Annotated in this window: 112 protein-coding genes and 2 pseudogenes (2 of these 114 only partly in view); 48 read left to right on the top strand and 66 right to left on the bottom strand. The window is 47.8% G+C overall.

Annotated elements, in window-relative coordinates; all coding sequences use genetic code 11:
* Both JOY44_RS16590 and JOY44_RS16585 read right to left on the bottom strand, forming a co-directional pair.
* Positions 1–810 (bottom strand): IS1 family transposase gene (locus tag JOY44_RS16590; RefSeq protein WP_171574632.1). Its coding sequence is split into 2 segments (ribosomal slippage): positions 1–466 and positions 469–810, totalling 828 coding nucleotides; it reaches 20 nt to the left of the window's first position; the frame shifts between segments, so codons are not numbered across the junction.
* 89 nt (positions 811–899) lie between these two features.
* Positions 900–1,979, bottom strand: a complete 1,080-nt coding sequence (locus JOY44_RS16585; RefSeq protein WP_171574739.1) for a hypothetical protein — start codon at positions 1,977–1,979, stop codon at positions 900–902.
* Between the two features lie 393 nt (positions 1,980–2,372).
* Here JOY44_RS16585 and JOY44_RS31485 point away from each other — a divergent pair, with 393 nt between their 5' ends.
* Positions 2,373–3,203, top strand: coding sequence for a LuxR C-terminal-related transcriptional regulator (locus JOY44_RS31485; protein WP_197985503.1), 831 nt, complete (start codon positions 2,373–2,375; stop codon positions 3,201–3,203).
* Between the two features lie 50 nt (positions 3,204–3,253).
* Positions 3,254–4,279 carry a 7,8-didemethyl-8-hydroxy-5-deazariboflavin synthase subunit CofG gene (gene cofG / locus JOY44_RS16575; protein ID WP_171574738.1) on the top strand — a complete coding sequence of 342 codons (1,026 nt, stop codon included), beginning with the start codon at positions 3,254–3,256 and terminating at the stop codon, positions 4,277–4,279.
* Positions 4,280–4,295: 16 nt separating this feature from the next.
* On the opposite strand, the gene JOY44_RS16570 is transcribed toward cofG, so the two are convergent.
* The 13 genes from JOY44_RS16570 to JOY44_RS16520 all read right to left on the bottom strand — a co-directional run bounded on the left by JOY44_RS16570 (position 4,296) and on the right by JOY44_RS16520 (position 16,725).
* A complete protein-coding gene (locus JOY44_RS16570) occupies positions 4,296–5,693 on the bottom strand; it encodes an AtzE family amidohydrolase (protein ID WP_171574737.1) in 1,398 nt (465 codons plus the stop codon).
* 16 nt (positions 5,694–5,709) lie between these two features.
* Positions 5,710–5,898, bottom strand: a complete 189-nt coding sequence (locus JOY44_RS16565) for a DUF4089 domain-containing protein (RefSeq protein ID WP_171574736.1) — start codon at positions 5,896–5,898, stop codon at positions 5,710–5,712.
* Positions 5,891–6,337 carry a gamma-glutamylcyclotransferase gene (locus JOY44_RS16560; protein ID WP_171574735.1) on the bottom strand — a complete coding sequence of 149 codons (447 nt, stop codon included), beginning with the start codon at positions 6,335–6,337 and terminating at the stop codon, positions 5,891–5,893. The genes JOY44_RS16565 and JOY44_RS16560 overlap by 8 nt, the downstream gene beginning before the upstream one ends.
* 132 nt (positions 6,338–6,469) lie before the next feature.
* Positions 6,470–6,907: a type II 3-dehydroquinate dehydratase gene (gene aroQ / locus JOY44_RS16555; protein ID WP_171574734.1), complete on the bottom strand. Its 438-nt coding sequence runs from the start codon at positions 6,905–6,907 to the stop codon at positions 6,470–6,472.
* Positions 6,908–6,941: 34 nt separating this feature from the next.
* Complete coding sequence (locus JOY44_RS32415; RefSeq protein WP_281063308.1) at positions 6,942–7,070, bottom strand: hypothetical protein; 129 nt, start codon at positions 7,068–7,070, stop codon at positions 6,942–6,944.
* Positions 7,071–7,299: 229 nt separating this feature from the next.
* Positions 7,300–8,556, bottom strand: a complete 1,257-nt coding sequence (locus JOY44_RS16550; RefSeq protein ID WP_171574733.1) for a competence/damage-inducible protein A — start codon at positions 8,554–8,556, stop codon at positions 7,300–7,302.
* 38 nt (positions 8,557–8,594) lie between these two features.
* Entirely contained in the window at positions 8,595–9,644 is a 1,050-nt protein-coding gene (locus JOY44_RS16545; RefSeq protein WP_171574732.1) for a glycosyltransferase family 4 protein, read from the bottom strand.
* A gap of 501 nt (positions 9,645–10,145) precedes the next feature.
* Positions 10,146–11,429 carry a serine hydroxymethyltransferase gene (gene glyA, locus JOY44_RS16540; RefSeq protein ID WP_171574731.1) on the bottom strand — a complete coding sequence of 428 codons (1,284 nt, stop codon included), beginning with the start codon at positions 11,427–11,429 and terminating at the stop codon, positions 10,146–10,148.
* Between the two features lie 555 nt (positions 11,430–11,984).
* Positions 11,985–13,526, bottom strand: coding sequence for an amidophosphoribosyltransferase (gene purF, locus JOY44_RS16535; RefSeq protein ID WP_171574730.1), 1,542 nt, complete (start codon positions 13,524–13,526; stop codon positions 11,985–11,987).
* A 164-nt stretch (positions 13,527–13,690) separates the two neighbouring features.
* On the bottom strand, positions 13,691–16,036 hold the full coding sequence (gene purL, locus JOY44_RS16530) for a phosphoribosylformylglycinamidine synthase subunit PurL (protein ID WP_171574729.1): 2,346 nt from the start codon (positions 16,034–16,036) through the stop codon (positions 13,691–13,693).
* A 114-nt stretch (positions 16,037–16,150) separates the two neighbouring features.
* Positions 16,151–16,348 (bottom strand): type II toxin-antitoxin system death-on-curing family toxin, encoded by a 198-nt coding sequence (locus JOY44_RS31475; RefSeq protein WP_242541836.1) that lies wholly within the window; start codon positions 16,346–16,348, stop codon positions 16,151–16,153.
* Entirely contained in the window at positions 16,317–16,508 is a 192-nt protein-coding gene (locus tag JOY44_RS31470; protein WP_242541853.1) for a hypothetical protein, read from the bottom strand. The genes JOY44_RS31475 and JOY44_RS31470 overlap by 32 nt, the downstream gene beginning before the upstream one ends.
* Before the next feature lie 22 nt (positions 16,509–16,530).
* Positions 16,531–16,725, bottom strand: coding sequence for a DUF2281 domain-containing protein (locus JOY44_RS16520; RefSeq protein WP_171574728.1), 195 nt, complete (start codon positions 16,723–16,725; stop codon positions 16,531–16,533).
* Positions 16,726–16,840: 115 nt separating this feature from the next.
* Here JOY44_RS16520 and JOY44_RS32865 point away from each other — a divergent pair.
* The 3 genes and pseudogenes from JOY44_RS32865 to JOY44_RS16515 all read left to right on the top strand — a co-directional run.
* Positions 16,841–16,945: pseudogene (locus tag JOY44_RS32865) on the top strand (pentapeptide repeat-containing protein); the annotation flags it as partial.
* Positions 16,908–17,336, top strand: a complete 429-nt coding sequence (locus JOY44_RS31465) for a hypothetical protein (protein WP_242541795.1) — start codon at positions 16,908–16,910, stop codon at positions 17,334–17,336. The pseudogene JOY44_RS32865 and the gene JOY44_RS31465, both read left to right, overlap by 38 nt.
* 47 nt (positions 17,337–17,383) lie before the next feature.
* Positions 17,384–18,805: a pentapeptide repeat-containing protein gene (locus JOY44_RS16515; RefSeq protein ID WP_242541794.1), complete on the top strand. Its 1,422-nt coding sequence runs from the start codon at positions 17,384–17,386 to the stop codon at positions 18,803–18,805.
* Between the two features lie 15 nt (positions 18,806–18,820).
* Here JOY44_RS16515 and JOY44_RS16510 read toward each other — a convergent pair whose 3' ends face one another.
* From JOY44_RS16510 to hemL, 10 genes are all read right to left on the bottom strand, one after another.
* Positions 18,821–19,471: a Uma2 family endonuclease gene (locus tag JOY44_RS16510; protein ID WP_171574726.1), complete on the bottom strand. Its 651-nt coding sequence runs from the start codon at positions 19,469–19,471 to the stop codon at positions 18,821–18,823.
* Between the two features lie 84 nt (positions 19,472–19,555).
* The gene (locus tag JOY44_RS16505; RefSeq protein ID WP_197985501.1) at positions 19,556–21,037 is read right to left on the bottom strand and encodes an FAD-binding domain-containing protein; all 1,482 of its coding nucleotides are present in this window, start codon (positions 21,035–21,037) and stop codon (positions 19,556–19,558) included.
* A gap of 60 nt (positions 21,038–21,097) precedes the next feature.
* Positions 21,098–21,646, bottom strand: a complete 549-nt coding sequence (locus JOY44_RS16500; RefSeq protein ID WP_171574725.1) for an NUDIX hydrolase — start codon at positions 21,644–21,646, stop codon at positions 21,098–21,100.
* 39 nt (positions 21,647–21,685) lie between these two features.
* Positions 21,686–22,171: a 2-amino-4-hydroxy-6-hydroxymethyldihydropteridine diphosphokinase gene (folK, locus tag JOY44_RS16495; protein ID WP_171574724.1), complete on the bottom strand. Its 486-nt coding sequence runs from the start codon at positions 22,169–22,171 to the stop codon at positions 21,686–21,688.
* An 18-nt stretch (positions 22,172–22,189) separates the two neighbouring features.
* Positions 22,190–23,572, bottom strand: coding sequence for an FkbM family methyltransferase (locus JOY44_RS16490; protein WP_171574723.1), 1,383 nt, complete (start codon positions 23,570–23,572; stop codon positions 22,190–22,192).
* 62 nt (positions 23,573–23,634) lie between these two features.
* The gene (locus JOY44_RS16485) at positions 23,635–24,939 is read right to left on the bottom strand and encodes an ABC transporter ATP-binding protein (protein WP_171574722.1); all 1,305 of its coding nucleotides are present in this window, start codon (positions 24,937–24,939) and stop codon (positions 23,635–23,637) included.
* Positions 24,940–25,746 (bottom strand): ABC transporter permease, encoded by an 807-nt coding sequence (locus tag JOY44_RS16480; RefSeq protein ID WP_171574721.1) that lies wholly within the window; start codon positions 25,744–25,746, stop codon positions 24,940–24,942. It abuts the gene before it with no gap.
* Positions 25,747–25,973: 227 nt separating this feature from the next.
* Positions 25,974–27,302: an AAA family ATPase gene (locus JOY44_RS16475; protein ID WP_171574720.1), complete on the bottom strand. Its 1,329-nt coding sequence runs from the start codon at positions 27,300–27,302 to the stop codon at positions 25,974–25,976.
* Positions 27,303–27,322: 20 nt separating this feature from the next.
* Positions 27,323–27,544 (bottom strand): hypothetical protein, encoded by a 222-nt coding sequence (locus JOY44_RS16470; protein ID WP_171574719.1) that lies wholly within the window; start codon positions 27,542–27,544, stop codon positions 27,323–27,325.
* Positions 27,545–27,859: 315 nt separating this feature from the next.
* On the bottom strand, positions 27,860–29,158 hold the full coding sequence (hemL, locus tag JOY44_RS16465; protein ID WP_171574718.1) for a glutamate-1-semialdehyde 2,1-aminomutase: 1,299 nt from the start codon (positions 29,156–29,158) through the stop codon (positions 27,860–27,862).
* A 152-nt stretch (positions 29,159–29,310) separates the two neighbouring features.
* Between hemL and JOY44_RS16460 the strand changes: the two genes are divergently transcribed.
* The 3 genes from JOY44_RS16460 (at position 29,311) to JOY44_RS16450 (ending at position 30,824) form a co-directional block, all read left to right on the top strand.
* Complete coding sequence (locus JOY44_RS16460) at positions 29,311–29,499, top strand: ChaB family protein (RefSeq protein WP_171574717.1); 189 nt, start codon at positions 29,311–29,313, stop codon at positions 29,497–29,499.
* A 390-nt stretch (positions 29,500–29,889) separates the two neighbouring features.
* Positions 29,890–30,336, top strand: coding sequence for a hypothetical protein (locus tag JOY44_RS16455; RefSeq protein WP_203032039.1), 447 nt, complete (start codon positions 29,890–29,892; stop codon positions 30,334–30,336).
* Positions 30,318–30,824: a transposase gene (locus JOY44_RS16450; protein WP_203032038.1), complete on the top strand. Its 507-nt coding sequence runs from the start codon at positions 30,318–30,320 to the stop codon at positions 30,822–30,824. The genes JOY44_RS16455 and JOY44_RS16450 overlap by 19 nt, the downstream gene beginning before the upstream one ends.
* On the opposite strand, the gene JOY44_RS16445 is transcribed toward JOY44_RS16450, so the two are convergent.
* The gene (locus JOY44_RS16445; RefSeq protein WP_171574715.1) at positions 30,769–31,590 is read right to left on the bottom strand and encodes a DNA adenine methylase; all 822 of its coding nucleotides are present in this window, start codon (positions 31,588–31,590) and stop codon (positions 30,769–30,771) included. The genes JOY44_RS16450 and JOY44_RS16445 overlap by 56 nt on opposite strands.
* Positions 31,591–31,645: 55 nt before the next feature.
* On the opposite strand from JOY44_RS16445, the gene hisIE reads away from it, so the two are divergent.
* Both hisIE and JOY44_RS16435 read left to right on the top strand, forming a co-directional pair.
* Positions 31,646–32,299, top strand: coding sequence for a bifunctional phosphoribosyl-AMP cyclohydrolase/phosphoribosyl-ATP diphosphatase HisIE (hisIE, locus tag JOY44_RS16440; protein WP_171574714.1), 654 nt, complete (start codon positions 31,646–31,648; stop codon positions 32,297–32,299).
* A gap of 13 nt (positions 32,300–32,312) precedes the next feature.
* Positions 32,313–33,065 (top strand): thermonuclease family protein, encoded by a 753-nt coding sequence (locus tag JOY44_RS16435; protein ID WP_197985499.1) that lies wholly within the window; start codon positions 32,313–32,315, stop codon positions 33,063–33,065.
* On the opposite strand, the gene JOY44_RS16430 is transcribed toward JOY44_RS16435, so the two are convergent.
* Together JOY44_RS16430 and JOY44_RS16425 are read right to left on the bottom strand one after the other, a co-directional pair.
* Positions 33,037–33,465, bottom strand: coding sequence for a hypothetical protein (locus tag JOY44_RS16430; RefSeq protein WP_171574713.1), 429 nt, complete (start codon positions 33,463–33,465; stop codon positions 33,037–33,039). The genes JOY44_RS16435 and JOY44_RS16430 overlap by 29 nt on opposite strands.
* Positions 33,466–33,556: 91 nt before the next feature.
* Positions 33,557–34,798 (bottom strand): MDR family MFS transporter, encoded by a 1,242-nt coding sequence (locus JOY44_RS16425; RefSeq protein WP_245404931.1) that lies wholly within the window; start codon positions 34,796–34,798, stop codon positions 33,557–33,559.
* 298 nt (positions 34,799–35,096) lie between these two features.
* On the opposite strand from JOY44_RS16425, the gene JOY44_RS16420 reads away from it, so the two are divergent.
* The 3 genes from JOY44_RS16420 to ruvA all read left to right on the top strand — a co-directional run bounded on the left by JOY44_RS16420 (position 35,097) and on the right by ruvA (position 37,953).
* Positions 35,097–35,885, top strand: coding sequence for a sucrose-phosphate phosphatase (locus tag JOY44_RS16420; RefSeq protein ID WP_197985498.1), 789 nt, complete (start codon positions 35,097–35,099; stop codon positions 35,883–35,885).
* Positions 35,886–35,964: 79 nt separating this feature from the next.
* Positions 35,965–37,167 (top strand): 2OG-Fe(II) oxygenase, encoded by a 1,203-nt coding sequence (locus tag JOY44_RS16415; RefSeq protein ID WP_171574711.1) that lies wholly within the window; start codon positions 35,965–35,967, stop codon positions 37,165–37,167.
* Between the two features lie 162 nt (positions 37,168–37,329).
* The gene (gene ruvA / locus JOY44_RS16410; protein ID WP_171574710.1) at positions 37,330–37,953 is read left to right on the top strand and encodes a Holliday junction branch migration protein RuvA; all 624 of its coding nucleotides are present in this window, start codon (positions 37,330–37,332) and stop codon (positions 37,951–37,953) included.
* Positions 37,954–38,084: 131 nt separating this feature from the next.
* Here the strand turns inward: ruvA and JOY44_RS16405 are convergent, their stop codons facing one another.
* On the bottom strand, positions 38,085–38,564 hold the full coding sequence (locus JOY44_RS16405; protein WP_171574709.1) for a flavin reductase family protein: 480 nt from the start codon (positions 38,562–38,564) through the stop codon (positions 38,085–38,087).
* A gap of 190 nt (positions 38,565–38,754) precedes the next feature.
* Here JOY44_RS16405 and JOY44_RS16400 point away from each other — a divergent pair, with 190 nt between their 5' ends.
* Positions 38,755–40,365, top strand: coding sequence for a DUF3352 domain-containing protein (locus JOY44_RS16400; protein ID WP_171574708.1), 1,611 nt, complete (start codon positions 38,755–38,757; stop codon positions 40,363–40,365).
* Between the two features lie 144 nt (positions 40,366–40,509).
* Here the strand turns inward: JOY44_RS16400 and JOY44_RS16395 are convergent, their stop codons facing one another.
* Positions 40,510–41,994 carry a glycosyltransferase family 2 protein gene (locus JOY44_RS16395; RefSeq protein ID WP_197985496.1) on the bottom strand — a complete coding sequence of 495 codons (1,485 nt, stop codon included), beginning with the start codon at positions 41,992–41,994 and terminating at the stop codon, positions 40,510–40,512.
* A gap of 115 nt (positions 41,995–42,109) precedes the next feature.
* Positions 42,110–43,504, bottom strand: coding sequence for an acyltransferase family protein (locus tag JOY44_RS16390; protein ID WP_171574707.1), 1,395 nt, complete (start codon positions 43,502–43,504; stop codon positions 42,110–42,112).
* Positions 43,505–44,106: 602 nt separating this feature from the next.
* On the opposite strand from JOY44_RS16390, the gene JOY44_RS16385 reads away from it, so the two are divergent.
* Positions 44,107–45,492 carry a tetratricopeptide repeat protein gene (locus JOY44_RS16385; protein ID WP_171574706.1) on the top strand — a complete coding sequence of 462 codons (1,386 nt, stop codon included), beginning with the start codon at positions 44,107–44,109 and terminating at the stop codon, positions 45,490–45,492.
* Positions 45,493–45,505: 13 nt separating this feature from the next.
* Here the strand turns inward: JOY44_RS16385 and JOY44_RS16380 are convergent, their stop codons facing one another.
* The 4 genes from JOY44_RS16380 to JOY44_RS16365 form a co-directional block, all read right to left on the bottom strand.
* Positions 45,506–45,913, bottom strand: coding sequence for a hypothetical protein (locus tag JOY44_RS16380; RefSeq protein WP_203032037.1), 408 nt, complete (start codon positions 45,911–45,913; stop codon positions 45,506–45,508).
* A 54-nt stretch (positions 45,914–45,967) separates the two neighbouring features.
* Positions 45,968–47,491, bottom strand: a complete 1,524-nt coding sequence (locus tag JOY44_RS16375) for a M48 family metallopeptidase (RefSeq protein ID WP_171574704.1) — start codon at positions 47,489–47,491, stop codon at positions 45,968–45,970.
* 52 nt (positions 47,492–47,543) lie between these two features.
* On the bottom strand, positions 47,544–48,131 hold the full coding sequence (locus tag JOY44_RS16370) for a LemA family protein (RefSeq protein WP_171574703.1): 588 nt from the start codon (positions 48,129–48,131) through the stop codon (positions 47,544–47,546).
* 154 nt (positions 48,132–48,285) lie between these two features.
* Complete coding sequence (locus JOY44_RS16365) at positions 48,286–49,161, bottom strand: CPBP family intramembrane glutamic endopeptidase (protein ID WP_171574702.1); 876 nt, start codon at positions 49,159–49,161, stop codon at positions 48,286–48,288.
* 161 nt (positions 49,162–49,322) lie between these two features.
* Here JOY44_RS16365 and JOY44_RS16360 point away from each other — a divergent pair, with 161 nt between their 5' ends.
* The gene (locus tag JOY44_RS16360) at positions 49,323–51,137 is read left to right on the top strand and encodes a M3 family oligoendopeptidase (RefSeq protein ID WP_171574701.1); all 1,815 of its coding nucleotides are present in this window, start codon (positions 49,323–49,325) and stop codon (positions 51,135–51,137) included.
* Positions 51,138–51,287: 150 nt separating this feature from the next.
* On the opposite strand, the gene JOY44_RS16355 is transcribed toward JOY44_RS16360, so the two are convergent.
* The 12 genes from JOY44_RS16355 to JOY44_RS16300 all read right to left on the bottom strand — a co-directional run bounded on the left by JOY44_RS16355 (position 51,288) and on the right by JOY44_RS16300 (position 60,412).
* Positions 51,288–51,743, bottom strand: a complete 456-nt coding sequence (locus JOY44_RS16355) for a hypothetical protein (protein ID WP_171574700.1) — start codon at positions 51,741–51,743, stop codon at positions 51,288–51,290.
* A gap of 21 nt (positions 51,744–51,764) precedes the next feature.
* Positions 51,765–52,055, bottom strand: a complete 291-nt coding sequence (locus JOY44_RS16350; protein WP_171574699.1) for a hypothetical protein — start codon at positions 52,053–52,055, stop codon at positions 51,765–51,767.
* Between the two features lie 354 nt (positions 52,056–52,409).
* Positions 52,410–52,580 carry a chlorophyll a/b-binding protein gene (locus tag JOY44_RS16345; protein ID WP_171574698.1) on the bottom strand — a complete coding sequence of 57 codons (171 nt, stop codon included), beginning with the start codon at positions 52,578–52,580 and terminating at the stop codon, positions 52,410–52,412.
* 127 nt (positions 52,581–52,707) lie between these two features.
* Complete coding sequence (locus JOY44_RS16340; protein WP_171574697.1) at positions 52,708–53,127, bottom strand: secondary thiamine-phosphate synthase enzyme YjbQ; 420 nt, start codon at positions 53,125–53,127, stop codon at positions 52,708–52,710.
* A 36-nt stretch (positions 53,128–53,163) separates the two neighbouring features.
* Positions 53,164–54,270: a hypothetical protein gene (locus JOY44_RS16335; RefSeq protein ID WP_197985495.1), complete on the bottom strand. Its 1,107-nt coding sequence runs from the start codon at positions 54,268–54,270 to the stop codon at positions 53,164–53,166.
* An 11-nt stretch (positions 54,271–54,281) separates the two neighbouring features.
* Positions 54,282–55,111, bottom strand: a protein-coding gene (locus JOY44_RS16330) for an IS1 family transposase (RefSeq protein WP_171573290.1) whose coding sequence is annotated in 2 segments (ribosomal slippage) — positions 54,282–54,767 and positions 54,770–55,111 — 828 coding nt in all. Because the reading frame shifts where the segments join, the coding sequence is not laid out codon by codon here.
* A gap of 216 nt (positions 55,112–55,327) precedes the next feature.
* Positions 55,328–56,989: a serine/threonine protein kinase gene (locus JOY44_RS16325; RefSeq protein ID WP_171574696.1), complete on the bottom strand. Its 1,662-nt coding sequence runs from the start codon at positions 56,987–56,989 to the stop codon at positions 55,328–55,330.
* 87 nt (positions 56,990–57,076) lie between these two features.
* The gene (gene nblB, locus JOY44_RS16320; protein ID WP_171574695.1) at positions 57,077–57,733 is read right to left on the bottom strand and encodes a phycobilisome degradation protein NblB; all 657 of its coding nucleotides are present in this window, start codon (positions 57,731–57,733) and stop codon (positions 57,077–57,079) included.
* A 61-nt stretch (positions 57,734–57,794) separates the two neighbouring features.
* Complete coding sequence (locus tag JOY44_RS16315; protein ID WP_171574694.1) at positions 57,795–58,262, bottom strand: CBS domain-containing protein; 468 nt, start codon at positions 58,260–58,262, stop codon at positions 57,795–57,797.
* 328 nt (positions 58,263–58,590) lie between these two features.
* Positions 58,591–59,373, bottom strand: a complete 783-nt coding sequence (locus JOY44_RS16310) for a hypothetical protein (RefSeq protein WP_197985494.1) — start codon at positions 59,371–59,373, stop codon at positions 58,591–58,593.
* 78 nt (positions 59,374–59,451) lie between these two features.
* The gene (locus JOY44_RS16305; protein WP_197985493.1) at positions 59,452–60,084 is read right to left on the bottom strand and encodes a hypothetical protein; all 633 of its coding nucleotides are present in this window, start codon (positions 60,082–60,084) and stop codon (positions 59,452–59,454) included.
* 1 nt (position 60,085) lies between these two features.
* Positions 60,086–60,412, bottom strand: coding sequence for a hypothetical protein (locus JOY44_RS16300; protein ID WP_171574693.1), 327 nt, complete (start codon positions 60,410–60,412; stop codon positions 60,086–60,088).
* A 72-nt stretch (positions 60,413–60,484) separates the two neighbouring features.
* Here JOY44_RS16300 and JOY44_RS16295 point away from each other — a divergent pair, with 72 nt between their 5' ends.
* Positions 60,485–61,558: an IS630 family transposase gene (locus tag JOY44_RS16295; RefSeq protein ID WP_171574692.1), complete on the top strand. Its 1,074-nt coding sequence runs from the start codon at positions 60,485–60,487 to the stop codon at positions 61,556–61,558.
* Here JOY44_RS16295 and JOY44_RS31460 read toward each other — a convergent pair.
* A pseudogene (locus JOY44_RS31460) lies at positions 61,475–62,680 on the bottom strand (ISAs1 family transposase). The gene JOY44_RS16295 and the pseudogene JOY44_RS31460 sit on opposite strands and share 84 nt — an antisense overlap.
* A 330-nt stretch (positions 62,681–63,010) precedes the next feature.
* Here JOY44_RS31460 and JOY44_RS16280 point away from each other — a divergent pair.
* Together JOY44_RS16280 and JOY44_RS16275 are read left to right on the top strand one after the other, a co-directional pair.
* Positions 63,011–63,496: a helix-turn-helix domain-containing protein gene (locus JOY44_RS16280; RefSeq protein ID WP_171571905.1), complete on the top strand. Its 486-nt coding sequence runs from the start codon at positions 63,011–63,013 to the stop codon at positions 63,494–63,496.
* 27 nt (positions 63,497–63,523) lie between these two features.
* Positions 63,524–64,090 (top strand): IS630 family transposase, encoded by a 567-nt coding sequence (locus JOY44_RS16275; protein WP_171571904.1) that lies wholly within the window; start codon positions 63,524–63,526, stop codon positions 64,088–64,090.
* Between the two features lie 212 nt (positions 64,091–64,302).
* On the opposite strand, the gene JOY44_RS16270 is transcribed toward JOY44_RS16275, so the two are convergent.
* Complete coding sequence (locus JOY44_RS16270) at positions 64,303–66,837, bottom strand: mannose-1-phosphate guanyltransferase (RefSeq protein WP_322091351.1); 2,535 nt, start codon at positions 66,835–66,837, stop codon at positions 64,303–64,305.
* A 388-nt stretch (positions 66,838–67,225) separates the two neighbouring features.
* Here JOY44_RS16270 and JOY44_RS16265 point away from each other — a divergent pair, with 388 nt between their 5' ends.
* From JOY44_RS16265 to JOY44_RS16255, 3 genes are read left to right on the top strand one after another with little or no spacing between them, the layout of a single operon-like run.
* Positions 67,226–67,402: a hypothetical protein gene (locus JOY44_RS16265; protein ID WP_171574687.1), complete on the top strand. Its 177-nt coding sequence runs from the start codon at positions 67,226–67,228 to the stop codon at positions 67,400–67,402.
* Between the two features lie 8 nt (positions 67,403–67,410).
* The gene (locus JOY44_RS16260; protein ID WP_197985492.1) at positions 67,411–68,169 is read left to right on the top strand and encodes a class I SAM-dependent methyltransferase; all 759 of its coding nucleotides are present in this window, start codon (positions 67,411–67,413) and stop codon (positions 68,167–68,169) included.
* An 18-nt stretch (positions 68,170–68,187) separates the two neighbouring features.
* Positions 68,188–68,619 carry an acyl-CoA thioesterase gene (locus tag JOY44_RS16255; RefSeq protein ID WP_171574686.1) on the top strand — a complete coding sequence of 144 codons (432 nt, stop codon included), beginning with the start codon at positions 68,188–68,190 and terminating at the stop codon, positions 68,617–68,619.
* On the opposite strand, the gene JOY44_RS16250 is transcribed toward JOY44_RS16255, so the two are convergent.
* The 3 genes from JOY44_RS16250 to menA form a co-directional block, all read right to left on the bottom strand.
* Positions 68,570–69,982 (bottom strand): 2-succinylbenzoate--CoA ligase, encoded by a 1,413-nt coding sequence (locus JOY44_RS16250; protein WP_245404930.1) that lies wholly within the window; start codon positions 69,980–69,982, stop codon positions 68,570–68,572. The two genes, JOY44_RS16255 and JOY44_RS16250, sit on opposite strands and share 50 nt — an antisense overlap.
* 3 nt (positions 69,983–69,985) lie before the next feature.
* Positions 69,986–70,966 (bottom strand): o-succinylbenzoate synthase, encoded by a 981-nt coding sequence (locus JOY44_RS16245; RefSeq protein WP_171574684.1) that lies wholly within the window; start codon positions 70,964–70,966, stop codon positions 69,986–69,988.
* A 74-nt stretch (positions 70,967–71,040) separates the two neighbouring features.
* A complete protein-coding gene (gene menA, locus JOY44_RS16240; RefSeq protein WP_171574683.1) occupies positions 71,041–71,964 on the bottom strand; it encodes a 2-carboxy-1,4-naphthoquinone phytyltransferase in 924 nt (307 codons plus the stop codon).
* A gap of 201 nt (positions 71,965–72,165) precedes the next feature.
* On the opposite strand from menA, the gene JOY44_RS16235 reads away from it, so the two are divergent.
* The 4 genes from JOY44_RS16235 (at position 72,166) to JOY44_RS16220 (ending at position 75,747) form a co-directional block, all read left to right on the top strand.
* A complete protein-coding gene (locus JOY44_RS16235) occupies positions 72,166–73,614 on the top strand; it encodes an isochorismate synthase MenF (RefSeq protein WP_171574682.1) in 1,449 nt (482 codons plus the stop codon).
* A 296-nt stretch (positions 73,615–73,910) separates the two neighbouring features.
* The gene (locus JOY44_RS16230) at positions 73,911–74,375 is read left to right on the top strand and encodes a single-stranded DNA-binding protein (RefSeq protein WP_171574681.1); all 465 of its coding nucleotides are present in this window, start codon (positions 73,911–73,913) and stop codon (positions 74,373–74,375) included.
* Between the two features lie 14 nt (positions 74,376–74,389).
* Positions 74,390–75,358 (top strand): DUF362 domain-containing protein, encoded by a 969-nt coding sequence (locus JOY44_RS16225; RefSeq protein ID WP_171574680.1) that lies wholly within the window; start codon positions 74,390–74,392, stop codon positions 75,356–75,358.
* 167 nt (positions 75,359–75,525) lie between these two features.
* A complete protein-coding gene (locus tag JOY44_RS16220) occupies positions 75,526–75,747 on the top strand; it encodes a hypothetical protein (RefSeq protein ID WP_171574679.1) in 222 nt (73 codons plus the stop codon).
* Positions 75,748–75,751: 4 nt separating this feature from the next.
* Here the strand turns inward: JOY44_RS16220 and JOY44_RS16215 are convergent, their stop codons facing one another.
* Positions 75,752–76,006, bottom strand: a complete 255-nt coding sequence (locus tag JOY44_RS16215; protein ID WP_171574678.1) for a chlororespiratory reduction protein 7 — start codon at positions 76,004–76,006, stop codon at positions 75,752–75,754.
* Positions 76,007–76,837: 831 nt separating this feature from the next.
* On the opposite strand from JOY44_RS16215, the gene JOY44_RS16210 reads away from it, so the two are divergent.
* The 3 genes from JOY44_RS16210 (at position 76,838) to JOY44_RS16200 (ending at position 80,491) form a co-directional block, all read left to right on the top strand.
* Positions 76,838–77,437, top strand: coding sequence for an outer membrane beta-barrel protein (locus JOY44_RS16210; RefSeq protein ID WP_171574677.1), 600 nt, complete (start codon positions 76,838–76,840; stop codon positions 77,435–77,437).
* Positions 77,438–77,792: 355 nt separating this feature from the next.
* A complete protein-coding gene (gene sir / locus JOY44_RS16205) occupies positions 77,793–79,736 on the top strand; it encodes a sulfite reductase, ferredoxin dependent (protein ID WP_171574676.1) in 1,944 nt (647 codons plus the stop codon).
* Entirely contained in the window at positions 79,736–80,491 is a 756-nt protein-coding gene (locus tag JOY44_RS16200; RefSeq protein WP_171574675.1) for a 16S rRNA (uracil(1498)-N(3))-methyltransferase, read from the top strand. Before sir ends, JOY44_RS16200 begins: the two co-directional genes overlap by 1 nt.
* A gap of 74 nt (positions 80,492–80,565) precedes the next feature.
* On the opposite strand, the gene JOY44_RS16195 is transcribed toward JOY44_RS16200, so the two are convergent.
* A complete protein-coding gene (locus tag JOY44_RS16195) occupies positions 80,566–81,021 on the bottom strand; it encodes a hypothetical protein (protein WP_171574674.1) in 456 nt (151 codons plus the stop codon).
* Between the two features lie 248 nt (positions 81,022–81,269).
* Here JOY44_RS16195 and JOY44_RS16190 point away from each other — a divergent pair, with 248 nt between their 5' ends.
* Positions 81,270–82,337, top strand: coding sequence for a tetratricopeptide repeat protein (locus JOY44_RS16190; protein ID WP_171574673.1), 1,068 nt, complete (start codon positions 81,270–81,272; stop codon positions 82,335–82,337).
* 43 nt (positions 82,338–82,380) lie between these two features.
* On the opposite strand, the gene JOY44_RS16185 is transcribed toward JOY44_RS16190, so the two are convergent.
* A complete protein-coding gene (locus JOY44_RS16185; RefSeq protein ID WP_171574672.1) occupies positions 82,381–84,720 on the bottom strand; it encodes a cation:proton antiporter in 2,340 nt (779 codons plus the stop codon).
* Between the two features lie 633 nt (positions 84,721–85,353).
* Between JOY44_RS16185 and guaD the strand changes: the two genes are divergently transcribed.
* From guaD to JOY44_RS16170, 3 genes are all read left to right on the top strand, one after another.
* The gene (gene guaD / locus JOY44_RS16180; protein ID WP_171574671.1) at positions 85,354–86,694 is read left to right on the top strand and encodes a guanine deaminase; all 1,341 of its coding nucleotides are present in this window, start codon (positions 85,354–85,356) and stop codon (positions 86,692–86,694) included.
* A gap of 106 nt (positions 86,695–86,800) precedes the next feature.
* On the top strand, positions 86,801–87,340 hold the full coding sequence (locus JOY44_RS16175; protein ID WP_171574670.1) for an SH3 domain-containing protein: 540 nt from the start codon (positions 86,801–86,803) through the stop codon (positions 87,338–87,340).
* Positions 87,341–87,367: 27 nt separating this feature from the next.
* Positions 87,368–88,837: a hypothetical protein gene (locus JOY44_RS16170; protein ID WP_171574669.1), complete on the top strand. Its 1,470-nt coding sequence runs from the start codon at positions 87,368–87,370 to the stop codon at positions 88,835–88,837.
* Positions 88,838–89,069: 232 nt separating this feature from the next.
* Here JOY44_RS16170 and JOY44_RS16165 read toward each other — a convergent pair whose 3' ends face one another.
* Positions 89,070–90,101: a DMT family transporter gene (locus tag JOY44_RS16165; protein WP_171574668.1), complete on the bottom strand. Its 1,032-nt coding sequence runs from the start codon at positions 90,099–90,101 to the stop codon at positions 89,070–89,072.
* Between the two features lie 396 nt (positions 90,102–90,497).
* On the opposite strand from JOY44_RS16165, the gene JOY44_RS16160 reads away from it, so the two are divergent.
* A complete protein-coding gene (locus JOY44_RS16160; RefSeq protein WP_171574667.1) occupies positions 90,498–90,908 on the top strand; it encodes a hypothetical protein in 411 nt (136 codons plus the stop codon).
* A gap of 18 nt (positions 90,909–90,926) precedes the next feature.
* On the opposite strand, the gene JOY44_RS16155 is transcribed toward JOY44_RS16160, so the two are convergent.
* A complete protein-coding gene (locus JOY44_RS16155; protein ID WP_171574666.1) occupies positions 90,927–91,241 on the bottom strand; it encodes an HNH endonuclease in 315 nt (104 codons plus the stop codon).
* 215 nt (positions 91,242–91,456) lie between these two features.
* Positions 91,457–92,377, bottom strand: a complete 921-nt coding sequence (locus JOY44_RS16150) for a hypothetical protein (RefSeq protein ID WP_171574665.1) — start codon at positions 92,375–92,377, stop codon at positions 91,457–91,459.
* Positions 92,378–92,589: 212 nt separating this feature from the next.
* Here JOY44_RS16150 and JOY44_RS16145 point away from each other — a divergent pair, with 212 nt between their 5' ends.
* Together JOY44_RS16145 and JOY44_RS16140 are read left to right on the top strand one after the other, a co-directional pair.
* A complete protein-coding gene (locus tag JOY44_RS16145) occupies positions 92,590–93,027 on the top strand; it encodes a hypothetical protein (RefSeq protein ID WP_171574664.1) in 438 nt (145 codons plus the stop codon).
* 70 nt (positions 93,028–93,097) lie between these two features.
* Entirely contained in the window at positions 93,098–94,300 is a 1,203-nt protein-coding gene (locus JOY44_RS16140; protein ID WP_171574663.1) for a GUN4 domain-containing protein, read from the top strand.
* Between the two features lie 127 nt (positions 94,301–94,427).
* Here the strand turns inward: JOY44_RS16140 and JOY44_RS16135 are convergent, their stop codons facing one another.
* Positions 94,428–95,120 (bottom strand): hypothetical protein, encoded by a 693-nt coding sequence (locus tag JOY44_RS16135; protein ID WP_171574662.1) that lies wholly within the window; start codon positions 95,118–95,120, stop codon positions 94,428–94,430.
* A gap of 187 nt (positions 95,121–95,307) precedes the next feature.
* On the opposite strand from JOY44_RS16135, the gene JOY44_RS16130 reads away from it, so the two are divergent.
* Positions 95,308–95,748, top strand: coding sequence for a DUF1622 domain-containing protein (locus tag JOY44_RS16130; protein WP_171574661.1), 441 nt, complete (start codon positions 95,308–95,310; stop codon positions 95,746–95,748).
* A 219-nt stretch (positions 95,749–95,967) separates the two neighbouring features.
* On the opposite strand, the gene JOY44_RS16125 is transcribed toward JOY44_RS16130, so the two are convergent.
* On the bottom strand, positions 95,968–96,378 hold the full coding sequence (locus JOY44_RS16125) for a hypothetical protein (RefSeq protein WP_171574660.1): 411 nt from the start codon (positions 96,376–96,378) through the stop codon (positions 95,968–95,970).
* 922 nt (positions 96,379–97,300) lie between these two features.
* On the opposite strand from JOY44_RS16125, the gene JOY44_RS16120 reads away from it, so the two are divergent.
* The 7 genes from JOY44_RS16120 to JOY44_RS16090 all read left to right on the top strand — a co-directional run bounded on the left by JOY44_RS16120 (position 97,301) and on the right by JOY44_RS16090 (position 106,484).
* Positions 97,301–98,812, top strand: coding sequence for a NarK family nitrate/nitrite MFS transporter (locus JOY44_RS16120; RefSeq protein WP_242541793.1), 1,512 nt, complete (start codon positions 97,301–97,303; stop codon positions 98,810–98,812).
* 171 nt (positions 98,813–98,983) lie between these two features.
* Positions 98,984–100,540 (top strand): cation:proton antiporter, encoded by a 1,557-nt coding sequence (locus JOY44_RS16115; RefSeq protein WP_171574657.1) that lies wholly within the window; start codon positions 98,984–98,986, stop codon positions 100,538–100,540.
* A 55-nt stretch (positions 100,541–100,595) separates the two neighbouring features.
* The gene (locus JOY44_RS16110; protein WP_197985491.1) at positions 100,596–102,008 is read left to right on the top strand and encodes a chloride channel protein; all 1,413 of its coding nucleotides are present in this window, start codon (positions 100,596–100,598) and stop codon (positions 102,006–102,008) included.
* A 96-nt stretch (positions 102,009–102,104) separates the two neighbouring features.
* Positions 102,105–103,502, top strand: coding sequence for a cation:proton antiporter (locus JOY44_RS16105; protein ID WP_171576044.1), 1,398 nt, complete (start codon positions 102,105–102,107; stop codon positions 103,500–103,502).
* A gap of 160 nt (positions 103,503–103,662) precedes the next feature.
* The gene (locus tag JOY44_RS16100) at positions 103,663–104,238 is read left to right on the top strand and encodes a GAF domain-containing protein (RefSeq protein WP_171574656.1); all 576 of its coding nucleotides are present in this window, start codon (positions 103,663–103,665) and stop codon (positions 104,236–104,238) included.
* A 29-nt stretch (positions 104,239–104,267) separates the two neighbouring features.
* Positions 104,268–105,605, top strand: coding sequence for a CmpA/NrtA family ABC transporter substrate-binding protein (locus JOY44_RS16095; RefSeq protein ID WP_171574655.1), 1,338 nt, complete (start codon positions 104,268–104,270; stop codon positions 105,603–105,605).
* Between the two features lie 33 nt (positions 105,606–105,638).
* Positions 105,639–106,484, top strand: a complete 846-nt coding sequence (locus JOY44_RS16090) for an ion transporter (protein ID WP_171574654.1) — start codon at positions 105,639–105,641, stop codon at positions 106,482–106,484.
* Here JOY44_RS16090 and leuS read toward each other — a convergent pair whose 3' ends face one another.
* A complete protein-coding gene (gene leuS, locus JOY44_RS16085) occupies positions 106,485–109,070 on the bottom strand; it encodes a leucine--tRNA ligase (RefSeq protein ID WP_171574653.1) in 2,586 nt (861 codons plus the stop codon).
* A gap of 201 nt (positions 109,071–109,271) precedes the next feature.
* On the bottom strand, positions 109,272–109,607 hold the full coding sequence (locus JOY44_RS16080; protein WP_171574652.1) for a hypothetical protein: 336 nt from the start codon (positions 109,605–109,607) through the stop codon (positions 109,272–109,274).
* 266 nt (positions 109,608–109,873) lie between these two features.
* On the opposite strand from JOY44_RS16080, the gene secG reads away from it, so the two are divergent.
* The 4 genes from secG to JOY44_RS16060 are packed head-to-tail and all read left to right on the top strand — an operon-like array spanning position 109,874 to position 112,484.
* On the top strand, positions 109,874–110,107 hold the full coding sequence (secG, locus tag JOY44_RS32860; RefSeq protein WP_171576042.1) for a preprotein translocase subunit SecG: 234 nt from the start codon (positions 109,874–109,876) through the stop codon (positions 110,105–110,107).
* 24 nt (positions 110,108–110,131) lie between these two features.
* A complete protein-coding gene (locus JOY44_RS16070) occupies positions 110,132–110,947 on the top strand; it encodes a matrixin family metalloprotease (RefSeq protein WP_197985488.1) in 816 nt (271 codons plus the stop codon).
* Positions 110,948–110,979: 32 nt separating this feature from the next.
* Positions 110,980–111,135 (top strand): hypothetical protein, encoded by a 156-nt coding sequence (locus JOY44_RS16065; protein WP_203032036.1) that lies wholly within the window; start codon positions 110,980–110,982, stop codon positions 111,133–111,135.
* On the top strand, positions 111,132–112,484 hold the full coding sequence (locus JOY44_RS16060) for a DEAD/DEAH box helicase (RefSeq protein WP_171574650.1): 1,353 nt from the start codon (positions 111,132–111,134) through the stop codon (positions 112,482–112,484). Before JOY44_RS16065 ends, JOY44_RS16060 begins: the two co-directional genes overlap by 4 nt.
* A 63-nt stretch (positions 112,485–112,547) precedes the next feature.
* Here the strand turns inward: JOY44_RS16060 and JOY44_RS16055 are convergent, their stop codons facing one another.
* From JOY44_RS16055 to ilvA, 4 genes are all read right to left on the bottom strand, one after another.
* Positions 112,548–112,976, bottom strand: coding sequence for a hypothetical protein (locus tag JOY44_RS16055; protein ID WP_171574649.1), 429 nt, complete (start codon positions 112,974–112,976; stop codon positions 112,548–112,550).
* A 165-nt stretch (positions 112,977–113,141) separates the two neighbouring features.
* Positions 113,142–113,981 (bottom strand): alpha/beta fold hydrolase, encoded by an 840-nt coding sequence (locus JOY44_RS16050; protein WP_171574648.1) that lies wholly within the window; start codon positions 113,979–113,981, stop codon positions 113,142–113,144.
* A 21-nt stretch (positions 113,982–114,002) separates the two neighbouring features.
* Positions 114,003–114,611, bottom strand: coding sequence for a Uma2 family endonuclease (locus JOY44_RS16045; RefSeq protein ID WP_171574647.1), 609 nt, complete (start codon positions 114,609–114,611; stop codon positions 114,003–114,005).
* A gap of 50 nt (positions 114,612–114,661) precedes the next feature.
* Positions 114,662–114,872, bottom strand: partial view of a threonine ammonia-lyase, biosynthetic gene (gene ilvA / locus JOY44_RS16040; protein ID WP_171574646.1) — the end only. The gene runs 1,298 nt beyond the window's last position; the window shows 211 of its 1,509 coding nt (coding positions 1,299–1,509); the start codon falls outside the window, past its right edge; its stop codon occupies positions 114,662–114,664.

The following is a 114,872-nucleotide window of genomic DNA, read 5'->3' as shown; positions in this document are numbered from 1 at the left end:
TAACGACATCCTGCCAGGTCCAAGGCTGCTCAGCCAGTTTTGCTCGTTGAGCCGCAGTTGTTTTGAATCGACTATGCCGCCAAATCCAATTGAAATAGCTGACTACTAAGCGTGTTGTCACTTTCGTTTGCTCCCACAGCTTGCCGAACTTGTTTTGCCTGCGGTGCCATCGAGCAGTTTGTTGTCGGACGATGCCGTTGGTTCGCTCTAAGCGCTGCGTTTTGTCTTTGCCAACATAGTGCAGAATTTCAGGCGGAAGGACTCGTTCATAGCCTCCCCAGTCATCACTGTTCCACTGTTTGCAAGCCGTTTTTCCCTGTGTACTAATTACCAATTCCTCAATAAGTTCGTCTGTATGCTTGCCCACTCGTGCCGCTAAAATCAGTCCACTGGAGTCCGCTAAACTCAGACCTATCCAGCAGTCTCCCACTTCTAATTCATTGGAAAGACATTGCTTCTGTTTTTTTGCACGAAAGACCACATCTCATCCGCACTCCCCTCTGCGGTTGCCACTTGCTTGACCTGGTCGTTATGAATTAGCTGAGCCTTGGCACTCGATGCCCGAACAATACTGACCACGGTGTTGTATGCCAAGCCTGTAATTCGGCTAATCCCTCGTAAGCTGCTGCCCTCACTATGAGCTTGTAGCACCTGCTGAACTTGTTCCGGACTCACTCGTCGCCAGTAGTACAGCGTGTCAAAGCTCTCACAGAAGGTTTGCTGGCAGTGAGGGCAGAAATAGCGTTGGTGTCCATTGGGCAGCTTGCCATGCTTATGACACTTAGGATGACCACAAAGTCGGCATTCCATAGCTTCTTGAGGGGAAAGAATTGATCCTACTTTACCAAGCCCACAATCCTTTAACGCACAATCGATAGTTCAATATCGACCTAAGCCGCTTAAGTTTTAGAAACACTACTCAAACTTAGATTGACCAGTGCCTTATCAATGTCTAAATCCAAATATCTATCCAATGCCAGATAGATCCAATAGAAGGGTCGGTGTTCTTCACAGGTGCGCTGAAAACCTAATAACGTTCGTAATTCTTCATACAGCGGATGAATAACTGGAGAGTATAAATCGCAGAGGTTGGGAAAATCAGCCTGCATTCGTCGCAACGCGTTTTGTGTGTCCTTCTGAAATGCACAAATGTGCTGCGGCTTTAAATAATTCATGTCAATCAGCCATGCTCTTAAATAAACAGCCAAACAGCTTTTGTCTCCAACCTGAGCCATTTCAACTGGATCAACTGCAACGTTAGAGGTTAGAAAAAAGCTTTTACCCGGAGGCCGAGAAAAAACTTCTTCTGATTGGCTCATCGTGGGATAAAGAATTGCCACTCCGACTGGATTCAGATTATCAGCACGGCGCAGCACTCTTATTCCAACGGGATAGTCTTGCGACCATTGACGCAAAATTCTAGCAATTCGTTGGAGGGAGATCGCGCTATCATCTGCTGCCATGGCATAAGTCTGCCGAATCAGATTAGCGACCGGAATAGCATCTGTACGCGGATTAAACTGGTCAGGTAGAAGGACAGAAGGTGTTTCGGGTCGTTCAGAACTTATTAATTCTGGTAAGGGGCGAATTCCTAAACACAGTGTTTGTCCATCAAATCGCTTTTCAAGCAAGCCCAGAGCTGCCAACTGATCGATCATCATGCCAGCAGCGCGATCGCTTCCACGCTCACGTTGTCCATAAAATAATTCGGCTGCCTCACGATGGGTACAGGATACTAATCCATCCGTTGGACGAAGATTAACCAGCGTTTCAAGCGTTTGAGGAGCTAGATCTTGTGTTTGTTTAAGCAATAAATAAGCCCATAATCGAACAAAGTACTCCGCTCGACGGCGCGTAATACCTCCTCGACCAAGCAACTTAGCTACATAGCGGCTTTGGTGTTTTTGAGAAAAAAAGTGTTCAAGATTTCCCGGATCACAGGGGTCTAGTGGGTAAGAATTGGACTTAGGAGGCTTCATAAAGTTTAAGAAGTCCCTTAAATGGGTGAATACTTTGCAGTAGCTTGGATTGACAATTAAAAAATAATGCTAGACACAAAAAATTAACGGTGCCAGATAAGTGACTTAAAAATCTGGTTTCTCATATAAACAATTGGTTTACTTTAGGTGCTCCTCTAAGCTGCCATCCATTAGCAATAGCTTTTGGACATCCAATTGAAGGTAATCCATTATCAGATCAATAACTCACATTTAGAGAAGGGATTCTAAAAAACTTCACCCTTCTTCAGGTCTCTTCGGTCTTCGTCTAGCTTGATCTGTTTGGTACGTCTAGCTTGGGTTACCTGCGGTTTTCTCATTGTGCCTTCACAACATCAGGTATGAGAATAAACGCATTCACTTGAGGTGACTTCTATGACCAGCCCCCTGATGACCCAGTCAATTGAACCTTCAGGATTAGGTTCGCTTTTGAGCTATCGCGCCCCCCGACGACAAGCTAGCCACTTGAGTTCAGGACGTGCCACTTTGATTGCCCACAGATCTTTTGATCGCGCTGCAGATGCGGATGCCGATATAGAAAAAGACTTGGAGTTTAGCAAATTGAGCAGGCAACTGTTAGAGGTAATGCCTCAAGGAGTTTTAGTAGTTTCGCGCAACCTGAATTTGCTGTATTGGAATCAAAAAGCGAAGGAGCTTTGCTTTTCTACATCATCAACAGTTTGTAGCGCCCAATTACCGTTATCCGTTCTGGAAGCTTGCCGCCGAATGATACAAGAGGATTCGGCTGAGCAAAGAAGTTTGGTGCAAGACTATCTTGCATCCAATGGGCAAATTATCCGGGTGACTGTGCGCTGGCTAGAAAATGATTTGGATCGAAAATTCAGGAGCTTTGACAAAACCAAGTTGATTGATAGAGAAAGCCAAGAGGCGCAACTAGGTCAACCTTTGCGAAAGACTCTTCCTTGGGGAAGGCAAGCAACGTCACACGAAGCGCGATCGCCAATTGTGGTGTTTTTAGAAAACTGCGATGAAGTTTTGCAAGAGGATTTGCGAGTCCAACGAAAGAAGTATGACTTGACAGAGCGAGAATCCGAGATTTGGCTATTGCTGCGAAAGGAGCATTCTTATCAGGCAATTGCTGAAACCTTGCAAATCAGTCTAAACACTGTGAAAACCCATGTGAAGAATATTTATGCGAAACGACGCAGTTGTCAGGACCAAGAAACGTTTTGGTGCTGTGAGTAACTAAAAATAAAGTGTAGGGTTGATGAGTAATGGTATTTGGTTAGATCCGGATGTTTGGTGCACCTAACGCTAGTTTGTCTAAGACAATTACCTACAGCCCTGCCTACACGTTAGTTCCAACCTATGAGTGTTTCAACCGCTGTACCTACTGTAATTTTCGGGTTGATCCGGGGCAGAGCCCCTGGTTAAGCTTGACAGAGGCAGACGCAACGCTGCGATCGCTCCACCAACCTGATTCCAACTTTGACTCCAACAGCGTGATTGAAATTTTGGTGTTGAGTGGAGAGGTGCATCCTCAAAGCACACGCCGTACTGCATGGATTGAGCACCTTTATCACCATTGCGAACAAGCATTAGCACTCGGTTTTTTACCCCACACCAACGCAGGACCTTTGAGTTTCTTAGAAATGCAGCTTCTCAAAGCAGTCAATGTGTCAATGGGGCTAATGCTAGAGCAACTGACTCCAGAATTGTTGAAAACAGTTCATCGTCATGCACCTAGCAAGCAGCCCAATTTGCGACTACAGCAGCTAATACAGGCGGGCGAACTGCAAGTTCCGTTTACGACTGGACTCCTGTTAGGAATTGGGGAAACTGAGCGCGATCGCTGGGAAACATTGGAGGCGATCGCCCAAATTCATCAGCAGTACCATCATATTCAAGAAGTAATTTTGCAACCTTACAGTCCTGGTCAGCAAGAGGTATGGGGCGGATTGGCATTTAGCCCCGAAGAGTTGGTTAACCTGATTGCGATCGCACGCCAGATTTTACCCGCAGATGTTGCCATTCAAGTTCCTCCTAATCTAATTCAGCATCCCACTTATTTAGTTGCTTGTTTAGAAGCAGGAGCCAGAGATTTGGGTGGCATTAGTCCACACGATGAAGTAAACCCAAATTATCCTCACCTTTTGGATGGCGAGTTAGGTAGCATTTTAGGTGTAAACGGCTGGCAACTGGTGCCCCGGTTACCAATTTATCCTCAGTATGATCAGTGGTTAGCTGAGCCGTTGAAAACGTTGGTACAAAAGTGGCGATCGCGCATTAGCCAGAATCAGCCGCTTTCTGCAAAAATCTAATATTCCTTAAAACCTATCATCCGTCTATATCTGGTACTGGAGCCGAGACAACTCCTTGAGCTTCCAAATAAGCAGCAACTCGCAATACAAGTGATTCATTATATGGAGCCGCAATCACCTGAATTCCAAGGGGCAACTGTCCTGAACGTTGCACAGGAACCGAAATAATTGGCAACCCAATTAAAGAAAGGGGTTGAGTATAAAGTCCCACATTGGGACGTAGCAACACTTCTTGCCCGTCGAGCATCAGGGTTTTCTGCCCGATCAATGGCGCAGGACAGGGTGTAGTGGGAGCCAAAATAATATCCACCTGAGAAAATAATTCTCGAACACGATCGCGATACCAACGGCGAAATTTTTGCGCTTGCAGATACCAGGTTGCGGGAATCAGTGCGCCTGCCAAAAAGCGATCGCGGGTTGCAAAATCAAAATCTTGAGGGCGTTGGCGCAAATCTTCTAAATGTAAATTGCTCCCCTCACAAGCCGAGATGATAAACGCTGCCGCGCGTGCCCGATGAGCCTCTGAAATTGTGATGTGTTGGGTTGCTCCAAGTGCTTTTGCTACAGTTTCTAGAGCAGTTAGCACTTCTGTGTCAGCACCTTTCACAAAATAATCATCGGCTACCGCAATCCGAAGACCCTCAAGTCCCTTTGTGAGTTCTGGTAAGCACAGTTGGGGTGATCGCTGAGTGCAAACCGGATCAGCAGGATCGGCTCCTTGCAACAGATCAAACACCAAGGCCAGGTCACGTACCGATCTAGCAAAAGGACCAAGGTGATCCAAACTGCCCACGAAGGGATAGGTATGGGCACGGGACAGCCGACCGTAGGTAGGTTTGAGTCCAAAGATACCGCAAAATGATGATGGTACCCGAATAGAGCCATTAGTATCGGAGCCGAGGGAAAGAGGAACCAATCCGCCTGCTACCGATGAAGCTGATCCACCAGACGATCCGCCCGTCATATGATTTGGGTTATGGGGATTGCGGCTAGCTCCGTAGTGGCTATTTTCTGTAACAAATCCATAAGCATATTCATCCATCGTTTGGGCACCAACCAAAATGGCACCTGCCTGCTTGAGACGAACAACTAAGGTGGCATCTTGGGCAGCGATCGGATGTTCAGCGTTGATTTTGGAGCCTGCTAGGGTCGGAATGCCTGCCACATCGAATAAATCTTTGACTCCAAAGGGAACACCTGCCAAAACTCCAGGATCTTTTCCAGCCGTGATTGCCGCGTCCACCGCTGCTGCGTCCTGCATTGCTTTTTCTGCCAAAACAGTCGTAAAGCAGTTGAGCAGTGGATTGTGCTTTTTAATTTGGGCGATCGCGGTTGAAACAATTGAGGTGGCGGAAACTTCGTGGTTTCGTACGCTGTGAGCAAGGCTAGTCGCATCGGGAAAGGATGGGGACATACGCAAAAGCTGAGAGTTAAGGTTCAAAGATGGGAGCAATTTCGGTATCTTCAGGCAGCGGAAATTCGGTTACAAGTTGGGCGATCGCTCCAATTCGCTCAAAGTTGTCGATTACCTCTTGACGATACTCTGCCGGAATTGGCAAACCGATCAGCATGGCTGCCTGATCTACAAAAGCCGATAAATCTTGCTCTGGTTCAAGCATCGCTTTCTAAGCCTATATTTAGAACTTCCAACTCATTCACCTGTTGAACTTGGTTTGCCAATTCAGCCGTGTAAGCTCTCCATCCGCCCCAGTGGGTGATTTCTGGTTGCCCCTCGCAGAGTAGAGACTCTCCTAATACACCTAGCACTTCTTCTCCATCAGCTAGGCGCACTTTGCCAATACAAAGCCCAGGTGGTTCAAGCTGAAGTAGACGACTAATGCCACTCGCTGGAACTGCCCAAATTTCTACTGAGATCGCAGCACCATTCATTTCAACTCGCTGCATTGCAGGATAGAGATCGCCAATCGACCAGAGGCGGTAAGTCGGTTCGGTTAATGCCTCCCGCACAAACTCAGATCCGATTTTTTGCAGGTTGTCATTCAGTTCTAACCCGCGCATCAATGTACCGTTTACGGCAAGAAATACAGAGGATTCCATCAATATTGAGCCATTGAATCAGGTTTGTTGAAGTTAGTGTCCCCCGATTCAAGCATATTTGCTGTAAAAATGACATCTTTGAAGCTTAATACCTGCCATATATACAGAATCAATAAAGTATAAAGACAGAATTTAGCGCCGAAGATGGTGGATTAACGCCTGCAATCCTAAACGATAGCTTTCTGCACCAAAGCCACTAATTTGTCCGATCGCAACGGGTGCAATGTAAGAGTAATGACGAAACGTCTCTCGGCTGTAAATATTGCTGAGATGCACCTCAACAGTTGGGATGTTAACGGCCGCAATCGCGTCTCGCAGAGCAACACTAGTGTGCGTATATGCACCAGCATTGATCAGCAGCCCTTGATGCGTACCAACTGTAGCGTGAATAGCATCAATCAGACCCCCTTCATGGTTAGACTGCTGACAACAAACTTTTACATCAAGTGAATTCGCTTCACTTGTAAGTAACAAATCAATTTCATCTAAAGTAACAGAACCATAAACTCCAGGCTCACGTTTACCTAAGAGATTTAGGTTTGGACCATTTAGAACCAAAACGCTAATCAATTTGCAAGCGTCCTATGACGAAAGCAATAAAGCATTATCGGCGATCATTAACAGGAATCGGAATTGGCTCGGCTTCTGGCTGAAGCTCTGGACCTAACAACGCTTCAACTAATTTGCGTGCCCACTCTTTAAGCTTCTCCAACACCTTATCCAGGTAGTCCATTGAATAGATAGCTCCTTGTTACAGTGCGGCTCTTATTACAAATGCGTAATGCATCCTCTGTAAAACTTGAGCCTACAAAATTACATATTTAGATTGTACCCAATTTAGCTAACGAGGGCTACAGATTTTGAGGGATATAGATAAGTTTCGAGTAGCAATTATGCAAATTTCTCATCTAAATAATGATCAGAAACCATTATTTAGATGATGCGTGAATTATGAGTAGTCGCTAATCTGCTTTGAGCAAGCGTCTTCGTAGATAGTCTAAAGCTGTGCAGCAGCTTAAATGGCGAACCCACTCTCTTCCTCTTAATCCGCCAAAGCGATGCTCAAAACTTTCCACGCGATCAGGTCCTGCGAGACCGATATAAACCAAGCCCACTGGTTTTTTGTCGGTGTCGCCTGTCGGTCCAGCAATGCCCGTAATGCTTAAACCCCAAATTGTGTTGAGGCGATCGCGTACTCCCGCAGCCATTAGCTTTGCAACCTCATGGCTAACGGCTCCCTGAGTCGCCAACACTTGTGGATCAACGCCCAAAAGCTCAACTTTCACAGAGTTATCGTAGGAAATTACGCCACCCCAGAAATAAGTAGAACTGCCTGATACGGCTGTTAGCATTCCGCCTAAACTCCCCCCGGTACACGATTCTGCTACCGCTAAGGTAGAGCCTTTTCGTTGCAGCAAGCGACCCACGGCGATCGCTAAAGTATCTTCATCGGCTCCGTAACAATCAATGCCGCCAATTTGCCGCAATGTTGCCTCAACCGGTGCAATCATCTGCTGGGCGCTACTTTCTGAGTCAGCAAAAGCAGAAATTCGCAGCTTTACTTCACCCAAATTTGCATAGGGTGCAACCGTGGGATTCGTAGAATTAAACCAATCGCCCACTCTATCTGCTAGCAAAGATTCAGAGATGCCCCAAAAACGCAGAACCCGACTGTAAACTGTATTTTGTGCCCAGCCTTGGCTTTTGAGATAGGGAATCGCTACCTCTTGCCACATGTATTTCACTTCCGTGGGAACACCTGGAAAAGTGAGAATTGTGACCGTTGGGCGCGGTTGCCAAATGATACCCGGAGCGCTACCACCCGAGTTAGCTAGCACTTGCGCTCCTTCAGGCAACAGGGCTTGCTTATGATTGTTGGGAGTCATTGTTCGTTTGCGCTGAGCAAACTTTTGAGCAATATCTGCCAAAATTTCTGGATGCTCAACCATGGGCACGCCAAAACAATCCGCCAGCGTTGCATGGGTTAAATCATCTGGGGTTGGTCCCAACCCGCCAGTGAATATCAGCAAATTCGCGCGATCGCACGCTGTTTTTACCACTTGCTGAATCCGCTCTGGATTATCACCCACGACGGATTGGTAATAATGAGCAATTCCTAGCTTCGCCAATTCCTTAGCTAAAAACTGCGCGTTGCTATTAAGTATATCGCCGAGCAACAGTTCAGTTCCAACACAAATAATTTCAGCAACAGGAGCCATATCGCAAGGAGCTTTTCCTACAATGCACTACTGAACAATCAGGATTGCTTCGCCGTTTTCCACACTTGCCAACTCGTAAAGCTGAGTAAAACAGTAGCTCCTAAAGCGTAACCCCAGCCGCTAGGCATATTGGAAAGAGCTAATGCCAGCGTTCCAGCCCATAAGGTCAACGAGTAGATGAACAACACTGCTAGCCGTTGAGACAGCCCCGCCTGCAAAAGGCGATGGTGCAAATGACGTTTATCTGCAGCAAAAGGCGATTTCCCCCTACGGATGCGATCAACAACGACAGTAAAAATATCTAAAATAGGCACTGCCAGAATTAGATAAGGCAGCAACACAGCAACCGTCGTCACAGCTTTTACAAGCCCAATAATGCCAACTCCAGCTAGGGTGAAGCCCATAAAGTAGGCACCTCCATCACCCATAAAAATTTGCGCTGGGTTGAAGTTATAGCGCAAAAAGCCCAAAGCCCCCCCGGCTAAAGCCGCCGCGATTAATGCTGCCGCCGGTTGATTCATAAATAAAGTCACTATCAACATGACTACAGCCGCAATCCCAGAAACCCCTGCGGCTAAACCATCCAAACCATCGATCATATTGACCGCATTTGCCATTCCTACCAACCAAATCACGGTAATTGGCAGGCTGATAAAATCTGGTAAAGCAACCAATCCAGCCAGAGGCACCGTTAGAAACTCAATTTGCACGCCAGCTTGCCACACGATCGCCGCCACGCTCAATTGCATTACCAAGCGATTGATTGCTGGCAGTGTCAGGAGGTCATCCGCTAAGCCAATTAAAAAGAAAGCCACCCCTCCCAAAGCAACTCCCCATACCTCATACTCCTTCTGGGGAGATAGGATTCCAAATCCTCCTGTCCACCAAACAATTAACAATGCTGTTAAAGTGCCAGCAAATATTGCAACGCCTCCTAGCCGCACCATCGGACGACTATGAATTTTGCGTCCACCGGGTTTATCTACTAAGCCGCGCTTCAGACCAAATTTCTTGATCAAAGGCGTGCTCCAAAGAACAACCAGAGCAGAAACAATAAAGGCAGCGAGGTGGTACCAATAATGAGTCATCTGAGAGATATGCCGAGGAAGACTGACAGGAAGAGTCTACTGCATTTCAGAGAATAGTCAGCAAAGAATTGTCAATTAATCTATCTTTTCCCGTATTTCTTTGGATGCCAAAGTTGACGACCCCAGCTAAAAAAACGTTTTAAGCCATTGTCCCCTACCTATTGGAACATTTTCAATCTATGACAACCACACACTAAAGACTTTTGAACGCAGCATGGTGCAAAGCAAGAGCAAACTTTAGACTTCTGTTCTCAGCACTTTACTAATTCATTTAAGTTTGACTTTCAAGTGATTATAAAGAGCTATGTTCAACATCAAATTCGACACAGAGGGCAAATCACAGTGCATCTCTGTGTCGAAACAAGAGAATATAGCGTTTCCGGCTCCCGTGAGGTGCAAACTAGAGCCTCAAATCCCTTCCCCGCTTTGTCCCAACTGCACCTCATCCGACAGAGAACCGCTATAGGTGTTTAGAAATTGCTTCACAGCCTATGTGATCGCTCAAACGAAGGCAGGAACAGGCACTTTAAGGTGAGGATATAAAGGGAAGCGATCGCAGAGAGTTGCAACGCGATCGCGGCAAGCTTCTGCTATTGCTTCATCATCTGGGTTCAGCAGGCGATCGCTGATGATGTTCCCGATTTCAACAAATTCAGAGGTGCCCATCCCGCGTGTGGTCATTGCAGGCGAACCTAACCGCAAACCGCTCGTAACGAAAGGCGATTCTGGATCGAAAGGAACTGTATTTTTGTTGGCAGTAATATTTACACCACTAACCAACTGATCGGCTAGTTTGCCCGTTATGCCGATGGATCGTAGATCGACCAACATCAGGTGGTTATCTGTGCCACCCGAAACCATTTTCAGTCCACGAGCCTGAAGCTGACCCGCCAAAGCACGCGCATTTTCAATCACCTGGCCAGAATAAACCTTGAATTCTGGTTTGAGGGCTTCCCCAAAGGCAATGGCTTTTGCAGCAATTACATGTTCTAGAGGACCGCCTTGGGAGCCAGGGAATACCGCTTTGTCTAGCTTTTTACCTAATTCTGCATCGCGAGTGAGGATTAAGCCTCCGCGTGGACCGCGTAAAGTTTTATGGGTGGTGGTGGTGACAACATCACAGTGAGGAATCGGGCTAGGATGATGGCCACTGGCAACCAATCCGGCGATATGAGCAATATCCGCCAGAAGATAAGCTCCTACTTCGTCAGCGATCGCTCGAAACTTATCAAAGTGAATGATCCGTGAGTATGCTGAATAGCCGCAAATCAACAGCTTAGGACGATGTTGCAGGGCAAGATCACGGATTTGATCATAGTCCAACTGCTCAGTTTCAGCGCTAACCCCATAGTGCTGCACCTTAAACCATTTGCCAGATACATTCACAGGTGAACCGTGGGTCAAATGTCCACCGTGGGCTAAATCCATCCCCATGATGGTGTCACCCGGTTGCAGCAAGCTTAGAAAAACAGCAAAGTTCGCCTGAGCACCAGAGTGAGGCTGCACGTTAGCATGAGCGGCACCAAACAATTGTTTAGCGCGATTGATCGCTAATTGTTCTGCCTCATCAATAAACTCACAGCCACCGTAGTAGCGCTTGCCAGGCAATCCTTCAGCATATTTATTGGTTAAAACAGATCCTTGAGCAGCCATCACGGCTGCTGAGGTAAAGTTTTCGCTAGCAATCATTTCTAGATGATCGCGCTGGCGGTTCAATTCGCGGTCAATGATAGCGGCGATCGCTGGATCTGTTTTGGCAAGAAAATCTAAATTATTGTTAGTCACACAAACCCCTAAGCAAAAATTTCAAAACAACAGACATCCGTTTAAAGGAATCTCAGGCATAGTTTGGCTCGGAACAACACAGGAATACGTTGCTTGAAGAGCTTACAGAGAGATTCATCATACACTCCATTTCCCTTACTTAACCAATCCAGCTAAGCCACCAGCAAGGCTGCAAGAAACTCTTCAATCTTGAGTTCCATTTAAATCCTGACCAAAATAGCGACGTAGACGTATTAAGCTCTGTAATCTATGACACATCATACTCAAAGTCTTAACCTAAAATGAAATTAGAGAACCACGACTTCGTTGGAGGTCAATGTGCTTGTCATCCTGATGGATAATCAGCTAATTTCTCCCAAGCAGGTATGCCAATCTTGTTTAATGGCAGATCAGAGTGGGCAACCACGATGGTCAAGCGGGAAACTGCGATGTGGGCGAGCGCTAAATCAAATTAATCAGCAGAATCCTAAACAGTTTGAATGTGAAATGGGCTTTCGAGTGGCCAACATCGAGTGAAGTTTTGCGCCTTCAAGAGAAGCCCTCACAAGCCTTTTCCTACACAGAAGCGATCGCTTCCAGAGAAGCAGGTTTTTTTTCTAGAAGAAGCTTAGCGCTTTTGAGGGGTTCAGGGACGGGAACAGGGTATTGTCCCGTAAAGCAAGCTGAACAAAAATTGGATGGATCGTCGCGCGTTTCTTCTAGCATCCCTGCCCAACTGAGATAGCTGAGGGAGTCTACCTCAATTTGTGCGGCAATCTCCTCTACAGATTTGGTTGCAGCAATTAAATGATCTTGGCTGTCAGTATCAATTCCATAAAAACAAGGATGAGTCACAGGAGGGGAAGAAATGCGCATGTGAACCTCAGTAGCACCTGCATCTCGTAAAGCCTTCACAATCTTGCGGCTAGTGGTCCCACGAACAATCGAATCATCCACAATCACAATGCGCTTTCCTTGAAGAACATCCCGCAGCGGATTCAACTTCATGCGAATACCTGCTTCACGCATACTTTGGGTCGGCTGAATGAATGTGCGCCCCACATACCGATTTTTGATTAATCCTTCGGCATAAGGAATGCCTGAAGCCTGGGAAAAACCGATCGCCGCAGGAATGCCTGAATCAGGAACCGCAATTACTAAATCAGCTTCAACAGGAGACTCTACAGCTAACCTGCGCCCAATTCGCATTCGATAGGTATAAAGGCTTTCATTCTGCATCACACTATCAGGCCGCGCAAAATAAATCATCTCGAAAATGCAAAGTTTGGGTTGGGGATTAGTCACCCAATGGAACGATGCTATGCCCTCATCGGTGATCCAAACGATCTCACCCGGTTCTACATCCCGCAAATACTCGGCTCCAATAATATCTAAACCGCAGGTTTCAGAGGCTAGTGCATACCGGGTTGGATCGCTAGGGCTGGCTTTAGGCAGTGCGCCAATCACCAAAGGGCGGATACCATTAGGATCACGGGCACCAATTATGCCAGCGGGAGTACCAACCACTAGGCTGAAGGCACCCTGACAACGGTTAAAAGCAGTAATGGAAGCTTCTAACCAATTTTTGCCGCTATCTACGGCTTCTGCGATCGCAAAAGCAATCAACTCCGAGTCGGTGCTGGTGATTAGATTGTGATGATTTCGCAGCAGCTCTTCCCGCAGAATTGACGTATTTACTAAATTGCCATTGTGTGCCAAAGCCAAAGACCCCAAACGAGTAGGAACCAGTGCTGGTTGGGCATTGACTACACGACTAGTTCCCGTGGTGGAATAACGAGTATGTCCAACTGCCAATTCTCCCACCAATGTATTTAAAATCGTCTCATTAAATACCTGAGAAACTAAACCCATATCCTTGTGTAGACAGGGAGGATGATCTTTAGGAAAAGTTGCAATTCCGGCTGACTCTTGCCCACGATGTTGCAGGGCATACAACCCGAAATAAGTGAGCTTGGCAACATCTTCGCCTGGTGCATAAACTCCAAATACACCACAGGCTTCTTCGGGTTTATCAGGATGATCTAAAGAGACGGTCTGAGACTGTAAGTCATCAGATTCAGCAGAAGCACCCGGTTGAGAAAGGGAATTGGGTAACATGCGTTAGTGTTGCTCCAGGGATGGCTAGCAAAAGAAAAAACGACGAAATAGATGGCAATGGCAAAAAATAGCTTAAAAGTTATTTAAATTTTGATTAACTCTTGATTCCATCCTAACAGGCGCAGGGTTGACTCTAAATCAGCTTTAAGGAAATTAGGAGTATTTCAGTCCGCTAAGTAGGCCTCGATCGCGCCCTTCCAGCGATCGCTGAGGGTGTTTATCCCCACTGTAATCACAGGATGATTGGTACAGGTGATGCTTAAACCAGCGCTATCACTACTCACCACTCCCAACGCTTGCCATGCAGTATTTAAGTGCGTTTGCAGATAGGTTTCCAATTGGGATTGATGCGATTGCGCCACAGACACAATAATCCGTGCGCCGCCCTCGGCAAATAACAGGTGATCCAAACGATTAGCAGAGGTGGGAAAAGTTAGAGTCGCTCCTAGATTGCCGCTGATGCAGCACTCAGCGATCGCGATCGCAACGCCACCTTCTGCGGAATCATGGGCAGACCGAATCCAACCCTGACGAATCCCTTCCCGGCAAACAGCTTGGACTCTGCGCTCCAATTCAAAATCAACCACGGGAGGCTGTCCCGCAACCACACCCTGAATTGCTGCTAGATAGTCTGAGCCGCCTAGCGTGACAACGGCAGATGGTTCGGCATCCAAAGGTGTACCCAGTAGATAAATTAAGTCATCTTCTGCTTGCCATCCTTGCCCACAAATTTTAGTGAGGTCGGGAATCAGTCCCACCATGCCAACAACCGGGGTTGGATAGATGGATTGGGGCTTGCCGTCAGCATCTAAGGTTTCGTTATAGAGCGAGACGTTGCCCCCCGTAACCGGTGTGCTGAAAGCAGTACAAGCTTCCGACAGCCCCCGACAGGCTTCTGATAGCTGCCAGTAACCGATCGCGTTTTCAGGACTGCCAAAATTGAGATTATCCGTCACGGCTAAAGGTTCTGCACCCACGCAGCTTAGGTTTCGTGCGGCTTCAGCAACCGCAGCTTTAGCTCCTTCATAGGGATGCAAATAGACGTAGCGGGCGTTGCAATCGACGGTGGCCGCGACTCCAACTGCGGGGTGCCCAGTGCTAGGTAAGGAATCTGATTCAACGGGGCGAATGCGGATGACGGCGGCATCGGCTCCACCGGGCATGATCACGGTGTTGTTTTGAACTTGGTGGTCGTATTGGCGATAGACCCACTGTTTTGAAGCGATCGAGGGAGTTGCCAGCAGTTGGAGTAGAACGTCGTTCCAAGTGAGGAATTTCCCTTGGGCTTCAATGCCTGTGGAGGTGCAGTTTGGTAAGCTCTCTGGAGTCCACGCCCACGCTTTTTGAGCATAGTCGGGTGGTTCACTTAGCAGTTCTCGATGGTAGATTGGCGTGTTATCTGCCAGGGCAGTTGCCGGAATTTCAGCGGCGATCGCTCCTTGAAACAAAATCCGCACGATGGGTTCAGCAATCACGCTGCCCGCCACAACGGCATGAAGCCCCCAACGCTCAAAAATATCAATCAGTTCTTGCTCTCGTCCTTTTTCTGCTACAAACAGCATTCGTTCTTGCGATTCGGAAAGGAGATATTCGTAAGGCACCATGCCTGTCTCGCGCACGGGGATTTTATCGAGATCTAGTTCAATGCCCACGCCGCCTTTCGCTGCCATTTCTGACGTGGAACAGGTGATGCCCGCTGCGCCCATATCCTGTGCTGCGACCACGGCTCCTGTTTTGAAGGCTTCTAGACAGGCTTCGATCAAGGATTTTTCTAGAAAAGGGTCGCCGACTTGCACCGCAGGGCGATCGTCCATGGAGGCATCACTCAATTCGGCACTGGCAAAGCTGGCTCCACCCATGCCATCGCGTCCCGTGGTAGACCCGACATACAGCACTGGATTGCCAATCCCTTTCGCCCCCGATTTAACAATTTCGTCTGTTTCCATTAAGCCGAGTGCCATCGCATTGACCAGAGGATTGCCAGAATACGCTGGATCAAAATAGACTTCACCGCCCACCGTAGGCACCCCAACGCAATTGCCATAGTGAGAAATTCCGGCGACGACCCCGCTAAATAGCCGCCGCGTCCGGGCATCATCCAAGGAACCAAATCGAAGTGAGTTAAGGATGGCGATCGGTCGAGCGCCCATAGTGAAAATATCTCGCAAAATGCCGCCCACTCCAGTTGCTGCGCCTTGAAACGGCTCCACAGCAGAGGGATGATTATGTGACTCAATTTTGAAGGCGAGATGCAAGCCGTTGCCCAGATCCACTACGCCTGCATTTTCACCAGGACCCACCAAAACGCGATCGCCTTGGGTGGGAAACTGCTTCAGCAACGGGCGCGAGTTTTTGTAGCAGCAATGTTCCGACCACATCACGCCAAACATGCCCAGTTCTGCCTTGTTGGGATGTCGCCCCAGCCGTTGCACAATGTCGGCATATTCCTCTGGCTTAATGCCCTCAGCAGCAATTTCGTCAGCAGTAAAAGGGGCAGAGGAAACAGACATGGGCACTCCAACAGAAAATAGATAGGCATTGCGTCTTAAGACCGCTCTATTCTACCAATGTCTTTCCAGTAACCCTGAATATTCGACTCAGCGATCGCTCAGAGTGATTTCTTTCTACTGGATGGTTATGGATTGCTCAAGTAGAGCCGCGATCGCCGACTTATCTATTAGATCGGTGACAGCTTGCAAAACCAGCGCGTAGGAGTCTTCATTCGTTAGCGTTAATCTGTAGCCGTTAACCCGTAAAAAAGTATCCATCGTGGCAAATGCTGTTCGTTTATTACCGTCGATAAACGGATGATTCTTTGCCAAGTGATACAGATAAGCTGCTGCTTGCTCGTAAATAGTGGAGTGTAGAAATATGCTCGTCAAACGTGACTTGCGGCTGCGCCAAGGCAGATTCTAGTAAGCCCTCATCCCTGACTCCAGAGGTTCCACCAAATCGCTCAATTTGTCGATTGTGTAGTTTCACAACATTCTCTTTAGTCAAAAAATCAGGAGTTGGCAAGACGACGATAAACCTCCTCATATTGCTGCTCAGAAGCAAGATACGCCTGCCAGACTCTACTGTTATGGTCAGAATCTTGATCGGGTTTAGCTTTAAGGGAACGCACCAGCGCCAACACCGCCTCTAGCTGCGCCTCCGGCAGTTGCTCCAGTTCTTGAATAAGCTGCTCTTTAATCGTCATAAAGCTACCGCAACAGATCTATTAACTAGTTTAACTTCCTAACCGAATCCACCCAGGATGACGAAACCCTTTGACCAGGCAATAATGGACGCAACGCCATCCACTGATTCACCCCATGCCCCACCGGGACTACAGCCACCAAGACCTGCGAAACCGATCCTTTAAAAATCAAGACTTAACCGATGCCGATTTCAGCGACTCCGACCTGCGTGGATGCAATTTTACGGGCGCAATCCTCACGAGAGCTAACTTTCAAGGTTGTAGAACCGGACAAAGCCGTAAGCAAATTATCACGCACGTCGCTTTCGCTTTCGCTGGCGCTTTCGCTTTCGCTTTCGCTTTCGCTGGCGCTTTCGCTGTCGCTTTCGCTGGCGCTGTCGCTGTCGCTGGCGCTTTCGCTGTCGCTGTCGCTGTCGCTTTCGCTGTCGCTGTCGCTGGCGCTTTCGCTGTCGCTGTCGCTGTCGCTGTCGCTGGCGCTGGCGCTGTCGCTGGCGCTGTCGCTTTCGCTTTCATTGGCGCTGGCTCTGTCGCTGGCTCTGTCGCTGGCGCTAACAGAGCGATCACGGCGTTTAGTCGTGGAGCACTTCTGGAAGGAGTTGTATATAGCTTAGTCTCCCTTTTTCTGTTTGGATTTGCAATTTATAGCTTCTTAGAAGTGGTGAAAACGATTCGGAACGCCACTGGCACGACCTTTAGCCAAGCAGATCTGGACTATGCCAATTTCAGCCATGCCATCGTTTTCAAAACCGATTTTTCTGGTAAAACGACCCTAGATTGGGTCAACTGGACGGGCGTAAAGTTTTTCCGCTGTAGTTTTCCTCGTAATTTTGAAGATGCTAGCGTGATTTCGCTATGTACTGACCGAGACGGGCGTGGGCAAGACTATCGCAATGGTTCGCTGACAAATTTGGATTTACGCGGTGTAAATTTAACGGATGTCGTGCTGGCATCAGCTAACCTCAACGGGGCAAATTTGCATCATGCCAATCTGGTCAATGCCGACCTATCCAATGCTCAAGTCCTGCGTACCAATTTTTCGGAAGCAAATTTAACCGGAGCTTGCATTCAGAATTGGGGCATCAATTCCGATACCCAATTTACCAACGTCCGCTGTGATTACATCTACCTGGAAACCGCACAGCGAGAACGCAAACCTGCCAGCGGTAGCTTTCAACCCGGCGATTTTGAAAGGTTAGCGCATCAGTTCACCAAAACCCTCGACTTTTTGTTTCGCAACGGCATTCAACCTGAAGCATTCGACGTTGCTCTTCGTGACCTGCTAGAAAAGCATGGCTCCGCTGGACTCACATTTGATTCGCTTCAGAACTTTGAGAATGGCGCACAGCTTCTTCGCATTAATGTTGCTAACCCTGATGCTGATAAAACACCGATGCATCGCCAGTTCACGAACATTTATGCTCCTCTAGAAAAACAATTAGCCGCCAAGCAAGAGAAGATTAATATCCTTGAACAAGAAAAGTCTCACCTTGAAGGCAAACTTGCCGTTTATAGTGAGCAGGTGCCTTCGATGTGGAGATTTTTGTTTAATCAAACTGAGCAGTTCAGTCGTCCAACGCTTCATGCACCCAATTCACACTTTTCAGGAGATCCTATGGCTGACAAAGGGAATAAAGTCGAAATTGGTAGTATTGGCGGTGATGCCAGTGGTATTTCTGGGGGCGATAATTCTGGGGTTGCCGGGAAGAACATCACCGGGGCGGCAGGTAGAGATATTAGCGGCACGTTAGAGATCGCCCTCGATCAACTGTCAGACTCTCAAGATCCGCAAGCATTGAAACTGGCGGAATTGCTGAAGCAAGTGAAAACTGCAATTGAAAAGTCGGATTCTGGATTGAGTGAAGCGGATCAGCAAAAGGCTTTAAAGCATTTGGAAACCATTGGCAAACTAGGGGCTGATCCAAAGAACCCAGATCTATTGGAAAAGGCAGGCGATGCCCTGGATGCGTTACCGACGATTATTCAACGTAGCAATACCCTGGCAGAGTTTGCCGAAAGATACTTGCCCACGTTCACGGCTGGTGTGAAAGCGATTTTTAGCGTTTGGGGAGTGGCGCTGTAAGGGCAGAGATCGCCATCAAATGGTTGTCTCAACCCATAGGCGCAAGTCTCGCAATGCTTTTGGCAATCCTTCCACATCGCTTTGGTCGATGAACTGCAAAATTCTGCCTGCTGGTAAGAATGGAAAGGCAAGCCCATGATCTTCTTCCACGTAGCGATCGCCTGCTAAATAGTGAATAAACAACTTCCCCTTCAAAAATGTATCGCCCGGTTTGCTGATGTAGCGCCACACCTCTGGAATGCCTAGCTGAGCATAGATCGCAAACTTATTGAACGAACTGCGGGAAAGCTCCACTTCCAAAATCAAGTCGGGGGGTGGATCAACTGCTAAATCGATCGCGCGTTTTCCATCCATGCGATCGCAGTTTTGCAGGTAATAGCCTGTGTCTGGCTCGGTGCCAATTTGCAAATCTTCGCGCTTTAGCGTTGGGGCTTTGTAGCTTGTAATCGGCTGATCGAGTTCGTCGGTGATAACTAACAGCAAAGACTCGATCAACTTGCAACAGCGATCGTGTTCTTCTAAAGGGTTCATCATTTCCAGCCGACCACGATCAAAGGTAAAGCGGGCAGTGCGATCGCCCGCCATTTCTGCTAGCAACTCTTCATATTTTTGCCAGTTCACCTTTGGCAATACCGTCCGATATTCACTAGGTGCCGGGGTTTTCATTCAACACATTCCTTAGATTGCAGTTTGGCAGACTTACCGAGTATCGACACCATAGCAGTCGTTCAATTCATTGGCACTCTGCACTCAAACCTGCACACCTATCTTCTGTCGCTGGTAAAGTTCTTTAAATCGCCGCTGCTGTTGGTTGTGATCGACAATTGGGGCAGGATAATTGGCGCGATCGCGATCACTAGAACTCAGGTTACCGCTGATTAAGTCTGCGGTATCCACACTCCGCAATTCTGGCAGCCAATGACGAATATATTCCGCTTCAGGGTCAAACTTTTTAGCCTGACTCGCCGGGTTGAAAATCCGCAATGGTTTTGGGTCCATGCCGCTGGAGGCGCTCCACTGCCAACCACCGTTATTGGCAGAGAGATCGCCATCGATCAGCCGCTGCATAAAATACTTTTCGCCCCGTTGCCAGTTAATGATCAGGTCTTTCGTTAAAAAACTAGCCACAATCATGCGGCAGCGATTGTGCATCCAACCCACTTCATTTATCTGACGCATCGCAGCATCCACAATGGGATAGCCAGTTCTGCCCTCACACCAAGCCTGAAAATGATCCTCGTTATTTTCCCAAGGAAATTCTTTAAATGGGGTGCGATAGGGTCCCTCCGCCAATTCGGGAAAGGCATAGAGGGCATGTTGATAAAACTCGCGCCATGCTAGCTCCTGTTGCCATACCCGAATACTATTACGGACTTCGTCGCTGCGGGCATACTTCTCCACCTCAAGCGTGGCTGCCCAAACTGTACGAATGCCGATCGCCCCAAATTTGAGCGCAGCACTGAGTTGGGAAGTGCCAGAATTTGCTGGAAAATCCCGCTGTTCGCTGTAGTCTGCAATGGCGCGATCGCAAAAATCCCCCAGTTTTGACTTTGCCGCCGCTTCACCTGGTTCAATAACCAATGGATTTGTCCACACAAATCCCAAATCTTTGGCACTTGGAAGGGCGATTACTCCAGCTTGGTTCGCAGTTTCTTGCTCTGTTTCCGATAATCCTATGGCGTTTTCCAAGGGTATTAAAGGAGCGCTTTTTTGCTTACTACTCCAGTTCCGCCAGAATGGACCATACACGGTGTAGGGGTTGCCTGCCCCAGTGATCAGTTCTTTCGGCTCATGCAGAATTTGATCCCAAAATGTGACGACTTCAATGCCCTGTTCACGTAAAGTTGAAGCAACAGTGCGATCGCGATCTCTGGAATACGGCTCTACATCCTTATTCCAAAAAACAGCTTTTGTGTTTAGGGCGATCGCTAAATCAACAACTCCCGGCGCTGGGTTTGCCTTCAAAATCAGCAATTGACTGCTCGCTTTAGTATATTCCTCCTGCAAAGCCTCTAAACAGCCAATCATATAGGTCACCCGTGCTGGTGCCACATCATCTCTCTGCAAAATGCTCGGATCCAGACAGAATACACCCACAATATGTTGACTACGTTGACGAGCAGCCGATAAGCCCACGTTGTCCGCATGGCGCAAGTCGCGTCGATGCCAAAAGAGAATTAAGTCAGCCATTCTTCCATTAAGCGTTGGTGCAGCGTGAGTCGAAACAGTCATAAAGACACAGTTTGCAGGAAGCTTACTTGTAAAGTGTGTCTGATTTACTTAAGACTCACATTAACTAAGAAAAGGACGCGCTAAGAAAAAGCTAGAAATGGATTTAGCGTCAACAATGTCTCCGCTATAAATTGCTTTTTCAACTTCATCTGCGCTCATCAGAACAGTGACCAAATCTTCATCAACGTCCTTTTCAGGAGGGGTATCCAGCAGCTCCAAGTCTTGAGCTAAAAAGGCGTAAAGCACCTCATCAGAATAGCCCGGAGCAATAAAAAATTCACCGAGGGGCTGCCATTGATGAGCACGGTAGCCCGTTTCTTCCTCAATTTCGCGCTGAATCGTTTCTTTGGGGCTTTCGTTAGGTTCAACTGTTCCGGCTGGAAACTCCAGCAATCGCCCTTTCGCGGTAAAGCGATATTGCCGCACCAAAACAAACTTTCCTTCCGGTGTAATGGGAACGGCTAAGGCTCCTCCAGGATGACGGATACACTCCAAGTCGCTTTCTGCTTTGTTGGGCAATTTAAAGCGGTTTACTTCAAACGCGAATTTTCGCCCTTTATAAAGCATTCGCTGTTTTATCAGTTGGGGAGGCTCGTGACCAAAAGGCATAAAAATATTAAGACGAGAAGGATCGTGGGAAATGAAATGCTAGGCAAGCTTTTTAACTTCTGAACAGTCTACCGCTTGAACTAATTCTGCGATCGCTTTTCCTGAAATTGGTTCAATCCAATCTGGGGCAATTTCCACTAGCGGCACCAAGACAAATGCCCGCTCTATCATTCGTGGATGCGGAATTTGCAGCTCTGGTTCATTCAGGACAATATCATCAAACAGCAATAAATCTAGATCTAAAGTTCTAGGATCGTTACGCTCTCGCCGAATTCTGCCAAATTGCTGCTCAATTTCAAGCAAAGTGCTTAATAGGGCAAGAGGCGAGTGACTCGTTTGTAATATTGCACAGCCGTTTAAGTAATCGGGTTGAGGTGGACCAATGGCTCTGGTTTGATACCAAGGCGATCGCGCTTTCACCAAGATTCCTGGTGTTTTTTCTAGCGTCGCAATAGCAGCTTCCAGGGTTTCTAAAGAGTTGCCCAAATTGCTACCCAAGGCGATCGCGGTCATGCTATTAGCCATATCCTGTTCGTTTCGCTATTATCCTGGTAATCTCAATCGCTTCCTCAATGCAAGCCACTGATTTCTTAATTGCCAAAACTTGCTACTTTCCATTGCCACAATCTGATCCCTCTGGCTTTCTAATAGAGCCTGAATCTGTTCCTTAACTTCTTTGTTTTGTTGCAACTCAACTTTAGTTTCCTCAAACCTATCCTTAGTAAATTGCAACTCATTTTGCAACTCATCTCGAAGCTGAGACATTTGAGACATTTGACTTTGAAGTTGCACAACTCCCTGCTGAGTGAATTTTAATTGATCTTGTGTCTGCTCTAAAACTGCCTGTGCTTTCTCAAGTTCCGCGTGGTTGAGATGGGCTTGATCTGTTTCTCCGAGCATATTCCAAGACTTGCTAGGATGAGCTGCGATCAAGTTGCCATCAGGAAGACTTTCTTGAATAGTTTTAATGGGCAATCCTGTAAATTTGCCCCATGAAAAAATTTCATAACCTAAATCACGCAAATACCTTAGAAGTGAGACTGAAGAACTTCCTTGATTCTGAAGCGCACTATCAAGTAATTCAAAACAAATAAGCGGATGAAAACGTTCTATAACATTTCTAGAACCTTCAAATACAAGAAACTCTGCACCCTCAACATCAATTTTGATAATATCAATTCGTTGAACAGACATTTCTTCAATCAAATTATCAAGTTGCTGAACAGAAACCATCTCTGTATTGGAACAGGTAACCCCTTCATGAACAAAATCACCAAGGGTATTTTGGCCCGAATGCTCACTATTTGCTATCTTTAAGCTTTGAATTCCTGCCTTATTGGAGAGAGCAATCTGGAAGAGTTTGACACTTGTAATGTCGCAATTAAGAGATAAATTCTTCTGAAGGCGTTGGAACTCTCTTAGACTAGGTTCAAACGATAGAACTTGCCCTTCAGAACCGACAATTTTAGCTCCAAACAGTGTATACAACCCTTCGTTCGCACCAATATCTAAAAAGGTCATGCCGGGAGCAAGAATACGGCTTAAAAAATAGAATTCGTTGGGATCGTAACGCCCTCCTACAAAAAGCTGACTACTGGTATCGTTACCAAAATAAAGCAACAAGGTTAAATCATAGTGCCAGGGAAATAGAATGCTAGCTTCTATGTTTTTTTCTTTGAGTTGGTTCCAAATAGCTTTTCGCAGTTGGGTAATCTTGTCCTGCGTATCCCAATCGATACCAAATCGCCAGCCAGGAGCGTTTTCCAGTGGAGCAGAAAGCGCAATTGCAGATGCTATCTCTAGCAACTTTTCTATGTCCCAAGAACAAATTTGATTAGTAAAATCATTTTCTTCTATAAACTGTTTTATCCAATGTGGCTGAGAGTTCAATAGGTCTTGATGTCGAGATGTTAAGTCACTGGTCATTGGAAGAAAGTTAGAGTTTAGTAATATTCAGCATCAAAATCATTGAAACTAAATGTTAAATATTATTGTTGTTCAAAGTTCCATTCAACTGGTGGATGAATGATCTCTGCACCAAACCATTCCGTTGAACTGTCTGGATCTATTTGAACACTAAATTCCAAGACTTTCTCGAAAAAGCGATAATGATGCCCAAATCCTTCTTCATAAGCTCCGATACCAGCAATGAAGTAACGTCCTGGCAGTAGTAGGGGAGCTGGGATTTTTGCATAAATGCGGTGAAATCCTACTTCACAAATTGTTCCTGTGCGAGGTAACCAATTATGAGTTACTGGCTCCATTAACCTGACATCTTGACTGTTATCTAAATAGAATCCTAGCTGTAGTTGAGGAACCGGATATTTGACAATATATTCAATACCAACGTAAAAGGGTCGCCAGAAATCAACACATTCAACCAGTTTTTTCTGCTGATCAGCGATAAATACACGAGAGATCATTACACTGCCAAGTTCTCCTGAAGATGGTAGAAAAGCCTCTCCTATGGGATATGGCACAATAACGTCTGGTTCTTCTAGTTCTTCTAGTTCTTCTGGTTCTTCTAGCTCTTGGGGTACTTGTACTTCCTTGACTTCCAGCTTGACGCTATCTAGATAGGCTTGAATAACGGCTGTTGAATCTCCAATTTGCTGAACCTTTCCATGTTCTAACCAAATCACCCGCTGACATGATTTCTGAATGAATTCCAGGTCATGAGAAACTAATAGGATTGTGGCGTGATCTTGCCAAAATTTTTCAATTCGCTGTTTAGATTTATTCCTAAAACTTTCATCGCCGACTGAAAGGACTTCATCTAAAATCAAAATATCTGGTTGTATATCTGTTGCGATCGCGAAACCTAATCGAGCAATCATGCCAGATGATAATGCTTTGACTGGAACTGAAGTATAGTCTTCCAACTCTGAAAATTCCAATATTTCAGGGATTCTGCGCCGCATCTCCTGCTCAGAAAAACCTAACATCACTCCATACAAAACGATATTTTCTACGACGGACATATCGCTATCAAACCCAGCACCTAGCTCAATTAGGGGAGCAACAGTTCCCCTTACCCGTACCTTTCCACTGGTCGGCTCTAAGATATTGCAAATCACCTTGAGCAGAGTAGACTTACCAGAGCCGTTAGAGCCGATAATCCCAACTTTTTCGCCTGCTTCTATCACTAAGGAAATGTTGTCCAACACGCATCTTCTAGATGGTTTTCGATATTTGCCTTCTAAAAAAGACAACAGTGTTTTCTTCAGGTCATAAGAAAATTCTTCCTGAGTTCGTCTAATGAGGGAAACGTTGTCTAAGCGAATGGCTTCCATCTAGAGTAAATCCATGAACTGCGATCGCCACAATCGAAAACAACCCAATCCTAATCCCAGCATAATTATTCCGCTTAAAAGTGACCCCATTAATAGATGGAAATCAGGCAGTTGCCCCAACACAGCAATGTTGCGGATACTCGCAATGATTGGGAAAAGCGGATTGAGCGCTAAAAACGGCTTGAGCTGTTCTGGAACAATACCCTCAGGGTAAAAAATAGGACTGCTTAACCATAAAACGAATACCAATAACTCATAAAAATAGGGTAAATCTCGGAAAAAAACATATAGGGCACTTGTGAGAAACCCAATGCCTGTGCAGACTAGAATCAACGAAAAAACTGGAATCAGAAGCAACAGCATTAACAGCGGATTGCCAGAAGTGATGAGAGTAACCAGCATCAATAAGGGTAACGAGCTGATGGCAAACTGAACGACATTGGCTGTTAAAACCGAAACCGGGAAAATACTCGCTGGCAGTTGCACTTTATTAAGCAGTGAGCCATTGGCGACAACGCTGGTCAGCGCTTGAGTAGTGGAAGCAGAAAAAAAGTTAACGACAATCAAGCCAGTAAACGCTGCGAGAATATATTTTGGTAGAGAGTTATCGTAATAAGCCGCAAATGCCTTGCCAAAAATTGCAGTGTATAGCCCAGTCATGATCAGGGGATTGAGCAATGACCAGTAGGCACCTAGAAATGAGCCACGATAGCGTACTTTGAGGTTACGCCTGACCAATACACGGAGTAAATCCCAATATCTCTGTGCCTGGAATAAGGGCAATTTTGGCTTAGTAAAAACGGTCATTAGATATTGAACGAGGTATAGAGATACAGTTAGATTCGCTGATCTAAGTTCTCTGGTAATGGCTTCAATGTCAACTCTCAGGAATGAAAAAGGCTGAAGTTTAGATAGTTTCTAACTTATCTGGCATAGATTGTTGCTTTAGTGAGACGGTTTCACTTGAGCAAAAGGTTCTTGAGTAGAGGGTTTTACAGCTATAGTGATGGCGTATTGTTTTGAGACATTTTATTCTAAACGCTAGCAGCTTTTGGGTTGGGACGATAAATGATGGTTTCTATCAGGCGGCGACGATCGCTAGATGAAATTCCGACTAGCCGTACATACTGGTTAGATGATTCGGCAAGGCAGGTTTCTAGAGCCGCGATCGCGATCGCACCATCTCCCTCATAGCTGCCATAACAGCTCCAAGAGCCTGTGCGAAAGCGGCGTTCATCCACGGTTTCGATCGCCAATCGATAGCCTTGTCCCAAAATACGGTTGATTTCAGACATCATCTCTGGAGTGAGATGGCTGCTGGAGGATTGTCCAGCGTAGCTCGTAGAAGCGGCGGGCTGAGTCACTGGCTGCTTACTACCATTATCTAAGTCAGGATTGTAAGCGCGGAAAAAGTCACGATCGTGAATAGTTTCACCTTTAGCCGAACTCTGATCAGTCGTATTACCTAACTTACGGTTGAAGTAAAGGGATTTATTGTATTCCTCAGCTAGGCGCATTTCCTGAACCCGTTTTTGCTCTTGCACCAACTCATTACCCATTTCAATTAGATGCGGCAGGCTAAAGTCGGGTGGGTGAAATTCTGGTGGGCGTTCTGCACTATTGACAATGCGCTGAGAGATGCGGTCTAACCCAACATCATGGATGAGCTGACGAATTTGCTCATCATAAAGCCGCGATCGCACCGCACCAAAAAAATCGATCGATTGGGTCGGAAACGTATCCACCAACGCCTCAATATCTTGCTTAGCAAGCTGATCCGTCCGAAAGATACCGCTGACAATACCAACGCGATCGTCCCGATTTGGCTCCCAAAAAAACTTTTCCATCCGCCCATCTCGTACCAAAGGAGCATAGAGCGTAGCAAAATCATTGCCCGTCACAATGATGGGAATTCGTTGAATCTGTTCAGAGTCATAGCTGCCCGGAAGTTGAACATTGGTCGGATTATCGGCAATATTCATCAACGTGCCGTTTACCAATTGAGTGTTCACAGTGTATTGAGTATATTGATCGACCCGTCCGGCTCCGGCATCAATATCGTTAATCATCAGCACTGCCATCTTGCCCCGCACTTTTACCATCTCTGCGGCTTCTCGATAGCGCAAACGGACTAATCGCGCAGGATCACCGGCATCTGGACTTTCCAACTCTCCGGCAGACATATGAACAACATCGATGCCCATACGCTCAAACACCAAATCGCACTGAAAAGACTTTCCTTCACCCTTGCGGCCGTGAACGCCTAAAATCAAAGGCACTTTCACGTTGGGTAGCTTTAGGTAGTTCTTTGTGATGTGAATCGACAGCTTATCAATGAAGCGAGGAGAAATATAAAAACTCATGGCACAGTAAGAAAGGGTAGCTAGATAGGTTCATCCAGCGGCAAACGGGTGAGAACAAGATGTTCCAAATGTTCTTCGGGACAACATTCAATCACAGCTTCAAATGCTTCTAGTAGTTTAGCGGCACTGTCGCCCAATAGTGGACTTAAACCCCAGACATCTTCTACCCAATCGCGAGAATCAGTTTCTTCAAAAATCAAACGTTCAAATAGTTGTTTTATTTCAGTTTTAGAAAGGGTCATAGTTAAGTGGGAGATAAAAATATAGGAAATTTGAGTTTTGTAAGTCCTTCAGACTGGCTTTACTAACACGCAACATCTTCGTAGATAACGGCAACCACTATTTAGATGAAATACGCTGACTAACCCTGCTTGCCGCGTTGTGACTCTTGGCTTTGGCCCAGTTGAAAAAGCAAATAATATTGCGGTGAAGCCTATGCCGATGGATACAAAAAGGCTTAAAGCTGCGGACATTTTGGCTAGGGATGCTAAAGATAGGAAGTTAGAAGTTAGGAGTAGTCAAGACACAACCTAACTCCCCATCTTTAGTCCTCACCCTTACAGACTTGCCATCACTTCTCGGGCGGCTGCCAGTGTTTCATCGACATCAGCGTCGGTATGAGCTAGAGAGGTGAAACCTGCTTCAAACTGAGATGGAGCCAGGTAAATGCCTTGCTTTAACATGCCACGATGAAAACGACTGAATTTATTCAGGTCAGATTTTTTGGCATCTTCATAGTTATGAATGGGACCTGCATTAAAGAAGAAGCCAAACATGCCGCTAATTTGTCCACCGCAGGCGGCGTGTCCAGTTTCTTTCGCTACTTGTAGCATCCCTTCGGCAAGGCGCTTCGTGAGGCGATCAAGTTGCTCATACGTCCCCGCTTGGCGCAGCAGCTCCAACGTTTTGATGCCCGCTGTCATTGCTAATGGATTCCCTGAAAGGGTTCCTGCTTGATACATCGGACCCGCTGGTGCCACCATGTCCATGATGTCGCGCCGTCCACCATAGGCTCCCACGGGCAAGCCGCCACCGATGATTTTACCCAGAGTAGTCAAATCTGGCGTGATGCCAAATTTTTCTTGGGCACCGCCATAAGCAATGCGAAAGCCCGTCATTACTTCATCAAATACCAGCAGCGCCCCGTTCTCGCGGGTCAGTTCACGCAGGCCTGCCAAAAAGCCACCATCGGGCACTATAAACCCCGCATTGCCCACGACAGGTTCTAGAATAACCCCAGCAATTTCGCCAGGATTTTCGTCAAATAGGGCTTTAACAGCTTCCAGGTTGTTAAAGGGTGCCGTTAATGTGTTGTTTGTAGTGGATTTAGGGACACCCGGAGAATCGGGCAAGCCGAGAGTGGCAACGCCAGATCCTGCTTTGACCAAAAACATATCTGCATGTCCGTGGTAGCAGCCTTCAAATTTGATCAGTTTGTCCCGTCCTGTGAAAGCGCGCATCAATCGTAGAACCGACATGCAAGCTTCGGTGCCTGAATTGACAAAGCGCACCATCTCAATGCTGGGAACGGCATCAATCACCATTTCGGCTAGCACGTTTTCTAAGCGACAGGGTGCGCCGAAGCTAGTGCCTTTCTGAGCCGCGTCACAAATGGCTTTGATCACCTCAGGATGGGCATGTCCGCAAATGGCAGGTCCCCAAGTTCCGATGTAATCGATATAGCGGTTGCCATCTACGTCCCAAGCGTAAGCGCCCTGTACGCGATCGAACACGATTGGTTGCCCACCCACGGATTTAAAGGCTCTAACGGGAGAACTGACTCCACCCGGCATCAATTTTTGGGCAGCCGCGAAGATTTCGTCTGATTTGGTTGTCTTAAACGAACTTGTAATCAATGGTGACTCCTAAGGGTACTACTCAATGTCCCATTTATTTATTGTGTAACGAGACTTGTTTTGTTGGAAAGCATTTCAATCTAAAGATACAGACGAACTTTAGTGATCCAGATTACTATTTTGCTAGTTAGTCAAATTGAGGACTTCCAAAGATGCCTTATAAAACCAATTACGACTTACCCTCTTGTGTTCGCGGTCCATTGTCTGAGGCAGCACAGCGCTTCTATCGAATCGCGTTTAACTCAGCGCTTCAATGGTACGGCGAAGAAGAAAAAGCACACCGCATCGCTTCAAGTGCTATTAGGAGCCAGTCAGCTAGCTTGAACAGCGCGATCGAGTAGATTTTGAAACTTGTAGAAATTATTGAAGAAGCCTATCCACATCTGGCTTGATTAACAGGGCTTCTGTCATGCTGCTGCGTAAACTTTCTTTAGGGCCAACATGGTAGAAGTGCTGGTGAGTTTGTACTTCTAAGGTAGCAATCCACGCACTATCGCCCCCTCAGAGTGAAAGAAACTGTTGAGGGAAGTGAGGCATAAAGATAAGCTGAAAGAGTTCAGACAGCAAAGACCGAAGCGACCTTGGAGTCATGAACCCGAAAGTTAGCATGGTTCCGGCGATGGATGGCTTAGACATTGGTGGCTCAGTTGAGACCCCGTTTAGGAGACTAGCAGATTTTAGAGCATCGTCGGGTCTGAGCATTTCTGAGTTCCCCTAGAACGGAGGGTGCCATGAAGCAGTCCAGCCCAGGCTCGAAGGTTAAAAGTAAATCCAAGGAGCGCCACGTTGATGCTCCTAAATTGGAAAGTTTAGAGCAAATCAATCTGAATGCGGCGGGCTTAGATGTGGGAGCCAGTGAAATCTATGCTTGCGTTCCCGAAGGACGCTGCCAATCCTCGGTGCGAGTATTTTCCAGCTTTACGGCTGACCTCAATGCTCTTACCGCCGGGAGCATGTATTTGCCCTCCAGCAAGCAGTGGAGCTTTACGACATCTACACCGAGAAGTTACAAGCCTGTGATGCTGAAATTGAGCAGCAACTCGCTCGGTTCCCGCCGCGCATTGATATTGAGTCGCAGCCTTTACCCCCTGCAACTCGTCCCCGTGCGATTCGTCCAAAAAACGATCCCCCAACGGACTTACGCCCAGCACTTTACCAAATGGCTGGAGTTGACTTAACCCAAATTGATGGACTATACATTCTCAGCATTCAAGCGATTCTCTCCGAAATTGGCACAGACATGAGTCAGTGGAAAACAGTGAAGCACTTCACGTCATGGTTGGGGTTAAGTCCACATAACGAGAAAACGGGCGGTAAGATTATTCGCAGCAAAACCAAGAAAACGGATAATCGGGCGAATCTAGCCTTCCGACTAGCGGCAGCCACGTTAGGGCGGAGTCAAAGTGCGCTTGGGGTGTTTTATCGACGCATGAAAGCTAAACTCGGTACGCCCAAGGCTGTAGTGGCTACAGCCCACAAACTGGCGCGGATTGTCTATCATCTGCTCAAGTACCAGGTGCCTTTCTCGGCGATGCCGCCAGAACACGAAGATGCGCGCTACCGGGAACGAGCACTTCGCAATCTGCAACGCAAAGCACTCAAACTCGGTGCTAGGCTTGTGGTCGATCCAACTTCTGATAGTCAAGTTGAGGGACTTGTTTCTTAGGAGGCCAGCACTGACGAATATGGTTGTTCTGGCGATGGCGATTTTCCAGCCACATGGAAACGGCAAATTTACAAGGTAGCCGCTGGGCGATCGCGGCGAGATGTTCTGATTTCTCTAAATTCCAACTGTTGTGATAATCGGCGTGCCGCCCAATGTAGGGCGGATCGAGATAAACATAATCGTCTGATTTGGCATCTTTGAGAGTCTCTTGCCAATCGGCTACGCGAAACTTCCAGACCTTGCCTACCATACGTTGGGCGACCCAATCAACCTGATTAGAAATTTTGGTGATGTAGCTTTGAGAAAATCGCTGAGTTTTTTGACAGAAGGGCACATTGAACTTTCCCTCGCTGTTGAACCGCATCAGCCCATTAAAACAAGCTCGATTGAGAAACAGAAAGTCTAGTGGAGATGCGGTTTGGTTAAAGCGATCGCGCACTTCGTAGTAATACTCTGCGCCTCGTTGCCGTAAGATTTCGCCTTCTTTAGTTAGAAACTCTTGAACCACTGCGCGATCAATGGTTCCCTGCTGAATGGCTTGATAAAACCCAATAATGTGGGGATTAGTATCAGCCAGGATTGCTCGATGAGGTATCCGGTTAAAGGCAACTACGCCTGAGCCCAAAAAAGGTTCAATCCAAGTGGCATCGCTTGTTTCTTGCCAAACAACTTGGCTCAAAATGAAAGGCACCAATTTCGTCTTAATTCCCTGGCATTTGATCGGGGGAACGCCAATACGCGGAAGTTGGAGCGAGACAGAAGACATACATGAGCGTGAATGGGATGATGAAGCAAAGGGATCAAGAGGATAAGTAGACAGAATGGGCAATCAAACGATTCCGGTTGAAGCCATTAAATACGACGATCGCGGTTTGGTTCCAGCAATCGTGCAGGACTATCTAGATGGCACGGTGCTGATGATGGCATGGATGAACCAGGAGTCGCTGCAAAAGACGATTGAAACGGGCGAAACCTGGTTTTGGAGTCGATCTCGTCAGGAGTTTTGGCACAAGGGCGAAACTTCAGGACATTTGCAACTTGTGAAATCATTGCGCTACGACTGTGACAGCGATTGCTTGCTGATCACCGTGGACCAAATTGGAGATGTTGCTTGTCACACGGGCGAACGAAGCTGCTTTCACCGCGTGAATAGCCATGTGGAGGCCCCGCTTGCGGATGCGCTTTCTCAGGTCTATGCAGTGGTGCGCGATCGCCGCGATCATCCTAACGAAAACTCCTATACCTGCAAGTTATTTGCGGGGGGAGACAATAAAATCCTCAAAAAGATTGGTGAAGAATCGGCTGAGGTGGTGATGGCATGTAAGGATGATGATCCCAGTGTGAATAACGCTGATACGCAAGCGGCGATCGCGGGTGAAGTTGCCGATTTGTTCTACCACACGCTGGTCGCTTTGGCTTATCACAACGTAGAGCTCAAGGCAGTGTATCGCAAGTTACAAGAGCGTCGGGGGTAAATTATCTGCAAGCGTGAAATATATTTGTACTGGTTTGGGTAAAATGCGGACTGCTCTACTCATTTTTGCAACAGTGTGTATCGGCATTGCCTTTGCGCCCAACGCAGAAGCACAGCGGGCAAAATGCGCTGATTTTGCTTTTCAGGAAGAAGCTCAGGCTTTTATGCAGGCTAGGGGAGCCAACTATCTTGATCGCGACAACGATGGGGTGGCTTGCGAAGCGCTCCCTCGTCGAGAGTCTAAGCCTAAGCCATCTTCGCCTCCCGCAGGTCGATCTCCGCGCACTCAGGTACCATCTGTCCAAAATCAGGTTGTCGTGGTGAGCGTGGGGGATGGCGATACCTTGAAGGTGCAAAATGATCCGACGAAGGTGACTATTCGGCTTGCCTGTGTGGATGCGCCAGAGCGTGCCCAATCGCCCTGGGGTCAAGCTGCCTCGGCGCGATTGAAGCAGCTTTTACCTGTGGGGCAAGTGGTGCAACTGCGAGAGGTTGATCGCGATCGCTATGGACGCGCCGTGGCAGAAGTGTATGTGAATGGGCAATCTATAAACCTGCAAATGGTGCAGGAAGGGATGGCAGTCATCTATCCCAAATATTTTCACGACTGCGCTGCAACCCAAGCGCAGTATCGCCAAGCCGAGGCGATCGCCAAGCAGCAGGGAGTTGGAGTGTGGAACCCAAACAATCCCCTACCAACGATGCCGTGGCAATTTCGCAGTGCTTCACTGAGCCTCTTTAGCGCTCTCGCATGTAGTCTATGCTAATCGGGGCAATATAGCGACGATTGGCACGGACTAGACAAGCGGGTCGTTTTCCGGCACCTAGCGGATCAGTGGCAATCACCCGCAGCCACGTACCGTTTGGTCCGGTAATAATTGCATCGCCATCCTTACTATCAGGAAACGCTGCCGTCACAATCCAACCGCTGGATAGGCGAGTGCTAACCTTACCATTAGGCGTAGCGCGGCAGTTCAGCGAACGACTAGGATCAACCACCAACCAATGGGTGTTGCGATAATAACCCCGATTTCCCATCACTCTTGCGGTGGTAAAATCTCCTGCTTGATTCGCTACAGGCACATCGGCAACTTGAGCATGAGTCGGAGCTGCAAACGGAATCAGGAGGGCGATCGCCGCCGGAATCAGTGCAAACATTCTGTTCATAATATGTATTCCCAATAAAATCAATCGCTATCAGATCGTGACTAACGACTACACTCTCAACGTTGCTGTTTCCCTCTACACCGTTTTTCTTTTATATAGAAGGAAAAGCATCTTTCAATTTCATTCTTCTCTCCAAGAGTTGCAAGATCAGGATAGATAACCCAACGGTAGCAGCCAATCCCAACCAAAAAGTGTGTGCGATAAAGGGGGTTTGATCCAGCGCCCAGCCGCCGATGGGAGGTCCAATAAAATAGCCGATCGCCCAACATTGAGAGTTGACCGCTAAATACACTCCCCGCAGCGATTCCGGTGCCATATCTACCACAATCGATGAAGCAGCAGGCATGTAAGTTACCGTGGCCATCGATAAAATGCCCAATGCTAATGCTGCCCAAGCTATGCTACCAGTAGAGGATATTCCTGTTAGCCAAACTACTGTAAAACCCAACCCCCAAAGTCCAGCAGACAGCATTAATCCACGGGTGCGGCGGAATCGGTTTAAAGATCGAGCGGCAGGAATTTGAAAAATAACAGCAACAATCAGATGCCAGGTAAACAGCGCACTGATCACAACGGGCGTAAATCTTTTTCCATCGGGCGTTCCCGACACAAAGTTAGTGAAATAAAGCGGTAGGGTACTGCTGATTTGCACAATGTAGGTGGTGAACAGCACATTCACGACGCAGTAGATTAGCAAGGTGCGATCTCGCAATGCGAGCTTCCATCCTTTTAAGCCTGAATGCTCGCCCGTTGTTTCAAAGGTTTCTCGAACTGCCCACAGCACCACGACAAACAGCAACAGGAAGGAAAGGCCATCAATGATAAACAGCGATCGATAGGCTCCTGTTGTGCTGATGACCAGTCCTCCCAACACGACTCCAATACCCAAGCCCAAACTGTCGCACAGCCGATTGAGCGCAAAGGCTTCATTGCGATCCTCAGGAGCGGCTAAATCGGCAACGAGTGCTTCTGCTGATGGCCAAAATAGTCCAATTCCCAAACCCATCAGCAAGTTACCCAACACAAACACTGGGAAATTAGCGGTGAATGCCATCACAAACGCCGCGATCGCCGAGATTACTGCTGATAGCAGCACGGTGCGTTTGCGCCCGAACTTCCCATCCGAAAGCGACCCGCCCAAAAAGCGCCCAATTACCCCTGAAATGGATTGACTGCCTAGGCCAAGCCCAACTAATGTTGCGGATAGCCCCACCTGATTGACAAAGAAAATGGGTGCATAAAATAGTGTGAAGCCTGACCCCATTTGCGAGAGCAACCGCCCGATCGCCAGAATCCAAATTTGATAGTTTAAGTGGGGAAGCCAAGAAGTCAATTTCGATCGATGCAATTTCATAGCATAAGAGGCCTATGAGCAAAGTACTATTTTCAGATACTTTCTGCTGGATGCCATCATTCCGAAAGTCGCAATTTGCTAATGAAACAACTACCCGATAGCTTCTCAATTAAAGAATCAGAGAGTTTTGCACAATTCACACGGCTTTTGATGCATTTTTAAGAGCTTTTGACACAAACTGCTTGAGTCGCAACTGTGAACCTAATCCGCTGGTAAAATTCTTGCTTTATCATGCTGCTGACTCTAACTGAGTCTTAGTTCAAATGTTGAGCAAGACATGATAGAAAGAGTTGGAATCGAGATAGTCAAAGGCATCGCTGTGGCTGCATTTTTGTTTGTGACCGATTTGGATCATACGCTCGTGGGGGATGATCACGCCATGGTGGAACTCAACCGCCATCTGGATGATCATCGTCAGCAGCATGGCACCAAAATTGTTTATTCCACCGGGCGATCGCTGACTAGCTATCGCCAACTTAAAGCCGAAAAGCCCTTGCTCGATCCTGATGTACTGATCGTGTCCGTCGGCACCGAGATTTATTTAGCAGGTAGTGATGTACCTGATTTGAGTTGGACAGAGTTTCTTTCTGTTAATTGGAATAGAGAGATGGTTGCAGCGATCGCCAGTCAGTTCGACCTAACGCCTCAGCCCACATCCGAGCAACGCCCGTTCAAGGTCAGCTACTTTCTCACTGAAACGATCGCTGTGGAGCTCTTACCCAAATTACAAGCTTTATTGGATGCCAAAGGCTTAGATGCCCAACTGGTCTACAGCGGCAGCAAAGACTTGGATATTTTGCCGCGTCGGGCAAACAAGGGCAAAGCTATGACTTTTTTACGAGAACAGTTAGCGATCGCTCCTGATCGCACCGTTGCCTGTGGCGATTCGGGAAATGATTTATCCATGTTTTGCGATCGCGCCGAACGGGGCATCATCGTGGGCAATGCCATGCCAGAATTGCTCACCTGGCACCAGGCTAACCCTAGTGACCATCGCTATCTAGCAGAAAAAACTTGTGCAGGCGGCATTTTAGAAGGACTGCACCATTTTGGCTTCTTGCCATAGAGCCGTAAGAATGCAAAATTCTCTCTTTACAGATTGCCTGATACAGTAGCAATGTTCATGCGTTCATTTTTAGTCTGCTATGCCGCTGTTGACGGTAGGTGATTCCGCTCCTGCATTTTCCGTTCCTTCCACGGTCAACCCTACAGCCGCGCTAGATGAAATGGGCGGCTCCTGCAGTCTGCTGTTTTTCTTCGGTAGTTCTCAAATTGAGCATGTTACCGAAACGCTGGAAATCGTTTTTGCCCTCCAAACCCAATTTGAACACCGCAATCTCCGCTTTTTTGGCATTAGCATTGATCCAAATGATTTATATCTGAAAGAGCAGATAGAAAACACCACTCACTGCGGTATGCTGTGGGACTTTCAACGTACGGTCAGCAGCCAATATGGGGTAAGCGAATCTTTAGCAGCAGAAGGCATCAATGGGCATCTGCGTTACAAGCTCACCACTTTTGTCGTAGATGAAAATCTGCGGATTCGAGCCGTGTTTCCTTTTGAAGAACCTACAGGCTACGTGGAGCGATTGCTGGAAACCGTAGAAACGCTAACTGCGCCTGCTAACACTTTTAGCAACCTTGCCACTCGACAAGCACCTGTGCTCTTTGTGCCCAACGTGTTTGATCGCGATTTTTGTCAATTTTTGATCCAACAATACGAGCGAAACGGCGGACGGGAGTCGGGCTTTATGCAAACCGTCGGTGACAAGCTTACGGAAGTGACAGATCCGCAGGTGAAGCGTCGCAAAGACTGGGTACTAGCCGATGCAGACGTGTTGAAATCGGTGAATGATCTGCTTTGGCGGCGGGTAAAACCAGAGATTGAAAAAGCATTTCAATTCAGCATCACTAATTTTGAACGTTATGTAGTGGGCTGTTATGACGAGGGCGATCGCGGTTTTTTCAAAGCCCATCGCGACAACACTCTGCCGGGTACAGGACACCGCCGCTTTGCCATGACTCTCAATCTCAATACAGAAGCCTATGATGGTGGGCATCTTCGCTTTCCGGAATACGGCTCAACCCTCTACCGTCCTGATACGGGAGAAGCCATCATTTTCTCCTGCGCGTTGCTGCATGAAGCCATGCCCGTAACTCAAGGGCGACGCTTTGCCTTGTTGACCTTTTTCTACGGCGAGGCGGAAGCAAAACTCCGCGCCCAAGAACAGCAGCAGGTTATATTTGGCGGCGCGTCGATGGGGCAGGTTTCCAAGCAGGCGAGATCCATCACAGGTAATGCTGCTTTTGGATTTCAGGGCGATCGCACTAAAAAGAAAAAACGTTAAAAAGGGAGCTAGGTAAGAGGAGCTTTTGTTTGGACTTCCCGTTCCTTAACCACATCGTTAGCGAACAGACGTGCTAATTTTGGAGTACTCGTCCCTTGAACGGCAGTTACGGGCAGAGTTGTTGCAACAGTTACGCAATCGCGGCATTGACATTCAATCACTATGATCGGCTACCTAAAAGGAACTGTTGCTAGCATTCAAAAAGCCGGAAATCGCGTGATTCTTACCCTGGAAGTGAATCAGGTCGGCTATGACGTGCAGATTGTGCCGCGTCTGGTGATGCAGTTACCCACCGTTGGGGAATCTATGCAGGTGTTTACCCATCTCCAAATTCGCGAAGAGGTGGTGACTCTGTTTGGGTTTGGAGCCGCCGCCGAGCGAGATTTATTTCGCCAGTTAGTCAGCGTCAGCGGTATTGGTCCTCAGCTTGCCGTAGCGCTGCTGGATACCCTCGGCTTGCAAGACTTGGTACAGGCGATCGTCTCTGGGAACACTCGCGCCCTCTCGAAAACGCCAGGAGTAGGCGGCAAAACAGCAGAACGAATTGCGCTGGAATTGCGAACCAAGCTAGCCGAGTGGCGACAGCAGGCAGGCATTCTCACTGCACCTGCGGCGGGTCCTGCGATTGCCCTTCAAGAAGACGTAGAAATGACCCTACTAGCATTGGGCTACACCAACAGTGAAATCTCTCAGGCACTTCATGCAGTTGGCACAAACACTACCCTTTCTAAACGAGATGATGCCGAAGAATGGATTCGGGAAGCGATCGCCTGGTTAAGTCAATAAGTACGGAGTAAAAGGTTCGAGGTGCAGAGGGTCATAGTGCAGGTAACGTTCCACTGGCATCAATGCTTGATGTGATCTGCCTGTTTGGGTGTAAGCCCAGCCCTAAACTCCGAACTCCAAACTTTTGGCCCTTAGCCTCCGTACTGCCAACCCGTGCTTTCTAGCAGCAGCGGTTCGCCTTCCCGGTGCATACCAGCAGCGATCACTTCTCCCACAAAAACGGTGTGGTCGCCTTGCTCAACAGAGCCAACGACCCGGCATTCCACATAACCTAGAGAATCGGTGATAATCGGGCAGCCAGTTTCACCCAAGTAAAACTCCACATCTTCAAACTTGTTGCCAACCCGTCGCTGCGGTTTGAAGAAGGCTTGCGCCAGATCTTTTTGCCCAGCTTCTAAAATGCTGAGGGCAAAAACGCCACTGGCTTTGAGCATGGCGTGAGATTTGGAATCTTGTTTGACGCAGTTGACCACAAGGGGCGGCGTAAAGGAGGCTTGCATCACCCAGCTTGCAGTGTAGCCATTGACTTCATCTCCCTCTTTCACGCCGCAGATATACAACCCATGCGGAATTTTACGGAGCATCGTTTTTTTCGCCTGTTCATCCAGCAAGAGGCACCACCTAGTTGAAAACTACACCGTTAGTGTATCAAGATGCTTGCTATTTCAACTCCGGAATCTACCTTTGGAAGTGTGTTTTGACTAATAGCGGGAACGCTAGTGATAGCTTCAAAATTGCTTTTGCTTTAGGCGCTAAACCATACATTTTCATTCAGCTAACAAATTTTTTGAGGAACATTGGATGTCTGCAACAAAACTTTTGGCTCCTGTAGTCGGCGCGATCGCGATCGCGGCAGGCGGAACTGCTGCCTACTTGCATTTCAAAACCACGCCAAAGGATGTGATGACTCCACTGGCGATCGCCCAAATCGTGCCCGATGAAGCCTATATGGCTGCCTTTATTTCGGCAGACGAACAAGCCTGGGCAAAACTCAAGCAGTTTGGCACGCCAGAAGCGCAAGCGGTTGTTACTAAAAATTGGAACACTTGGCAGCAAAAACTTTTAACCCAGAGCAACATTGATATTGAGAAAGATCTGAAACCCTGGGTAGGAAACACGATGGTGGCGTTGCTGCCCAACCAAGGCAACAAGCAGAAGCCCAGTGTGTTGGTGGTCACCAGCATTAAAGACAAAATTAGTGCAGCAAGCTTTGCCATGAAGCTGGCAAATCAAGGGGGCAGCAAAGCGAAAGAAAGCGACTACCAGGGCAGTAAGATCATTGCGAATGCAGAAAACTCTGTTTTTACGGCGGTGGTTAAAGATTATTTGGTGATTGCTAGCGATCGCCCAGGGTTAGAAGCAGCGATTAACACCACCAAAGGGCAGCCTTCCTTTGCGTCTAAACCCGGAGCAGATAGCTTGCTGACAAAGGGTGTGGATGTGCAAAACTCGATCGCTCAGGTATATGTGGCAGATTACAGCGCTGCCGTGCAGCAGTTGACGAGCAACAATGACCAGACGACTCTTCCCGCAACCACGCTAGCCCAGCTTAAACGAGTGAAATCTTTAGTAGCGGGAGTCGGTACAGATGAGGGTGGAGTCCGCATTAAAGCGGTAGCCGCGATCGATCCTCAAGCACCCAAATGGGACTACAAACCCGCTCCTGGCAAGATCATTGCCCAACTCCCTGGGGATACGTTGGCGTTGATTAGCGGCGCGAACTTGAGCAGCTATTGGAACCAGGCAACCGAGCAAGCTAAATCCTATCCAGACGGAGAGCAAGCGATCTCGCAAGCTCGACAAGCATTTAAATCAGCAAACTTCGATCTAGACAAAGATATTTTTGGATGGATGGATGGAGAGTTTGGCATGGCGCTAATTCCGTCAGATCGCGGTATTTTGTCTCAAGTGGGATTTGGCGGGGTCATGGTATTTAATACCAGCGATCGCAAAGCTGCCGAAAACGCCCTCAGCAAGCTTGACAATTTAGCGAAAGGCAACGCCGTTCTGGTCCAACAGCGAAATGTGCAAGGTAAAGAAATTACTGAATGGAACAGTCCCATGGGTGCCGTCTTAGGGCATGGCTGGCTCGACAATAATTCTGTATTCGTTACCTTCGGCGGACCTTTAACAGAAACCATGGCAACCAAGTCCGCTCAAACCTTAGACTTCAGCGATACCTTTAAGGGTGTTACTGGAAATCTACCCAAACAAAATATGGGCTACGTTTATGTGGATATGGATAAAACCCTGATGTTACTCAATCGCTTTGCTGCTACCTCTCAAAAACCCATTCCTGCCGACACGGTCGCCGTACTAAATTCCATTCGTGGTATCGGCATTACTTCTACCCAAGAAGGCTCCAGCACCGGGCAAGTTGATATGTCGTTGGCTCTAAAAAAAGGGAAGTAAGGTGATGTAACAAGAGTCGAGGGCGAGGTGTGAAGTCCTGGCTGATGGTACGTTTCAACTTTGCTCAATGAAGCCTACGCGAGCGCGTAGGCTTCGTCACTTGCCCCTCACCACTCCCCCTTTCTTCTCGCTATTCCCTACTCCCTATTCTCTACTTCCTACTCCACCCACAGGAGCCAACACGGGCGGTGCTTCAGGTGAAATAACACGGGTGGACTGCTTGCCGCGTGGTGTAACAACCCAGTAGCTATGCCCGTGCAAATGGTCATAAAGCCCAACGATGGAGATCATGTTCTTTAAAGTGGTATACAAAAAAATCAGGATAGCGTGCTGGGCAAAATAGTACATCGGATAACGAATATACGATATCCGCATCGTCACTACTGTTTGATAAATACCGCTAAAAAAAGTAATGACTGTACTGAACCAAAGATAAGCATTATCTGATGGGGGCAGATAGCCGTGGAACAAAAATAAACTTAGAATCAGCGGCAAAATTTGTAGCGCTAGCAGAGAGTACACAACACAGTAATAAAGCAAATAAGTCCAGTAGAGCTTTTGCTTAAAGGTCAGGTGCTTAGATTTCCAAACGCGCCGTTGATACTTAAAGCTCACTTCTAACCAGCCCTGTGCCCAACGTTTGCGCTGAAACCAAAATGAGTTGAAATCAATAGGGGCAAGCTCAGTGGCAATAATGCTGCGATCATGCAGAATGCGATACCCATTCAATAAAGTCCGCAGCGTCGCATCAATATCTTCTGTCATCATCATTGGGTTAAAGCGAATCCGCTTTAGCACGGCTGTCCGCCAGTAGCCATTGGAGCCACCAAAAATAGTGGAGTCGGTAAGAAACGATTTAGCAGGATGGCTCACCCCATAGAGAGATTCAAACTCAACGGCAATATTTTGAGTTAGCAAGTTGTGCCCATGATTGCGGATGATGTTGCGCCCTTGCACTACGTCGTAGCCTCGTTCTAACCAGCGCCATGCTCTCAAAAAGCAGTCTGGTGAAGGATGATGATCTGCATCTAGAATACAAGTCACCTGACCCGTCACAAGCTCGAGAGCGGCATTCAAGTTTTCGGCTTTGGAATGGCTGCCATCTACTCGTAACAAATGTAGTTCAGCATGAACTTGGGCTAACACTTTTAAGTCGTCTTCAATCGGCAAGTCCACGGGAGTGTTGTATGCCAGGATGACTTCTAGCCCTGCTGTTGGACGATATACCGTGCTGAGAATTTGGCGTAGAGTTTCTAGAATGATGTCTTGTTCGTTGGGCAAGTAGGCAACTACGATGATGGAGCAGCGCGGTAGAGGGGTCGTTGGGGTGAGTCGTTGATAGCCATTAATCCCTAAAACGGTTTTGATGGAATGAATCAAATAATCCCAGCGATCGCTAGTCGGCTGGTCGGTTTGAACAGCAAATCTACGAAATAAAGAAGTAGAAGCCTCCAACAGAATCATCAAAGAGCTAAAAAGAAAAAAGGTGGCGATCGCCATGTGTATATTTACCAGTGGCATTCCTCCCATCCGCAAACACAGGTAAAAGAGGGTAGGAATTCCGATCATCAGGACATGGGTATAGATCAGCTTATGCAGATCGACTGACCACTTCTTCACGTACGCCATCCTCCAATTATTAGAGTGAATTGTTGAGCCATCGGTAGGTACATTGGTAAGCTCATCGGTAGGCAGTCCAATGTAAATGCCATTACTGGAATAAATGAGTACTTATGACTTCTCATCAGCGGAAGTGTTTTCTGGCAGGTTTCAGATCGTCTTCATTGACCCAAAGCGATCGCCGACCATCGCTTACCTGGCAAAGAAAAAATTCCTGCTCATCCAATAGCTTTTCTACTTTCAGCACAATCCACCCTGCCTCACTCCGATAACACACTTCATCCCCCACTTGCGGCTCCTTAAAACGGCGCTGCAACGAAGGCGATGTAGTTAATACATAGTCCACATCTCGCAGCAAACCTAATGCAATCCGTTGAATTAAAGGACTGGTATAGACCGTCAGAACCGCCAGAATAAGCGTGCTGCCAATCATAATGGGCAGCATCACAGCATACCGTGTTGCATCTCCTTGAACGACCAATTGCAAAATGCGATCGACAACTAAGCCATGCATTAGAAAAAAAGTGTAACTATAGCCGCCCATTGCAATAAAGAATGAGGCTATTTGACGCTGCCCTGCCAAGATGCGACACATGACCATGCAGCCCAAACTCAAGCCAATGGACAGCAGCAGGTCTGCAAAAATCCATCCCCAGGTGTAAAACTGACAAATGAAACCAGCAATGTAAACGACCGCGCCGATGGTTAAGGCATGGGGAGAACCCCAATAAACGGGTCCTTCGTCTTTTAGATAGGAATTCCCGACTGATATACCGATCACGAAGGTGCCAAGTTTAGACAGAAACAGGGCGAAGGGTTGCCAGCCTGCTGGAGTATCCCAAATCACATAACTGGGGTGTCCTCCTAAGATGTAAACCGCGATCGCTCGATAGCCAAGTGTGAGTAAGACACAGACTATAACTAAATTTGCGGCTCCCCAACGCTGTAGCAACTGCCACAGAAATGGAAACAGAATAGCAAAACTAAAAATGAGCGAAACAAACCACCAAGACCCACTAGTTGCCATCAGCATTTTCCCGTTGTAGTCATACACCAAAGGAAAACTTATGCCTGCAAAAACATACCAGGGATTGGGGAAAGCAGTCTTAAACGCCATGGCGATCGCCCACAGCAGCGGAAAGGATAGCCACGCTACTGCCCAAAAAGGAAACAGAACTTGAGCCAGTCGTCGCTTTAAGAAAATTCCGACATTTAAGGGCTTTTCTTTGAGTGACAACACTAAACTAAAGCCGCTGATGAGAACGAACACATCAACAAACTGAAACCCAAACCAGGACGGTAAGCTCAAAAAATAGGGCAATGCTCCTTGCTTAGGGAAGGTACTCATTGCCGTCGCCAAGTGGCGCATATTACTATCTAATCCGGTTGGCTGAGGGGTATAAGCAGATCCCGTAAAGCCCATTTGGGCGTAGTAGAGCAGTAGCATCACCACTGCAAGGATGCGAATTCCTTCTAACCAGGCTAGACGCTGAGATCGACCTACCCTTTGATTAATCATCTATATGCTGTCTCTTTTCGGCGGTTAAGTAGGAGATATGGGTGGGAGCGTTCACAGCGCAGTCTAAACAGTTGCAAAATCAGGAAGACACCATGGACGAAGAATTTTCTAATGCAGGATTATAGTTGAAACCTTTGGTGTTGCTTAACCAAAAGCAAGAACGCTCAATCGATTTCTCTCTTCCAAAAGGAGAGGAATTAGATTTCAACCCTCTTTTCCTTAAGAAGAAAAGCTGAGAATGAGGGAGATCATACCTACATCCAACAACGCCCAAATTCTTGATATTCCTATGACCGATTTATATTTTTGGTAAAAGGATTTTAATAGTGAATAGCTCCCTCGAATAAATACTAAAGAATTTCATCTTTCTTTATAATCCATTCCTACCCTGGCAACATACTAAAAATAAATACTTCATAGGATAAGCGCTGTAAGTAGGGCTATGGCGACTGATTTGAGTTAGAAACGATATTACGCACTAACGGTTCTAACCACGTGGTTGTCACTGGCTATTTTTCACCTGAAAGTCTGCGATCGCCCTACTATATCTGTCTTCGAGTAGTACGCTGGTGTAAAGCTAGTGGAAATTTTCAATTAACGCCATGCCCCGTAGTTTAAAGTCGGAAGCCGGATTTTTTCTTCAACAAGGGCTGCAACTGAGCCAAGCGGGTGCGTATGATGAGGCGATTATCAGCTTTGAGCGTGCGTTACAGCTTTATCCTACCTGGCATGAAACTTGGTATTTCAAGGGCGTTGCGTTTTATGAATCACAGCGCTATGCGGAGGCAGCGAGTTGCTTTCAGCAAGCGATCGATTTGAAGCTGAATTATCCAGAAGCTTTAAACAGCCATGGCATGGCGTTGTTTAGCTTGGGTAGCTACGAAGCCGCGATCGCCAGTTATGACAAAGCCATTAAACTATGCCCAGATTTCCATCAAGCCTGGTATAACCGGGGCAATGCACTGGAGAAATCAAATTGCCACGAAGCAGCGCTCGATAGCTTTGATCGGGCGTTGGAGTTGGAGCCAGAGTACGCTAGGTCTTGGTATAACCGAGCAATTATTCTTTTCAAGCAAAGAAAATATGAAGATGCGATCGCTAGCTATGACAAAGCGATCGAGTTTCGCCCTCACTACTCCAATGCTTGGTACAATCGCGCCAACATTTTGAATCTGCTGAAACGCTATGCCGAAGCCTTGGGAAGCTACGATCGCGTGCTGGCGGTTAAATCAGACTGGTATGCTGCCTACTACAACCACGGCAATGTATTGCATAAGCTGAAACGGCATGAGGAAGCCGTTGCTAGTTATGATAATGCCCTACAAATCAAGCCCAATCTTTATGAAGCCTGGTACAACCGGGGTAATGCGTTAGATGCTCTAGGGCGATATGATGACGCGATCGCCAGCTATCGTGAAGCTTTAGCGCTCAAACCCAATTTGCGCGAAGGCTGGTATAACTGGGGCAGCACCCTCCACAAAGCAGGGCAGTACGAAGCGGCGATCGCTAGCTATGACAAAGCGATCATCCTAGATGCCAAGTTTGCAAGAGCTTGGCACAGTCGTGGCGTAGCCTTCCGCAAACTTGGCATGTATGCCAAAGCCATTACTAGCTATGACAAAGCGGTGCAACATAATCCCAACTTATATGAATCTTGGTATGGGCGAGGCGTTATCTTGGGGCACTTAGGACGAAATGAGGTCGCTGTTTCTAGCTACGATCGCGCATTAGAAATAAATCCTACCTTTTATCCCGCTTGGTACAGTCGTGGGGTTGCCCTCAGCCACATTGGGGATTACAAAGCTGCTATTGCTAGTTATGATCGCGCCCTAGAAATTCGCCCTGGGTTTCCACCGGCGTTGCGCCGCCGCAATTTGGCACTCGATCCCACCAGTCTTTCCATGCTTGCACCCGACTTAGATAGCGGCGAGGATTTTAATGAGCCAGTATTAGCTGAGGATATGATTGAAGAATCTTTGAATTCCTGAATTTTGCTTCTTGCTAAGCGGTGGGCAGCAGTGGCTTTAGGTCCTTAGAATGCCAACAAAACGGCAAGGGACAGTCTAAACAAGTCGAGATCGCCCATAACAGCTCCAACTCTGGCAACGTAACAATTTGATCTTGCAGTGCAATCATCGTACAGGCGCTTACTACTGTTTGTTTCAGTTTGGGAGAAAGCACACTCATTCGTTCGAGGCTGCTTTTCAAATGGCTAAAGTTGCCGTTGGGTGCAGTAGTAGGTAGTTCTCGCTTGCTGGCTCCAGGTAGCTGATGCGCCCCCGTTCGAAAGGCATAGGTAACGGCGTCTGGCTCAGTGTGCCCGACTCGTGCCATAGCAGCTAAAACCATCAGGCAATCTTGCCAAACCGGATCCAACGTCGCCTCTGCGGCGATCGCGGGTTGCGTCACACGAGGCTGCAAGCGATGCCGAAGCCCCGTGTAAATGACAAACTCCGTGAGTGATCAGCGTTTGTCAACCGTTGCCAATTCCTGTAGCACTTTGAACACTTGCTGCAACTGGCTAGCAGTAGCTTGCTGCAAAACAGGAATGACCGAATCTAGCAGGGGTAGGCGCAAGCGAGGATTGGATGTATCTAAGATTTTACCGCTTTGTATAGTCAGGTCAGCTAGTGAAACAGGCACAGTTTGCTGTAGCCATGCTTCTTGCTGGGCGCGAACGGAAGGATTTTGGCAATCCAGCATAAGGCTCTGGGCAAATGCGATCGCGCCTTCCAAGGTTTGAGTTCCCTGTTGCGAGCTTTCTGGCGCTTGGGCAACTCGCGAAGATGCCGCAGTGGATGAACGAGTTGAGGTTAAAGGTGCTTGACTGCGGGGCGTTGATGCAACTGGCGAATTGGAAGTGCTCGGTGAAGTAGAGGTTATGGGAGTAAAACCCATCACGCTGGCTGACTGTGCCGTAGGATCAGGGGTCGAAGGAGTGGCGATCGCATTTCCTACAGCCACCTCAGCAGGCACTCGCCGTGCAGCAACACTCAATCGCTGGAGTCGTTGACGCGTGGGGGGATGGGTTGAAAACCAAGCGGCTTCTAACCAACTTGTATTTGCCTCACCAAAAAAGAGATGGCTCATTGCCGCCGCTTGAGGTGCCGATACCCTGGCATGATTTGCGTGAGACTCAATTTTTTGTAGAGCGCTAGCCAGCCCATCAGGATTGCGAGTAAATTGCACAGCAGAAGCATCCGCTAGAAACTCGCGCTGCCGCGAGACCGCACTTTGCAGAATTCGCCCAAAGAAATACCCCAAACCACCAATAGCGATCAAAGCAATGCCGAACACAATAACCGCGAAAAAAGATGATCCTGAATCAGACTCTTTTTTAGATTTAGAGTCAGAACTGAATGATATGTCGGGCGAATACCGAACGACAAAACGACCCAAAATATGGATTAGCAAAATTCCGTGCAACAAGCCAATTAGCTTCATGTTTAGCCGCATGTCACCGTTCAAAATGTGGCTAAACTCATGCCCAATTACGCCCTGCAATTCATCCCGATTCAGTGCTTCTAAACAACCGCGAGTCACCCCAATCGCTGCTTTTTGCGGTGAGTTGCCAGCCGCAAAGGCGTTGATGCTGGTTTCTTGGTCAAGAACGAAGACTTGGGGAGCCGGAATCCCAGATGCGATCGCCATTTCCGCCACAATATTCAACAACTGCTGCTCTTGAACGGTTGCCCTCTCTGGCTCAACCAATCGTCCACCAAGCTCTTCTGCCACCGCTGCCCCGCCCTGTCTTAAACGGATGAGCTTAAACAAGGTTCCACTACCAATCAGCAGCAACGTTGGCACTGCCACGCTTAGCAACATACCTGGACTCAGCAAGCTAATATTTGCCTTCAAAATCAGCCGACAGATGAGCCACAGGGCAAGGTAGATAGCGCCAATAATGCCAACCAGAGATAGCAAATATAGCCACCCCAGCCGACGAGTATTTTGATGGGCACGGTCTTGATGCTCAAAGAAGTTCATGAGTCAGTACCAAGTGTCAAGAAAGGGTGAATGACGAAGGGTGAATATATTCTTAAAACGAGACACGCGGGGCAACTCTCACTTCTGGTGCGGCTTCTTCCAGCAAGTTTGCCGTTTGAAAGTTAAACTGACCTGCAATCAGATTGCTAGGAAATACTTCACGCTTGGTGTTATAAACGGTGACTGAATCGTTGAAGGCTTGACGGGCAAAGGCGACCCGGTTTTCTGTGGAGGTCAACTCTTCCATCACCCGCGCCATATTTTGGTCGGCTTTCAAATCTGGGTAGGCTTCTGACAAGACGAGCAACCGATCTAAACTGCCTGTAAGTACGGCTTCAGCCGATTCTAGTTGTTGCATCGCTTGCGGATCTCCAGGATTGCGAGCTGCACGACTATTGGCACTCATGGCGGCATTTCTGGCAGTGATAACGGCTTCCAGAGTTTCCCGTTCATGCTTCATATACCCTTTAGCAGTTTCTACCAAATTGGGAATCAGGTCGTAACGGCGTTGAAGCTGAACATCAATCTGGCTGTAGGCATTTTTGAAACGATTTCGCAGCGTCACCAGGCTGTTATAGGCGTTCATAACAATGACACCAAGAATCAGCACGAGCATGACAAGAAAAATGAGGGGTCCCATAATTTGTTGTGTTTGAAAGTGAGGTGAATTGGAAGCGTAAAGCTGTCGTTAGTGTTCCCAGGCTGAATTCGCTCTATCCAAATCATCAAGAGTTTTCAAATTCATTCCGGTTATTAAGATGATTTGTATGCAAACGAAATATTGATCTGCACCTTCATCTCTGGGCTTGATTCAGCAAGTAGGGAATTTCTGCATCGAGACGGGGAAAGGTGTTGGCAATGAAGCGGATCAAAAATGGGGCTGATATTGCCACGAGCAAAACGCTTAAGCCCAAACCGGACTTTAGTTCAGCCAGCGTGAGAGTGGAGGTCTCAGACGTAAATTTTGTGGGCAAAGATTGAAGGGCGATCGCCACTCCATTGTTTAATGCATGGCAGGAGATCGGCACGAGCAGCGATCGCGTTTTGATGTAGAGCAAACCCATCAGCAATCCAAATATCGTCAGCCCGATTGGATTGGGATGCAATACCCCAAACAAAATAGACGACATAATCAAGCCTCTTGGCAAATTCCACTTAGTTGCCCACCGCTGCAAAATGAACCCTCGAAACAACAGTTCTTCGGTAATGGGTGCAACTATCACCGTTGTAAAGATATTTAAGCCTGGATAAAGTGCTGGTAGCGCTGTTTGTGGGTCGCTTGCAGCAGCTACTCCTTGCAACACGCTTTCCACGTAAGAGGGAGCGACTAACGCCAAGAGATAAAATAAGATCTGAAAGGAACCCAAGGAAAACATCAAGGCAGCAATCACCAGTCCGACAGTCACTAGCCAGCGTGGATTGTCAGGTATTTGCCCTACCAACTGCTTCAGATTTCCTTGCTGCCCTTTAATTTCAAACAAAAGCCATGCGCTGAGGATAGAAAACAGCACAATGTAGATCAGCAAAACTGCCACTGCATCGTCTGGTTTGAGCTGGGTTAAGCCTAGCCCTAGCACCACAACAAGCAGAATCGAAACCAAAATTAACCACACAAATAAAGTACGGACTTTGATGGCAAGAAAAGGATTTGGGAAGCTTGAGTCAGGCATTAGAATCAGTGGAATTAAATATCTAAAAATCTGTCTAAGATAGACAAGAGTGAAAACCTTAGTGGGTTAGGAAAATCTTATCTTTATAAAGAGGATTGTTTACAATTCGCGATCTCTTGTCCGTGTGTAACGCTTTGGTCAGTCGGAAAAAGGAGTTTACCTTGGTTCAGTCTCTTTCAACTCTCAATAGTCCCACCCTGCTGGAGAATTCTCAGGAATGGGATTTATCTGATCTTTACCAGGGATTTGACGATCCACGCCTGACTGAAGAGTTACAGCAGCTTGAGCAAACAGCCATCCAATTTCGGGATACCTATCGCGATAACGTGAAGGATTTGACGGCAGAACAAGTTGCGGATTGCTTGAAACAACTGGAGGCGATCGCGCAGCAATCAGGCATTCTTTATGCGTTTCCGGCGCTTGTCTTCTCAGCAGATACGCGAAACACCGCAGCAAAACAACTGCAAGATAAGATGCTGGAAGCACTGACGGGAATTGAAAACCAGCTTTTGTTCTTTGACTTAGAACTTAAAAATTTGGGCGATGCGAGATATAGCGAATTGGAGCAGTCTGTTGTGCTTCAGTCCTACCGCCACTATTTTTACAACCTCTCTAAATTTAGACCTTATAAACTATCTGAATCGGTGGAGCAAACCCGCAATCAAGATAGCTTGACTGGACGACAGGCGTTCATCAATCTGAGATCGGTGCATCTAGGCGAACAAAACTATGAAGCGGTCGTCACGCCTGATGGCAAATCTTGCAACACTGAAGCAGAATTAGGTTCGCTGCTGTTTCATCCCAATGCAGAAGTTCGCCATAGCGCTTATTGCTCAGTGCGATCGGTGATGCAACAGCACAATTCTCTCTATGCCTATATTCTCAACAGCGTTGCTCAGGATCACAAGCTAGAAAATCAAATGCGGGGCTACAATTCGACCCTGCACAAACAACTGCTGGCGGATGAAGTGTCGGAGCCAGTCTTCCGTGCCATTATGGAGGGCACTCGCAGCCGCTTTGATCTGTGGCAGCGCTATTACACGCTGAAAGGCAACGCGTTGGGGCAACCGATTCGCACTTGCGATGTCTATGCGCCGTGGGACAGTGAAGCAGTAGAGCCATTGCCTTACAAAGCAGGAGTGGAAACGTTGCTAGCGGCGATCGCAGATTTTGATGTCAATTACGCCCGTCGTGCCGAAGAATTTTTCCTCAAAAATTGGGTGGATGCGAAAGTCCGTCCGGGTAAGCGGGGCGGGGCATTTTGCTGGTACAGCCACGGCAAACATAGCTATTTGCTGCTTTCCTATACCGAAGATTACAATTCTCTGTTTACCCTGGCGCATGAAATGGGGCATGGGCTGCATTTTGCCTGGATTGGCGATCGCCAATCCTACTTCAACAGCCATCCACCCATGATCCTGGCAGAAATTGCTTCAACCTTCAACGAACTGTTGCTGTTGGATTACTTGCTTAAGCAAGCTGGGGACAATCCCGCACTGAAGAAAACCCTGATCACCCGCCAGCTAGAAGATCAACTCAACCTGCTGTTTCGCCAAAGCACTATTAGTCGTCTAGAGTTGGCAATGCACGATCGCGCCACTCAGGGCACCTTTGATCACACCTTTGTGAATGACCAATGGATGTCGTTGTATCAAGAGCTTTGCGGCGACGCAGTGGAAGTGCTGCCAGAACATCAATACGACTGGGCGCGAATTGGACACATTTACTTCAAGCCCTACTATTGCTATCAATACACCGCTTCCAATATCGTTAGCCTTGCTTGCTACCAGAAATATCTGCAAGTCGGCAAAGATTTCATTCCGGGTTACCTGGAACTACTATCCGCAGGCGGCAGTATGGATCAGGTGACGGCACTGAAGCAATATGTAGATGTCGATTTAGAAGACCCCGCTACCATTAGCGCAGCGCTGAAGTATGTGGAAGGCTTGCTCGATCAACTCCAGGCAACACTATAAGCGCAAAGCTGATAACGCCATCCCAGTCAACAACCTCAAGCCATCTAGGGGTTCGCCTGAGCGTCTACAGCTAACTCCTTCAATTACCAATATCTCTCATTAGTCCGCTTCAAACGAAGCGATAGCCAGCGATCACAGTAAACACTAGCACTATGAAGTGGATGGAAAGATCAACAAAAATACAAGACTTGCTGCAAGAGAAATAATAAATGCAACTATAACTGCCCAGAATATATTTTGCCTGGTTTGCTCTCTGTCTTTATAGTATCGTGCTTCTTCTCCCCACATAAAAGCGGATTCCGGTCCAAAGAAAGTGACAAACCATTTTGATGTTTCTGTTAGGGAGCCAACAAGAAGCGGAATCATAAGCACTGGAATCATTGCGGTTATAAGAGTCAATGAATCAAGGAAGTGATTTGATGGTATTGAGCCAAAGAACTTAGCTATTACAATCAGAAAAGGAAGAAAAAGTAGAGCTAGTGTCCATCGAGGAGTCGCTTTTACATTAAAGGTTCTTTGTACCTGAGGCTCTAACTGATCCGCGAGTAATAGCGACCAACTTTTATCTTCCGTGGCAATGCGTATACGAACTTCATTACCATCCAACTCAAACCTTACTTGAACTATCTATTCTCTTGCAGGATATGGAGAAGCTTGAGTTGGTTGATTGATAGCTCTTAGCTCTATAGATGTAACATTTATTCTTCTGTTAGGTACATTCGGATCTGACAAAACTTCGTCAATACTAATTGTTTCATAGTATCTATCGTCTTCTCGCTCAATGTGAAATACAACGCTAGGTGGACTTGCCAGTTCTATTGCTGCCTTTTCTAATAATGCATAAATACGTCGCAGAGTATTCTCATCGAGAACAAAAGGCTTTCGATAGGTTTTTGATACTCCAGATGTTAAATTCACTGACTTCTCCGCAAATGGCTACTGGCATTCAATATTATTTACTGGCTAATTTGCGTTACACAACACAAATCTGCAATTATTGCCTCAGTTGGAAATACAAGCAGACTAACTTGTTATTAGACTAAAAGTTTCCACCTATCACACTTAAATTAGGTGAATGGCAGAATTTTTCTTCATACATATCTTTAGATGTGTATGGTTATTAGCGATCTCAACGTCCAGAACCCAACTTATCTCTCTTAGCCCGTTCGTTATTGGCTAGTAGAGAAGATGCTGAAGCATCAAATAACCAATAAAAATGGGCTTCTCATCTGGAGAAACCCACTTCCCTAACTTATTGCTTTTTCGGAGAAACTACATCAAACCCAAGAAGTGAAGCACGCCTTGGCTAGTCATCAACTCAGTAACTAAAGCGGATACAAACCCAATCATGGCAAACCGACCATTCCACAATTCAGCTTGGGGAGTGAAGCCGAATTTCCAAGCGTTGCGGTCTTCAGCAATGATGATTTTTTCAGTGGTCATGATAAATACTCCAAGTTCATTCCTACCTATGCGCCTATTGTAAACAGATGTTAAAGAAAGTGTCAAATCGTAAACAAATAAAAGTAAGCGAATCTTAGGCTTATTTGAAAATCTCTTTAAAGTAAGGCTAAGATTCGCCCATAATATGCACCACCAATTCACGGTTAGAACCACGCTGACGGTGCTCCCACAGATAAATGCCCTGCCAAACGCCTAGCAGTAAGCGACCATTGGCAATAGGAATTTGTTCAGAGGTATGGGTTAACACAGTGCGGATATGGGCAGGCATATCATCGGCACCTTCTGTACTGTGAATGTAGTTTTCCCACTCTGGCACTAGCTTGGCAAAAAAGTTTTCCAAATCTTTCAGCACATCTGGGTCGGCATTTTCTTGAATCACCAAGCTAGCGGAAGTGTGCCGTAAAAACAAACTGCATAGGCCTACCTGTATGCCTGACTGTGCGACCACCGCCTGCACCTGAGAAGTAATTTTGCAGAGGGATTTGCCTGTAGTTGAAAGCCGCAGCGTTTGTTGATGCTGAGTCATAAGCGACTGAAACCTCTTTTGGTTCAGGGGAATGCTTTATAGTATTCCTTTTGAAAAAAAGTTGAGTACGGCTTGGGCAATTTCATGGTTGCCGTCGGTCATTATCTCCCTGGCTTGCAAAGGGGGATGCAAGGGTTCATGAAGAAACTCCCAGGTACCTGTAAAAAATTCAGCAGGTTGCAGAATTCGGTGAGGCAGGTAGTTTTGGGTGGCACGGAGTAAAACCGAGGCTTCTGCAAAGTCATCACGCACAATGGAAATAATGGGCAGATTTTGACGGCAAGCTTCGGAAAAGGTGCTGTAGCCCGGTTTGGAAATCATGCAGGAACATACTGACATCACATCCACAGGACGATACTGAGGGCTGCTGAGCTTGATTAGGTTTGGGAGATCAGGCGCGTTGCGATCGAAAGTGATGAACTGCCAATCAGCAAAGTGTTCCAGGTTTTGGTAAGGAATTTTCTCTAAGCTCAAACCGCCAAAGGTTAGCAGCACGGTTCGCTCTTTAGGTACAACGAGATTGAGATGTTGTTTTAGCTGCTCTGCACTGTAACAGGGAGTGCCACCCGTGAATCCGACATCGGTGATGTGGGGAAAGGCGCTCATTGGTTCATGGAGGGGTAAGCGGAACAGGCGATCGCATTGGCTAAAACAGCCCTGAATCCACTCTACAATTTCGCCAAACTCAGGCAATTCATCCTGCCATGCCTGATAAATAAAATCCCAGCCAAAGTTACTCATCATATAGCAGGGAATGTTAGCGGCTTTGGCGATCGCAGCCGCTAGGGGCGGTAGATCTGCCAGAATTAACCCCACTCGATTTTGTTTAATAAAGTTGACTTCAGACGCAATGATAGAAGCCTGACGCGCTTTTAACTCCTGAAGTTTTTTCACCGTAGCGGCTTTATCCATGGTGATGCTGTCACTTTGGATGACTCCAATATCGTAAGCACGGGGACGCAAAATGAAGTCACCTGAAATGTAGCCCTCTAACAGCCATCGCGGCGCTGTGGTCACCAAAATTAGCAGCACTTCAGGACACAATCGCTGAATCTCGGCGGCAACAGAAGCGGCACGAGTAGCGTGTCCAAAGCCGTGGTTGGTGATGGCAAGATAGAGGATGGGGCGCATGGGGAAGGACATTTGGTAGTGCACTAAAGGATTGTGGGGTAGGTAACGACATCCTGCCAGGTCCAAGGCTGCTCAGCCAGTTTTGCTCGTTGAGCCGCAGTTGTTTTGAATCGACTATGCCGCCAAATCCAATTGAAATAGCTGACTACTAAGCGTGTTGTCACTTTCGTTTGCTCCCACAGCTTGCCGAACTTGTTTTGCCTGCGGTGCCATCGAGCAGTTTGTTGTCGGACGATGCCGTTGGTTCGCTCTAAGCGCTGCGTTTTGTCTTTGCCAACATAGTGCAGAATTTCAGGCGGAAGGACTCGTTCATAGCCTCCCCAGTCATCACTGTTCCACTGTTTGCAAGCCGTTTTTCCCTGTGTACTAATTACCAATTCCTCAATAAGTTCGTCTGTATGCTTGCCCACTCGTGCCGCTAAAATCAGTCCACTGGAGTCCGCTAAACTCAGACCTATCCAGCAGTCTCCCACTTCTAATTCATTGGAAAGACATTGCTTCTGTTTTTTTGCACGAAAGACCACATCTCATCCGCACTCACCTCTGCGGTTGCCACTTGCTTGACCTGGTCGTTATGAATTAGCTGAGCCTTGGCACTCGATGCCCGAACAATACTGACCACGGTGTTGTATGCCAAGCCTGTAATTCGGCTAATCCCTCGTAAGCTGCTGCCCTCACTATGAGCTTGTAGCACCTGCTGAACTTGTTCCGGACTCACTCGTCGCCAGTAGTACAGCGTGTCAAAGCTCTCACAGAAGGTTTGCTGGCAGTGAGGGCAGAAATAGCGTTGGTGTCCATTGGGCAGCTTGCCATGCTTATGACACTTAGGATGACCACAAAGTCGGCATTCCATAGCTTCTTGAGGGGAAAGAATTGATCCTACTTTACCAAGCCCACAATCCTTTAACCTTTACCAAGCCCACAATCCTTTAACGCACAATCGGACATTTCGAGTCAGATTTGAGTCACAGGCAATCACGCTGGCAACCTAAAATTTACAGCATCTTTACTAACAAGCAATCGTCATTCGTCCCATTTTCTATGGAGAGGCTACGCGAACGTCATTCGCTCAGTGCAGGTCGGCTTCCCAGATGGCGATGTAGATGCGATCGCGATCGTTGCGTTCAATGGTGCCTTTGAGGGTTGGGGTGGAAAAGGTATATTGATTGGCGTTCCGCTTCCATACGCTATTGAATCCTTCTTCGATTGGAGCAGTGAGGCTACCATCCAACATGCCGTTGAGGGTTTCAATCATGACAGCGCGATCAATGGATTGGGCAAAGGAAGCTTCTGTTTGCCGAACTTTATTGGTGTCTTTGTCATACAGGTAAGCAACCGTTACTTGATCGGGAACCAGATCATATTGGGCAGAGCGGGTGTTGTTCCAATATCCGGTGCCTGATTTAGAGGGTTCACCCAATTGAGCAATAATCGATTGTTCTGAGACTCCTGTTGTCAAGCCGAGTACGGGAACACTCGCACTGCCGCTGTTATCGGTGCTGGAGGGTTGGGGCGATGGGGAGGAAGGGACCGGTTCAGGAGATTTGGGCGGTGGCGCAGGTGCCGGAGAAGCGAGTATAGGCGTGGGGGTTGGTTTGCTGGGGGTTGGAGTGACACTTTCTGGAATTTCGATACTGGGAGAAGGTTGTTGAGTCACTTGGGGCGATCGCGCATTGTGCCATACGGCTCCAAGTGCGGCAGCAATCGCGCTAGCAAGCATGGCAACGCCTACAAAAAGCCAGTTTCCTCGCGGCGATCGCTGGGGTTCGATTGAGCGATTTGGCGCGATCGCTGGGGAGGGCAGATTCCCTGGACTGTAAGCCTGAGTCGCCATCTGGGAGATAGGATTGGCAGCAGGGATGGCATTGGCAGCAGGAATGGCATTGGCAGCAGGAGGGGCGGCAGGCGGCGAAGACTGGGGAGATGCGCTCGACAGCAAATTCAACCACTCGGCAACCGTTTGGGGACGATAGTGGGCATCGACTGCCATCCCGCGCACTACGGCTTGATTGGTCGCTGGGGTGATTTGGGGAACCAGATCGCGAGCAGACGGCATGGGTTGGCGATCGCGCAGAATTGCAGCGACTGGAGCATGAGCGGTCAGCAGAGCATATAGGGTTGCTGCCAAACCATAAATATCCGTAGCGGGGCTGCGTTTTGCCTGTGCCATGTATTGTTCAATCGGCGCATAGCCAGCCGAGGTAATGCTGGTGTGGGCTTGAGTCGCACCCATGGTGAACTCTCTAGAAATGCCAAAATCAATCAGAACCACATCTTGAGTGCCCTGACGCAGCATAATGTTTTGGGGCTTGACATCCCGATGCAGTAAACCATTGGTATGAATTACCTGCAACGCTGCCGCAACTTGGCGAATGTAGTGAAGCGCTGTGACTTCGGGCAAGGGGCGATCGGGAAACACAACCTCTTCTAAGGTTTGCCCTGGAATATAGTCCATGACAATGTAAGGCATCCCATCTTCTACAAAAAAGTCACTGACTCGCACAATATTAGGATGGCTACACAGCGCCAGTCTGCGCCCCTCATCTTGAAATTGCTGCTGCACCTTAGCAAACTCCATGCCCTGGCTGATCGCATTCAGCGTTTTAATCACAACCGTTTGCTGGAGGTAGTGATGGGTCGCCCGAAAAGTAATACCAAACCCTCCCTCGCCCAGCAGATGATCTAGGGTATATTTGCCGCTCTGTAATGTTCTCCCAACCAGCGAATTCATGCCAAACCTTTCTATGATGAACCGGCTCTTTCAAACTCCTTCCAGAATAGACAATACCAGAGCAGATCCGTTCAACCATGCGTCTACTCACGCCAAACTAGATTTAGCTTCTTCGGCAACTTGGTCTACGGAATCTTGGGCTAGAGTTTCTAGGGTCGCTTTGGCTTCAGGAGTTGCCAATCGACCAAGGGCTTGGGCAACCCGATAGCGGACTTGCCAATCGGGGTTCGCCACATGATTGATCAGTAGCGGCACAGCACGGATATCACCTAATTCGCCAAAGGACCCGATCGCCGCCATCTGCATCAATTCATTGGGGGATGTAATCGAATCTTCTAATAGCTCAAAGCCGCGTGGATCGCCCAATTCTCCCAGTGCCGCCACAATGCTGAATTTGACTAGCCATTCTGAACTGGTGTTGTAGAGAAATCGCAAATCCTCAAAGGCTTCAGTCAATTTAAGTGCACCGATAGAGTCCGCCGCTGCGGCTTGCACGTCAGGTTCGGCATCTTGCAGGCGATCGCGCAGGGTTTCCAACGTTTTCTCCCGATTTTGGTTACCTAAGGACGATAACTGGCTCACGGCGGCATAGCGAACTCTGGCGTTCGTATCATCGACTGCTTGCAAAATCATGCCGAACGTAATGCTGGGGTCGAGCGTTCGCATTTGGTTCACGGCTCTGAGGCGATCGCCCAGATCGGCTGAATTTAAAAGTGTTTTAACTGAATCAGGAGTAATGTCCATAAAAAATTGTTTGTTAATAAATTGTTTTTAAAAAGTAAATCGCTTTTCTAGTCCCAAATCCCTAGCCCTGATCTGCTGCCATCGAGCGGATGATGTCACCGCGAGTCAGGATGCCAATGACGCGATCGCCAGCATCGACTACAGGCAAGCGATGAACGTTGCGATCGTGCATCAACTGGGCAGCATTTCGCAACGGCTGATCACGAGTGATCGTCACAAGATGATCACTTGTCATGGCTTCCCCAACGGTTTCACCCAACGCTTTATGCACTTCCCGTTCATATTGGGCAGGGTTTTCTAGATAGATCACGCTGTCTAAAAACATGAAGTATGGCGGCATAGTGGCTCCCGTTTCTCGCCACATTAAATCTGTTTCAGAAATTACGCCGACTAGTTTGCCATTTTCATCGACTACGGGCAGCCCGCTAATGCGTTTTTCTGCCAATATTTTGATGACCTCTATCAGCGGCGTGTCGCGGTTCGCTGTAATCGGATCATGGGTCATTACATCCCCAACAGTCTTAGCCATAATCAGTCGCGGGTTCTACACAAGGTCTGAACCCATTGTAGAGAATAGCGGCGATCGCCCAACCAGACTCAACAGGTTGTTACATCCAATACTTAATTAAGTTTCAAGGGTGAGCGACAAACCTCTCTCTGCAAGGAAATACAAGCCAAAGCGATCGCATCCTTGATATTTCCAACTGCTTCGTCCTTAGTTTGCCCTTGTCTACACAACCAGGAATGCTTGGACACTCTACAATCAAACTTCGTCCTTATCCCGATCTAAAGTCACGTTAAATCTCATAAGTTCTGGTTAAAAAGACTAAAAATCTTTTTTAATTGCACTGAATAACTTAAGTTGTGCCCAAAGAAATTGTCGGAAAGTCAACTTTTACGATAGTTGTCATTAGCTGATCGCTACTTTGCAATAGATCATTCCATCCAGTGGCGTTAATGTGTTCCAGATGTTCTAGACGTAATCGGTGCTGATCAAATACCCAATACTTAATACTAGGAACTAGATAGCGAGTAAAAGCCATCCATTCTGCGTAATTAATTGCGAGAGGGTTGCCCTGCATCAATATTATCTTGCCAGCATTTCCAACAGTTGCAATGGAATGAGCCGCTAGTAACATTGATCTATATTTTGGATGAGAGGCTAGATCAAACTTCGTTTCTCCATGTTCAGAGTAATGCCGGAGCATGATGTAAGCACGAAGAATGATTTCGATCACTGCCGGAGTGATTCCAGAAACCAGAAAATGCCGAAAATCATAGCCGTTGAGATACATCCACCGTGCAAGTTCTCCAACCGTGCGTCCTTTCTTTCCAAAGCTGCCAACATTAATCCCTTGAATTAATGTCATAAAGGGTGCTGGCAAACCCATGGGGGTAGCCACATCAGAAATCAGGTGTCCAAGTTGGCGAAGGAATGCTTCAATCAGTCCAACAGGTTCAAGATCAGACCAAACGGCTCCTTGCATCCATGTATGGGTATGGGTCAATTTATCGTAAGAAAACCCGGTAATTGTCCCTCGCATAATATCTAAGACCCCAAACACAAAGCCGAGAACTGGATCATGCCCTAAAGACTGATAGCGATGTGATTTAGGAGACATTCCAGCAACACGTTTCACTCCATCTGCACCTGCATAACTCTTTGCGTCATAGGGAACTTTACATGTTTTTTCTAATTCTCTCGCCCATTGAGAGAATCAATCAGTCTGACCAGCTTTTGCTGTGGTGTTAAAGTCTTTCAATCGAGCAGTAAGATTCAATTGATCAAGCCATTTTCCATTCCCTATTACAGTAGGATTTTTGGGAATTTGAACAAGGAGAACATCTGTTAGCAACGCCAGAATCCCACTTGCTCCAACAAAAGAATAGTCGCAGGCATCCCATTGGTATTGAGCATCATAGGATTCACTCTGAAGCTTTTTGAGATCTGCTTCCGTTAAAAAACCTTCGTAGGGAGCTAACGGATCGACTCCTTGAGATAGCGCATAGGTTTGGCATTGCCTTACAAAACTGTCCCAATCTTTGAAGCCGATTTTGGTGAGTTCTCGAAAAACAGATTGCTGGCGATTTTCATACAGTCTTAAAATCTGGTCTGGATCGAAATCACCAAAATCTTCTGTTTCAATCCATTCTTGAGAGGCTTCTAGCTCCTCCATGAGACTTTCAAGATCCCGAAGTTGATTGGTTGTTTCATCAACACCAGTCAGCTTTTGCCCAACTTCGGTTAGTTTGGCATCTATTTCGGAAACTGCTAAGTCGAGGTTTTTTAGAACGTGATTTTGTGCTTGTAAAGCAATGCCAAGTTCAGCAATAAATTGATCGGAAAGCATCTTAAACTGCTCCAGAAGCTTGTTTTCGCTTTGCAACTGACTGTTGCATGAACCTTAACCTTTCCGTCAAAATCTTAATTGCTTCTCGATTAGCTTCTGCACTGGCAGCGCCCACTTCGAGGGTTGTAGTTTTTTCCTGAAGACTGCCAATTTGCTCTACTAACTGGTTAACAGCTCCCTGCATATTTTTAATCACCAGTTCAGCTTTGCGTTCTCTTTCAGTTTGCAATTGTGCTTTTTTAGCTGTGTCTCCTGTATCAAGCAGAGCATTAATACCTATAAAAACACCTGCGCCCGCAAGAATGGCAACCCCAATTCCAGGAATCATGCCTCCTAAACCAACTTATACGGAATTGAGTAGGGGAGTATCATTTAGCAAGATGAAAAAGGTACTCTGTCCATGCCTCGACCCCGCACTCAAATTAGCCCTCATCTAGACTACGCAGATCTAACTCAGCGGTATGTTCAGTGCCAAGATGCTGGCGAGAAAAACCGTTGGTTGGTGATTCGATTGCTCAGTCATCCAAAGACTCCGATGAGCATCGAACAAACCGCTGAGATTTGTGGACTCAGTTGTAGTGGAGTGCGGAAAATTGCCCGTCGCTACAACGCCGAGGGTGCGGTCGGACTAGTCAATCGGCAACGCTTGAACCCTGGGGGCAATCGGTTGGCTTTAAGTGATGAACAGCAACGGCTATTGCGGCAACGCTTACAGAGTGCCCCGGATGATGGCGGACTCTGGAGTGGACCGAAAGTTGGGGAGTATATCGAAACCTACTTTGGCATTTGCTTACACCCCTCAACAGCCTGGAAGTATCTACGACGTTTGGGGTTGAGCTTGCAGGTGCCGCATCCGGTGCATCATCAAAGCGCAACCCTTGAGCAGCAAGCAGAGTTCAAAGCAGGATTAGCAGGTCATGTGGCGTGGTTGCGCTCGTTGTTTCCCAATCGGGAGATTGTAATTTGGGCGGAAGACGAAGCTCGATTAGGCTTGCAACCCATTGTCAGGCGGGTTTGGGCACCCATAGGAGAACGCCCATCAGCGCATCATTCTCGCCGCTATCAATGGGTCTACACCTATGGTTTTGTCCATCCTGCCACTGGAGCGAGCTACTTCCTTTTATTGCCCCGTGCCAATGTCTCCATGATGCAGATGGCGTTAGAGCTATTTGCGGCTCAGGTCAATCCCCATCGTCAGCAGTTGATCATTCTATTGGTTGATCAGGCCGCGTGGCATATGAGCCAAAAACTTCAGGTGCCCCCCGGCATTTTCTTCTACCCGCTATTGCCCTATACCCTCCAACTGCAACCCACTGAATGTGTCTGGTCTTTGCTGCGCGAAGCAATCGCTAATCAAGTGTTTGACAATCTTGATGCTTTAGAGGATGTCTTAGTCAAGCGGTGCCAATGGTTGATGCAGCATCCTGTGATAGTTCAAGGCAAAGTGGGCTTTGATTGGATTCAAGCAATTTAATCTGGTCAAAAAGTACTGCCTTCCGCAATTCCGTATAATTACTAGATTGCGAATGAACGCCATCAAGGTAGCAGCAGGTTTCGCTGCAATCGAGCTTTGGTCTTCGCCGAGCACGACATCTTTGACCCAATGCAGCGGATTCTCAATCCCCCAATGCGACCGAATGCGGGCTTGCAAGGCATCTGCCTGCTGCGACCAACTGGTGATGTAGTATCGACGCTCATAGTACGGTTCTCCCTGGCGCTTGCCCAGGCGGATCACCTCCACTCCTTGTTGAGCACCGCTCCAAAGGTGCTTCAGACTATCTGGCAAGGGAAAAACCGCAGCAATTCGGGTCGTTTGACGGTCCCGCGTCTGTTCGGCATCAAGATGAATACTGAACACCGTATCCCTCTGAGCCAGGTCTTGTAATTGCTGATAAAGCGTTTTCTGATTCGCTTTCACACTATAGCGTTTCCGGCTCCTGTGAGGTACAAACTAAAGGCTCAAACCCTTGCTCTCTATTATTCTGCCCGTACCTCATCCGACAGAAAACCGCTATAATCACGTAATCATTTCCTTGGCTGTGAATTAATTCCACGGGTTTTTTTGAGTGTGCAATGCGTCCAAACTCACCGTTACCCCAGATAACTGCAAATGTTCCAGCAGTTCATAGACCGCCTTAATCTCGCTCTGATGCTGATTTTCAAAGACGGCTTGTCCCACCACCAGTCCCTGTTCTAACTGAAACACTGACACGACATTGACAAAGTTTTGCTGTGCCGTGTCAGTGTCGGTGAGCGTGTTCTTTAAGCTTTTGCCATCCACTGCACAGTTGTTTCCAGCTTTAACCAATCCGGCACTCTGCGCCCATTGGTTAAAGGCGGTTGCGACTGCATTAAAGTCAATCTCCATCAACAAGCGTCGAATGGTGGAATAACTCGGTAACTGCGCTCGGCGCAAGCCTAAGCGCTCTGCCAGATGCTCCTGGTGGCGGAGCATGAAGCGCGATAAACCCCGATACCCTCGGTAGCCACTCATCGTGCCCAGAATGATTAACAGCAGAAACACCCACAGGGGATAGCGCTGTCCAGCACCGCGACGATGGTCTGGAATCGTTTGCAGAGCTTCTATCAAGGTCATGGGTCGGATGGGAGGGACGCGAATTAATTGCTGCCTCTGTTAGCTTGAATTTTCTTCCCCTAGAATGAATCAGCCCTAGGTTGCAGTTGGGGAACGACGTGACCTTCTGTGCGCTTCTGAATCATCCATCTCTCGACGCAACTCTTGCTGACAGCAAAGCGGGCAGCAACTTTTCGGATCGAGCTATCACCCTTCTCCATAGCACTTACAATCTTCTCTCGAAAGTCTATGGAATGCGGCTTCATTTTTGACCCAACGTTGTAATACCAAATTAAATTGGAGTAGTTACAGATCAGATAAACTGAGGAATGTAGAGGTGAGAGTCTAATCATGGCTGGTGTCAGCGCAATCGTAATTAAAGAAAGTCTCGAGGAGTTAGGCACCCGCTTGCGAACGGTTGAACAGCCGATAGTTAAAGAACGATTGCAAGTGTTGTACTGGCTCAAACGAGCGCAAGCACCGAGCATCAGCCAGATCGCGGTTGCAATTGGCAGGCATCGAGGCACGGTGCAAAAGTGGTTAGCGCTGTATCGAGCACAAGGATTAGAGGCATTGCTGGTGGTCAAGCCAACGCCAGGAGGAGGCAACCGGATGATTCCAATGTGGGCAGAAGTTGCCTTAGCAAAGCGATTGCAGGAACCGGACAATGGGTTTGACAGCTATGGGGAGGTGCAGCAGTGGCTCTTGGAGAGTTTAGGAATAGAAGCCCAGTATCATGCGGTCTACCAGATGACCCGTTATCGGCTCAAAGCCAAGCTAAAAGTGGCTCGTCCCCAACAACCTCAAGCAGAACCGAGCACAACGAGAGGCATTTAAGCAAACCTTGCAGACGACCTCGATTTGTTGAGCCAATACGCTCGGCAAGTGCGCCAGGATAAACGACCTATTCGCTATTTTGCTGGGGATGAGAGCCGCTTTGGGCTGCATACCATTATCGGGCGTTTGATTACAGCCTTTGGAGTGAAACCCATTGGCTCATGGCAACGGGTGTTCAAAGCATTCTGGCTCTATGGCGCTGTGGAACCTGCCACCGGAGAATCCTTTTTCTGGCAGTTCTCCCATGTCGATACCGAGTGCTACCAATGCTTCTTGGATGAGTTCTCCAAGGCTTACCCCGATAGTCTCAATATCCTGCAAGTGGATAACGGACGGTTCCACAAAGGCAAAGCGTTGATTGTGCCACAGAACATTATCCTGGTGTTCCAACCGCCTTACTGTCCGGAGTTAAATCCAATTGAGAGGCTATGGGAATATCTCAAGGCGGATCTCAAGTGGGTTTCGTTCAAAACGCTTGACCAACTGCAATCCAGAGTAGATCAACTCTTATCCCAGTTAACCCCTCAAGTGATTGCTTCTCTCACGGGCTACCCCTTTATCCTCAATGCACTATCTGTCATTGAAACCATTTAAATTGGTATAATCCTTCATTGCCCTCTATCTGACTGCAATCCGCTGTAATTTTTATTGAGCAAAAGAGACTGTGGTTGACTTCAATGTGACTTCCGCACGACTAGCAGTACTATCTCAAAGTACCCGCTTATTTACTGCTCTCACGATGTTTGAACAGTAAACCGGATAAAGCAGCCTTCATAAATCGTTGATCTCTTCTTGACCCTCGCCCTCTAATACGAATAGGTGCTTTCGGCGTAGGCTTCTTCTTCTGATTCATGGTCTTGATCGACAAATTCTTGAACCCGAATGCGGTAGTCTCGCAGGGTTTCGTCTACCCAGTTGCGATCGGGGCTATTAGCAAAAATATGGACTAAGGGCTCGCCAGCATCGGGCAAAATCAGCACCCAACCGTCGGATCGATGATCAAAAATTTTCACTCCATCCACCAGTTCCAAAGACTCTACGGGATGAGTTTCAACCAGGTGTCGCATGAGTGAACCTTTGGTTGACCAGGGACAGCGGACGACGTGGGTTTTGTGACTAATCCGGGGAAGCTCTGCCCGAATTTGCCCCAGCGATCGCTCTTGAATGGTCAACAGTTCAATGATTTTGGCAATGCAAAACATGGCATCAAAGCCGGGATGCAGATGAGGAAAGATGAAACCCATCTCACCACTACCGCCCAAAACCACATTGGCGCTAGTTTGGCAGGTTTCCATCAAGGCAGTGGGATTTGCCTTCGTGCGAATCACATAACCGTCGTGGCGGCGGGCAATGTGTTCCACGGCGCTGGATGCATTGACGGGAACCACAATCGTGCCCCTGGGAGTCTGCGTCAACATCATTTCTACCATCAGTGCCGTCAGCATTTCGCCCCGAATGGTGCTGCCTGTCTCATCCACTAAAATCAGTTGTTCGCCATTGGCGTAAACCTGCACCCCAAAATTCGCCTTCAGCGCTTCCACCACATGCCCCAATTGGCTGAGTAAAGTTTCGCGGTTCGAGTTGGTGGGTGCATTTTGGCTGAGGCTGGCATTGAGTACGACGGCATCGCAGCCAAATTTGGCGAGAATTTGAGGTAGCACCGCGCCTGAGACGGCATACACATAATCGATCACCACTTTGGAACTGCTGTGGCGAATGGCTTCCACGTTGAGGTGACGCTCAAAACTGATGCCGTAGATATCCAGCATTTGGTTGGCATAGGCGACGTTTCCAATTTCGTGCATTTGGGCGCGGCGAAAGTCTTCTTTAAAGTACGCGCCTTCAATTTTCTTTTCGCGCGCCTTGGAAATATTGATGCCTTTGTGATCAAAAAATTCGATCAAGATGTGGTCTGGGCGTTCAGGATGGACGCGGACATGAATTCCCCCCGCGATCGCGATCGTTGGCACAATCGATCGCGCTACAGGAATCGCTGTGGCTTCCAGGTTTTGGATGTTGACTCCAACCGACATCAGCCCTGCAATCAGCGATCGCGACACCATCCGAGAAATCGTGCGCTGATCGCGGGAAACCGTGACATGAGAACCAGACTTCAACGTGGAACCATAGGCTCCCCCTAGTTTGACCGCAAATTCCGGCGTGATGTCGATGTTTGCTAGCCCAGATACCCCACGCTGTCCAAACAAATTGCGATAGGCGGCTTGCCCCCAAATCAAGTTGATGTTGAGAATGGCACCCGGTTCCACCTTTTTGCTGGGCCACACCCGCACGCCGGGGCTAACCTTCGCTTCTTCGCCAATGGAGGAAAGGGGACCGATAACGGCACCTTCTAGCACATGGGCGCGGCGATCTACCCGCGTCCCTCGTGCAATCACGCAGGCTCTTAAATGAGCTTCGTCGCCGACGATCGCGCCATTCCAAATAATTGGGCGCTTCAGATTTGCCTCTGTCCCCACCGTGACGTTATCGCCAATGACCGTGCCGCCTTCAATCAGCACTCGTGCCCCAATCCGGCAATTGCTGCCAATCATTGCTGGCGCTTCGATTTGCGCTGTCGGGTCAAGATAGGTGTTTTGCCCAATCCAAATACCGGGCATTCGCTCTTCATAAGCAAAATCGAGCTTGACTTTGCGAAATAAGCCATCGTACTGGGCTTCGCGATAGGCATCTAAATGACCAACATCGCACCAGTAACCATCCGCAATATAGCCAAACATCGGCTCCCCTGCTTCCAGCATCCGCGGAAACAAATCCTTGGAAAAATCACTTTCCTGGTTTTCTGGCAGGTATTTCAATACGTCTGGCTCCAGAATATAGGCACCCGTATTGACCGTATCGGAAAAGATTTCACTGCTAGAGGGTTTTTCTAAAAATCGACAAATGCGATAGTTTTCATCGGTGATCACAACCCCAAATTCCAAAGGATTGGGGACGCGGGTCAAAATTAGGGTAGCTTGGGAGCGGTGCGCTCTGTGAAAGGCGATCGCTTCCTTCAGATCAAAATCAGTAATACTATCGCCGCTAATGACTAAAAACGTATCGTCCAGCAGTTCCGCAATATTTTTAACGCAGCCTGCTGTTCCCAACGGCTGATCCTCTTCCACCGCATAGGTCATTTGCACGCCAAAGTCACTGCCGTCCTGAAAATAATCTCGCATCACATCGGGTAAGTAGTGCAGCGTGGTAATAATTTCATGAATGCCATTGCGCTTCAGTAGATTGATGATGTGTTCGGCGATCGGACGGTTAAGAATTGGAACCATCGGCTTAGGGAGGTCGCAAGTCAACGGTCTTAGTCGAGTTCCCGATCCACCTGCCATCAAAACTGCTCGCATAAGCCCTCGATTAGTATTGTTTTAAATGAAAAAGCTTGAACTCTTAAAGAGTAAATTTTCTACGCAATAGGCGACCTGCTTGAAATAATGCCAAGCTTACCCTCACCCGATGGGAGAGGACAATAGCAACTTCCGTAAGCCCTTATCCTTGGGGATAAGAGTTCGGATCAGGGCAAAATCAGGTGCCCATGGCGGCTTTCTATAGTTTTGTAGCGTTAATGTCTTTAAGGTATCTTCCGCAAGAAAGGAATGCTACCTAAACCAGAACATCGTAAAACCTTGTTACATCGATGTTACTGGACATCTTGATTTCTGTAGATAGGATAAAACAGAGTAGTAAAGCTATTGAGTCATTTAGAGGGTTCGTTCAGTTATGGAAATCATTGGTGTTGTTGCGTCCATTGTTTACGCAGGCGGAATCTGGAAGTTTTGGACGGGATTTAATCGCACAAACTTTAGTCAAGGTCGCTGGTATCTGGCACCCCTATGGCCCGTCTTGATTTTTAATAAACCCTACCGCCAAAACTTTAATAAAGCCTTGAAAGGCTAAAGGATTGGATGTCTAATAAAAAGATGTCTAATAAAAACAAGCGTCTTTCATATCAAGCAGATTCCAGCGATGGGTTTGGAGTATTGCGCGATCGTCCCACCGATTGGGAAAGCCATATCGCCGCGATCGCGTTTCGCTTCAATCAAGAGTATAAAGGTACGGCAGTGGACTTGCCCGACGAAGTGAAAGCCATGCCAATTTATCAAGAGCGGCTTTCTGGCTTACTACAAAGCAAACTCACCTCTCCTTTTTGGCAGCTGGCTAAACCGCAAAAAAACCAGCGCTGTCTGGATATTGGCTGTGGAGTCAGCTTTTTGATTTATCCCTGGCGCGAGTGGGATGCGGTTTTTTATGGGTCAGAAGTAAGCACCGCAGCCCAAGAGGTGCTAAACGCGCGAGGACCTCAGTTGAACTCCAAACTGTTCAAGGGGGTGCAACTGGCTCCAGCCCATCAAATGCTCTACGAAGCCAACCAGTTTGACCTGGCGATCGCCACAGGAGTCAGTGCCTACTATCCGCCAGAGTATTGGGGTGCAGTACTGGCTGAAGCCAAACGGGTTCTGAAACCGGGGAGTTTCTTTGTGTTCGATGTGGTTGATCCGGATACGCCTTTGGCAGAAAACTGGGCAATCCTGGAAACGTACTTGGGCAGCGAGGTTTTTTTAGAACCGTTGGAAAAATGGAAACAGCTCGTTCAAGACGCTGGAGGTAAGATTGTCAAAACATTGCCTGGAGAGATCTTTCAGCTTTGGAAAGTTAGTTTTTAACGAAGCTAAGAGCTAGAGATGTATATTCATCAGCGGACGGTGCGGTTTCAGGATACGGATGCGGCAGGGGTGGTGTATTTTTCAAATGGGCTGGCGATCTGCCATGAAGCCTATGAAGCTTCGCTGCAAGCGGCAGGAATTGATCTGAAGGCATTTTTTAAGGGAGTGCCCGTGGCGGTTCCGATTGTTCATGCCAGCGTGGATTTTTTGCGCCCGATCTCAGTGGGCGATCGCCTAGAAATTCACCTCACGCCTCATCAGACTGATTCCACCGAGTTTGAAATTCACTACCAGCTTTGTTTAGAGCCTTCACTAGATAAACCTGTAATCAAAGCGCTGACTCGTCATGTTTGCATTGATGCCCAAGCTCGCACTCGCCAAGAATTACCACCGCCGTTAATTACATGGTTGAATCAGTGGGCACCAGTTGCCGTAGTTCTTGCCGATTAAGTTTTCCCTGAGCGTTGCGGGGCAGTTGTTCTACCGCAATCCAGTGTTTTGGCAGTTTGAATTTGCTGAGGCGATCTGCCAAGGCGGCTTTTAGGGTTGTCACCGTCAGATGAGCAGTGGGCACATAGATGGCTGCAATGGCTTCACCCCAGTAGGGATCACTCACACCAAACACCCCCACATCTTGCACCAGCCCCGTTGCCAAAATTGCCGCCTCTACCTCTGCCGGAAACACATTCTCTCCACCTGTAATGATTTTGTCGCTTTGCCGCCCCAGGATATGCAGGTAGCCGCGCTCATCCAACCAACCGATGTCGTCTGTAGAGAAAGTGCAAGCGACTGTTCCCTTCGAAAAGCACGCAACGTCGCGTGGAGTATCAACAAATTCTGGATAGTAGCCCAGCATCAGCGATTTAGCGGCGATCGTTACCACACCCGTTTGATTGACCCCAAGCACTTCCCCCGTCGTGGCGCTGCAAATCGTGATTTGAGCATGGGGCAGCACTTGCCCACAGCCCGTTATACCTTGCAAAAAATCCGTTGGTTTTAGTGTTGAGACCTGCGACGCCGTTTCCGTCATGCCATAGGTGGGCGCAAGCGGAATGGCAAGCTGCCTTGCCTGTTCTAATAACTCTGACCCGGCAGGCGCACCACCAAGGAGGATGGTTTTGAACTGGGTAAGAAGAGTGGGCGAACCCAGCAGACGATGGAGTTGGGTAGGAACGAGGGAAAGAAAAAAATCAGCGGGGTCAAAGGTTAGTAGATGGGACGTTTCCAGGGTCTTGTAGGGTAAAAGGGCTAATGTACCGCCTGAAGTGAGCGATCGCAAACATTGCATCAAACCGCTGACGTGATAAATAGGCAGAACACAGCAAGAGTGAATTCGCTCTACGCCAAAGTAGTGCTGAAAACCTGCGACAGAAGCCATGAGCGTATCCCAGGTGTGCATGGCGAAGCGAATAGAGCCGGAGGAGCCGCCCGTGGGAATGCAGATGAGGGGAAGTGGAGAGTGCAAAGCGGGGAGTACCGAATGCAGAGGAGGTCGTAGAAGTGTGCTTTTTTCGTAGAGGAGGGTGGGCTGAGCTAGGGCGAAGACCTGTGCCCATTCGGAGTCTGTCCAAGTGGGATTGCAAAGGAACAAATGACAGCCAGTGGCGCAGGCAGCAATAAATTTTGCCAGGAAGTGGATCGGGTCGGATTCTGCCAAAAAAATAACGGGGCGATCTCTCACTCGCGTCTTCTCTTCCTGCAATTGTGCGATCACCCGACTGGTCAATTCAAAAAAAGCACGGCTATCCTGCCCAATCAACCAGTCTTCCCTGGCTCGTTCCTGCAAATATTCCCATGCGCCTTTCATTACCATTCCCTATTCCCTAAACCAATGGCTTGTGCCGTAGCCCATCGCGCGATCGCTATTTCCCAGTTCTGCTGCCAACTTCAAGCCTGCCTCTCGTCCAATTTCGGTTTCAAACACCGAGGAGAAGACTGCATCAATGGCATGTGCCTGAAAAAACTGGCGCAGGCGACGTGGTGAACCGGCGATCGCGGGTTTAATCACAAGAACTCCACGCCAGCCTTGCGCATGACAATCTTGCAGTTGAGCGAGGGTTGCTACCGATTCATCCAGTGCTAGAGGGGTTGAACACCACATACTCAACTCCATCATCTGAGCAAATTGGCTCGGAGGAAGGGGCTGCTCTAAATATTCGATGATTGGAATGAGATCGCACGCCGCTAGCCACGCTTTCGCAGTTTTCATGCTCAATCCACCATTGGCATCTAGCCGCAGTCGTGCCGTTTTTGGCAAATCTTGAGCCAGCCTCGCCAACACTGCCAATTCTATTTCCAGTGCTTCCACTCCAACTTTCCATTTAAACGTCCGATAGCCTTCTTCCCACAGCTTTTGCCAGGTTGATAACGCGACTTTCCCCGCAGGCAGCAACGCGCTTTGCAGGAGTACGGAGTGTGGAGTACGCAGTGCGCAGTATGAGTCTTGTTCTGTTAACTCTGACCCTTGCCCCCGGACTCCTGATCTTTGATGCTCGCCATGCACCACTGCTTCCCACGCCATTTCAAAGCCAAATTGACAGGCGGGTAGGGTAAGTGGAATGTCAAAAATAGTCTCTTTTGTAAGGATATGGGGCAGTTGGCGGCAAAAGTCTAGAGCTTGCTCCAAGCTCTCAGAGCCAAACCAATGCAGGGGAGCAATTTCGCCTCTGCCAACTTGCTCAGTTTGATCAATCAGTTGCAGTAAAATACCCTCTCGCACCTTCCAAGTTCCGTGGCTGGTTTGCAATGGGCATTTAAAGGGGCGCTGGTAAGAATGGAATTGAAATTGATAGAGCATCAAGCTTTTCAGAGGCTATGCCAAAAGGATTCTCTGAAGTTTTGTAGTTGCACGATCTTGTTTTTGCTTTATCTTTAACCTCTGGATAGAACAAATCCCAGACCCAGCATCAAGCCAGTGAAAAAGTGAAACGCGACAGCAATCAATCGACAACGCAGCAGGGTTTCTGGCTGATGATAGTTGGCTGCGATCGTGCGACACAGTTTGAGGGCATAGGGCAAGCTGGCAAACACCAACAGTGTCCATAGAGGGAAGATCTTGATCGATACAAATAGGACAGTCAGCCCATAAATACTGCTGCAAATCCACGGGAGCAGTTGGGCCGCGCGTTTGGCACCCAGTCGCACTACTGGCGATCGCTTGCCAACGGCAGCATCGTCATTCACCTGGTTGAAGTGAGAACAAAAGAGAATCAAACTGGTGGCAATGCCAATCACGGCGGAGGCGGCGAAGTTGGTGAGTGACCAGGATTGGGTCTGGCTATAGTAAACGGCGGCAAATGCGATAGGACCAAAAGCAAAGAAGCAGAGAATTTCACCCAAACCGTGGTAGCTGAGGCGAAAGGGCGGTCCCTGGTAAATGTAGCCGATCGCGCAGCAGAGCAAAATTAGCCCAATGACAGTCAGTTCTTGCTGCCAAACCGCGATCGCCCCAATTCCTAATAGACCAATTACCAAACAGCCGTTACTGATCCAAAAAATTAGTGACTTGTTTCCAGTCAGGTTAACAAGCGAATTTGCCTTGTTCACATCTACCCCAGTGTCAGCATCGAACACGTCGTTGCTAAGATTTTCCCAAGCCAGGATCAGAATTGCTGAAACAAGAAATGTAACAAAAATTTCAGCCCGGAAAAGCCCCGTTTCAGCATAAGCGATCGCCGTGCCCACTCCAATTGGCATGACGGCAACGCTGTACATGGGTGGTTTGATGGCTGCCAGCCATAGCTTTTTTGTAGGTAGATTATTATTGGCAGGTAAATTAACAGCTTTCGTAACCATTTTAGATGTTGTTAAATGAGCATATTTCAGCGTAAAGTTGCCTAATCATTCTATGATCCAACGATTCACAGACTTAGGAAATAGATGAAGAGTTTAAACTTTGAAACATATTAAGAAATGATGCGCTTATAGACTGTAAATGGCGACCCGTAGACCTTTACAGAACTATACTGTTTATAAGATTGTGTTGTCTTCTATTACATGCCAGTCACACTTTGTTGCAATCAGCAGTTTAAAACTCAGCGGGATCTTTATCAATTTCTTTCAGATTGTCAGCAAGTTTCTTGCGAGAAAAAGCAAGCTCAAATCATTAGCATTTCATTAGAAGTTGATGCAGTTGATCCACTCGCAATTTTGCATGAAATGGATGAACTGGGTCAGCTAAGTTTCTATCTAGAAAAACAAGATTTATCTGAAAAAACAAATTTTAGTGATGATAAAGTTGCGATCGCGGCAATCAATTCAGTAGCCCAATTTCAAACTGACAATAGCCAACGTTTTGAAGAAGTTAAAGCTTTTATTCAAGATATCTTGGCAAACACAATTATGGCTGGAGCATCGGATATTCCCTTCTCTGGCCCTCATTTCTTTTGCAGTTTTTCCTTTAGCGATCACCCCTCTGAGCAAGCCTGTGGCGGTTTTGCAGCAGCAACCGTTTTTCTTCCAAGCTGGCAGGTTTCTTATAGGAAAAACCGCAGCACGATCGTTGCTAATGTTGCGATCGATGCTCAAACTTGTCTCACTTCAACCGTTGAAATGCTGTGGAAAAATTTGCAAAAAATCAAGGCTGTTAAATATAAGCTGATTAATCCTATTCTCCACAACTCTAATTGGCTAAAACACCATCCTGTCGCAGGCACCAAAACATTTCAAAACGCTGTGTGTAGTGCATTAGAATCAATCCGCGCCGACCACTTTGATAAAATTGTTCTAGCTCATGCGGTGGATGTGGTTTCGCCGCTGCCCTTTCATCGAATTTTTTCCCTTAACAATTTGCGAACTCAGTACCCAGATTGCTACATTTTTTCCACAACCAATGCCCAAGGGCAGCATTTTATTGGGGCTAGCCCAGAACGATTGGTCAGTGTGCAAAATCATCAACTGCTCACCGATGCCTTGGCAGGTTCAGCCCCACGCGGCAACACAACCTGTGAAGATGCCCGCTTAGCGAATATTTTGCTCCACAGCAGCAAGGAACTGCATGAACACCAGGTGGTGATTGATTTTATTATCCATCAGCTTGCTCAGTTGGGTTTGGAGCCATCCTGCTTACCCCTGCGCTTGCTCCAATTATCGAACATTCAACATTTACATACGCCCATCCGGGCTGTCGTTCCATCGGAAATCCATTTGCTCGACGTGGTGGCGGCATTGCATCCCACTCCAGCCGTTGCCGGAAGACCGAGAGAGATTACCTGTGAGCACATTCGGCGCTATGAACCCTTTGAGCGATCGCTCTATGCCGCGCCCATTGGCTGGGTGAATCATCGGGGTGAGGGGGAATTCGCCGTTGGTATTCGGTCGGCTTTAATTGATGGGTGCACTGCCCGTCTATTTGCTGGGGCAGGGATTGTCGCTGGATCGGCACCCGAACGGGAGCTAGCAGAAGTGCAGCTTAAACTACAAGCCTTGCTAACTGCATTAGTTTGAGACTGCATTGCAGCGCGATCGCTGGACATTCAAAACTCATACTTGGTCTGGGTACGTTGAGCAGAGTACGCACCTACGCGAACTTCGCTACCAAATTTCTATCTAGCAAGGTCAACTTTTGTTTACTCAGCACTTCGGACTTGCACTCCGTACTCTCATCTCATAAACTCGACCCTTGTTTCGCCGATGTTCACACCACAGTTCCCCCTATTCACTTCCGGTAGAAATTGTTAAAATCAATGCCAGAGCTGAATCAATTCAACTGTACTAATCAATTACCTCTTTGGGGTTGCTCAATGAACCAATGCATCTTAATGGCGGACATTATTCAAGAACCTGAACTCCGCTATACCTCAGATAATCAAACGCCACTTGCAGAAATGGTTGTGCAGTTTGCGGGTATTCGTCCTGAAGATCCTCCGTCTACGCTGAAGGTGATTGGCTGGGGTAACCTGGCGCAGGAAATTCAGGCAACTTACCACGAGGGCGATCGCGTGGTAATTGAAGGTCGCCTGAATATGAACACCATTGATCGTCCAGAAGGCTTTAAAGAAAAAAGGGCAGAATTGACAGCCACACGGGTGCATCGGTTAGCGTCTGATACCGTATCCACGTCCACTACGACCGCCTTGCCAACCGCTAGTACCGCCAGCCAGCCCACTGCTACACCCAAAGCGCCTCCTGCTGCGTATAAAGCCAAGGAACCCGCTGGCACATTTCAAGCTCCGCCAGAATCCAATTTAGATGACATTCCATTTTAGCTACCCCGATTCCTATGACTTCTCAGCCAATTGTTAGTCTGATTCGCGCTCAATCCTACGATCGCGCTCAACTTCGTCAATCAATTGAAACGGTGTTGCAGCCCTTGGGTGGTATGGCAGCGTTCGTTAAACCGGGCGATCGCGTTTTGCTCAAGCCCAATTTGCTTACGGGTGCGCGTCCCACGAAAGAATGCGTGACTCGCCCAGAAATAGTTCACTGCGTAGCACAGATGGTGCGGGAAGCGGGGGGAATTCCGTTTTTGGGCGATGGACCTGCCTTTGGCAGTGCCGAGGGCGTGGCACGGGCAAACGGCTACATGCCCTTGGTAGAAGAATTGGAGTTACCTATTGTTGAATTTCACGGCAAGCGCTATGAAACAGTCAGCGATGAATTTAACCATCTGCTGCTGTCTAAAGAAGCAATGGACGCAGATGTAGTGATTAACCTACCCAAGGTAAAATCCCATGTGCAGCTAACGCTGACGATGGGAGTGAAGAACTTGTTTGGCTGCGTTCCGGGCAAAATGAAAGCCTGGTGGCACATGGAAGCTGGCAAGAGCAAAGAACGCTTTGGAGCCATGTTGGTCGAGACTGCACGCACGATTAATCCAACCCTGACCATTTTGGATGGCGTTGTTGGGCATGAGGGCAACGGACCCAGCGGCGGTGAACCGCGCAAGTTGGGCCTTCTTGCCGCTTCGTCTAACGTGTTTGCCCTTGATCGCGCCGTTGTAGAAATCTTGCAGGTGAATCCTGCTGCTGTCCCAACGATCGCCGCGGCCCAACTCTTGGGACTTGATCCGGCTCTGGACGCGATCGCCTTTCCCCAGTTGCATCCTCACGAGTTAGCGATTTCAGACTGGCGCTTACCTGATCAAATGATGGCGATCGATTTTGGGATGCCGCGAGTCTTTCAATCTACCTTTAAACATCTTTACATTCGTTTCATCAAGGAACCGATGGCAGCCTATTCAGCCCGATAGATTCTGAGAAAGCGTATTACCGTTTGGTAACTGTTGTATCGTCTTATTGTTTTGCTCAAACGATCAGTTGAGAATTGGGTATGGTGAAATAAGAACACCAGAATATTCTATTTTTTATAAACAGATTAGCTAGCTACTTTATACTCACTTCGCTTGGAACTTGCTGCATGTCTCCACTGCTGCTGCGACAAATTTGGGGCCTGGTTGAAACCACCCAATCCCAAGTCCTCTTAAACCTAGATGATGAGAGTTTGGTGCAATGGCTGCTGCGCCAGCTCACCAATCAGCGATCGCTCGATTCCCACGAAGCTAATCTGCTCAATGACTACCTGCAATCGCGCCTACCGCTAATTCGTGACGTTGCCCAAAGCCGTCACGCCTTGGTTTAGTCCTTCACTTCTCCAATCTCACCACATACCACTGGATAAACGTGCCTGGACCCAAATCAAATTCGCAGGCGGTTTCCAGTAAATGTTTTGCCTGTTCTGACAATGATGAAAATTGTTGAAGTTCGGCAGGCAGTTCTTCTTGTGCTGCCAAGACCGCCTGCAACTTTTCGTGCAGTTCTGTAATCGTTAGAAACTGCTCAGGTTGGTTTGGCTCTAGCACGACATAGGTATCACTTTCATATAATCGTGGATCTGGCATTGCATCAGCCTTTCAATCATGGAGGAAATGCATCTATTTTTGCAGATTTACGCGATCGCCCACAAAATATTCGGTCTTCGGGCAAATATTTTTGATCACTTCGAGCAATCAAATCTATAATTTACCCGGATAAAATTTACTTGGATAAAATATTTCTCAGTCACTCAATTGCTGCACTAGTTGATTCATCACAATTAGAGTTGCCTACTTGAAGGAATTAAATTTTCAAGCTTAAAAATTTAGAATGAATTGAGTCCCTCATCGTTTTAGGCAAAAATTAAGCAGTTCAAAAGTTTTGATTTTTTATTTCCTGTTTTCTCCTGATTCGTTGATTTAGTAAAGTAGAGTATTAATTCACTGATTTGGCTCGGCGCTTTAACTTAGGAAAGCAGCAAGAAAAACCTCGCTGCTGTAACTTGAAGTAGCTTATTAATCCTATTAATTACAGAAAAGCTCAAAAAGCTTAAGTTCCCCTTGGAGAATAGATTTCAAGCAAGGAAAGCGATCGCCTAAACCCATCATTTCATGTAATCTTCAGAGGTTTTACAGTTTTGCAAATTAGTTTTTAGATAAGTAACTAGTTGTCAAACTTAGTTATGGTTTACAAGTGGATCAACATCAGCTTTTTTGATTCGGTCTATAAAAAGCAGGTTAAAATGGGTCAAGTATAAATGATCTGCTTTATTAAAGTTTCTGTCTCAAAGCTTTTTACGGTTAGGTTACTTAATTTAGTCATTTTTCCTGAAAATCTTTGGAACATATTTCGCCACTATTTCGACTATAAATCTATAACCGCACACACTATACAAAGAGTAATTGAGGGCTATCAAAATGCAACTCTCTCAAACAGTTTCTAAAGCAATCGCACTTCTTTCTGCCGCTACTGCTGGTTCTATTGTCCTATCCGCTGGTATGGCCTCAGCTCAATCCGTCAACCAAACAGTCAACGTCGATGTAGCTCCTGGAGCAAACGTCGTTGTAGTTGATAGCAAAACTCCTGGTTTTAGCGGTGCTTACATTGGGGGTGGTGTCGCCGCTGGCGTGACTAACGGTGGACAACAAGGAGACGCTGCAAACTTGGGTGGCAACATTCAAGGTCGAATTGCACCCTTTGCAAGTGTTCCTGTATCGGCGCGGGCAGCAGTCCTATTCGGCAGCGAAACTACAGCGATTATGCCGCTAGTCACCTATGATTTGCCCATCGCTGCAAACACTAATCTCTATGTCGGAGGTGGCTACTCCTTCGTTGAGAAGAACGGTAAGCCCTCGCCTTTGGGTAACAAGAACGCTCCGGTTGTAACGGTTGGTGCTGAAACCAGCATTACTCGTGACGTGGTTGTCTACGGGGACGCAAAACTAGGTGTTAGAGCCTATGAAAATAGCAAGGCTAGTGCGCTCAGCTTCCAGGCTGGTGTTGGCTACCGCTTCTAACTTCAACTGTTTAGCAAATCATTTGAAGTAGATAAGTCTTAAGGCTCTTGCATCAGCAAGAGCCTTATTTTTTGTTTTTCAAACACCTTTTTGAAATTTCATCAATCCTGTTTCTATCTTCAACTGTGAAAATCCTCTTAAGCCTGAGCCAGAATTCTTGAGAACGCGATAGGCTGCATAAAGGCAATGCTACGATTGAAGTATCCAGCAAATTCCTATCGGCTTACCGGGAATTTTGAGTCTAGTTTCATATCGTTCGGTCAAGCAGCAATCCTGAATAGATAGTCTTCATAGAAAACTGCTCAGGAATGCACTCTGTTATATCAACAATCCTTCAATTTTTGCAGTAGTCCCGATGGTCAACATTTCCGCACCTTCCACAGCTCGTAAGCCTTCTAAAGTAGAGGGTTTGAAAGAGCGCAGTAACTTTTTACGCGAACCCGTCGCGTCTGAACTGCTTTTAGATACTACTCATTTCAGCGAGGATGCGACTCAGATCCTCAAGTTTCACGGCTCCTATCAACAGGATGATCGGGATAATCGGATCAAAGGGCAGGAGAAAGATTATCAGTTCATGCTGCGGACGCGGAACCCTGGTGGTTTTATTCCACCGGAACTTTACTTGGCATTGGATCAACTTTCCGACGAGTATGGCAACCATACCCTCAGGGCTACAACCAGACAAGGCTTTCAAATTCACGGCATTCTTAAGAAAAACCTGAAGGCCGCGATCGCGGCGATCGTTCGCAATATGGGATCGACCCTGGGTGCCTGCGGTGACTTAAACCGGAATGTAATGGTTCCTGTGGCTCCTTACAAAAATCGTCCTGAGTATCAATATGCCTGGGACTATGCCAATGGCATCGCCGATTTACTTACGCCTCAGGCAGGCGCTTACTACGAAATTTGGCTAGATGGCGAAAAGGCAATTTCTGCGGAGGAAGACCCAGAAGTCGTTGCTGCTCGTCAGCGCAACGGTAACGGCACACTTGTGCATGATTCGGTGGAGCCAATTTATGGCACCCACTACATGCCACGCAAATTTAAATGTAGCGTCACGGTGCCCGGAGATAATTCGGTCGATCTGTTCTCTCAAGATGTCAGTTTGGTCGTTATTACCAACTCACAAGGCGAACTAGAAGGCTTTAATGTCTACGCAGGCGGTGGTTTGGGGCGCACCCACAACAAAGAAGACACCTTTCCACGGGTAGCAGATCCAATCGGCTATGTGGAAAAGGCAGATGTGTTTGATTTGGTGAAGGCGATTGTGGCAACCCAGCGGGACTATGGCGATCGCAGCGATCGTCGCCATGCCCGGATGAAGTACCTGATTGCCGAGTGGGGCGTAGCCAAATTCCAAGCCCAAGTTGAGAAATACTTAGGTAAAGCGATTCAGCCTCTTAGAGAAACCCCCGAATTTAAGTTTTTGAACTTTTTGGGCTGGCACGAGCAGGGCGACGGTAAGCTATTTTTGGGTTTATCCATTGAAAATGGGCGTGTCAAAAATGAAGGAGATTTTCAGCTAAAGACTGCTCTGCGGGAAATTGTAGAAAAATTCCATCTACCCATGCGGATCACGGCCAGCCAGAATGTGCTGCTGTACGAAATCGAGCCTGCCCATAAAGCTGAAATTCAGCAGATTTTAGTTCGCTGCGGCATTAAGCGCGAGGATGAAATTGATTCTTTGGTGCGCGATTCGATGGCATGTCCAGCGTTGCCCACTTGCGGTTTGGCAACCACTGAATCGGAGCGCGTTATGCCAAGCGTTCTCGAACGAATTCGCCTATTGCTCGATCGCGTAGACCTACCTAACGAACACTTTATCGTTCGCATGACTGGCTGCCCCAATGGCTGCGCTCGTCCTTATCTAGCAGAAGTTGCTTTTGTGGGAAATGGACCGGGTACTTATCAACTCTGGCTCGGTGCATCGCCTGACCAAACCCGTTTGGCTCAAGTGTATCTAGAAAAAATGCCGATTGATGAGTTGGAATCTACATTGGAGCCGCTGTTTGTTTACTTCAAACAGTCTCGCAATCTAGGCGAGAGTTTTGGTGATTTTTGCGATCGCGTGGGCATGGCATCCTTACAGCAGTTTGCCTCCACCTATCAGCCCAGTGTTGAAGCAGATAGCGGCAATGATGGTTTTCATGCTGTGATTACAACCGATAAAAAGCGCCATCGAGTTAGCCTGCCTCCAGCGGTTTACAGCCGCCTTCAAGAAGTCGCCTTCCGCGAAGGCAAGCCCGTTAGTCAACTGGCGACCACCGTGATCGAGGCATATCTGAAGAGTTTGGGCTAGTGTTACAGCGGATTGTGATTGATCCCTGCCAAATTTGTCTCAAAGCGATCGCTTTAAGCAAAGACCAACAGCACTATTTAGGGCGAGTGTTGCGGCTGCAAGCAGGCGATCGCTTCATTGCCATGGATGGACAGGGAAAATCTTGGCTGGCACACTTAATCGCTCTGGATGGTCAACTTCAGGCGGAAATTGTGGAGTCTGTGCAGACCCAGACCGAACTGCCAGTTTGCGTCACGTTGGTCATGGCTTTGCCCAAAGGCAATGGCTTTGATGACGTGGTGCGGCAGGCAACTGAGCTTGGCGTCGCCTGTATCGTGCCCGTGCTGAGCGATCGCGCCTTGCTGAACCCTAGTTCTCAAAAGTGCGATCGCTGGCGACGCATTGCTCAAGAAGCCGCCGAACAATCCGAACGGCAATGTGTTCCCATTGTTCAAGATCCAATCCCTTTTACCCAATCTCTGACACATCTCACTCCTGCCTTTAACTACCTCTGCGTCACTCGCCGCACCGTCCCCCACCTGTTGAACTGCCTGTCCCCTGACTCCAACCCACAATCCCAAACTCCTCCCATCACCCTTGCCATCGGCTGCGAGGGCGGCTGGACTGACGCTGAAGTTGATCAAGCGATCGCCGCTGGTTATCAGCCCGTTTCCCTGGGTTCCCGCATCCTGCGCGCCGTCACTGCCCCGATTGTTGCGCTCTCTCTAATTGCGGCGGTGTATGAAAGAAACGGCGATCGCGAATCATTCTCATAAATTCTCCGCAGTTTCCAGATTAATTGGCTATACACCACTAACTATGAACTACGGAGAGGTTCGATCGACTCAACTTACCTACCTCTGGAACACAATGAAGGCTTCCCACCATAATGGCAGTCAAAGTAATCGAGCGCTGCACCTGCAGATTGAAAAGAGAGAGATGCAACCAGAGAACCATTAGGATAATCCTCTAATCTCCAAACCTTCAAGGTGTAGCGAGTGTTCATTGAGTTTGTCCACACCTGGTAGTGATAATCCTGAGTGAACCCATTCCGGCTGCTTTCTCCGCCTTGACCTTCTTGCACCAATGACTCACTGCTGAATGCCGTTTGGCGAGTTGCATTGGTTGCAGGCTGAGACCGAACTTGAACAGGCGTAGATTTTGCTGACGAGTTGCCGCACATCCCTTTAAGTTCAATTTTTTGACCAGAGCTTGTCACCATGTAGCAGGTATCGGCAAGTGCGGGTAAAGTGGCAGCAGCCATGGCAATCGCAGTCGAAGCAATGAGGCACTGGAGGACGTTCATAACGGTTGAAGATGCAGAATAAGTCTGACTCCAACGTGCCCAATGGCTTGTTCAGCCTCATGCTGACAGGAACAAGCTTAATGGGATCTTGACAAAGTGCCTGCCTACAGTGAAGTTGTGACTAGAAGCTTGAGTCTACTTAAATTTCCAGCCAGCACTAAGTGTATGAAAGAACTGGCGATTGACGACGAGTTAGTATGAATTGAAGTTATAAAGTTCCAATCTTCAATCCCCAATCCTCAATTTCTATGATTGACCAAGTTGCCGCCGCATTTGAGCGCCAAGATTATCAGACAGCGGCACAATTATTAAAGGAATTGCTGAAGCGATCGCCGCAAGATCCGTGGGTGCAATTGTATGTGGGGCGCTTGCAAGAAGTATCTGGTAAAGCCAAAGCCGCTGAAGGCATCTATCGGCAATTGTTGAAAAGCCAAACCAATTCAAAGCTGATTGCTCAGGCGCGTCAAGGGTTACAGCGGTTGGGGGGAGTGAGCCAGCCAAGACCCCAGGCGATCGCTCAAGCACCTCGACAGAGTGTCAGTGCAAATCCAGGATTCATGATTTTGGAAGCGGTTCCCCCTGAATCTCGGAGCCATCTTGGGCAACGTTTTGCCACGGTGATGAATCTGGATGTATATACTGCAAAAGCATTGCTTCCCAGTCGTGGCTGGAAACTCTATCGAGCTGCTGCTTTTGAAGAGTTGCAGGAAGTGGGACAAGCCTTAAAAACAGCAGAGATTCCTGTTTTTTGGGCAGCCACTTCAGAGTTAGAAGCAATTCAAATATTTCACGTCAACCACTTTTCTACGCTGGTTCCAAATCCTACGGTAGTTTGCAAAAACGACGTGGGACAGCTTGGCTCGTTGTCATTCTTGTGGTCGGAAGTTACACAGCGAATTGAAGGAATTTTGCCACTCTTTTCGCAAGTCGTTGAGTTAGGCTATCGCGATCGCCCCGAATGGAAGGATAAGGTGGAAGACTATGCCCACTTTTGCGATTTGCATCTTCCGGCGCGCCGTTGCATTCTGCGAATCCACGACAGTCGTTATAACTTTAAACAGGGCGCTCTTGCGTCCTTTGAAGCCGATACTATTCGCCAACGCTGGAATCACCTGCTTACCTGTTTGAATCAACAGTTGCCTCAAGTGCCCATTGGGTCAGACTTCACCGCATTCTCTGAAACTGTAGATGATTTCACTGTGCCCTTAAGCCGTTTAAAGCCTCAGCTTTTTCTATCCCGTGCAGAAGATTGCTATCTAGATTCTGCTTTTCACCTCTACAGCACTCTGGCATTTCTCAAAAGTTCTGCCCCATAAAACAAGAGCGTATCAACACCCTTCTTCGCGCTGTGCTATTTTCCTAAACGCCCGTGCCTAGTTCATCTTGGACTGCGACGATCACTTCACTGACACTGATCATGGGCAATGGAACAGGAACCACCTGATCCGTTTGAGGGGGAGTGATCCAGCGGCTTGCTTGATTGAGGGCATACAAACTGCCGCAAAGAAGTAAGCGATCGCCAGCCTGCAAATCGCTTTTACCATCGGGAAAGCCAATGAACCGACCTTCACGGCGAATTGCCTGCACCAACACGCTAAACTGACGGCGAATATGAACTTCTGCGAGAGTTTTTCCCACTACAGGGCTTGTTTCAGGCAGCAGCAGCCATTGACAGGACGCATTTTCCGTTGGCACCATGGCTTTCCCGTTTGCCAATTCATCGAAGGCAGCTAGTTCCTCGGGTTCGCCCACGACCAGCAGGCGATCGCCGGGTTGCAGCAACGTCTTCGCATCGGGATAATCAACTTCTTCGCCGCTCTCTCGCTGAATCGCCATCAGGCTGATTCCCGTTAAGCGCCGCAGGTTCGTTTCCTCAAGGGTCATGCCAATCAAGGGGGACTCGGTTGGTAAAGGATACCACTGGTTGCCCATATCTTGAGTGGCTTCCTTTAACTCCCGTGACACTTGATAGGAAGGGCGCTCAGTTCGCAGCTCTTGATAATGCGCTGTGCGGATCAGTTGCATTTCTCGCTGAATGACGGGCAGCGGCAAACCAAGCTCGGTCAGCAAATGGGCAGACAGTTCTAAACTGGTTTCAAATTCAGGTTGCACCACTTCCTTTGCTCCAAGTTGATAGAGCAATTCAATATCTTTAGTCTGATTGGCGCGCACCACCACATCTAGATCGGGCGTGAGTTCTAAGGCGCGTTTGAGGCAAAGGCGGGTACTCATGGGATCAGGGAGGGCGATCGCCATGCCTGTTGCTGTGGTTACTCCAGCTTTTTCCAGCACATGCAAACTGGCAGCATTGCCATAGATGTAGGGAATCTGCAACTCGCGTAACTCTTGCACACACCGTTCCGACTGATCAATTACCACCACTGGATAGCTGTGATCACGTAGCAGACGCACAATATTGCGCCCAATTCGCCCGTAACCGCAGATCACAACATGCGCCTGCATGGGAATATTTTCAGACACTTCCAGGGGCAAGTCACTACCTTCTAACCATGACTTCAGCCAAGGAACGGCCTCTGCCCAGATGAACAATTGAGGCACTAAACGCAGTACAAACGGAGTCAGCACCAGCGTCACGGCGGTCGTCCCTAAAATCAGCAGGTACACCTCCCGTGTAATCAGCCCCAGTGTTTGCCCTTCACTTGCTAGCACAAAGGAAAATTCCCCAATTTGCGCCAGCCCCAATCCAGCAATCAGCGCTGTTTTGAGCGAATAGCCAAATAGCCGCACAATTGGCGTGATGATCAAAAACTTGCCAATAAAAACCAGCGCCACCAATCCTAAAATCAGTTCCAGGTTATTCCACAAAAAGACGGGATCAATCAACATGCCGATCGCGGCGAAGAAGAGAGACGCAAAAATATCTCGCAACGGCTCCACATAGGTCAGAGTTTGGTCTGAGTATTCCACTTCAGAAATCATCAGCCCCGCCACAAACGCGCCCATCTCAATCGACAGACCAAGATATTCCGTCAGCAGGGCAATGCCCAAGCAAAGCACCACGATACACAGCAAAAACAGTTCCTTGCTCTCGGTGCGAGCTATCACTCGGAGCAGACGGGGAATCACCCAAATGCCCACCGCGATCGCACCTAAACCAAATAATCCGGTCTGCAAGAGCGCCCAGCCAATCGCCACCCCCAGTTCTTCTGGCGGCTTATCCAGGGCAGGCAGTATTGCCAGCATCAAGCCCAACGCCAGATCTTGTACTACCAAAATCCCCAACATCACCTGTCCATGGGGCGTGCCTGTCTCATTCCGTTCCATCAGGCATTTCAGCACCACGGCCGTAGAAGAGAGCGACAAAATTGCCCCCAAAAACACCCCTTGGGGAGGAGAGGTGACCCAGCCCATCGTTAAAGATATAACTGCTGTGACTGCGATCGTTAAAACGATTTGTAGTCCGCCGCCGCCCAAACTGATGCCTTTAACCTTGTTCAGTTCAGAAAAGGAAAATTCGACACCCAAGGCAAACAGTAAAAAGGCAACCCCAAATTGGGCTAGCGTTTCCACTTGCACTAGCTCTTTAATCAGCCCCAGCCCAGCCGGACCGATCGCAATTCCGGCGATCAGATAACCTAGCAAAATTGGCTGTCGCAGCAACGCTGCCAAAAGTCCACCTGCCGCTGCTGCCGCTAACACAGTGACTAAATCGATAATTAATCTAGGGTCTTCTTGCACGGATTCTGAGAGTAATGGAAATAAATGTTAACGTTTCTAAACCCCAGCATACCGAGTTTTCTACACAGAGGGGAACAGCGGCTAGAGATTTATGAGAAAGGGCTATACAAAAAGCAGCTTGGGTTCTGAAGCCTGCTCTCTCATTGATATTAGGGCTAAGTTTCGTGTGGGACTGTTTATGAGGCAGTACTTTATGATTAATGGCTGTGAAATTAGAACTTAAAATGCAAAGGTCATTCGTCACCGCTGAATTTGAGCGTTAAGCTGTTGGGATTTTGGTGGAGAGTTAAGCGATCAGTTACATCTGACACAGAATACTCTTAATCGTTATGAATCAATTTTCGAGCTAAATTATTACCTACTTCAGACAGTTAAGTTGGCATAAAGATATTTTCCTTTTATTTCCGAAGACACCGCTAAACAAATGATATAAATGTTATTTTTCTTGTAGATACATGAGTATTTAGATAGATGGTTTATGCTCTTTAACAGCAATTTAATAGGAGTCATTTGACCACTTTTCGATATTAAGATTTCGGTAATTTTTAGACCTGCGATTAGGTGCCTGAAGAAACGTTACAAGCAATGGTTTTCTCAAGCTATAGCAATATTTTTGAAATCTTATCTAATACTATGTCTTCATTTGTTTCGCAATCGGTTCGAGCGATTCGTGCCGCCTTTTTAGACTTTGTAGACGATCCATTTTATGTGCCTGAGTCTAATAGTGTGCGGTATATCCCTGATGGGTTATTGGTAATTGAGAATGGTGCGATCGCCGATTTTGGTTCTTATGATGACCTGCAAAAGAAGTACTCTACAGTTCCAGTTACAGCTTACCCAGACAAGCTCATCATGCCGGGGTTTATTGATACTCATGTGCATTATTCTCAATATGAAATGATTGCTGCTTACGGAGAGCAATTACTGGAGTGGTTAAACAAATATGCATTTCCCACTGAAGAAAAGTTTCGTGATAAGACTTATGCCCAAAAAATAGCAGCACTATTTTTTGATGAGTTAGTGAAGCAAGGAACAACTACCGCACTTGTGTTTGCTACTGTTCATCCTGAATCGGTTGATGCTTTTTTTGAAGAAGCCAGTCGCCGCAATATGCGGATGATTTCTGGCAAAGTTCTCATGGATCGAAATGCGCCAGATTATCTCCGCGACACTCCAGAAACCGCTTATGCAGATAGCAAGCAACTGATTCAGAAATGGCATAAACAAGGTCGCTTGCTCTATGCCGTGACACCCCGATTTGCACCGACTTGTAGCGATGCCCAACTTCAGGTAGCCGGAAAACTATTACAAGAATTTCCGGATGTTTATTTGCACACCCACATATCCGAAAACGTTAAGGAAGTTGCTTGGGTTGCAGAATTATTTCCGGAGAGCAAGGGCTATTTGGATGTGTACGATCGCGCCGGATTAGTTGGACAACGATCCGTATTTGCCCACGGAATTCATCTGACCGATGCTGAATTTCAACGGTTGTCCGAAACAAAATCTACTATTGCATTTTGCCCGACCTCAAATCTCTTTTTAGGTAGCGGCTTATTCAAAATTGCCCAAGCAAAGTCTATAGACTATCCAGTTAAGGTTGGTTTAGGCACCGATGTTGGGGGCGGAACGACCTTTTCAATGTTGCACACGGCAAATGAGGCATATAAAGTGGCGCAACTTCAAGGCGAATCGCTTTCTTGTTTCAAAATTCTGTTTCTCGCAACGCTGGGAGGTGCAAAAGCTCTTTTGCTGGATGACAAGATCGGCAACTTTGAGGTGGGCAAAGAAGCTGACTTTATTGTTTTAGATCCAAAAGCCACACCACTGATGGCAAATCGGACTCAAGGTTTTTCGGCGCGAACGCTGGAAAATCTGGCGCAGAAGTTGTTTGGCGTGATGATGCTGGGCGACGATCGCGCAATTTATGCGGTATATATTGCCGGAGAACTGGCACATTGCTTAGCCCCCTAACACTCCCCATCTAATGTTTCTTTCCATCCGTTCTTTTCCATGTGTTCCATATATTCTGCCGTTCAAAATTGTCCCGCTAAAATTCCACCTACTTAGGAGTCTGTATATGAACCAGTTAATTTTGAGAGTGCTAATTTCTGCGATCGCTAGCTTGACCTTCTTCCTATCTCCTGCTGCTGCCAGCAACCAGGATATTAAACCTGCCATGCTGATTACACCTACGCCAGACACCCAAATTTTGATTTATCCGAAACCCGAAAGTACTCAAACACAAACGGGTTATGGACAGGCGGGTGATCGGGTTACTTTGCTGGAGCAAGTCGGCAGCAATGATAGCAAAACTTGGAATCACATCCGTTTCAATGACTTATCTAAGTCTCCCTCAGAAGGCTGGATTCGCTCCGACTATCTTTCATTGCAGATTTCAGACCAGAGTTTTCAGGCCAAGACTCCAGCTAAGGCTCAAGATAAGGCTCAAAACTATCCCAGTCAAGGCCAGGATCAAGGATATGCCAGCCATCAAAAAAGCTATCCGGGAAACAGCACTCAACAGCAAGGCTATCAGCAAAAATCTCTGCCTGATCGTGCTTCTAACTTGAAGCAGACTTTATTAGGCATCAAGCAAAAAATTGCAGACGCATTCTAGCAACACTCCTAAATCTCCTCGATTTACATGAACGATAACTGGTCAGATCAATGGTTCAAGTTGGCTCGAATCAGTGCTGTAGTGTTTGGTTTAGTGATCATTTTAATGGGAGCGATCGCCGCTCCAGCCTTTTCACTAAATGCTCCAGATAACAGCAATATCCACTCTATCCAAGTGACCACGCTTGCCGACAGTGGAGTTGGTTCTCTGCGCTGGGCGATCGCTCAGTCCAATGTAACGCCAACCGATCATTTAATTGATCTGACTGGAACACACGGCACCATTGCTCTCAAAAGCAGCCTGCCACCCCTTGCGGGGAATATCCGCCTGACCGGTGATGGTGATGATCTGATCAGTGGCGAAAACGCTCACCAAATTTTGTCAGTTGAGCGGGGCAAAGTTGAAATTGAACATCTAACCATTGCCAATGGACTGGCTCAAGGTCAGGATGGCTTCAACGGTGCCGGAGGAGCAGCCGGGATGGGCGGTGGGCTGTTCATTCAAGATGGGAGCGTCACCCTTCGCGATGTATCCTTCATTCGTAATCGGGCCATTGGTGGGACGGGCGCGATTCATACCCGCGATCGCGAGATTAACAGTGACCAAAACAAATTCAAAGTAAATCGGGGGGCTGTCATTGGCGTTAATGGCATCCAGCTCAGTAATGCACCTCACCTAGTTCCCGATGCCGTTAAGATTGCGACCCACAACAATCGCTTTAATGTCAATCGTGGTGCGATCGCTAACGTCAATGGGATTGGTATTGGCGGGATCGGCAGCATTGCTTTTGGCGGCGGGGGCGGGTTTGGTGGATTTGGCAATGCGGGTAACGGCGGTAATGGCGGCAATGGCGGTGCTAGCACCGGCAATGGCGGCAATGGCGGCGACGGCGGCAATGGGGGAACTGGTATTTTCGGTGACTTTGGACTGTGGGACGGAGAAGGGGGTGTTGGCACAGTCGCTTTTGGCGGCGGGGGTGGTTTTGGTGGCTTTGGGAATGCAGGCAATGGCGGCAATGGCAGCCATGGGATAGAAATTGCTGGTGGCGGCAATGGCGGCAATGGCGGCAATGGTGGTTTTGGCGGTGGGGGTGGTAGTGGCGGTTTGGGGGGGAAGGGCGGCAGTGGCGCGATCGCTAAGCAAATGGGTAAGGCTGGTAATGGTGGCTTTGGTGGTGGTGCTGGCGGATTAGAATTTGGCGGCAGTGGCGGTGGCTTTGGCGGTGCCATCTTCATTCGCTCTGGCACACTTATTTTGGATAACACCCGGTTTGAACACAATACAGCGATCGCGGGTCAGGGATCGAGTCCTGGCTTAGGCAAGGGGGGTGCAATTTTCAGCATTACCAAATCACTTAAAAAAGTTGCTAAGGTTGCCAAGATTCCTCAAGTGACTGCGCTGAAACAACCTATTTTTGAGAATAACTATGCTTCTGATGCCGGAAGTATCGCCACCGATAATGTTAATGTCTACGGTCAAATCCGGCTCGATCAATAATTCTCTGATTCAATCATCTGTGTGTTTTCTCACCAAATTCACACAGCGCCCAGTGCTAATTATGTGATTGAATACAAAGTTCTTAAGGGCTGGGTACATTGATTAGCAGCATCAGCAAACAGAGATGTCGTCACCCAGATTGAATGCTCAACAGAGTGATCGCAACGGCAACAAAAACTAGACGAACCATTAATTAAATCTATCGATTGCAATACCATTAACTTTTCATAGACTACTCAATAGATTCACCTGCATCAGTTAAGACTTCTGCTGTAATCACCTCCGACAACGGTTTTGCATTCAGAGATGACATCCATTCAGCAATTTCTTTCCGTTGGTTTACTAGAAACACACTCACCAACGTTAGCACTACACCAATCCATTGCAGATTCGTCAATTGCTCGCCCAGTGTCAAGTAGCTAAACAACAATGCGAAAACAGGAGTTAAAAATATGAGCGCACTCACGCTGGTTACGTTTCCATTGGCTGCCAGGTAGAAGAAAATACCATAGGTCACTGCTGTACCAAATACACTGGAATAGCCCAATCCAGCCCAATCTCCAGGATGAAGATGATTAACTTGTCCTGATTCATACAGCCAGGATAAAACTAATAATGGAACGCCCCCAATGATCATGTGCCAACCAGTGCCAACAATCGGATCAGCATACTGTTTGACGTAGCGCACAATGATAGTTCCAAAGGACATTGCCAGAGCCGCAACAATCATTAAAAACTCACCGCTTTGCAGCACATGATTCCAGTCAAAGCTAGCAATTTCTATCTGGCTACCACCCTTCAGCAAGCCGTAGATAAATTGCTCAGGCAAGCCACATAGAGCTACACCAGTCAACCCAACAAATAGTCCTATCCACCCCCACAGACCAATTAAGTCACCCAAGATCAACCGAGACAGTAGTGCCACAACCAACGGTTGAGTGTCAATCAACACCGAACCTAGTCCTGCCCCAGTATGAACTAATCCTTCGGTTAAAAAACCTTGAAATAAGGCTCCATCAACAACACCAAAAATGATAATCCATCCCCAGGCTTTCCATCCTTTAGGTTGAGGTAATTTGGCGATCGCGGTTCCAATCAAAATTAATAAGCCTGCGGGAACCAGCCGAATCCCTGCCAGAAACAGTGGAGATGTATTCGGCAGGATAAACTTCATTACTACCATTGCTGTGCCCAAAAAGAAAAATGGCGCAAGCAGAAATAATGGTGATTTCGATAAGTCTTTATTGCCTTGCGTTAGTTGCATAAGTGTTCAATGCTCAATAAAAAATGGGGCATTATTCTTACGATTATTCCTACGCGATGCTATCAGTATCAAGCCGAGTAAAATGCCATTTCTGATACAGGCAGATAGAGCTTTACGGTTAACAGTTTTGTAGATGAACCAAGGTAACTTTCTATAGCAATCTAGATGCATTAAAGAGATCGAGTAGTAAACTCAAAAAACTTTAAAGTCTGTTTGTGGCCGGATTTCTCATCATTTTTCGGTTTAGATCCTTAAAGTTTATCGGGTCTAAGCTTCGAGGGTTTGGCATCTACTTCCTCCAAAGTGTTTGTGTCATCATCTAAGCCTTTGGATAGGGTTCAGTTTGGGCGATCGCTCTTAGGCTAAAGGTTGAGCAAGAAGCGAGGAAACCGCGCAATGTCAGACGCACAAAAGTCGAAACACGTACCCGAAAATATTGACGACGAATGGCAACACGACCTGCACCCGAACCCAATGGCAGGGCAAAATCATGGAATCGAAACTTCGGCTGCTGAACTGGAAGCACCTACCGCCTTTGACTTGAAAGAGGTGCATCAGCATTTATCCGATCTCAGCAGTGAAGAGCTGAAGCGTATCAGAGTGCTACCCGCTGGAACTCGGTTAAAGCAAGGGGCGACGTACATCGATCTAAATGATCCAAAGCGAGAGCAATTCAGCGCCATGGGAAACCAAGAAGCGGGGTCCAATAACTGGTATGTGCCCAAAACTGAAGTTGACTACGAACTTTGGAATCTGCTGACGGGTGTGCAAGATCCAAATCGTCTAGATCAATCTACCCCAGTTTAGACTGACACCGATTTTGGCTCAACTCCGAATCTTACATACGAGGACAACCGCAGCAAAGTGGGCGGCTCGCTCCTCGTTCCAGCAGGGAGATGCTTGCCACCACTCCCAGAGCAATCGGCTTCCTTTGCTGCGGTTGCAGCGTTGGCAAACAGCCGCTAGGTTAGACTTCACATCTAAGCCACCCTTCGACCGAGCCACAATATGATCCAAGGTCAAAAACCGAGGAACGCATCCGCAAAAAGCACATGCTCCACCAAATCTCTGCTTAACGGCTGTTTTAAGCTTATGTTTTTGCGGTTTGACCAGTTCTTTCAGGGGTACCTGAGTGCTCATAGGGTGGCTTATCAGTGGATTGCCCAATTTTATCCTGGCTTTGACTGCCTGTTTCTTTGAGTCCTAGATCACGTCCGTCAGGCGAGGATTAGACCGAGTTTAGATGCTCTTAACTCAGGTAGAACTGACATTTAGACGTCGTTTAATTCAATTTCTTAAGCTCAAGTGGGAATTGCTAAATGTCTGCTTGATTTCTGCATTTGTTGTTTAACTATTCAGTTAACTTTGGTAATCCGGTTCCAGGCTTGAATGATTTGTTGAAGTTTAAGAGGAGTTTGATCCTGAACGATATCGACATACTGAATGCCGTTTCCTCTTGGAGTCATGAGGGCGATCGCAAAGTAATCGGCTCCTGCTGTGGGCGAGTAGTTGAAGTCCAAAAAGTCTTCAAATTCATTCTGCTGCAAGAAACGAACAAACTCCTGCACTTGCGGAGGGGAAAGTCGGCGAATCAGCGTTGGCGTTGGCGGTTGTTGCCGTAGATCAATTCGCACCACTTGCCCATCTTTTTGTAGCAACGTTTTGTAGGCTTGTCCGGCGATTCCGCCCGTAGTTGAGGATTGAAAAATAATCTCTCCTGGTTTTGCTGCAACCATTGTTGAATCAGCTTGCCAAAAGGTCGGCACGACGCTTCCTTTAGCGCTTGTTGTTGGATTGCGTTTAATGAGAGTTGCGGTTTTATTGAGGTGATAAACCCAATATTCCTGCGGTCCAGCGACAATCACCTGCCATCCAGGAATCCCTATCATTGGACACATTGCTTTTGGACTGGCAACACCTAGGCAGCCATCCCAAAAGCGCGATCGCTCTGCTGTAATTTTGAGCTGGTTAACCGGGATTCTGAGTTCTTTGGATGCGATCGCCAGCACTTTTTGCCTGATGGCTTTGGGAAGTGAGCTAGAATCATTAACCTTAAATTGGCGGGTTTGAGCTTGCAAAACAGGCGTTTCAACCTGAGTTTGCAGGCAAGTTGATCCAGATTTTTGCCCGTTTAAAGTCGGGATTAGTGAACGTGCTTCAGCTTGGGTTGCTGTTGCATTCAGCATGGGCATAGCGGCAAGACTGCTGAGGAGGCAAGCCGCTGCTACAGTTGGTTTAAGCCATGAAGAAGTCTTTTGTGACACACAGAATTTCATTTCAGGAACTCCGACAAGAAAATAGGGAATATCGTTTTAAGCTGCTACTACGGTAGCCAGAACGCTAGCTAACCAATTCGTTGTTACAGAAATTAGAACAAGTCTTTCAGTCAGCGATCGCAAAACGGTTTCAAATTTTGGAACGCTTCCTAGGGAAAGAGTGCCGCGAGGCTAACATCATCGATGCAATGTTATTGGTAGGGAGATGAGCAATGTTGATGCGTAGTTTAGGTTTTGCGATCGCTTCTGTGATGTGGGCGATCAGCGGTTCTGCTCAAATGTTAACTCTGCCTGCCCGTACCACCGGGTTAACCCCCATAAAAGGAAAAATTACAGCGGTTCAATCTGTGCGGATTCCGGTTGGAAGTGCGACTACAGGATCGGAAACGCAAGTGATGCTCAAATTTACGCTGCAAGGGTGTCTTGATAAGTTAATGCCTGTGATGTTCTATCCAAAAGTTCAAGGAAACCGAGTCACTTTTTATGTGACCGCACTGAACGCTCACACGGAAAAATCACAGGTTGCAAGGTGTCTGACAATGCCCCAAGCTTCTGCTCAGACCACTGTTCCCGGAGTGTTTCAGCGTAACCAAGTTCAGATTGTGTTTCTGGATCAAGCTCCCTCAACTGCACCCGTTGTTCAGCAATAGCGCGATCTCCCGTTGAATTTAGTTCTGTTCACTGAAATCTTAAGACCGTTGTTAGAGTCACCTTAGCTATATGAAACGTGTTATTGCCCTTGGTTTTTTGGCATGTCTGATTGCGGGTAGCGTTACTCCACCGTTTTTCGGGTCGAAGCAATCGCGAGCAGACGAAGCGTTGACTGCAAGCCCAACAGTAAGTTCTGCTGTACCGCGCAGCGATGTATTTTACCTGAGCGATCGCTTTGGCTTTCGCATCGTATCTCCCCGTGACTACACCATCACACCATCAGAAACTAAACCATCTACGCAGCCAGCCATTCCCATCGAAGTTTTGGAACTATGGCAACAAGCTGATTTTCTGAACCGAGATTCTTTGCCACAACAGCCTCCTATTATCAGCATTACCGTTTATAACAACAATCAACGGTTGCCGCTCACTCATTGGAAGGGCGAACTTAGCCGCCAGGACGATCGCCCACTCACTGTAGCTGGACAAAACGCGATCGCTTACACTTCGACGGGATTGTACAACTCTGACAATGTGCTATTCGGCAGCCCGGATGGTCGTTATATCGTTCGCTTAACAGCAGGATATTTAGATGCCAAAGCTCCAATACGCCAGACTTTTCAGGAACTGGTTTCTAATTTCAGCTTTGATGTGAAACCTGCTCCCAAATCTGCTACAAAATGGCAGATTAACTACAGTCGCCTTCAAAGTCTTTTAGCAGCCAAAAACTGGCAGGCCGCAGATCTTGAGACGCGGGCAATTCTCCAGCGGCTAGCTGGATCTCAAGGAGATTTGCTTTTCAGCAGCAAGTCTGTGCTTTCTCGCATCTCATTGACAGATCTGCGGACTCTGGATACCCTTTGGTCAAAAGCTAGCAGTGGACGGTTTGGTTTTAGTGCTCAACATCGAATTTGGCAGCAGGTTGCAAAAGGCTCTAAGAACTCAAAAGCACAGACGGAACGGTTTGCTCAAATTGTGGGATGGCGCAGAACCCAGCCCTTGCCGGAAGACAATCCGGTTGGCATGGAGTTAAGTGGCACCGGGTGGCGATTGGATACAGAACTCAATTACACGACCGCCGCACCCACTGGGCATTTTCCCTGGGCGGGTGTTTCATCGGGTCAATTGACTGACTTGTTGAACGGGCGATCGCTAGGCTGTGGGAGTTGCACCACAGATGCAATCTATCTAGTCAGCGATCGATATGATGAGTACCTGCCTGCTCTATTTGCCCGGTTCAAACAAATTGGAAAACAAACCAACAAAGGTTAGTTCGCCTGCTCAAAAATTGAATAGGCGAACTAAAACCAAGGACGGCTATTACTCTGCAACAATTAAAAGGAATTTTTAGGGCGATTTTTTAATCGCTTGCTAGAAACTGCCTTTATCGTCACGAGTTCTATTGGCAGTTTGAGATGTATTGAGAGCCGGATGTAAACCCAGCAGGGGTGATGAAAACCCAACCCCTTCGAGCTTCGAAAGACCGTCCCACGTACCAAACGTCCATCCACACTCGATTATCCGCCACTTTGGTGATGGCGCTGCCGTTAGTGCCTGTAGTTTGCACCTGCGCTCCCTCCGCTGGACCATCAGACAAACCGTTGGGGGCAACCTGAGCAGGACTGCTGAGGCTGGGGGCATTGCGGGCAATCAATCCATCTGCTGGACCCCGTGGACTATCTCCAGGTAGGCGCAAGCGGCGGCAATAGGGAGAGCCAGTCAATTGATTGAATGGCACGGGCGGTTTAGCAGAAGGAGTGGTGCCAGGGCATTGAGTCTGGAGTGTGCCAGAGCTCACCCAGCCTACAACAGGCTGTTTAATTTGAGCGGGGTTACGTCCGGGTTTAAATACACCCGTTAATTTGACAGGCGTGTTGGGGGCAAGGGGTTGACCAACGGGCACTGTTAAATTTGAGGTGGTATAGACGGGTAAGGGCGCGCTGCCACTGCCGCGACACACATCATAATCGGCCGGAAATTCCACGAGAGGAAGGGATTGGGCAATTGCCGATGGGCTCAGCCCTCCTGAGGTTGAGATCGCGAGAGTGCATAGGGCGATCGTATGAGCCGCCTTAAACTGTTGAACTAGCATGTTATAAAAATCCTCACACCAAAAAATCGTGTCTAAACTCAATTTCGCGGATTATAGAGCAAAGTGCAAGAGGACTCTGTAGTTTGTAATGATGCAGCGTTTGGGAATATTGCCGGGGCACAAACGAATGGGTGCTACTGTTACCGTGAACTGATTGAGTGAAAGTGAAAGTGAAAGCAGTTTACTGATGATATTTGACGTAAATAGTCTAGCAACCTCATCGGGTGAGATAGCAAAAACCCAATCGTCTGAGCTAACTCGGCTCGTAGAATCTCTTTTGCAGGAGTGTACCCTGCTTTTGCAGATCATCCTGGAGTTTATTGCAATTTCAATCATTGCAATCTCCCTCGTCATTGCACTACAACAGCTATGGCAAAAAGCAAGACGAAGACGGCTGCAAGATGCCCAACAAGCAATTCGGCTAGAGTTGGGCTTGTCTTTGGCGCTCGCTTTGGAGTTTCTCTTAGCAGCAGATATTGCTGCCACTGCGGTTTCGCCAAGCTGGGATGCGATCGCCCGGCTAGCAGCCATTACCGGAATTCGCACCTTTCTCAACTTTTTCCTGCAAAAAGAAGTGCGCGAACTAGAAGCGATGAATCAGCAAATTCGAGAGAACTCTGAGTTGTAGAGCGCTGACCTTATTCGTACTGCACATAGGGGCGGTAGAGCCTATATCCGTCCAGGGTTTCCGTCCAGTTGTTAGAGATGTTCCCACTTCACTACATCAATCAGATGCAAAAACGGTCTAGTAGGTGATGACTAGACCGCTTAGAAAACCCTTTTATAGAGTGTCGGAGGAACAGGTGCTTCTCGGACAAGATGAACAGCATTGCTAACTTGGAAAAAATTAAGACTGGGGATTTTGGTTCCAGATACGTTCTAATCCTTCAATGGATTGAGCCAGTTCCGCCACCCGTTTATCGTGGAGTAGAATTGCGAACACCAACGCGATCGGTAGCCCAAGGTAGATAATTCCGAGCAAGATATTTGACATTTGCCCTAATTGCTCATTGAAAGCTAATTCTGACGGCGTTGAATCCGCTTTTGCAGCGATTTTCTGCTCCACACCGCTCGATGATGTATTCAATGCCTCATCAACCGTACACATCAACCCTTGCGTGTCTTTGACACAGGTCAAATGTTGCACTTGCGAGTTCTGTTTTGAAGTGTCGATGGGTTGCGCTGCGACAGCAGGGGTGAGCAGCCCACCCGATAGCAATAGTCCAAACAAAACAGGTGTGATGCGTTGAATGTTCATTTCTTTGGCTCTTCGACTAAAAAATCTGTATTGGATAATACCAATTTACACGAAATAATTAGATTTTTCTAGTGTGATCAAAAAAATAATCACTTTCCTCAAGTCCTTCGGAATGGACTTAATTGGGCAGTTTGCAGATTCGATACCTAATTTTTTTGGCGATCAATGCGGAATTTACATGTATCTCGTGCTAACTCAGCACCTCTATGTCTTAAATCGTTACTACCAATACATTCATCCGACCCAATAATTTATAACTTAGTGTGAAGTTGATTGAGTGCCATCTATATCAGATCAATTTCACGCTAAATAACTGCGATCGAATTTCAATCCTTCGCTTTGCACCATTAGTCCGCTGCCATTAAAAAAACCTCGCTGCTATTGCTCTGAAGCAACCTACAGCAAGGTTGGTCTTTTTGTTTTCTAGGAATATCTTAATATGCTCCGAGAATTATTGTCATTTCGACATCCATATCGGATCTTGGACTTTGATTGGTTCGCAATTTTCTTAACGTTGGTCGGGTGGTTTCCTTTCGTCACGGTGATTCACGAAAATTTGTATCTCATGGTTGCTCCAGTAAAAGCAATCAGTTTCTGTAACCTGGTGTTGAGAAAGGCTACCAAGATGTTTGAGGAAAGTAGTGCCCGTGTTTTTGAGTCAGTTCCATTGATAGGAACTTCATACGACTCCATTACTGTTGCAGTTTGAATTGAACCGGTGATGAGATACGGGTCTGATTAAGTTTTTTATATCAAGCAGTCTTGGATAGCAGCGCGATTCTCTTTCAGAGATAGGTGTGAGCATGTCCTGACATTCCAGCATCTTTCTGAATCTGACTGGCGGTTGCTTATTTAGCGCAATCGCCTTGCCGGGTGCAGGAAATGTTTCTTGTGCAATTTTTTATTAGGAGGTATGAAATCCGTGGCTGGAATTTGGTCATTCACTGGGCGGAATCGCATCTTGCATTTCACTTGGTTTGCTTTTTTTCTGACGTTCGTGATTTGGTTTAACTTTGCCCCGTTTGCTACGGCGGTGAAGACTGAAATGGGTCTATCGGAAGCGCAAATGCGGACTCTGGCAATCTGCAATGTTGCCCTGACGATTCCAGCGCGAATCATTGTGGGTATGGTGTTGGATCGGTTTGGTCCACGCATTACCTATTCGTGCTTACTGGTCTATGCGGCGTTGCCCTGCTTTGCTTTTGCGATGGCACAGAATTTTGAGCAATTAGTCTACAGCCGTTTAGCATTGAGCGTTGTGGGCTGTGGCTTTGTGATTGGGATTCGGATGGTGGCAGAGTGGTTCCCATCTAGCGAAATTGGTCTGGCAGAGGGGGTTTATGGGGGTTGGGGTAACTTTGGCTCGTCGGCAGCGGCATTTACGTTGCCTGCGATCGCCGCTGCCACTACGTTCATGGCGGCAGGGCAACTCAACTGGCGGTTTGCGATCGCGGTTACAGGCGTTGTCGCTGCGTGCTATGGGGTCATCTATTTTCTGAATGTGTCGGATACACCGCCAGGGAAAGTCTACCAGCGTCCGCCCAGCAGTGCCGGGATGGAAGTCACCACTAAACGGGATTTCTGGTTCATGTTGTTGATGAACATTCCTTTAGTCGCTGCTTTAGGGGTGATTGCTTGGCGCTTGAATAGGGTGAAGTTCATTGATGCCAACACCTTTTCTGTAGTTTGTATTTTTCTTGTGGCGCTGTATGCATTCCAGGCTTATAACGCTTACAAGGCGAACAAGCCACTGATGACTGACAAGAAAAAATATGAAGCGGACGATCGCTATCGCTTTTCTCAAGTGGCAAATCTGGAACTCTCCTATGTTGCGTGTTTTGGTTCAGAATTAGCAGTGGTTTCCATGCTGCCTTCATTCTTTGAACGGGGTTATGGTCTGCCTGCTGCCCTAGCTGGCGCAGTCGCAAGCACCTATGCCTTTATGAATATTCCTGCTCGTCCCGGTGGTGGCTGGATTTCAGACAAGGTGGGTAGCCGTAAATGGGCACTGGTGGCAACATTGGGAGGCACCGGAATTGGCTATCTAATTTTTTCCAGCTTGGGGCAAGGGGTGCCGTTGCCAGTTGTGGTTGCAGCGACGATGCTGGCATCATTTTTTGTGATGGCGGCGGAAGGAGCAACCTTTGGGATTGTGCCGTTAATTAAGAGCCGAGTGACGGGGCAAATTGCCGGGAATGTCGGCGCGTATGGCAATGTGGGTGCTGTCATTTATCTAACGATCTACAGCCTTTTGCCTGCGGGAGCAGCCAGCGATCGCACGTTCTTCAACATGTTGGGAGTCGTGGCGTTGATGGTGGCGTTTGTCAATGCCTTCTTCTTAAAAGAGCCAACTGGATCTCACGATGACGAACCTGTCGAAGCAGTCTCAGACACGATGATTTCGGCAATGCCAGAAGATCGCTATCGCCCCTAGTAGGCAATACTTTTGGATTGATTCGGCAGGTGCTTAAAGAATTAAATCTTGAGGGGATATGGCAGTGCAACATCCCCTCAAGAAAACCAAAATAATTTGTTCGCACCTTGATTTAGCGACACCAAAAATGAATAGAAGTCGGAAAGTTGTTAATTAATTGGACAATTTTCTATGAGCCTCTTAACGAATGCGGGTGATTTAGCAATCAAGAATGATTTAAAGCAATTCTTGATGGTTTTACTAGTCGCGCTCAGTGCTGCTATTTTGCCCAAGATTGTGACTTCGCTGCGTCAATTTCCTTACACGCTTTTGCTAGTTATTGTTGGCTTAGGACTGGCGCTGTTGGATGTTCGGTTGATCAGTTTATCGCCTGGAATGATTCTGCTACTGTTTCTGCCTCCACTGCTATTTGAAGCAGCTTGGAATATGAAATGGGAAGATTTACGGCAAGAAGTGATTCCAAGTGGCTTGTTTGCGATAGGTGGCGTGTTTGTGTCGATCGCAGGCGTGGGTTGGGCGCTGCATCAATGGGTGAGTGTTCCCTGGATCACTGCATTATTAGTTGGGTCATGTTTATCTGCAACTGATTCTGCGTCTGTGATTGGGTTGTTTCGTGAACTCGGAGCCGGAAAGCGACTGACCACGTTGTTAGAAGGTGAAAGCCTATTCAATGATGGGGCATCGGTGGTGGCATTTGGGGTGCTAGTTGAGTTGGCGGTCGATGCTCATCCAGTTGATAGTTCAACGATAATATTGCACTTTTTAGTCGTCACTAGCATTGGCTTAGGCGTTGGCGGATTGATTGGCGCTTGTATTGCCTTTTTAGCACAACGCTATACGCTATCTTGGGTCGAGCAATCGCTGACGCTCGTTACTGCTTATGGCACCTATTTGCTGGTGGAGGAGTTAGGTGGTTCAGGTGTGATTGGTGTAGTGGCAGCAGGTTTAATGCTGGGAAATTTCAGTTCACTGCCTGGAGTGCCCCCCATTAAACGGGCGACGATCACCGAGTTTTGGGAGTTTCTTGTTTTTTTCGTCAACTCAATCGTGTTTTTGCTGTTGGGCGATCAAATTCAACTGCCGCGATTGATACAGAATTTTGAAACCACAGCGATCGCAATTCTGGCGATTGTTGTGTCACGGGCGATCACAATTTATGGATTTAGCCTGATTAGCGGGTGGCTGACAAAGACAACTATTTCACTGCCTGAGCAAACAGTCATTTGGTGGGCAGGATTGCGAGGAGGAGTATCGATCGCGCTGGCACTGAGCATTCCGGTTGCGGTTGTGGGGCGCGAAGAAATCATTGCAAATTCCTTTGGTGTCGTATTGTTCACTTTGTTAGTTCAAGGCTTAACGACAAAGACGCTGCTAGAAAAGCTGAATTTGCTAGAAGATCAAACTCTGCATCAACAATATTTAGAGTTGATTGCCCGCAGAGATGCCTTGCAGCAAGTGCTCAATCACTTAGATCAAACAGAATTGCAATCTGCGATTGAACCTGCTTTACATCACTCTCAAATTGAGTTTCTGAAGCAAAAATTTCAGCATATTAAACAAGAAATTGAATTAATGACAACACAATACTCTCAATTAAAAGCGTTTAATCTACAACAACATCAAGAGAAACTGCTAGCGATTGAAGCAGATACCTACGCAAAGTTTATTCAATCAGGCTTATTAAAGCAGCCACTGACATCAATCGTGCAAACAGCTTTTGATGCCTAATATCTGATGTCTTTCGCTTATCCATTTCGCTTTGCTTAATTGCAGGAGATGACTAATGCCGCTAACGTCTCACGATCCATCAATGGTTGATATAGCTGATGCAACCCCCATGAGCGGGGCTATGGCTCCTGTTGTCCGTGACTTAACCTATGCTCAGGTTATCTTCTGGGCTGCCGCGATCGGCATTGCCGGAGGACTGGTTGCCACTGTTTACTATTACCTGATAGAAAGCTCGATGCATCTCGTTTGGCAGCAAGTGCCAGAGATGCTGCAAGCCCAGTTTTCTAGCGACGCTCCGGCAAAAAACTTCTTCGTTAAAAACTATGTGTGGATTGCTGCCACGATCGGCGGCTTGCTGGTGGGGTTGTCGCTCTATTTTATGGGGCTGCCTGGAGAAGTTGCCTTTGTGGTTGATAAGGTACACGACCCCGGACGCATCGATATGAAGCAGACTCCAGCCATGATTGTGGCATCGCTATTTTCGATCGTGGCAGGCGGTAGCGCGGGACCGGAAGCGCCCTTGGTGCAGGTCAATGGCAGCATTGGCGGCTGGATTGGCACCAAGATGAACTTGTCGCTGCCCACAGTTCGCATTCTCACCTTTTGTGGCATGAGTGCGGCACTCGGAGCTTTCTTTGGGGCACCTTTGGGCGGGGCGCTGTTTGCGTTGGAACTTCCCCATCGGCGCGGCTTGGAATATTACGAAGCAATCATTCCGGCAGTGCTGTCTGCTATTTTGAGCTTTACCGTATTTCGCTTTACGACTGGGCTGTCGATCGGCGGCATGTATCACTTTGACTCGATTCCGCCGATGACGCTGACGAATCTGATGGAAGGAGCGATTTTGGGAGCAGTGGGCGCGGCGGTGTCGCTGCTGTTTGTGTTGATATTTCGCGTGGTGGGCTATTTGACTGCCCCACTACATCACCAAACGATTTTTTTGGCAACGCTGGGCGGTTTATCGATCGGACTGATTGCCCTGGTGTTTCCCCAAACGTTGTTTTTTGGCGAAAAGCAAATTGACACCATTATTGAGCATGGAGCAACTTACGGAATTGCGCTATTGCTGATGATTGGGCTGGCAAAAATGTTGGCAATTAGCTGCACCCTCCATTCTGGCTTTCGGGGAGGCTTCATTTTTCCGCTGTTTTACATTGGTTCAGTTGTGGGCTTAGCGATCTCACTGGGCTTTCCCCAAATCCATCCGACTCTTGGCATGGTGTGTTTGATGGCGGCAGTGAATGTGGCAGTTACCAAAACGCCCGTCAGCACCACGGTGATTCTCAGCGTGATTGCCGATACTTCAATGGTTCCGGTGATTGTGATTGCGAGTTTTACCAGTTTCTTGCTCACCACTCAAGTTTCGCTGATTGGCACCCAGCGATCGCGCATGGTGCCAGCGGGAGAATATCAGCCCGCAGTCAGAGATCGCCCAGCGATCAGTTTTGGGGTAGCTGAACAAACATAATTATCTCTTCAGAAAACCTGCGTAGGAACATTGACAGTGAACATCATAAACGCGATCGTCTCATCCACTCCATTGAGCTTTCATCTATCTGATCGAATGTCTCCACTCTTGGCAACGACTACTGCTGAAATCAGTCCCATCGTACTGGCAAGCGTGTTACTAAGCCTGGTCGTTGTTTATATAGCAAGTAAACTGGGCGGAGAAATCAGTGCCCAGTTCAATCTGCCGCCGGTGTTGGGAGAGCTAGTGGCTGGAGTGATTGTAGGAGTTTCCGCTCTGCATCTGTTGATGTTTCCCGCCGTGGGCGAAAGCGGTAGCCACTCGGTATTGATGAGCCTGATGCAAACCACCGGCTATCTCAATCCAGACGCATTGACCCAAGTTTTCCAATCCCAAAGCGAAGTACTCAGCGTTTTGGCAGAGGTTGGCGTGGTGATCCTGCTGTTTGAAATTGGCTTAGAGTCCGACTTGACTGAACTGCTGCGGGTGGGCGCACAAGCAACGATCGTAGCAATCGTGGGGGTCGTCGTTCCCTTTACCTTGGGCACTGCTGGATTAATGCTGCTGTTCGGAGTTCCAACCGTGCCTGCCATTTTTGCCGGCGCTGCGCTAACCGCAACCAGTATTGGCATCACGGCAAAAGTGCTAGCCGAAATTCAGCGGCTCAAATCTAGAGAAGGACAGATCATCATCGGCGCGGCGGTGATGGATGATGTACTGGGCATTATTGTGCTGGCAGTGGTGGCAAGTCTCGCCCGTGATGGGAAAGTGGAAGTTAGCAATGTCCTCTATCTGATCGTCAGTGCCGCCGCCTTCTTAGTCGGAGCAATTTGGCTAGGGCGGTTGCTGAGTCCGCTGTTTGTGGCATTGGTCAACAAAATGATTACAAGGGGGCAACTGCTGCTAGTTTCCTTGACGTTTGCCTTCATTCTTTCCTATGTCGCTGCCGCGATTCACCTAGAGGCAATTCTAGGAGCCTTTGCCGCAGGGTTGATTTTGGCAGAAACCGAGAAGCAGGAGGAATTACAGCAGCAGATTACGCCGATCGCAGATATGCTTGTGCCTATTTTCTTTGTGGTGGTGGGGGCACGGACTGATATCAGCGTTCTGAATCCTTTTGTTCCTGAGAATCGTGAAGGTTTGATCATTGCAGCTTTTCTATTAGGCGTAGCAATTTTGGGCAAAGTGGTGACGGGTTGGAGTGTGTTTGGGCAACCCGGAATCAATCGCTTGGCGATCGGGGTCGGGATGGTGCCTCGGGGTGAAGTCGGGTTAGTGTTTGCTGCTGTGGGAACTGCCAGTGGCGTTCTCAGCGACTCTTTGAATGCAGCCATCATTGTCATGGTGATTTTGACCACATTTTTGGCTCCGCCACTGTTACGTGTCGTGTTCGATCGTGCCGATCTTCCCGTTGAGGATTTGCCTGCTGGGGCTAGCGATCAATCCGAAGGACTGCAAGAGGCTCAGTTGCCAGCGCTTAAACCTGTTGAATAAACTTTATGAGCAATAGTGAAACTCATGCGGACAGAGCTTTCAGAGATCTGAAAATCGGGCTGTGATGTTCTCGCCCTAAGTCTTTAACGGTTTCTTGTCTCCTTTCTTGCCGATGAAGTCTCACCGATATCCCCCTAATCATGAGTTTTGACACGTTCCTATGACTCACTATTCTTTCAGCCAATTTGAACCAGACATTCTTGCGCAGCCGCTTTCCCTGATTCAGCCGCTTGATTCAACCTCAGATGTTGTCGCTGCACTGAATATATTACTGGTTTCTATCTGTGACAAAACGGAGTGGGAGTATGGTGAATCTTGGCTCCCGAATGCGACTCACACTCTTCTAGAACTGAGTCCTGCTTGGTACATTAATCGCACACTAACGATGAATCAAGCGATTCTCTGGATGCAGTTTCAAGTTTGGAGTAGGGCATTTGGGCTTCGTCTCAGCGAAGGAATGCCAGGGCGAATCTGGCATTTTCAGAAACCTGAATGGCTTGAGGACGTTTCGGCTCAATCAGAAACATGTTTTTTGAGGAATCAAATTGCGAAAGTGTTGAACGTAAAAGCTGGGTTTGGTGTCCCTATTCTGGTGAGTGCTCAGGTGCTGGCTGTGGTTGTTTTTTTCATGTCCAAAACGCGATCGCCTGATCCGCCGCTGATGGCGCAAACTCAAGCGATCGTCAGAAACTTTCAATATGAATTTTCAACCCGAATGAATTACGGATCTGTTTGATTGAGTTATATCCCACTCCAGAAGCTGGCATGACGTACTATTCGAGGCGCAAGTTTATCCTGATGGCGGGAGCCACAACTGCTGGAACTCTCTTGACCCACGGCTGTGCGGCGAATCAAAACGGGCAAACGCTGCGATCGCGGCTTGTGGTGAATCACACCACCTCTGATACACCCGAAACCGCTATAGCATCCTTGGGTTTCATTGCCCTCACCGATGCCGCCCCCTTGATTGTGGCGCAAGCAAAAGGCTATTTCACCCACTATGGCATGACGGATGTTCAGCTTGTCCGGCAGCCATCTTGGGGCGCAGTCCAGCAAAACCTCAGTTTGGGGGCTGCCAACGGCGGCTTGGATGGAGCCCATTTGCTCACGCCCATGCCCTATCACCTATCCGCTGGCAAAATGCCCGATGGCAATCCGGTGTTGATGTATATCCTGGCGCGGCTGAATGTGAATGGGCAAGGGATCTCTTTGGCAAATATCTATCGCGATTTGGATGTTGGGATTGATAGCTCCAATTTGAAAGAGAGTGTTGAGCAAGCAAAAGCTGGAGGTCCAGGGATGCGGCTTAAAATTGCCGTCACCTATCCCGGTGGCACCCATGACCTATGGATGCGCTATTGGCTGGCAGCCGGGGGAATTGATCCAGATACCGATGTGTCGATGTTTGTGGTGCCGCCGCCGCAAATGGTCGCCAACATGAAAGCCGGAACTATGCACGCTTTTTGCGTCGGTGAACCCTGGAACGCTCAATTGATTCGAGAAAATCTAGGATATTCTGCCCTCGTCACGGGTGAACTGTGGCGCGATCATCCCGAAAAATCCTTTGCGATGCGGGCAGATTGGGTTGATCGCCATCCCAAGGCAACCAAAGCGCTGTTGATGGCAATTCAGTCGGCGCAGATCTGGTGCGATCGCCCTGAGAACAAAGATGAAATGTGTCAAATCATCGCCGCCAGTCAATATCTCAACGTGGCAATTGATGCGATCGCCCCTCGGACCAAAGGCATAATCGACTACGGCAGCGATCGCGTCTCTCCCACCAGTTCCTATGCCATGAAGTTCTGGCAAGATAACGCCTCCTATCCCTTCAAAAATCATGACCTGTGGTTTCTCACTGAAAATATGCGCTGGGGCTACCTACCCCCCGACACCGATGTGCAGGCAATGGTCAACAACGTCAACCGCGAAGATTTATGGCGAGAAGCCGCGATCGCCCTTTTCCACACCACCTCTCAGTCCATTGCCATTCCTCAAACAACCTCACGCGGCATTGAAACCTTCTTCGATGGCAACCAGTTTAACGACAAAAAACCGATGGAATATCTAGCCTTACAATCAATTAAAAAACTCGATAAAACCTAATCAATTCAAAGCTCAAAACAAACTGGGTCAATCATGGTCAGTATCAAAACCCATAAACTCAAACAGCAGATTTATAAAGTCATCGAAGTCACCCACCATGATGACCGACCGGGCAAGCTGTTTGATACATTCATGATTGTCCTGATTTCTCTGAATGTGTTGGCGTTTACTTTTGAAACCGTTGACAGTGTTTCAATTCCTTATAAAAGCTATTTCAATGATTTTGAAACGATTTCTGTAATGATTTTTACTCTTGAATATGGTTTTAGAGTGTGGACTTGTACCCTCAGCCCTCGCTATCGTCACCCGGTTTTAGGGCGCTGCAAGTTTATCCTCTCACCCTTAGCCATTGTTGATTTCATTTCAGTTCTACCTTACTACCTATTTTTAGTCTTTCCTAACTTAGTGTTTGTGCGAGAACTGCATTTATTACGACTAGCACGTCTGTTTAAAATTGGGCGTTACTCTGAGTCAATGCGAACTCTGGGCACAGTGATTTCCTCAAAGCGTGAAGACCTATTTTCAGCATTATTTACCGTCTTTACCTTATTGATGATTTCCTCAAGCTTGATGTATTATGCCGAACACGCTGCCCAGCCCGATCGCTATCCCAACATTCCCGCCTCAATGTGGTGGGGCATCATCACCCTCACCAGTGTTGGCTATGGCGATGTGGCACCGATTACGGCGATCGGCAGACTTTTGGGGGGCATCATTGCAGTGCTGGGCTTAGGTTTAGTGGCATTACCCACAGGCATTATCGCCTCCGGTTTTGCCGAAGAAGTGGAAAAAAAACGGGCACATCTCCGGCGCTTTTGTCCTCATTGTGGCGAAGATCTCGATCAGCCCCACCAAAAAATCGGAATGAATGAACAATAATCACACGACAACAAAGTTCACCAGCTTTCCAGGCACTACAATCACCTTTTTGATCTCCTTGCCGTCAAGGTAGCGTTTTGCCAAGTCGGAGTCCCGCGCATATTGCTCTAGTTCCTCTTTGGTCGCCTGGGCAGGAACTTGAATGGTGCCCTTTGTCTTACCCAAAACTTGGATCACTAGAGTAATTTCGTCGGCAATTAACGCCGACTCATCCACCACCAGCCAGGGTTGAGTATGAACTGACTCTACATGTCCTAAATGGTGCCAAAGTTCCTCCGCCATGTGAGGCGCAAATGGGGCAAGCAATTTGGTCAGCGTCTCAATGCCTTCTGCATACACAGGCGACTCTTTGCACGGGGCATCGGTCAGCGCATTGCTCAGCTTCATCATTTCCGACACAGCCGTGTTGAACTGATACTCGTCTGCCAAATCTTCAGTAATCGCTTGAATCGCAATGTGAATCGCACGACGCAATTCTTTTTCGGGTTTAGAGAGTGCAGAGTGCAGAGTGCGGGGTGCGGAGTTGCCTGCTGTTTCTTTCCCTGTTTTCCATTCTGTCACCAGCCGCCAAACGCGATTCAGGAAGCGAAATTGTCCTTCTACGTCTGCGTCTTCCCATTCCAAATCTTTTTCAGGCGGCGCTTTGAACAGAATAAACATGCGGGCGGTGTCTGCCCCATACTTATCTATTACATCGCCAGGAGCCACGCCGTTGTGTTTAGACTTGGACATTTTTTCGTAGACCACTTCCAATGCATCTCCCGTTTCGGGATCAACAGGATTTGTCAGGTCGGCAATATGAACTGCCAGTACATATTTGCCTGTCTGAGAATTCTTGTAGGTTTTGCCCTGCACCATGCCTTGGGTCAACAAGCGCTTGAAGGGTTCGTCAAAGTTGAGCAAGCCGCGATCGCGTAATACCTTAGTGAAAAAGCGGGAATACAGCAGGTGTAAAATCGCGTGTTCAATGCCACCGACATATTGATCGACGGGCAACCAATCGTTGGCGATCGCAGGATCAAATGCCTGTTGGTCATTTTTAGCATCGGGATAGCGCAAAAAGTACCAGGATGAATCAATGAAGGTATCCATGGTGTCGGTTTCCCGCTTGGCAGATGTGCCGCAGGTTGGACAGGGCACATTAATCCAGGATTCTAACTGCGCCAAGGGAGAGGCTCCCCGTCCTGAAAACGCCACATCTTCCGGCAATTTCACGGGTAGGTCAGCATCTGGCACAGGCACCGCGCCGCATTTGGGGCAATGGATAATTGGAATGGGAGCGCCCCAGTAGCGCTGGCGGGAAATCAGCCAGTCTCGCAGCCGATAGTTGTTCGTTCCATTGCCTTTGCCATTTGCCTCTAGCCACTGCACAGCCGCTTCCACGCTTTGCCCTGCTTCTTTGCCAGCGGGAATGCCATTCAACGCGCCAGAATTGACGATTACGCCACCGCCCACATGAGCAGCCGTCATCGTTGCACTATCGAGAGTTTCGTCCTCTGGCTGTACTACCACTTTGATTGGCAGGTTGAATTTTTTGGCAAACTCAAAGTCACGGGGGTCATGGGCGGGAACTGCCATGATTGCCCCGGTGCCGTAATCCACTAGCACGTAGTCGGCAATCCAGATGGGCACTTGCTCGCCATTCACAGGATTGATTGCATAGCTACCTGTCCACACGCCCGTCTTTTCCTGTCCCTCTGCCATGCGATCGAGGTCGCTTTTTTTGGCTGCGGCGGCTTGGTAAGTTGCGATCGCCGCTGCCTGTTCCGGTACGGTGAGCTTCTCGACTAAAGAATGCTCTGGCGACAGCACCATAAAGGTAGCTCCCCACAGGGTGTCGGGGCGCGTGGTAAAGACGACTAACTGATCGCCGCCCTCGGTGGTAAAAGTGACCTGTGCGCCGATAGATTTGCCAATCCAGTTTGCCTGCATCAGCCGCACTTTTTCGGGCCACCCGGTAAGTGTGTCTAAGTCGGTCAATAGCTGTTCGGCGTAGTCAGTGATTTTGAAGAACCATTGACGCAACAGTTTGCGCTCGACTACAGCACCCGATCGCCAAGATTTGCCTGCACTATCCACTTGTTCATTCGCCAAAACAGTCTGATCAATCGGGTCCCAATTGACTGTGGCTTCTTTTTGATATGCCAATCCTGCTTTAAAAAACTCTAGAAAAATCCATTGCGTCCAGCGGTAATAGTCAGGCGAACAGGTAGCAACTTCCCGATCCCAATCGAAGGAGATGCCTAACTGATCGAGCTGCAATCTCATCTGGGCAATATTTTGATAGGTCCACTCAGCAGGCTGAGTGTTTCGTTCGATCGCCGCATTCTCCGCAGGTAATCCAAAGGCATCCCAACCCATGGGATTTAGCACTCGAAACCCCTGCATCCGCCGCACCCGCGCAATCACATCGGCGATCGTATATACCCGAACATGCCCCATGTGCAGGTTGCCCGACGGATAAGGAAACATAGACAGTGCATAGAACTTAGGCTTGCTCAGGTCGTTTGAAGTTTGGTGCAGCCCTTGTTCAATCCATGCTTTTTGCCACTTTTCCTCAATCTGTGCGGGGGTGTAACGATCCACAAACTCAGCTCCTGCCAATAACTTGCCTAACTCATTCTAGTAAGGTTGGGGCAAATTGATTGGCAATTCGTTTGAGCGATCAATGGAATCAGCTTAATTTATGCGTTTAGGAATCATCGCCCTTCTCACTCAGAGGCGATATATTTCTCAGACGCGATATATTTTGACTTTCTCGACTTCCCCACCTTTCGCCTTACATCCCTATCTACTCTGTAGTTGGTCAATCCGATAGAGCAACTGGATTCGGTTACCTGAGGCAGTGCTATCTTCTGGGTAAACACCTGACAGATTTTTGTCTCGCTCTGGCGAAACCCGTAGCTGGAGATTTGGATTTAACCGTAAACCAACTACATCTGAGTTCGATTGAACTTTTTGGTTAGCCAGTGGGATAACAGAGGACGGAGCAGAAGTTCGTCTAACGGAACGTTCTTGCAACCCACTTAAGGAACTTGCAGAACCCGAAGGCACAGCTTGAATGGCAGTTGTCAAACTGAATAATGTCGCGATAGTACCAAGCGAAACAATTGCTAGCCGCATAGTCAGTGCTTTTAATACTTGATATCAATAGTATGGCAAGCCTTTTTAGGTTAGAAGCTCTACCGGAAGAAACAAATGGCTTGGCTAATGTGGCTTTGTGCTGCGATCGCGTCATTCATACTCGTATCGATTTTCAGCACTGCCATTTTGTTTGCCATCCCTTTTTTAGTAGGTTCTCACCCGTGTCTTGTTTGCTAGAAAATGGTGGATTTTATGAGGCATTTGCTTTTAGACTGGGTAAGCAGCATTATTTACGCGGGTTTACTATGTCTTTGTATCTTGTCCTAAAAACGCTCTGGATTATTGCCGCTTTGGGATTGGTGATTGTGGTGTTGCTGCATAGCCCCAAGGGAGACGGTTTGGGCGGTTTAAGCGGGCAGGCTCAGCTTTTTAACAGCACAAAGACGGCTGAGTTGACATTGAACCGCGTCACCTGGGTACTAACGGTGGTTTTTATGGGGCTGACAGTAGTTTTGAGTGCAAATTTGATTCCACAATAACGTTTAATAATTGCACTAGCTGATATGGGTTCTAATCGGAAAAGAAGTGTGTGGTTTGGGCGATCGCTCCTGGGTGGGGCGATCGCCTTTGTTATTTCACTGGTTGTCGTTGTTATGGGTCAACCGATACTCTCTGCCCAACCGTCGGCTGCACTCGGCACCCTTCCTGCCGCTCAAATTCATCCCATACCGCCAACCCTGGCTCAGTGGCGTGACCCTCAGCAATCAGGCGATTATTTTGACCAAGTTCAGGCTGTGGTTGTAAATTATCTGATTTGGTCAACGTTTCCAGTGACAGTCTATGTTGAACCGCCTACTGTCGCTGAACAGGCAAATCCATTTACGGCAAAACAGGCGAAAACCTGGGGCACTGCCGTAGAAAAAGCCGTGCAAGAGTGGCATCGTTACTTACCCCTCAAGCAAGTTGAACAGGCGGGAGATGCGGATATTCGGATTGCGCGATCGCCGTTACCACTGAGATTTGATCGAAGCAATCAGGATGGCGAACAGCGAAAACTTCCCATTCTTCGTGCCCGTTCCGCCGAGACTCGTTTTGAACTCTACGCCAAAAAGCCAACCGTTGCGCCCTCGGACCACTCAATTCTGTCCCATCGAGTCACGGTGTACATTCGACCTGATCAAGCCTCAGAGTATCTGCAAGCCTCAGCTCGTCATGAACTCGGTCACGCGCTTGGTATCTGGGGGCATAGCCCTCAGCAAACCGATGCTCTCTATTTTTCCCAGGTTCGCAATCCTGCCAAGATTTCTGCAAGAGATCTCAACACCTTGAAACGAGTATATGAACAACCCACACGATTAGGGTGGATGCTAGCCAAGTAGTAGATAGTCAACTAAATCATGGAAGGTTGACCTTGCTTTGCCTGAATGACTGGAACCCTGCTAAAATGCAAGGGCAGCGATCGCTTCCAGTCTTTGCACCGCTGTCAATTGAGATTTCTTACACTTTTATCCGCCTAAGACTGACGCTGCCCACGGCGGTAGGCGGTTTTACTCGCGGAGTTCTATGACCTTTTCCACTCTTGGTTTGTCTGATGAGATTGTTCGTGCTATCACTGAGCGCGGTTACACCACACCTACACCTATCCAAATGCAGGCGATTCCTATCGTATTGGAAGGCGGCGATTTGCTAGCGGGTGCCCAAACAGGCACGGGCAAAACGGCTGGCTTTACCTTACCCATTCTGCACTTATTATCGGCAAACAGCGTATCGGCAAACACTAACAGAAATGCCCCCATCGGTCGCCCACCGGTTCGAGCGCTGATTTTGACCCCGACCCGTGAACTTGCCGCTCAGGTGGAAGAAAGCGTGCGAGCCTACGGCAAATATTTGAAACTAAACTCAATGACCATTTTTGGCGGCGTTGGCATGACTCCGCAAGTGCGACAATTGAGAAGCCGGGTAGATATTTTGGTTGCCACGCCAGGGCGATTGCTAGACCATGTGCAGCAGGGCACCGTCGATCTATCGCGGGTCGAAATTTTGGTACTTGATGAAGCCGATCGCATGTTGGACATGGGCTTTATCCGTGACATTCGGCGCATTCTAGCCCTCTTGCCCAAACAACGACAAAATCTGTTGTTCTCGGCAACTTTTTCTAATGAAATTAAATCGTTTGCCTCTAGCCTGTTAAATCAGCCAGCCCTGATTGAGATGGAACGGCGCAACATTACAGCCGATACAGTAGCGCAAAAAGTTTATCTCGTCGATCGCGAACGGAAGCGTGAGTTGCTCACTAACCTCATCCGCCAGCACAACTGGTTTCAGGTGTTGGTGTTCACTCGCACTAAGCACGGCGCTGATCGATTAGTGAAGCAGTTGACAGAAGATCGAATCCCCGCAATGGCAATTCATGGTAACAAGAGTCAAGCCGCAAGAACTCGTGCCCTGGCAAAGTTTAAGGATGCAAGCTTGCAAGTGCTTGTGGCAACCGATATTGCCGCTCGTGGTATCGATATTACCGATTTGCCCCATGTGGTAAATTACGAGCTACCCAATTCTCCCGAAGACTACATTCATCGCATTGGACGCACAGGTCGCGCCGGAGCCGATGGCGAAGCCTCCTCTCTAGTTTGTGTAGATGAACATCAATTACTAGGGGCGATCGAGAAGCTAATTAAGCAACAATTGCCCAGGGAGATCGTAACTGGGTTTGAGCCAGACCTGCACGCTAAACCTGAACCGATTCAAAATGGTCGCCAAAATCGACAGCAACCGGGAAGAGGGGGACAGTCAAAATCTCGCTCAGCTCAGCCTTCCTCCCAAAAAACCGTAAAGCGTAACACTACCGGCGCAGGCAGCAGCAAGCCCAGCCTTCGTCCTTCCGCACCACGCCTCTCCAGTGGGCAACAGCACTAAATAGTAAAAGGGTGGGCTTACTAGCCCACCCTTTTACTGAAACGTACTTGATTCAAGCGCGTTTTATGGCTTACGAATGTCCTTTGCCATATTGCGGAACATATCCATGCTGGAGTCTGCACGGCGACGTTCGCGCACTTGCGCTGGAGTCGGCGTTGGGGTGGGATTTGATGGAGCCACACCAAAAGAAGATTGTGCTGCCTCCATTTGCCTGCGCTTTTTAGCCGTCATTGCGGAGACTTCTACGTTTAGGTCAGGAACGACTCCGTTGATAGTTTTTGCGTAGGTGCGCTTAATGTTTTTCACAGTACGCATGTAGTCTATATCGCCCATGCTGCTTGCGCTGTCTGCATCCAAGAAATAGGCATCAGAGTTTTGCTGAGTTCGCTGAGGCAGAGGCTTTGCTTTTTCAGGTTTCACTCTTTCAGGTTTTGGGGTAGCAGCTTCATCGGGTTGCCGCTTAGAAAATAAACCTCTGATAAATCCAGTCACGATGTCTCCCTATCTCTGTTTTGTTGCGATGTGTTAATCGATATTAATAATCATAACAATAGAGACTATGCCTTGAGAAGTATAGATTGTAAGGATTTCGAGGTTTTTGGAAAATAATTGAGCGATCGCTTCCCTGATCCGATTACTCCGATTACAGTCTCGTTATTAAGATTCCACTGATTGCGCCATCAAAAACGGAAGAATATGCGCGGCAACTTCAGCAGCATAATCTTGGGGTAAAGAGTGGGTCGCTTCGGGTAAAATCACCAACTGAGCATTGGGAATCTCACGGGCGTAGGTTTCACTGTGCCATAGAGGTATGGTGTCATCGCGATCGCCAGTAATCACCAAAGTTGGGGTGTGGAGGCGATGGATCTCTTTTTCGACGGTATCGATCGCATCTTCAGGGCGAATGCGATCAACTAAGAACGATCGTGCGGCTGGCTGGCTATTCAATTCACCTCGCATCCAAGCGATTTTTTCTAATGTCTCTTTTTGCCCAAACCAGTTTGAAAAAGGCTTGATTCCATTCAGCACCCAATCTACTAGGGGCGTTTGCCAAAGAATCGGACGCAAATGATCATATCGTCCAGCAAAGCTGTCATCTCGAATTCCTGCTGGAGCTAACAAAATTAATCCTTTGACGGCAGCAGGATAAGCCAGAGCATAGGCAGCAGCAACCCACCCGCCAAAGGAGTGCCCTATGAGATAGCATGGCTCCAAATTTCGCGCCTGGATAAACTGCCGGACAAACTCAACTTCTTTCGCAACATCATATTGAATGGCAGGTTTGGCAGAGTCACCGAAGCCCAACAAATCTAGAGCGACACAGTGCATTTGAGTTTGCAGATGTGCCATCAGTGGTAGCCAGCAGTTGCCGCTGCCCATGAACCCATGCAGCATTAGCACTGATGTACCCTGACCTTGTTCTAAGTAAGCTGCTGTTTGAGAAGGGGCGGGCTGAAGAAGGTCTAAATTAAGGAATTGGATTTGTTTTTCAGTCATGCTAGCTTGAGAAGCTTCAGATTATTGTTCTAAGTTTTCTGGTGCAACTGCGGTTTCTGGTTCGCTTTCAAAGGTGACTCCTTCATAGATGTCAGCGATCGCGATTTCTACCCCAATTGATGAAAGATAAATGATTGCAGAATCCGATTCATACTCTCTAAAAATCCATCCATCATTAGTTTTAGTATGATGTTCTACATAGGTTTCATACTGACTCACTAATAAATATTCTTGGAATTCAGGAATAGAACGATAAGCGCGAAATTTATCAGTCTTATCATAATCCTGAGTTGACTTTGATAGTACTTCAATAATCAAACAAGGATTCATCACTGTATCGGTGCGTCTTTCCTGGAACACTGGCTGTGCTTGAATCACAAACACATCAGGATATGTATATCGTCGGTAGCGAGGAATCCAAACTCGTAGATCAGTGATAAACGGTTCCCAATTTTTGCCGCGCCTTGCAAATTTCAGGTAAGCATGGATTGTTCCTGCAATCCGATTATGATTGATTGATCCGCCTGTCATGGGGACAATTTCTCCATTCCAATATTCGCTGCGAAACCCAGCGGCTTCTTCCATAATCAAATATTCTTCGGAAGTATATTTTTTTTGCTGAACTTGCATCGTGACTTCTGAGTGAGAGGGTAGTGATCGCTCAATTTTTACAAGCCGGTCTAACCTAAAAATAGCTTGTAGGCAGGATTTTGGCTTTCATCCCAGTAGCGATAACCCAGCGTCTCCAGAAATGCCTGCCATTCTGTCATCTCTTGGGGAGGCACCTGCATTCCAACAACGATACGCCCGTAGTCTGCGCCGTGATTGCGGTAATGAAATAGGCTGATGTTCCAGTTGGGACTCATGCTCGTAACAAATTTCATTAAGGCA

This window comes from Leptolyngbya sp. Cla-17, assembly GCF_016807185.1.
GTDB lineage: Bacteria > Cyanobacteriota > Cyanobacteriia > Leptolyngbyales > Leptolyngbyaceae > ULC077BIN1.
The sequence above is the reverse complement of the archived record's forward strand: the minus strand, read 5'-3'. Positions and strand labels throughout refer to the sequence as shown.

What these genes read in the sequence shown, in the direction of transcription:
- JOY44_RS16325 (WP_171574696.1), bottom strand. Translation starts at nt 56,989, where the DNA reads ATGAATTCGCTGGTTGGGAGAACATTACAGAGCGGCAAATATACCCTA.
- JOY44_RS16370 (WP_171574703.1), bottom strand. Translation starts at nt 48,131, where the DNA reads ATGGGACCCCTCATTTTTCTTGTCATGCTCGTGCTGATTCTTGGTGTC.
- menA (WP_171574683.1), bottom strand. Translation starts at nt 71,964, where the DNA reads ATGGTTACGAAAGCTGTTAATTTACCTGCCAATAATAATCTACCTACA.
- JOY44_RS16490 (WP_171574723.1), bottom strand. Translation starts at nt 23,572, where the DNA reads ATGACCAGTGACTTAACATCTCGACATCAAGACCTATTGAACTCTCAG.
- JOY44_RS16430 (WP_171574713.1), bottom strand. Translation starts at nt 33,465, where the DNA reads ATGAACAGAATGTTTGCACTGATTCCGGCGGCGATCGCCCTCCTGATT.
- JOY44_RS16480 (WP_171574721.1), bottom strand. Translation starts at nt 25,746, where the DNA reads ATGACCGTTTTTACTAAGCCAAAATTGCCCTTATTCCAGGCACAGAGA.
- nblB (WP_171574695.1), bottom strand. Translation starts at nt 57,733, where the DNA reads ATGGACATTACTCCTGATTCAGTTAAAACACTTTTAAATTCAGCCGAT.
- JOY44_RS16270 (WP_322091351.1), bottom strand. Translation starts at nt 66,837, where the DNA reads ATGGCAGGTGGATCGGGAACTCGACTAAGACCGTTGACTTGCGACCTC.
- JOY44_RS16415 (WP_171574711.1), top strand. Translation starts at nt 35,965, where the DNA reads ATGCCGCTGTTGACGGTAGGTGATTCCGCTCCTGCATTTTCCGTTCCT.
- JOY44_RS16475 (WP_171574720.1), bottom strand. Translation starts at nt 27,302, where the DNA reads ATGAGTTTTTATATTTCTCCTCGCTTCATTGATAAGCTGTCGATTCAC.
- JOY44_RS16160 (WP_171574667.1), top strand. Translation starts at nt 90,498, where the DNA reads ATGTCAGACGCACAAAAGTCGAAACACGTACCCGAAAATATTGACGAC.
- JOY44_RS16215 (WP_171574678.1), bottom strand. Translation starts at nt 76,006, where the DNA reads ATGCCAGATCCACGATTATATGAAAGTGATACCTATGTCGTGCTAGAG.
- JOY44_RS16130 (WP_171574661.1), top strand. Translation starts at nt 95,308, where the DNA reads ATGATATTTGACGTAAATAGTCTAGCAACCTCATCGGGTGAGATAGCA.
- JOY44_RS16520 (WP_171574728.1), bottom strand. Translation starts at nt 16,725, where the DNA reads ATGACGATTAAAGAGCAGCTTATTCAAGAACTGGAGCAACTGCCGGAG.
- JOY44_RS16460 (WP_171574717.1), top strand. Translation starts at nt 29,311, where the DNA reads ATGCCTTATAAAACCAATTACGACTTACCCTCTTGTGTTCGCGGTCCA.
- JOY44_RS16570 (WP_171574737.1), bottom strand. Translation starts at nt 5,693, where the DNA reads ATGTCCCCATCCTTTCCCGATGCGACTAGCCTTGCTCACAGCGTACGA.
- JOY44_RS16150 (WP_171574665.1), bottom strand. Translation starts at nt 92,377, where the DNA reads ATGAAATTCTGTGTGTCACAAAAGACTTCTTCATGGCTTAAACCAACT.
- JOY44_RS16505 (WP_197985501.1), bottom strand. Translation starts at nt 21,037, where the DNA reads ATGACTGTTTCGACTCACGCTGCACCAACGCTTAATGGAAGAATGGCT.
- JOY44_RS16445 (WP_171574715.1), bottom strand. Translation starts at nt 31,590, where the DNA reads ATGTCTTCTGTCTCGCTCCAACTTCCGCGTATTGGCGTTCCCCCGATC.
- JOY44_RS16190 (WP_171574673.1), top strand. Translation starts at nt 81,270, where the DNA reads ATGATTGACCAAGTTGCCGCCGCATTTGAGCGCCAAGATTATCAGACA.
- folK (WP_171574724.1), bottom strand. Translation starts at nt 22,171, where the DNA reads ATGGCTAATAGCATGACCGCGATCGCCTTGGGTAGCAATTTGGGCAAC.
- JOY44_RS16090 (WP_171574654.1), top strand. Translation starts at nt 105,639, where the DNA reads ATGGTCAGTATCAAAACCCATAAACTCAAACAGCAGATTTATAAAGTC.
- guaD (WP_171574671.1), top strand. Translation starts at nt 85,354, where the DNA reads ATGTCTTCATTTGTTTCGCAATCGGTTCGAGCGATTCGTGCCGCCTTT.
- cofG (WP_171574738.1), top strand. Translation starts at nt 3,254, where the DNA reads ATGTTTGGTGCACCTAACGCTAGTTTGTCTAAGACAATTACCTACAGC.
- JOY44_RS16265 (WP_171574687.1), top strand. Translation starts at nt 67,226, where the DNA reads ATGGAAATCATTGGTGTTGTTGCGTCCATTGTTTACGCAGGCGGAATC.
- JOY44_RS16375 (WP_171574704.1), bottom strand. Translation starts at nt 47,491, where the DNA reads ATGAACTTCTTTGAGCATCAAGACCGTGCCCATCAAAATACTCGTCGG.
- JOY44_RS16100 (WP_171574656.1), top strand. Translation starts at nt 103,663, where the DNA reads ATGACTCACTATTCTTTCAGCCAATTTGAACCAGACATTCTTGCGCAG.
- JOY44_RS16335 (WP_197985495.1), bottom strand. Translation starts at nt 54,270, where the DNA reads ATGTCCTTCCCCATGCGCCCCATCCTCTATCTTGCCATCACCAACCAC.
- JOY44_RS16050 (WP_171574648.1), bottom strand. Translation starts at nt 113,981, where the DNA reads ATGACTGAAAAACAAATCCAATTCCTTAATTTAGACCTTCTTCAGCCC.
- JOY44_RS16420 (WP_197985498.1), top strand. Translation starts at nt 35,097, where the DNA reads ATGATAGAAAGAGTTGGAATCGAGATAGTCAAAGGCATCGCTGTGGCT.
- JOY44_RS16455 (WP_203032039.1), top strand. Translation starts at nt 29,890, where the DNA reads ATGAAGCAGTCCAGCCCAGGCTCGAAGGTTAAAAGTAAATCCAAGGAG.
- JOY44_RS16110 (WP_197985491.1), top strand. Translation starts at nt 100,596, where the DNA reads ATGCCGCTAACGTCTCACGATCCATCAATGGTTGATATAGCTGATGCA.
- secG (WP_171576042.1), top strand. Translation starts at nt 109,874, where the DNA reads ATGTCTTTGTATCTTGTCCTAAAAACGCTCTGGATTATTGCCGCTTTG.
- ruvA (WP_171574710.1), top strand. Translation starts at nt 37,330, where the DNA reads ATGATCGGCTACCTAAAAGGAACTGTTGCTAGCATTCAAAAAGCCGGA.
- JOY44_RS16210 (WP_171574677.1), top strand. Translation starts at nt 76,838, where the DNA reads ATGCAACTCTCTCAAACAGTTTCTAAAGCAATCGCACTTCTTTCTGCC.
- JOY44_RS32415 (WP_281063308.1), bottom strand. Translation starts at nt 7,070, where the DNA reads ATGGACTACCTGGATAAGGTGTTGGAGAAGCTTAAAGAGTGGGCACGC.
- purF (WP_171574730.1), bottom strand. Translation starts at nt 13,526, where the DNA reads ATGTTACCCAATTCCCTTTCTCAACCGGGTGCTTCTGCTGAATCTGAT.
- JOY44_RS16145 (WP_171574664.1), top strand. Translation starts at nt 92,590, where the DNA reads ATGTTGATGCGTAGTTTAGGTTTTGCGATCGCTTCTGTGATGTGGGCG.
- JOY44_RS16385 (WP_171574706.1), top strand. Translation starts at nt 44,107, where the DNA reads ATGCCCCGTAGTTTAAAGTCGGAAGCCGGATTTTTTCTTCAACAAGGG.
- JOY44_RS16245 (WP_171574684.1), bottom strand. Translation starts at nt 70,966, where the DNA reads ATGCTCTATCAATTTCAATTCCATTCTTACCAGCGCCCCTTTAAATGC.
- JOY44_RS16060 (WP_171574650.1), top strand. Translation starts at nt 111,132, where the DNA reads ATGACCTTTTCCACTCTTGGTTTGTCTGATGAGATTGTTCGTGCTATC.
- JOY44_RS16280 (WP_171571905.1), top strand. Translation starts at nt 63,011, where the DNA reads ATGGCTGGTGTCAGCGCAATCGTAATTAAAGAAAGTCTCGAGGAGTTA.
- JOY44_RS16295 (WP_171574692.1), top strand. Translation starts at nt 60,485, where the DNA reads ATGCCTCGACCCCGCACTCAAATTAGCCCTCATCTAGACTACGCAGAT.
- JOY44_RS16165 (WP_171574668.1), bottom strand. Translation starts at nt 90,101, where the DNA reads ATGCAACTAACGCAAGGCAATAAAGACTTATCGAAATCACCATTATTT.
- JOY44_RS31485 (WP_197985503.1), top strand. Translation starts at nt 2,373, where the DNA reads ATGACCAGCCCCCTGATGACCCAGTCAATTGAACCTTCAGGATTAGGT.
- JOY44_RS16565 (WP_171574736.1), bottom strand. Translation starts at nt 5,898, where the DNA reads ATGCTTGAACCAGAGCAAGATTTATCGGCTTTTGTAGATCAGGCAGCC.
- JOY44_RS16585 (WP_171574739.1), bottom strand. Translation starts at nt 1,979, where the DNA reads ATGAAGCCTCCTAAGTCCAATTCTTACCCACTAGACCCCTGTGATCCG.
- JOY44_RS31465 (WP_242541795.1), top strand. Translation starts at nt 16,908, where the DNA reads ATGCCGATTTCAGCGACTCCGACCTGCGTGGATGCAATTTTACGGGCG.
- JOY44_RS16220 (WP_171574679.1), top strand. Translation starts at nt 75,526, where the DNA reads ATGTCTCCACTGCTGCTGCGACAAATTTGGGGCCTGGTTGAAACCACC.
- JOY44_RS16550 (WP_171574733.1), bottom strand. Translation starts at nt 8,556, where the DNA reads ATGGCTCCTGTTGCTGAAATTATTTGTGTTGGAACTGAACTGTTGCTC.
- JOY44_RS16175 (WP_171574670.1), top strand. Translation starts at nt 86,801, where the DNA reads ATGAACCAGTTAATTTTGAGAGTGCTAATTTCTGCGATCGCTAGCTTG.
- JOY44_RS16450 (WP_203032038.1), top strand. Translation starts at nt 30,318, where the DNA reads ATGGCTGGAGTTGACTTAACCCAAATTGATGGACTATACATTCTCAGC.
- JOY44_RS16510 (WP_171574726.1), bottom strand. Translation starts at nt 19,471, where the DNA reads ATGAAAACCCCGGCACCTAGTGAATATCGGACGGTATTGCCAAAGGTG.
- JOY44_RS16400 (WP_171574708.1), top strand. Translation starts at nt 38,755, where the DNA reads ATGTCTGCAACAAAACTTTTGGCTCCTGTAGTCGGCGCGATCGCGATC.
- JOY44_RS16125 (WP_171574660.1), bottom strand. Translation starts at nt 96,378, where the DNA reads ATGAACATTCAACGCATCACACCTGTTTTGTTTGGACTATTGCTATCG.
- JOY44_RS16250 (WP_245404930.1), bottom strand. Translation starts at nt 69,982, where the DNA reads ATGGTAATGAAAGGCGCATGGGAATATTTGCAGGAACGAGCCAGGGAA.
- purL (WP_171574729.1), bottom strand. Translation starts at nt 16,036, where the DNA reads ATGTCTGTTTCCTCTGCCCCTTTTACTGCTGACGAAATTGCTGCTGAG.
- JOY44_RS16300 (WP_171574693.1), bottom strand. Translation starts at nt 60,412, where the DNA reads ATGATTCCTGGAATTGGGGTTGCCATTCTTGCGGGCGCAGGTGTTTTT.
- hisIE (WP_171574714.1), top strand. Translation starts at nt 31,646, where the DNA reads ATGGGCAATCAAACGATTCCGGTTGAAGCCATTAAATACGACGATCGC.
- JOY44_RS16155 (WP_171574666.1), bottom strand. Translation starts at nt 91,241, where the DNA reads ATGAGCACTCAGGTACCCCTGAAAGAACTGGTCAAACCGCAAAAACAT.
- JOY44_RS16045 (WP_171574647.1), bottom strand. Translation starts at nt 114,611, where the DNA reads ATGCAAGTTCAGCAAAAAAAATATACTTCCGAAGAATATTTGATTATG.
- JOY44_RS16115 (WP_171574657.1), top strand. Translation starts at nt 98,984, where the DNA reads ATGAGCCTCTTAACGAATGCGGGTGATTTAGCAATCAAGAATGATTTA.
- JOY44_RS16340 (WP_171574697.1), bottom strand. Translation starts at nt 53,127, where the DNA reads ATGACTCAGCATCAACAAACGCTGCGGCTTTCAACTACAGGCAAATCC.
- JOY44_RS16390 (WP_171574707.1), bottom strand. Translation starts at nt 43,504, where the DNA reads ATGATTAATCAAAGGGTAGGTCGATCTCAGCGTCTAGCCTGGTTAGAA.
- JOY44_RS16345 (WP_171574698.1), bottom strand. Translation starts at nt 52,580, where the DNA reads ATGACCACTGAAAAAATCATCATTGCTGAAGACCGCAACGCTTGGAAA.
- JOY44_RS16260 (WP_197985492.1), top strand. Translation starts at nt 67,411, where the DNA reads ATGTCTAATAAAAAGATGTCTAATAAAAACAAGCGTCTTTCATATCAA.
- JOY44_RS16560 (WP_171574735.1), bottom strand. Translation starts at nt 6,337, where the DNA reads ATGGAATCCTCTGTATTTCTTGCCGTAAACGGTACATTGATGCGCGGG.
- JOY44_RS16170 (WP_171574669.1), top strand. Translation starts at nt 87,368, where the DNA reads ATGAACGATAACTGGTCAGATCAATGGTTCAAGTTGGCTCGAATCAGT.
- JOY44_RS16195 (WP_171574674.1), bottom strand. Translation starts at nt 81,021, where the DNA reads ATGAACGTCCTCCAGTGCCTCATTGCTTCGACTGCGATTGCCATGGCT.
- JOY44_RS16140 (WP_171574663.1), top strand. Translation starts at nt 93,098, where the DNA reads ATGAAACGTGTTATTGCCCTTGGTTTTTTGGCATGTCTGATTGCGGGT.
- JOY44_RS16365 (WP_171574702.1), bottom strand. Translation starts at nt 49,161, where the DNA reads ATGCCTGACTCAAGCTTCCCAAATCCTTTTCTTGCCATCAAAGTCCGT.
- sir (WP_171574676.1), top strand. Translation starts at nt 77,793, where the DNA reads ATGGTCAACATTTCCGCACCTTCCACAGCTCGTAAGCCTTCTAAAGTA.
- JOY44_RS16545 (WP_171574732.1), bottom strand. Translation starts at nt 9,644, where the DNA reads ATGACTCATTATTGGTACCACCTCGCTGCCTTTATTGTTTCTGCTCTG.
- JOY44_RS16095 (WP_171574655.1), top strand. Translation starts at nt 104,268, where the DNA reads ATGACGTACTATTCGAGGCGCAAGTTTATCCTGATGGCGGGAGCCACA.
- JOY44_RS16225 (WP_171574680.1), top strand. Translation starts at nt 74,390, where the DNA reads ATGACTTCTCAGCCAATTGTTAGTCTGATTCGCGCTCAATCCTACGAT.
- JOY44_RS16470 (WP_171574719.1), bottom strand. Translation starts at nt 27,544, where the DNA reads ATGACCCTTTCTAAAACTGAAATAAAACAACTATTTGAACGTTTGATT.
- JOY44_RS16080 (WP_171574652.1), bottom strand. Translation starts at nt 109,607, where the DNA reads ATGCGGCTAGCAATTGTTTCGCTTGGTACTATCGCGACATTATTCAGT.
- JOY44_RS16230 (WP_171574681.1), top strand. Translation starts at nt 73,911, where the DNA reads ATGAACCAATGCATCTTAATGGCGGACATTATTCAAGAACCTGAACTC.
- JOY44_RS16255 (WP_171574686.1), top strand. Translation starts at nt 68,188, where the DNA reads ATGTATATTCATCAGCGGACGGTGCGGTTTCAGGATACGGATGCGGCA.
- JOY44_RS16305 (WP_197985493.1), bottom strand. Translation starts at nt 60,084, where the DNA reads ATGCTTTCCGATCAATTTATTGCTGAACTTGGCATTGCTTTACAAGCA.
- JOY44_RS16500 (WP_171574725.1), bottom strand. Translation starts at nt 21,646, where the DNA reads ATGCCTTTTGGTCACGAGCCTCCCCAACTGATAAAACAGCGAATGCTT.
- JOY44_RS16070 (WP_197985488.1), top strand. Translation starts at nt 110,132, where the DNA reads ATGGGTTCTAATCGGAAAAGAAGTGTGTGGTTTGGGCGATCGCTCCTG.
- JOY44_RS16395 (WP_197985496.1), bottom strand. Translation starts at nt 41,994, where the DNA reads ATGGCGTACGTGAAGAAGTGGTCAGTCGATCTGCATAAGCTGATCTAT.
- JOY44_RS16135 (WP_171574662.1), bottom strand. Translation starts at nt 95,120, where the DNA reads ATGCTAGTTCAACAGTTTAAGGCGGCTCATACGATCGCCCTATGCACT.
- JOY44_RS16235 (WP_171574682.1), top strand. Translation starts at nt 72,166, where the DNA reads ATGCCAGTCACACTTTGTTGCAATCAGCAGTTTAAAACTCAGCGGGAT.
- JOY44_RS16315 (WP_171574694.1), bottom strand. Translation starts at nt 58,262, where the DNA reads ATGGCTAAGACTGTTGGGGATGTAATGACCCATGATCCGATTACAGCG.
- JOY44_RS16485 (WP_171574722.1), bottom strand. Translation starts at nt 24,939, where the DNA reads ATGGAAGCCATTCGCTTAGACAACGTTTCCCTCATTAGACGAACTCAG.
- JOY44_RS16105 (WP_171576044.1), top strand. Translation starts at nt 102,105, where the DNA reads ATGTCTCCACTCTTGGCAACGACTACTGCTGAAATCAGTCCCATCGTA.